The sequence below is a fragment of the Kitasatospora sp. NBC_01300 genome, from assembly GCF_041435235.1.
In the GTDB taxonomy this organism is placed as follows: Bacteria; Actinomycetota; Actinomycetes; order Streptomycetales; family Streptomycetaceae; genus Kitasatospora.
The window spans coordinates 451252-566594 of sequence record NZ_CP108408.1 but is presented as its reverse complement, the minus strand read 5'-3'; the positions used below and the strand labels follow the sequence as shown (position 1 = coordinate 566594).

83 protein-coding genes and 3 pseudogenes (2 of these 86 only partly in view) are annotated in these 115343 nt (G+C 75.1%); 52 read left to right on the top strand and 34 right to left on the bottom strand.

Translation table 11 applies throughout. The features are described from left to right. Positions 1-305, bottom strand: partial view of a response regulator transcription factor gene (locus OG556_RS02505; protein ID WP_363621862.1) — the 5' portion only. Its footprint begins 376 nt before the window's first position; 305 of the gene's 681 nt are visible here — the first part of the coding sequence; it begins with the start codon at positions 303-305; its stop codon lies beyond the left edge, outside the window. Positions 306-505: 200 nt separating this feature from the next. Here OG556_RS02505 and OG556_RS02500 point away from each other — a divergent pair, with 200 nt between their 5' ends. Beyond that, the gene (locus tag OG556_RS02500) at positions 506-1975 is read left to right on the top strand and encodes a glutamate synthase subunit beta (protein ID WP_371515626.1); all 1470 of its coding nucleotides are present in this window, start codon (positions 506-508) and stop codon (positions 1973-1975) included. A 194-nt stretch (positions 1976-2169) separates the two neighbouring features. Here OG556_RS02500 and OG556_RS02495 read toward each other — a convergent pair whose 3' ends face one another. Beyond that, positions 2170-3612 (bottom strand): hypothetical protein, encoded by a 1443-nt coding sequence (locus OG556_RS02495; protein ID WP_371515625.1) that lies wholly within the window; start codon positions 3610-3612, stop codon positions 2170-2172. 208 nt (positions 3613-3820) lie between these two features. Between OG556_RS02495 and OG556_RS02490 the strand changes: the two genes are divergently transcribed. Next, a complete protein-coding gene (locus OG556_RS02490; RefSeq protein ID WP_371515624.1) occupies positions 3821-4348 on the top strand; it encodes a YcxB family protein in 528 nt (175 codons plus the stop codon). A 38-nt stretch (positions 4349-4386) separates the two neighbouring features. On the opposite strand, the gene OG556_RS02485 is transcribed toward OG556_RS02490, so the two are convergent. Continuing rightward, positions 4387-5733, bottom strand: a complete 1347-nt coding sequence (locus OG556_RS02485) for an MFS transporter (protein WP_371515623.1) — start codon at positions 5731-5733, stop codon at positions 4387-4389. A 122-nt stretch (positions 5734-5855) separates the two neighbouring features. On the opposite strand from OG556_RS02485, the gene OG556_RS02480 reads away from it, so the two are divergent. Then, the gene (locus OG556_RS02480) at positions 5856-6503 is read left to right on the top strand and encodes a TetR/AcrR family transcriptional regulator C-terminal domain-containing protein (RefSeq protein ID WP_371515622.1); all 648 of its coding nucleotides are present in this window, start codon (positions 5856-5858) and stop codon (positions 6501-6503) included. Positions 6504-6573: 70 nt separating this feature from the next. On the opposite strand, the gene murQ is transcribed toward OG556_RS02480, so the two are convergent. The 4 genes from murQ to OG556_RS02460 form a co-directional block, all read right to left on the bottom strand. Continuing rightward, positions 6574-7479 (bottom strand): N-acetylmuramic acid 6-phosphate etherase, encoded by a 906-nt coding sequence (murQ, locus tag OG556_RS02475; protein WP_371515621.1) that lies wholly within the window; start codon positions 7477-7479, stop codon positions 6574-6576. A gap of 170 nt (positions 7480-7649) precedes the next feature. Continuing rightward, positions 7650-8273 (bottom strand): HAD family hydrolase, encoded by a 624-nt coding sequence (locus OG556_RS02470; RefSeq protein ID WP_371515620.1) that lies wholly within the window; start codon positions 8271-8273, stop codon positions 7650-7652. A 157-nt stretch (positions 8274-8430) separates the two neighbouring features. Continuing rightward, on the bottom strand, positions 8431-9111 hold the full coding sequence (locus OG556_RS02465; protein ID WP_371515619.1) for a DUF6445 family protein: 681 nt from the start codon (positions 9109-9111) through the stop codon (positions 8431-8433). A gap of 96 nt (positions 9112-9207) precedes the next feature. Continuing rightward, positions 9208-9978 carry a TetR/AcrR family transcriptional regulator gene (locus OG556_RS02460; protein ID WP_371515618.1) on the bottom strand — a complete coding sequence of 257 codons (771 nt, stop codon included), beginning with the start codon at positions 9976-9978 and terminating at the stop codon, positions 9208-9210. 126 nt (positions 9979-10104) lie between these two features. Between OG556_RS02460 and mca the strand changes: the two genes are divergently transcribed. Continuing rightward, complete coding sequence (mca, locus tag OG556_RS02455) at positions 10105-11070, top strand: mycothiol conjugate amidase Mca (RefSeq protein WP_371515617.1); 966 nt, start codon at positions 10105-10107, stop codon at positions 11068-11070. A gap of 23 nt (positions 11071-11093) precedes the next feature. Here mca and OG556_RS02450 read toward each other — a convergent pair whose 3' ends face one another. After that, a complete protein-coding gene (locus tag OG556_RS02450) occupies positions 11094-12560 on the bottom strand; it encodes a PHB depolymerase family esterase (RefSeq protein WP_371515616.1) in 1467 nt (488 codons plus the stop codon). Positions 12561-12760: 200 nt separating this feature from the next. On the opposite strand from OG556_RS02450, the gene OG556_RS02445 reads away from it, so the two are divergent. The 4 genes from OG556_RS02445 (at position 12761) to dctA (ending at position 17110) form a co-directional block, all read left to right on the top strand. Continuing rightward, on the top strand, positions 12761-13363 hold the full coding sequence (locus OG556_RS02445) for a PaaI family thioesterase (protein WP_371515615.1): 603 nt from the start codon (positions 12761-12763) through the stop codon (positions 13361-13363). Positions 13364-13549: 186 nt separating this feature from the next. Continuing rightward, complete coding sequence (locus tag OG556_RS02440; RefSeq protein ID WP_371515614.1) at positions 13550-14434, top strand: LysR family transcriptional regulator; 885 nt, start codon at positions 13550-13552, stop codon at positions 14432-14434. A 72-nt stretch (positions 14435-14506) separates the two neighbouring features. Next, on the top strand, positions 14507-15562 hold the full coding sequence (locus OG556_RS02435; protein ID WP_371515613.1) for a tartrate dehydrogenase: 1056 nt from the start codon (positions 14507-14509) through the stop codon (positions 15560-15562). A gap of 213 nt (positions 15563-15775) precedes the next feature. Then, positions 15776-17110, top strand: coding sequence for a C4-dicarboxylate transporter DctA (dctA, locus tag OG556_RS02430; protein ID WP_371515612.1), 1335 nt, complete (start codon positions 15776-15778; stop codon positions 17108-17110). 53 nt (positions 17111-17163) lie between these two features. On the opposite strand, the gene OG556_RS02425 is transcribed toward dctA, so the two are convergent. From OG556_RS02425 to OG556_RS02415, 3 genes and pseudogenes are all read right to left on the bottom strand, one after another. Then, entirely contained in the window at positions 17164-18162 is a 999-nt protein-coding gene (locus tag OG556_RS02425; protein ID WP_371515611.1) for a YdcF family protein, read from the bottom strand. A gap of 117 nt (positions 18163-18279) precedes the next feature. Next, positions 18280-19232, bottom strand: a pseudogene (pip, locus tag OG556_RS02420) (prolyl aminopeptidase). Between the two features lie 119 nt (positions 19233-19351). Then, the gene (locus tag OG556_RS02415; RefSeq protein WP_371515610.1) at positions 19352-20029 is read right to left on the bottom strand and encodes a TetR/AcrR family transcriptional regulator C-terminal domain-containing protein; all 678 of its coding nucleotides are present in this window, start codon (positions 20027-20029) and stop codon (positions 19352-19354) included. A 170-nt stretch (positions 20030-20199) separates the two neighbouring features. Between OG556_RS02415 and OG556_RS02410 the strand changes: the two genes are divergently transcribed. After that, positions 20200-21861, top strand: coding sequence for an MFS transporter (locus OG556_RS02410; RefSeq protein ID WP_371515609.1), 1662 nt, complete (start codon positions 20200-20202; stop codon positions 21859-21861). Between the two features lie 69 nt (positions 21862-21930). Here OG556_RS02410 and OG556_RS02405 read toward each other — a convergent pair whose 3' ends face one another. The 8 genes from OG556_RS02405 to OG556_RS02370 all read right to left on the bottom strand — a co-directional run bounded on the left by OG556_RS02405 (position 21931) and on the right by OG556_RS02370 (position 33295). Next, positions 21931-22743, bottom strand: coding sequence for a lysophospholipid acyltransferase family protein (locus OG556_RS02405; protein ID WP_371515608.1), 813 nt, complete (start codon positions 22741-22743; stop codon positions 21931-21933). Next, complete coding sequence (locus OG556_RS02400; protein ID WP_371515607.1) at positions 22740-23582, bottom strand: GNAT family N-acetyltransferase; 843 nt, start codon at positions 23580-23582, stop codon at positions 22740-22742. The genes OG556_RS02405 and OG556_RS02400 overlap by 4 nt, the downstream gene beginning before the upstream one ends. A gap of 361 nt (positions 23583-23943) precedes the next feature. Next, entirely contained in the window at positions 23944-25323 is a 1380-nt protein-coding gene (locus OG556_RS02395) for a serine hydrolase domain-containing protein (RefSeq protein WP_371515606.1), read from the bottom strand. Positions 25324-25569: 246 nt separating this feature from the next. After that, positions 25570-26934 carry a M1 family metallopeptidase gene (locus OG556_RS02390; protein WP_371515605.1) on the bottom strand — a complete coding sequence of 455 codons (1365 nt, stop codon included), beginning with the start codon at positions 26932-26934 and terminating at the stop codon, positions 25570-25572. Further along, positions 26931-30887, bottom strand: coding sequence for a Pls/PosA family non-ribosomal peptide synthetase (locus OG556_RS02385; RefSeq protein WP_371515604.1), 3957 nt, complete (start codon positions 30885-30887; stop codon positions 26931-26933). The genes OG556_RS02390 and OG556_RS02385 overlap by 4 nt, the downstream gene beginning before the upstream one ends. Before the next feature lie 416 nt (positions 30888-31303). After that, positions 31304-32170: an NmrA family NAD(P)-binding protein gene (locus OG556_RS02380; RefSeq protein ID WP_371515603.1), complete on the bottom strand. Its 867-nt coding sequence runs from the start codon at positions 32168-32170 to the stop codon at positions 31304-31306. Next, entirely contained in the window at positions 32167-32649 is a 483-nt protein-coding gene (locus OG556_RS02375) for a hypothetical protein (protein WP_371515602.1), read from the bottom strand. The genes OG556_RS02380 and OG556_RS02375 overlap by 4 nt, the downstream gene beginning before the upstream one ends. 124 nt (positions 32650-32773) lie before the next feature. After that, positions 32774-33295 carry a MarR family transcriptional regulator gene (locus OG556_RS02370; protein WP_363373080.1) on the bottom strand — a complete coding sequence of 174 codons (522 nt, stop codon included), beginning with the start codon at positions 33293-33295 and terminating at the stop codon, positions 32774-32776. Positions 33296-33448: 153 nt separating this feature from the next. Between OG556_RS02370 and OG556_RS02365 the strand changes: the two are divergent. The 4 genes and pseudogenes from OG556_RS02365 to OG556_RS02350 all read left to right on the top strand — a co-directional run. Then, positions 33449-33724, top strand: a pseudogene (locus tag OG556_RS02365) (TetR family transcriptional regulator C-terminal domain-containing protein); the annotation flags it as partial. Positions 33725-34027: 303 nt separating this feature from the next. Further along, complete coding sequence (locus OG556_RS02360) at positions 34028-35647, top strand: alpha/beta hydrolase (RefSeq protein WP_363585578.1); 1620 nt, start codon at positions 34028-34030, stop codon at positions 35645-35647. A gap of 488 nt (positions 35648-36135) precedes the next feature. Then, on the top strand, positions 36136-37767 hold the full coding sequence (locus OG556_RS02355; RefSeq protein WP_371515601.1) for an FAD-dependent oxidoreductase: 1632 nt from the start codon (positions 36136-36138) through the stop codon (positions 37765-37767). A gap of 79 nt (positions 37768-37846) precedes the next feature. Further along, on the top strand, positions 37847-38122 hold the full coding sequence (locus OG556_RS02350) for a hypothetical protein (RefSeq protein ID WP_371515600.1): 276 nt from the start codon (positions 37847-37849) through the stop codon (positions 38120-38122). A gap of 105 nt (positions 38123-38227) precedes the next feature. Here OG556_RS02350 and OG556_RS02345 read toward each other — a convergent pair whose 3' ends face one another. Continuing rightward, positions 38228-38953 (bottom strand): ABC transporter ATP-binding protein, encoded by a 726-nt coding sequence (locus OG556_RS02345; RefSeq protein WP_371515599.1) that lies wholly within the window; start codon positions 38951-38953, stop codon positions 38228-38230. A gap of 395 nt (positions 38954-39348) precedes the next feature. Between OG556_RS02345 and OG556_RS02340 the strand changes: the two genes are divergently transcribed. The 3 genes from OG556_RS02340 (at position 39349) to OG556_RS02330 (ending at position 46614) form a co-directional block, all read left to right on the top strand. Further along, a complete protein-coding gene (locus tag OG556_RS02340) occupies positions 39349-42648 on the top strand; it encodes an FtsX-like permease family protein (protein WP_371515598.1) in 3300 nt (1099 codons plus the stop codon). Continuing rightward, the gene (locus OG556_RS02335) at positions 42645-45473 is read left to right on the top strand and encodes a hypothetical protein (protein ID WP_371515597.1); all 2829 of its coding nucleotides are present in this window, start codon (positions 42645-42647) and stop codon (positions 45471-45473) included. The genes OG556_RS02340 and OG556_RS02335 overlap by 4 nt, the downstream gene beginning before the upstream one ends. 151 nt (positions 45474-45624) lie before the next feature. Beyond that, complete coding sequence (locus tag OG556_RS02330) at positions 45625-46614, top strand: ABC transporter ATP-binding protein (RefSeq protein ID WP_371515596.1); 990 nt, start codon at positions 45625-45627, stop codon at positions 46612-46614. Positions 46615-46645: 31 nt separating this feature from the next. Here OG556_RS02330 and OG556_RS02325 read toward each other — a convergent pair whose 3' ends face one another. Both OG556_RS02325 and OG556_RS02320 read right to left on the bottom strand, forming a co-directional pair. Continuing rightward, a complete protein-coding gene (locus tag OG556_RS02325) occupies positions 46646-46825 on the bottom strand; it encodes a hypothetical protein (RefSeq protein ID WP_371515595.1) in 180 nt (59 codons plus the stop codon). 151 nt (positions 46826-46976) lie between these two features. After that, positions 46977-48518: an AMP-binding protein gene (locus tag OG556_RS02320; protein ID WP_371515594.1), complete on the bottom strand. Its 1542-nt coding sequence runs from the start codon at positions 48516-48518 to the stop codon at positions 46977-46979. Between the two features lie 186 nt (positions 48519-48704). Between OG556_RS02320 and OG556_RS02315 the strand changes: the two genes are divergently transcribed. Then, on the top strand, positions 48705-49367 hold the full coding sequence (locus OG556_RS02315; protein WP_371515593.1) for an AAA family ATPase: 663 nt from the start codon (positions 48705-48707) through the stop codon (positions 49365-49367). A gap of 72 nt (positions 49368-49439) precedes the next feature. Here OG556_RS02315 and OG556_RS02310 read toward each other — a convergent pair whose 3' ends face one another. Next, positions 49440-50390: an SDR family NAD(P)-dependent oxidoreductase gene (locus OG556_RS02310; protein ID WP_371515592.1), complete on the bottom strand. Its 951-nt coding sequence runs from the start codon at positions 50388-50390 to the stop codon at positions 49440-49442. A gap of 229 nt (positions 50391-50619) precedes the next feature. Here OG556_RS02310 and OG556_RS02305 point away from each other — a divergent pair, with 229 nt between their 5' ends. From OG556_RS02305 to OG556_RS02290, 4 genes are all read left to right on the top strand, one after another. Further along, on the top strand, positions 50620-51372 hold the full coding sequence (locus OG556_RS02305) for a thioesterase II family protein (RefSeq protein WP_371515591.1): 753 nt from the start codon (positions 50620-50622) through the stop codon (positions 51370-51372). Positions 51373-51448: 76 nt separating this feature from the next. Beyond that, on the top strand, positions 51449-52753 hold the full coding sequence (locus tag OG556_RS02300) for a styrene monooxygenase/indole monooxygenase family protein (RefSeq protein WP_371515590.1): 1305 nt from the start codon (positions 51449-51451) through the stop codon (positions 52751-52753). Between the two features lie 292 nt (positions 52754-53045). Next, positions 53046-53501: an archease gene (locus tag OG556_RS02295; protein ID WP_371515589.1), complete on the top strand. Its 456-nt coding sequence runs from the start codon at positions 53046-53048 to the stop codon at positions 53499-53501. Between the two features lie 67 nt (positions 53502-53568). After that, complete coding sequence (locus tag OG556_RS02290) at positions 53569-54996, top strand: RtcB family protein (protein WP_371515588.1); 1428 nt, start codon at positions 53569-53571, stop codon at positions 54994-54996. A 27-nt stretch (positions 54997-55023) separates the two neighbouring features. Here OG556_RS02290 and OG556_RS02285 read toward each other — a convergent pair whose 3' ends face one another. Both OG556_RS02285 and OG556_RS02280 read right to left on the bottom strand, forming a co-directional pair. After that, positions 55024-56523, bottom strand: a complete 1500-nt coding sequence (locus tag OG556_RS02285; RefSeq protein ID WP_371515587.1) for a carboxylesterase/lipase family protein — start codon at positions 56521-56523, stop codon at positions 55024-55026. Between the two features lie 395 nt (positions 56524-56918). Continuing rightward, positions 56919-58235, bottom strand: coding sequence for a hydrolytic protein (locus OG556_RS02280; RefSeq protein WP_371515586.1), 1317 nt, complete (start codon positions 58233-58235; stop codon positions 56919-56921). A 240-nt stretch (positions 58236-58475) separates the two neighbouring features. Between OG556_RS02280 and OG556_RS02275 the strand changes: the two genes are divergently transcribed. The 22 genes from OG556_RS02275 to OG556_RS02170 all read left to right on the top strand — a co-directional run bounded on the left by OG556_RS02275 (position 58476) and on the right by OG556_RS02170 (position 87387). After that, complete coding sequence (locus OG556_RS02275) at positions 58476-59201, top strand: LuxR C-terminal-related transcriptional regulator (protein ID WP_371522529.1); 726 nt, start codon at positions 58476-58478, stop codon at positions 59199-59201. A 135-nt stretch (positions 59202-59336) separates the two neighbouring features. Continuing rightward, positions 59337-62600: a hypothetical protein gene (locus OG556_RS02270; protein WP_371522528.1), complete on the top strand. Its 3264-nt coding sequence runs from the start codon at positions 59337-59339 to the stop codon at positions 62598-62600. Beyond that, the gene (locus OG556_RS02265) at positions 62597-63340 is read left to right on the top strand and encodes a DUF4255 domain-containing protein (protein WP_371515585.1); all 744 of its coding nucleotides are present in this window, start codon (positions 62597-62599) and stop codon (positions 63338-63340) included. Before OG556_RS02270 ends, OG556_RS02265 begins: the two co-directional genes overlap by 4 nt. Continuing rightward, on the top strand, positions 63337-65499 hold the full coding sequence (locus tag OG556_RS02260) for an ATP-binding protein (RefSeq protein WP_371515584.1): 2163 nt from the start codon (positions 63337-63339) through the stop codon (positions 65497-65499). Before OG556_RS02265 ends, OG556_RS02260 begins: the two co-directional genes overlap by 4 nt. 183 nt (positions 65500-65682) lie before the next feature. Next, positions 65683-67230 (top strand): phage tail sheath family protein, encoded by a 1548-nt coding sequence (locus OG556_RS02255; protein ID WP_371515583.1) that lies wholly within the window; start codon positions 65683-65685, stop codon positions 67228-67230. Positions 67231-67268: 38 nt separating this feature from the next. Then, positions 67269-67709, top strand: coding sequence for a phage tail protein (locus OG556_RS02250; RefSeq protein WP_063346012.1), 441 nt, complete (start codon positions 67269-67271; stop codon positions 67707-67709). Beyond that, positions 67706-68200, top strand: a complete 495-nt coding sequence (locus tag OG556_RS02245) for a hypothetical protein (RefSeq protein ID WP_371515582.1) — start codon at positions 67706-67708, stop codon at positions 68198-68200. The genes OG556_RS02250 and OG556_RS02245 overlap by 4 nt, the downstream gene beginning before the upstream one ends. Then, positions 68197-68355 carry a DUF6760 family protein gene (locus OG556_RS02240; RefSeq protein ID WP_347878560.1) on the top strand — a complete coding sequence of 53 codons (159 nt, stop codon included), beginning with the start codon at positions 68197-68199 and terminating at the stop codon, positions 68353-68355. The genes OG556_RS02245 and OG556_RS02240 overlap by 4 nt, the downstream gene beginning before the upstream one ends. Positions 68356-71653: 3298 nt before the next feature. Then, positions 71654-72253 (top strand): hypothetical protein, encoded by a 600-nt coding sequence (locus tag OG556_RS02235; RefSeq protein ID WP_371515581.1) that lies wholly within the window; start codon positions 71654-71656, stop codon positions 72251-72253. 75 nt (positions 72254-72328) lie between these two features. Beyond that, a complete protein-coding gene (locus OG556_RS02230) occupies positions 72329-72757 on the top strand; it encodes a phage tail protein (protein ID WP_063346010.1) in 429 nt (142 codons plus the stop codon). A 58-nt stretch (positions 72758-72815) separates the two neighbouring features. Further along, positions 72816-73535 carry a LysM peptidoglycan-binding domain-containing protein gene (locus OG556_RS02225; protein ID WP_063346009.1) on the top strand — a complete coding sequence of 240 codons (720 nt, stop codon included), beginning with the start codon at positions 72816-72818 and terminating at the stop codon, positions 73533-73535. Next, entirely contained in the window at positions 73532-75313 is a 1782-nt protein-coding gene (locus tag OG556_RS02220; RefSeq protein ID WP_371515580.1) for a VgrG-related protein, read from the top strand. The genes OG556_RS02225 and OG556_RS02220 overlap by 4 nt, the downstream gene beginning before the upstream one ends. Positions 75314-75373: 60 nt before the next feature. Continuing rightward, a complete protein-coding gene (locus OG556_RS02215; RefSeq protein WP_371515579.1) occupies positions 75374-75685 on the top strand; it encodes a PAAR domain-containing protein in 312 nt (103 codons plus the stop codon). Continuing rightward, positions 75682-76137, top strand: a complete 456-nt coding sequence (locus OG556_RS02210) for a GPW/gp25 family protein (protein ID WP_350881814.1) — start codon at positions 75682-75684, stop codon at positions 76135-76137. The genes OG556_RS02215 and OG556_RS02210 overlap by 4 nt, the downstream gene beginning before the upstream one ends. After that, the gene (locus OG556_RS02205) at positions 76137-78098 is read left to right on the top strand and encodes a putative baseplate assembly protein (RefSeq protein ID WP_371515578.1); all 1962 of its coding nucleotides are present in this window, start codon (positions 76137-76139) and stop codon (positions 78096-78098) included. Before OG556_RS02210 ends, OG556_RS02205 begins: the two co-directional genes overlap by 1 nt. Beyond that, positions 78095-78712, top strand: a complete 618-nt coding sequence (locus OG556_RS02200; protein ID WP_371515577.1) for a phage tail protein — start codon at positions 78095-78097, stop codon at positions 78710-78712. Before OG556_RS02205 ends, OG556_RS02200 begins: the two co-directional genes overlap by 4 nt. A 3-nt stretch (positions 78713-78715) precedes the next feature. Beyond that, complete coding sequence (locus tag OG556_RS02195; RefSeq protein ID WP_371515576.1) at positions 78716-79909, top strand: zinc-ribbon domain-containing protein; 1194 nt, start codon at positions 78716-78718, stop codon at positions 79907-79909. Between the two features lie 83 nt (positions 79910-79992). Further along, on the top strand, positions 79993-81039 hold the full coding sequence (locus OG556_RS02190; RefSeq protein ID WP_371515575.1) for a TIGR03617 family F420-dependent LLM class oxidoreductase: 1047 nt from the start codon (positions 79993-79995) through the stop codon (positions 81037-81039). A gap of 263 nt (positions 81040-81302) precedes the next feature. Further along, complete coding sequence (locus tag OG556_RS02185) at positions 81303-81662, top strand: hypothetical protein (RefSeq protein ID WP_371515574.1); 360 nt, start codon at positions 81303-81305, stop codon at positions 81660-81662. Beyond that, a complete protein-coding gene (locus OG556_RS02180; protein ID WP_371515573.1) occupies positions 81659-83554 on the top strand; it encodes a GMC family oxidoreductase in 1896 nt (631 codons plus the stop codon). Before OG556_RS02185 ends, OG556_RS02180 begins: the two co-directional genes overlap by 4 nt. Further along, the gene (locus OG556_RS02175) at positions 83551-84393 is read left to right on the top strand and encodes a hypothetical protein (RefSeq protein WP_371515572.1); all 843 of its coding nucleotides are present in this window, start codon (positions 83551-83553) and stop codon (positions 84391-84393) included. The genes OG556_RS02180 and OG556_RS02175 overlap by 4 nt, the downstream gene beginning before the upstream one ends. A gap of 189 nt (positions 84394-84582) precedes the next feature. Next, entirely contained in the window at positions 84583-87387 is a 2805-nt protein-coding gene (locus OG556_RS02170) for a BTAD domain-containing putative transcriptional regulator (RefSeq protein WP_371515571.1), read from the top strand. A gap of 121 nt (positions 87388-87508) precedes the next feature. Here the strand turns inward: OG556_RS02170 and OG556_RS02165 are convergent, their stop codons facing one another. From OG556_RS02165 to OG556_RS02145, 5 genes are all read right to left on the bottom strand, one after another. After that, on the bottom strand, positions 87509-88579 hold the full coding sequence (locus OG556_RS02165) for a bile acid:sodium symporter family protein (RefSeq protein WP_371515570.1): 1071 nt from the start codon (positions 88577-88579) through the stop codon (positions 87509-87511). Next, complete coding sequence (locus OG556_RS02160) at positions 88576-88878, bottom strand: hypothetical protein (protein WP_371515569.1); 303 nt, start codon at positions 88876-88878, stop codon at positions 88576-88578. The genes OG556_RS02165 and OG556_RS02160 overlap by 4 nt, the downstream gene beginning before the upstream one ends. Further along, entirely contained in the window at positions 88875-89759 is an 885-nt protein-coding gene (locus tag OG556_RS02155) for an oxaloacetate decarboxylase (RefSeq protein ID WP_371515568.1), read from the bottom strand. Before OG556_RS02155 ends, OG556_RS02160 begins: the two co-directional genes overlap by 4 nt. 330 nt (positions 89760-90089) lie before the next feature. After that, positions 90090-90959 carry a class I SAM-dependent methyltransferase gene (locus tag OG556_RS02150; protein WP_371515567.1) on the bottom strand — a complete coding sequence of 290 codons (870 nt, stop codon included), beginning with the start codon at positions 90957-90959 and terminating at the stop codon, positions 90090-90092. 252 nt (positions 90960-91211) lie between these two features. Next, a complete protein-coding gene (locus OG556_RS02145; RefSeq protein ID WP_371515566.1) occupies positions 91212-91748 on the bottom strand; it encodes a PadR family transcriptional regulator in 537 nt (178 codons plus the stop codon). Between the two features lie 130 nt (positions 91749-91878). Between OG556_RS02145 and OG556_RS02140 the strand changes: the two genes are divergently transcribed. After that, positions 91879-93210 (top strand): MATE family efflux transporter, encoded by a 1332-nt coding sequence (locus tag OG556_RS02140; RefSeq protein ID WP_371515565.1) that lies wholly within the window; start codon positions 91879-91881, stop codon positions 93208-93210. A gap of 37 nt (positions 93211-93247) precedes the next feature. Further along, positions 93248-93775: a DinB family protein gene (locus tag OG556_RS02135; protein ID WP_371515564.1), complete on the top strand. Its 528-nt coding sequence runs from the start codon at positions 93248-93250 to the stop codon at positions 93773-93775. Here the strand turns inward: OG556_RS02135 and OG556_RS02130 are convergent. Further along, a pseudogene (locus OG556_RS02130) lies at positions 93762-93941 on the bottom strand (hypothetical protein); the annotation flags it as partial. The gene OG556_RS02135 and the pseudogene OG556_RS02130 sit on opposite strands and share 14 nt — an antisense overlap. Positions 93942-93975: 34 nt before the next feature. Between OG556_RS02130 and OG556_RS02125 the strand changes: the two are divergent. After that, positions 93976-94161 (top strand): hypothetical protein, encoded by a 186-nt coding sequence (locus OG556_RS02125; RefSeq protein WP_371515563.1) that lies wholly within the window; start codon positions 93976-93978, stop codon positions 94159-94161. Between the two features lie 121 nt (positions 94162-94282). Here the strand turns inward: OG556_RS02125 and OG556_RS02120 are convergent, their stop codons facing one another. Continuing rightward, positions 94283-94459: an antitoxin gene (locus OG556_RS02120; RefSeq protein ID WP_350881782.1), complete on the bottom strand. Its 177-nt coding sequence runs from the start codon at positions 94457-94459 to the stop codon at positions 94283-94285. Between the two features lie 285 nt (positions 94460-94744). Between OG556_RS02120 and OG556_RS02115 the strand changes: the two genes are divergently transcribed. Both OG556_RS02115 and lpdA read left to right on the top strand, forming a co-directional pair. Next, on the top strand, positions 94745-96244 hold the full coding sequence (locus tag OG556_RS02115; protein ID WP_371522526.1) for a M28 family peptidase: 1500 nt from the start codon (positions 94745-94747) through the stop codon (positions 96242-96244). A 325-nt stretch (positions 96245-96569) separates the two neighbouring features. Then, positions 96570-97976, top strand: a complete 1407-nt coding sequence (lpdA, locus tag OG556_RS02110; RefSeq protein ID WP_371515562.1) for a dihydrolipoyl dehydrogenase — start codon at positions 96570-96572, stop codon at positions 97974-97976. Between the two features lie 91 nt (positions 97977-98067). Here the strand turns inward: lpdA and OG556_RS02105 are convergent, their stop codons facing one another. After that, on the bottom strand, positions 98068-99651 hold the full coding sequence (locus OG556_RS02105; protein ID WP_371515561.1) for an MFS transporter: 1584 nt from the start codon (positions 99649-99651) through the stop codon (positions 98068-98070). Positions 99652-99765: 114 nt separating this feature from the next. On the opposite strand from OG556_RS02105, the gene OG556_RS02100 reads away from it, so the two are divergent. The 4 genes from OG556_RS02100 to OG556_RS02085 all read left to right on the top strand — a co-directional run bounded on the left by OG556_RS02100 (position 99766) and on the right by OG556_RS02085 (position 113217). Then, complete coding sequence (locus tag OG556_RS02100) at positions 99766-100635, top strand: helix-turn-helix transcriptional regulator (RefSeq protein WP_371515560.1); 870 nt, start codon at positions 99766-99768, stop codon at positions 100633-100635. Positions 100636-101194: 559 nt separating this feature from the next. Beyond that, complete coding sequence (locus tag OG556_RS02095; RefSeq protein WP_371515559.1) at positions 101195-104326, top strand: amino acid adenylation domain-containing protein; 3132 nt, start codon at positions 101195-101197, stop codon at positions 104324-104326. A gap of 63 nt (positions 104327-104389) precedes the next feature. Next, on the top strand, positions 104390-109930 hold the full coding sequence (locus tag OG556_RS02090) for an amino acid adenylation domain-containing protein (RefSeq protein WP_371515558.1): 5541 nt from the start codon (positions 104390-104392) through the stop codon (positions 109928-109930). Continuing rightward, on the top strand, positions 109927-113217 hold the full coding sequence (locus OG556_RS02085; protein ID WP_371515557.1) for an amino acid adenylation domain-containing protein: 3291 nt from the start codon (positions 109927-109929) through the stop codon (positions 113215-113217). Before OG556_RS02090 ends, OG556_RS02085 begins: the two co-directional genes overlap by 4 nt. Before the next feature lie 58 nt (positions 113218-113275). On the opposite strand, the gene OG556_RS02080 is transcribed toward OG556_RS02085, so the two are convergent. Further along, positions 113276-115343, bottom strand: partial view of an AMP-binding protein gene (locus OG556_RS02080; protein WP_371515556.1) — the 3' portion only. The gene runs 1019 nt beyond the window's last position; the window shows 2068 of its 3087 coding nt (coding positions 1020-3087); its start codon lies beyond the right edge, outside the window; its stop codon occupies positions 113276-113278.

Below are 115343 nucleotides of genomic sequence, written 5' to 3'. Positions count from 1 at the left end.
ACCAGGTAGTCGTCGGCCCCGGCGTCGAGCCCGGCGATCCGGTCCGGGACCTCGACCCGGGCGGTGAGCATCAGGACCGGGGTGCGGTCGCCGTCGGCGCGCAGGCGGCGGCAGACCTCCAGGCCGTCCGGGCCGGGCATCATCACGTCCAGCACCAGCAGGTCGGGGCGCTGCTCCGTGAGGGCGGCCAGGGTCTGCGCGCCGTCCGCGGCGGTGCTCACCCGGTAGCCCTCCAGCTGGAGGGCGCGGGTGAGGGAGTCGCGGATGGCCCGGTCGTCCTCGGCGATCAGCACGGTGTGGGTCATGGCCCCGATTCTCCCCGGCGCGCCCACGGCGGTGTCCGGCGGGTCCGCGGGCCCGCGGGTCCGGGTGCCCGGGCCCGGCCGGTGGCCGTGGCAGGCCGCGGCTTTCGCGGCGCCGGGGAGGGGCGTACGGTGGCCACACGGTGGCGTGTCCGCCGGGGGTGCCACCGGGTCCTTGTCGGCACACCCCGCCGGAGGCCGCGATGGCAGACCGGATGGCCTTCCTCACCACCCCGCGCGCCGAGCGCGAGCGGCGGGACGCGCAGGAGCGACTGGGGGACTCCCGGGAGGTGTACCGGCCGCGGGCGCTGCTGCCGGTGGTGGGCGGGCAGGCGGGCCGGTGCATGGACTGCGGGCTGCCGTTCTGCCACCACGCCTGCCCGCTGGGAAACCTGGTGCCGGAGTGGAACCGGCTGGTGGCGGACGCGGACTGGCGGGCCGCCGCCGCCCGGCTGCTGGCGACCAACAACTTCCCCGAGTTCACCGGACGGCTCTGCCCGGCACCCTGCGAGAGCGCGTGCGTGCTGGCGATCGACGGCGCGGCGGTGACGATCAAGAACGTCGAGCTGGCGATCACCGACCGGGCCTGGGAAGAGGGCTGGGACCTGCCGCAGCCGCCCGAGCGGAGCGCCGGGTGGCGGGTGGCCGTGGTCGGCTCGGGCCCGGCGGGCCTGGCCGCCGCGCAACAGCTGACCCGGGCCGGGTACGCCACCACGGTGTACGAGCGGGCCGACCGCCTCGGCGGGCTGCTGCGCTACGGGATCCCGCCGTTCCGGCTGGAGAAGCACCGGCTGGACCGGCGGCTCGACCAGATGCGGGCCGAGGGCACGGACTTCCGCACCGGGGTGTTCGTCGGCCGGGACCTCGCGGCCGGGGAACTGCGGGCCGGGTGCGACGCGCTGGTGGTGGCGGTCGGTGCGACCGCCTGCCGGGAGCTGGCGGTGCCGGGGTGCGCCCTGCCCGGCGTGCACCAGGCGATCGACTACCTGACCTGGGCGAACCGGGTCGACGAGGGCGACCGCGCGGCCCCGCCGGTGTCCGCCGAGGGCCGGCACGTGGTGATCGTCGGCGGCGGGGACACCGCGGCCGACTGCCTGGGGACGGCGCTGCGCCAGGGCGCGGCCTCCGTCACCCAGCTCGACATCAACCCGTGTCCGCCGGTGTGCCGGGCGCCGGGGCAGCCCTGGCCCGTCCACCCGAAGGTGTACCGGGAGACCACCTCGCACGAGGAGTCGGGGGCCGCGGCGGCCGGTCCCCGGGTGTTCGCGGCGACCACGGTCGGCTTCGAGGCAGGACCGGACGGCCGGCTGGCCGCCGTCCGCTTCGCCGAGGCCGAGCCGGCCGACCGCAGCCCCCGGACCGGCACCGAGCGGAGCGTCCCGGCGGAGCTGGTGCTGCTCGCGCTGGGCTTCAGCGGCCCGGAGCCGGACCAGGGGCTGATCGCCCAACTCGGCCTCACCACCGGCCCGGACGGCGCCCTGGCCCGGGACGACGACTTCGCCGGTGGCGCGCCGGGCGTCTTCGTCGCCGGGGACGCCGGGCGCGGGCAGTCACTGATCGTGTGGGCGATCGCCGAGGGGCGGGCGGCGGCCGCGGCGGTGGACCGCCATCTGCGCGGCGGCACCGAACTCCCGGCGCCGATCCGGGCGTCGGCGCGGGCGCTCACGCTCTGAGGGGCGCGTGGGTGGGCCCGGCAGCCCGCCGGCCGACCCCGGGCGCGGTGGGCGCGCCCGAGGTGTTCGTCGGCGCGGTGGCCGGCGCGGTGGTCGGCTAGGCCCGGTCGGCGGACGAACTGTGGTCGGCGGTCTCGCAGTTGGGTTTCCTGCTGTCGGCGAGGTGAGCACGGCCGGGCCCGGTCGGCTCCGGGTCAGAGCAGCGGCAGGCGGCGGAGGAAGACGTCAGGGGCCTGGTTGGTGTCGCCCGGGACGAGCGTGCCGTCCTCGGAGGTGAACAGCACCGTGGTGCCGAGGGCGTCGACGAACGGCCGCTCCGAGGAGCCGGCGGTCTGCGCGGCGTCCGTCGCCACGCTGACCCGCTCGGTGCGGCCGGTCCACAGGTCGCGCCGGAAGACGTCCCCGGCGTTGTTGGTGTCCCCGGGCACCAGGTTCGCCGCGTCGGAGTCGAAGTAGACCCAGCGGGCGTCGGCGGTGAGCTGCGCGTGGAAGGAGTCGCCGGAGGTCTTCGTCCCCGGGAGCCCGGTGCTGACCAGGGTCTCGGTGTCCTCCTCCAGGTCGCGGACGTACACCTCGAAGTGGTGCCCCCGGGGGCCGTTGCCGTCCTGGAGCAGCGCCGAGTAGACGGCGTAGCGGCCGTCCTGGCTGAGCGCCGGGGAGGCCGCCCCGCGGTAGCCGCCCGCCCCGTCCGTGCTCACCAGGACGCTCTGCTCGTCGCGGAGGTCGCGGACGTAGAGGGGGTAGAAGCGGGGCTTGAGGATCGTCGGCTGGTCGTCGTGCCGGAAGGAGTCGCGGACGAACTCCTCGTCGGAGACGCCGTCGAGCTCGGCGGCGGCCTTCGCGGCGAGGGCGCCGGGCTTGTCCTGGCCGATGATGTTGGTGGCCTTGGAGATGAAGCCGACCGAGCCGCCGTCCCCGCTGATCACCGGCTCGGCGGAGGAGGCGTTCGCCTCGGTGCCGTCCGCGCCGACGCTGACCAGGCGGGTCGCGCCCGTCGAGCGGTCGGTGACGTAGATGTTGCCGCCCGTCCAGGTGACCGTGTCGGGGGCCAGGTCGGAGCGGTTGGACTGGTAGGCGACGTACCGGCCGTCCCGGCTGATCGACGGGTGGCCGGACTGCCGGCCGGCCTGTGGCTTGGCCGGGTCGTGGCCGGTGGACACCAGCTCGGTGGTCCCCGTCCGGCGGTCGTGGACGTAGACGTCCTCGAAGCCGAGGTTCCCGCCGGGGACGAGGTTGGTGGCGTAGGAGCTGAACGCCACGTAGCGGCCGTCGCCGCTGATCGTGGCGTCGAAGGAGTCGTCGGCCGCCTGGGCGCCGTTCGCGCCGGTGTTGACGCGTTCGGTCCGGCCGGTCCGCAGGTCCCGGACGAAGACGTCCGACTTGCCGTTGGTGTCGCCGGGAACCAGGTTGGCGGCCTTCGAGGTGAAGACGGCGAAGCGGCCGTCGGCGCTCAGACCGGCGGCGTACGAGGCGCCGTCGGGCTGCGCCTGGCCGAGCCCGACGGACACCCGTTCGGTGCGGCCGTGCGGCGCGTCCGCCCGGGCGGGCGTCGCCACTGCGGCGGCGGCGGCGAGCGCGGCCGCCGCCAGCGCGCCGGCCGCGCGGAGCAGGCGTGGTGCGGAACGTGTGCGGGTCATCCGGTCCCTCCCCTGGGTACGGCCGGTCCGCGTCGAACTCCCCGGCGGCCGGCTCGTGGTGAGCCAACCGCCGGGTGCGGCGCGAGGTCAACGAGGCCCGCCCGGGAGCGGCGGAATCGCGTCACCGCGAGGAGGGGGAGAGGGCGATGGATCGGGTGCGGACGGTCTTTGCTAGCATCCGGCGGCAGAGGCGTCGGAGGGGGTTCGGGTGGAGCGTGGCAAGCAGGTGGAGGAGTCGGTCGAGGTCCGCTACACGCCGACGACCGCGGACTTCCGGGCGGCCTTCGCGGCCCGGGCCCGGGGCACGGCGGCGGGTCGACGGGCCCGGCGGTCGAGGTACCTGATCGCCTCGTGCGCCGCGTCCGGTGCGGTGCTGACCTCGGTCGCCGACCGGACGGTGGGCCCGCCGGCCCTGGTGATGCTCGCGGTCGCGCTGCTGCTGGTGGTCGGACTGCCCTGGCTGCAACTGCGTCAGGTGCGGCGGATGGCGGCGGACAAGGGCGAGTTCCGGATCGTCCTCGGCGAGGCCGGGGTGACCGTCACCAATGCGGTGTCCAGCACCGAACTCGCCTGGCGGGAGCTTCCGTACTACCTGGAGACGCCCGAACTCTTCGTCCTGCTGGGCGGGGACGAGCAGACGCACGTGCTGACCCTGCTGCCCAAGCGCGGCACCGGCGACCCGGGCCGGCTCGGCGCGTTGATCGCCCGGCACGCCACGGTGCCCGCCCGGGGCTGAGGGGCGGGGCCCCGGTCCGCCGCTGTCGGGGCGGGCGGTCATGGCGTGGACTGCTGGTCGGGCCGGGCGGGTTGGTCGGGTTGGCCGGGCTGGGCAGGTTGGCCGGGTTGGCCGGGCTGGGCAGGCTGGTCGGGGTGGTTCAGCTGGTCGCGCTGGTCGTAGCGCCAGAGCGCCGGAAGCGCGGCCGACAGGGCGGCGGTGCCGGCCAGGCAGAGCAGGCCGCCGGTGCGCAGCGCGACGCGGATGCCCTGCCGGGCGGCGAGGCCGCCGGCCCGCAGGTCCCCGAGGGCGGGGCCGGCGGAGCCGATCAGCATCTCCAGGCCGGCGGCGCGGCCCCGAAGTTCGTCCGGAATGGACTGGTTCCAGATCGCGCTGCGGAAGGTGTCGCCGATCTGGTTGGCGCCGCCCGCGACGAGCAGGCAGAGCAGGACGGCCCACAGGCCGGGGGCGATCGAGGCCGTGGCCGTCGCCGCGCCGACGAGGGCGGCGCAGAGCAGCACCAGCCGGCCGTGCCGGTGCACCCGCTCGGTCCAGCCGCCGGTGGCGGCCGCGAGCAGGCCGCCCGCCGCAGCGGCCGAGTAGAGCAGGCCGAGTGCCCACACCGCGTCCAACTCCTGGGCGAGGAAGGGGAACAGTGCGGTCGGCAGGGCGCAGACGGTGGCCGCGAGATCCGCCAGGTAGGTGCCCAGAAGGTCGGGGCGGCGGGCCGCGTACCGGGCGCCGTCGACGAACTCCCGCAGCCGCGGTGCCTCGGCGTCCCGCTGCGAGGGGACGGGCCGGACCCGGGTGAGCAGGGCGATCGAGACCAGGAAGGTGCCGAGGTCGACCAGGTAGGCGGCCGGGACGCCGGCCGTGGCGATCAGCACCCCGGCGGCGGCCGGGCCGGCCAGTCCGGCGATGCTCCAGCGCAGCGAGAGCAGGTTGCCCGCCGCGACCAGCTGGTCGGGCGGCACCAGCCGGGGGATCATCGCCTCCGCCGAGGGCTGCTGAAGGCCCTGCAGTGCCGCTGCCAGCCCGGCGGCCGCGTACAGCGGCCAGAGCGCGGGGGTGCCGAGCAGCGCGTTGGCGAGCAGCAGGGCGCTCAGTGCGGCGAGTGCGAGTTCGGTGACCAGGGCGACGGTTCGGCGGTCGGCACGGTCGGCGAGGACGCCGCCGTAGAGGCCGAACACGACGGTCGGCAGGAGTTCGACGGCGCCGACCGCGCCCACGGCCAGTGGTGAACCGGTGAGGTCGGCGATCTGGAGCGGGATCGCCGTCATGGTGAGGACGGAGCCGAGCAGGGTGACGGTGCCGGCCGTCCAGGTGAGGCGGAAGTCGCGGGAGGACCGCCAGGGCGCGGTGTTCGGCAGCAGTCGGGACCTGGGGCGGTCCGTTCCTGAGGTCATGGGGTGATGGTCCCTTCGGGCCGTCGATCGCGACGGCTCTCCTTATCGCTGATAAATTCCAGCTCGGAACTTAGCGGCGATAAGGTGGAGTGGGCAAGCGGATAACGGAGAGGTGGCCGGCGGTGGCGCTGCAACGCGACGAGGTGGTGCGCACCGCGCTGCGCGTACTCGACGAGGAGGGCATCGACGGCCTGACCACCCGGCGGCTGGCCCGCGAACTCGGCGTCCAGTCACCCGCGTTGTACTGGCACTTCAAGAACAAGCGGGAACTGCTCGACCTGATGGCCGAGGCGATGCTCGCCGAGGCCCTCCCGGTCGACCGCAGCCCGGATCCGGAGCACTGGCCGGACTGGCTCGCCGCCGACGCCCGCGCCAAGCGCCACGCCCTGCTCGCCTACCGCGACGGCGCCCGGGTGCACGCCGGAACGCTGCCCACCGAGGACGAACTGCCCGCCGTCGAAGCCCAGTTGGACGCCCTCCGGCAGGCCGGCCTGCGACCCCGCACCGCGCTGCGGCTGCTGCTCACCATCGACCGCTACATCATGGGCTGGGTCACCGAGGAACAGGCCTGGCGGCAGGACGCCGCCGACCGCGCCCGGCCGCCCTTCCCGGACGAGGCCCTGCGCGACCTCCCGCTGCTGCGCGAGGCGGCCGACGTGCTGCGCATGACCGACCACGACGCCGACTTCGAGTACGGGCTGCGCGTCCTGATCGAGGGCTTCCGGGCCGAGATCGCGCGCGAGGCCCTCGGGACGGATGGGCTCGCGTGACCGGCAGGGTCACCCTTGATGTGGGCAGGTCGTCGGGCAGGCGGGCCCGGCAGGATCGGCCGGACAGGGCCTAGCGACGGTGGGCGTGCAGCGCCTCGCGCAGCCGCCCGCCGGAGGCGGCGAGCTGCCGGGCGGCGGTCGGCGCGTCCACGTCCGCGAGCAGGACCAGGATCGCGTCCTTGGCCCGGCCCCCGGTGGCGGCGAGCGCGCGGTGGACCGCCGCCTCGTCGGCGCCGGTGGCCTCCGTGACGATCCGGTGGGCCCGTGCGCGGAGCTTGGCGTTGGTGGCCCGGACGTCGACCATCAGATTGCCGTACGTCCGGCCGAGCCGGACCATGACGGCCGTCGACAGCATGTTGAGCACCAGCTTCTGCGCCGTGCCCGCCTTCAGCCTGGTCGAGCCCGCCAGTACCTCCGGGCCGACCTCCACCTCGATCCCCAGGTCGGCCGCCGCGACCAGCGCCGAGCCCCGGTTGCACGCCAGCGCGACCGTCAGCGCCCCGGCCGCCCGTGCGGTCCGGACGGCCGCCACCGTGTACGGCGTGCGGCCGGAGGCGGAGACGCCCACCACGGTGTCGGCCGGGGTGAGCCGGAGCGCGGCCAGGTCGGCCGCCGCCAGCTCCGGGCGGTCCTCGGCGCCCTCGACGGCGCCGGTCACGGCGGTCCCGCCCCCCGCGATCAGGCCCACCACCAGGCCCGGATCGGTGCCGAAGGTCGGCGGGCACTCGGCGGCGTCCAGCACCCCGAGCCGCCCGGCGGACCCCGCCCCGGCGTAGACCAGCCGCCCGCCGGCCGCCATCCGTGCCGCCGTGGCGTCCACCGCGGCGGCGATCCGGACCAACTCCCCGGCCACCGCGGCGGGGACGGCGCGGTCCTCGGCGTTCATCAGGCGGAGCAGGTCGGTGGTCGGCAGCTGGTCGATCCCGGCCCAGTCGGGGCGGATCGTCTCGGTCGGCGGCAGGGCGTCCTGGTCCATGCGGCCAGCGTCCCCGGACATCGCGGTCGCCAATCGGCGCGGGGCCGCGCGTGGTGGTGGTCTCCGGACCCTCGGTCGTGGCGGCGCCATGGCGGACGCCGGGCCGGGCGCGGTGGGAGCGGCCGGTGTGCCCGTGATGCCCTCCACGTGCGGAGCGGGTGCTCAGCCCGTCAAAGGGCGTCGCCGTTGCCGCCGTCGAGGTGACGGGCGATGCGGGCGATGGCGGGTGCGTTGTCCTCGAACAGGTGGGCCTGCATGCCCACGGCCCGGGCGGCTTCGACGTTGGGCGCGTGGTCGTCGACGAAGAGGCAGTCGGCCGGGCTGACGCCCAGGGCGGCGCAGGTGATCTCGTAGGCACGCGGGTCGGGCTTGCCGGTCCCGATCTCGTGCGAGTAGACGATGTGTTCCACCAGCTCGTCGAACCGGTAGAGCGGGACCTCGCGTTCGCGGGCGCCGACGAAGCTGTTGCTGAGGATGCCGAGCCGGGCCCGTCCGCGCAGTCCGCGCACGTGGGCGATGAGCTCCTCGTTCGGCGTGCCCAGGTACTCCTCCCAGAGGTCGGCCATGAAGGCCTCGACCTGGGCCGGGCCCAGGTGCAACCGGGCGGCGACCTGTTCGCGCACCTCCGGTTCGGTGATGCCGCCGATCGCGCCGGCCTGCCAGACGTCCCGCAGCCGCTCGTCGATCGCGTGCGGCGGCAGCTCCAACCGGCGCTCCCAGCGCTCCGGCCAGCCCGTCCTCGGCGTGTACTCCAGGACGCCGCCGATGTCGAGGATGAGGCAGGGTGCGTTCACGGGTGGTCCCCTCTCCGCTGCGGCCGCCATGGCGCGGCCCGCCCCTGCCACTTTCGCGGGTGCGGGTGGGCTCAGGTCAAGGGGGCGGTGAGTCCTCGGCGGTTCCGGGGAGCGCGCGCGGCGGCCGCGTCCGGCGGCAGGGCGTGCTGTCGGCCCGTCAGGCCATCCAGAAGAAGACGGCCGTCATCCGACGTTCCGGCAGCTCGGCGCCGTAGTAGGAGGTCGCGCTGTGCATGAGGTTGGCGTGGTAGAGGAGCAGTTGGTTGTAGCGGTTGGGGACGCGGACGTCCTCGGTGAAGTGGTCGGCGGGCACGTGGCGGGTGCCGAGCGCCTCGACCAGGTTGTTGTGCGGCGCGTTGACGAGGTTCCCGCCGAGGCGTCCGCCGGGGAACTGCTGGCGGTAGAAGCTGGTGCCGGCGTCCTTCGGCGCGCCCGGGCTGAGGTAGAGCACGGCGGCGTAGCGGCACAGCGCGCGGGAGTCGGTGTGCGGGCGGGACTCCGACTCCCCGGCGCCGACGACCTGGACGCAGTTGTGGTTGAGCGTGCCGCCGCCCGGGGTGCTCTGCACCCAGAGCCGGGAAGCGCCGGTGGCCTTGCGGACCAGGGCCTCCACCCGGGCCAGCTCGTCGGGCTCCAGGCCGGGCATGGTGCGCAGGCCGGGCCAGGTCTCGGGGCGGTACGGGTAGCCTTCGGTCCAGTCGCCGCGGGCCAGACAGCGCTCGCGGACGGCGTCCGGGTCGGGGAGGACGTTGTCCAGGACCCAGTAGTCCCGGCCTCGGGTGGGCTTGCGGTAGGGCAGGACCGGCAGGGTGGTGGGCCTGATGGGCTGTGAGGGCATGGGCCGACGATAGGGGCGGCGGTCGTCAACCTTCTGCCGTGAGCAGGTCAACCTTTCGTCAAGGGCTGTCCATGGGCGGGCGCCTCGCGCCGCAGGTCAGGGGCCCGGCCGGACGGCGAAGGTGCCCAGGGCGCCCTCCAGTCGGTCGAAGGCCCGGACGGCCGAGGGGCGCACCGCCGCCGTGATGGCGGCGGCCTCGTCGCCGGCCAGCAACCGGCGGAACACTTCGGTGAACACCGTGCGGTCGACGGCGGCGAGCAGCCCGGCGGCCACCCGGCTCTCGAAGTCGACCGGCGGGCCGGCCGCTGTGCTGACCGGCGTTTCGGGTGATGCGTCGGGTGGAGTGCCGGTCGTCGCGGGGTGGGTGGCCTCGGCCAGGGCTTCGGCCAGGGCGGCCTCGCTCTGTTCGTGCAGCTCGCGGATCCGGGCGACCAGGGCGGGGCTGTCGGCGACGGTGCGGGCGAACGCCGGGCCGGAGAAGCCGAGCCGTGGGTCGTGCCGGTCGAGGCCGGCCAGGCAGTCGCGGCGCAGCGCGGCGAGGGCGGACTCGCCGGGCGCACGCTCGGCGACCGCCCTGGCGAGCCGGCCGACGATCTCCTCGTGCAGGTCGAGGAGGAGGTCCTCCTTGCGCGGGAAGTGGTTGGTGACGGTCATCTTGGCGACCCCGGCGGCCGTCGCGACCTCGGCGATGGTGGTGCGGTCGAAGCCCTGGTCGATGAAGAGCCTGGTCGCGGCGTGCGAGATCGCCTCGCGGGTGCGGCGCTTGTTGAGCTCGCGCAGGGTCGGGGCGGCCCCGGGCCCCGGCGTGGGCCCCGGCGTGGGTTCGGTCACGGGTTCCGTCACGGTTTCCGGCGTGGGTTCCGTCATGGGGGCAGCGTAGCGCAGTTCGCTGGGTCGGACACAGAAATTAGGCTTGACCTAATCATTGGGTCTGTCCTAAGTTTCTTCCGGGCGGTCGGAGTGGCCGCCGGACGGACGACAAGGGGAGGGCGCATGACCACATCGGCCACGTACGGAGGCGCCGTGTTCACCCAGCACGCCGGGCGGCTCCGCCTGCTCAGCGTCCACGCCCACCCCGACGACGAGTCCAGCAAGGGCGCTGCCACCCTCGCGCGGTACGCGGCCGAGGGGGTGGACGTCCTGGTCGTCACCTGTACCGGCGGCGAGCGCGGCTCGGTGCTCAACCCGGCGATGGACCGCCCCGAGGTCCGGGCGGATCTCGCCCGGATCCGGAGCGAGGAGATGGCGGTCGCCCGGGGCATCCTCGGCGTGCGCCAGCAGTTCCTCGGCTTCGTGGACTCGGGGATGCCGGGCCCGGACGAACCGCTGCCGGCGGGCTGCTTCGCCGCGCAGCCCGTGGCGGCCGCCGCGGCGCCGCTGGTCGCCCTGATCCGGGAGTTCCGTCCGCACGTGGTGGTCACCTACGACGAGACCGGGGGGTATCCGCACCCCGACCACGTGATGACCCACCAGGTCACGGTCGAGGCCTTCGAGGCCGCCGCCGACCCGGGCCGCCACCCCGAGGCGGGGGAACCCTGGCAGGCGGCGAAGCTCTACTATCACCTGGCGCTCTCCAGAGCCTGGTTCCAGACCCTGCACGACGCGATGACGGAGCGGGGCGTCCCCTCGGACATGGGCGCACTGCTCGCGGACTGGCCGGACACCCCGCCCGCCCTCGCCACCACCACCCGGATCGCGTGCGCCGAGCAGTTCGCCGTACGGGACGCGGCACTGCTGGCGCACGCCACCCAGATGGAGCCCGGGGTCGCGTTCATGGCCCACCCGCGGGACATCGAGCGCGAGGTCTGGCCGACGGAGGACTACCACCTCGCCCGGAGCCTGGTGCCGGGCGAGGGCGAGGGCGAGGGCGAGGGCGAGGGGAAGGGGCCCGAGACCGACCTGTTCGCCGGGCTGCGCTCAGGAGGGGCGGGGCTGTGCCAAGGAGAGGGGGACGGATGAGCCGGAGGTCGGGTTTCGCCCGCTCAGCACTGGCCGTCGGCGAGCACGAAGTAGCCCGGGCCGGTCTGCTTCAGGGTGTGGGTCACGAAGGTGTTCCAGAGGCCCATGCTCTGGCCCGAGCCGAGCGCGTAGGTCAGGCCGCCGCTCTGGGTGGCCCGCCCGGCCCGGACCTGGTTGTAGTTGCTGTCGGTGAAGCACTGCGCGGCGCCGCCGCCGGTGGTCGCCGTCACCGCCGCCGATCGGGTGCCCACGGCGCCCGACGGGTCGACCGCCGCCACGGTGTAGCCGTACGACGTGCCGGGGGCGAGCCCGGTGTCGGTGAAGGACGGGCCGGTGGCACTGCCCGCCATCGCGCCGTTCCGGTAGACCTGGTAGGAGGCGGCCCCGCTGACGGCCTGCCAGGCGAGGGCGATCGAGCCCTGGCCCGTCGGCGTCGCGGTCAGCCCGGTCGGGGCGGGCAGACCGGGGTTGGTGGGCCCCGTGCCGCCGTCGAGGCCCCAGAACTGCGCGGTGTAGTAGCTGGAGCAGATCGTGTTGAGGAAGTAGCTGCCGGTGGCCCCGCACTGGTCGGCTGCGGAGCCGGGGTTGACGGCCAGGCCGTGGCCCATCCCGGCGATGGTGAACAGCGCCACGGCGGGCCGCCCGCCCGCGTCGGCGTAGACCTCCTCGGTGGTGCCGCCCGGCAGGCTCCGGGTGCTGGTCGGGTTCTGGCCGACACCCTGGACGTCGGTCCACTGGTCGCGCAGCTCCGTCGCGTTCACCGGCCTGACCACGGTGTCCGCGCTGCCCTGCCAGATCGCCACCCGGGGCCAGGGCCCGGTGTAGCCCGGGTACGCGGCCCGGACCTTGTCGCCCCACTGGGCCGGGGTGAGCCCCTGGTCGGAGTTCTGGCAGCCGGAGGCGGCGCCCTGGGTGGTCGCGCACTGGGCCGGGAGGCCGGAGTCGATCGCCCCGCCGGCGAACACGTCCGGGTAGTCGGCCAGCAGGTCGGAGGCCATGCCGCCGCCGGCCGACAGCCCGGTGACGAACACCCGCCGGTCGTCCGAGCCGTACAGGGCCTTGGCCTTGGTGACCATCTCGACCACCGACTCGGCCTCGCCGACGCCCCGGGAGTCCTTGGTCGCGTCGAACCAGCTGAAGCAGGAGAGGCTGTTGTTGGCACTGCTGGTCTGCGGGAAGACGACCGCGAAGCCGTACCGGTCGGCGAAGGTCGTCCAACCGGAGTTGCGGTAGTAGTCGTTGGCGGTCTGCAGGCAGCCGTGCAGTGCGACCACCAGCGGCGCGCCACTCGGCAGTCCGGCGGGGGTGTAGGAGTACATCGCGAGGTTTCCCGGATTGGCGCCGAATCCGGTGACCTGCTGGAAGGTCCCGCTCACGGTGTCGGCCGTGGCCGGAGCCGCAGTCGGAGTGGGCACGGGTGCGGGTGCGGCGGTGCCGATCGTGAGCGCGGCGGCCGTCAGCAGCGCGGCGGCGGCAGGACGGAGGGGCATGGGGGCTCCTGGGTGGGGGAGGAGTGGGGGCGGTTGCCGTGCAGCGTGGCGCGCCCCGCGCCCTGGTGCCATGTGACGGCCACCCGAGGTCCACCGCGCCGCCATGGCGTGGACCGCCATGGTCGGATGCCGGGGGCCGAGCGCCGGCCGTACGCCGGAAGGCACTTGAGGGGCGTGCGCGAACAGGGCAGGTTGATCCCATGACGACGAATGAGGCAGACCCCGGCGGCGCGACGTCCCCGGAGGGCCAGGAACTCCTTGAAGACCGGCAATCACTTGAAGGCTGGCAGCCCCTGGAGAGCCAGGTGCCCCGGACCAGGACGCACACCTGGACGGCAGGGCCGCCGATCTCCGCCTTCCCGCACCTGAGCGGAGAGGAGATCCTGCACGAGATCCTCGCGGGCCGGATCCAGGAGCCCGCGATCTGCAGCACTCTGGGGTTCCACCTGACCGAGGCGAAGCCGGGTACGGCGGTGTTCGAGGGCGCACTCGGCGACCACCTCTACAACCCGATGAACACCGTGCACGGCGGCTACCTCGCCACCCTGCTCGACTCGGCGCTCGGTTGCGCCGTGCTGAGCCGGCTGCCCGCCGGGATCGGCTACACCACCACGCAGTTGAACGTCCACATGCTGCGCCCGCTGTTCGCCGACTCGGGGCTGTTGCGCTGCGAGGGGCTGGTGCTGCATCTGGGCCGGACGATGGCGACGGCCGAGGCGAGGGTGGTCGGGGTGGAGAACGGCAAACTCTACGCGCACGCCACCACCACCTGCGCGATCCTGGCGCCCCGCCCGGCGGCCTGACGTGATGGCCTGACCGGTGGCCTGAGCTGAGGCCTGGGCCGAGGTTCGGCTGAAGGTGCGGCCGGGCCCCGGTCGCCACGGCGGCTGGGGCCCGGGGGCGGCTGCTGTTCAGCGGGCCCGGGCGGGTGGGCGGCTGCTTCGCGGGTGCTCCCGAGGTGCCACCACGCCGTGAGGGGAGGATGGGGCATGGACATCCGGCAGCTGGAGTACTTCCTCGCGATCGTGGACCACGGGGGTTTCAACCGGGCCGCCGCAGCCCTCTACCTCTCGCAGCCCGCGCTGTCCCAGGCCGTGCAGGCGTTGGAACGGGACGTGGGCGGGAGCCTGTTCCACCGGATCGGCCGCCGGGCGGTGCTCACCGAGGCGGGGACGGCGCTGATCGAGCCGGCCAGGGTCGCCGTACGCAGTCTGGAGCTGGCCCGCGCCAGCGTGCTGGCCGTGCACGAGTTGCGGGACGGGCGACTGGACATCGCGGCGATGCCGTCCCAGGCGATCGAGCCGTTGACGACGATGATCCGGGCGTTCAGCCACCGGTACCCCGGGGTGTCGGCGAACATCCGGGCCGCCTTCACCTCGCGCGACGTCATCGACATGGTGCGCACCGGAGCCGCCGAGTTGGGGCTGCTCGCCACCGAAGGGCCGCTCAGCGACAAGGAGGTGGTCTCCCATGACGTCGGGGAGCAGCGCTTCGTCCTGGTCACCCCTCCGGGTGGACCGTTCCGCGAGGGTACGTCCGTCCGGTGCGAGGAACTGGCCGGGCAGCGGTTGATCGTCGGGCAGCGGGGCACGGGGATGCGCGCGTACGTCGACGGCCTGCGCGAACGGGGCATCGGGTTCGCCATCGCGGCGGAGACCGAGCACCGGGTGGCGATCCTCCCTCTCGTGCTCGCGGGGGTCGGGCTCGCGGTGGTCACCGAGTCCTGGCGCACCGCGGCCGAACAGGCGGGCGCACTGGTCCTGGACATCGAGCCGAGGACGACCTTGCGGATCGTGCTCGTCGGTCGGCGCGCCGAACAGTCCCCGGCTGCGCGCGCCTTCGTGTCCTGCGCGCTCGATGCCGTCAAGCACTGATAAGGAGGCCTTATCAGGCAGATCGACAGAGCGTCTTGGACGGTGCGGTGGCTCGATTGCTGCAATCGGCACATGACTCATCACCACATCGCCCTGATTCCCGGGGACGGAATCGGGGCCGAGGTCCTGCCCTCCGCCCGGCAGGTCCTGGAGGCGGTCGGTGCCCGCCACGGCATCGGCTTCTCCTACACCTCGTACGACTGGTCCTGCGAGCGCTACGTCCGTGAGGGCGCGATGATGCCGGTGGACGGCCTCGACCAGCTCCGCGACAAGGACGCGATCCTGCTCGGTGCGGTCGGCCACCCCGGTGTGCCGGACCACGTCTCGCTGTGGGGGCTGCTGATCCCGATCCGGCGCGGCTTCCGGCAGTACGTCAACCTGCGGCCGGTCCGGGTGTTCGAGGGTGTCGAGAGCCCGGTGCGCGGCGCGGTGGCGGGCGAGGTGGAGCTCGTCGTCGTGCGCGAGAACGTGGAGGGCGAGTACAGCGAGATCGGCGGTCGGCTGAACCGGGGGTTCCCCGAGGAGATGGCCGTTCAGGAATCGGTGTTCACCCGCGCAGGGGTGACCCGCGTCCTCGACTACGCCTTCGGGCTGGCTGGTCGGCGCGGCGGCAGGCTCACTTCGGCCACCAAGTCCAACGGCATCGTGCACACCCTGCCCTTCTGGGACGAGCTGGTCGCCGAGCGCGGCGCCGCCCACCCCGAGGTCGCCTGGGACCAGGAGCACATCGACGCGCTGGCCGCCAAGTTGGTCCTCGCACCGGCCCGCTTCGACGTGGTGGTCGCCTCCAACCTCTTCGGTGACATCCTCAGCGACCTGGCCGCAGCGGTGGCGGGCTCCATCGGCATCGCACCGGCCGCCAACCTCAACCCCGAGCGGGACTTCCCCTCCATGTTCGAGCCGGTCCACGGCTCCGCGCCCGACATCGCCGGTCGGAACGTCGCCAACCCGGTCGGCTCGATCTGGTCGGCGGCCATGATGCTCGACCACCTGGGCCATCCCGAGGCGGCCCGGGACGTCACCGACGCCATCGCCGCGGTCTTCGCCACGACCGACGAGCGCACCCCGGACCTGGGCGGCAGCGCCACGACCACCGAGTTCACGGAGAAACTCCTCGAACTGCTCTGACCGGCACACCCCCGGCCGGGGTTTCGGGCCGGGCGGGGGCGGCGGGCTGACGACGCCGCTCCGGCCCGCCCGCGGTGGGGCGCCGGTTCTACCCCGGTCGTAGGGCCGTCCCCGGTCGTCCGCCGCCGAGCCGCGCGCTGTCACCGGCTTCCGCGCTCGGAAGGTCACTCCCGCCTCCGGCTGCATCCAGGTTCCTCGACGAGGAGAAACGCCATGACAGCAACCGCGCCTCCCGGCAGCATCGCTTCCTCCGGCGCCCCGGTGTCCGAACCGTGGTACAGGCAGCTGTACTTCTGGGTGCTGACGGCCATCGGCTGCGGTGTCCTGACGGGTTGGCTCTGGCCGCGTACCGGCATCGCCCTGGAGCCGGTCGGCACCACCTTCGTGTCGGCCGTCAAGATGCTCATCACCCCGATCGTCTTCCTGACGATCGTGGCCGGCATCGGAGGCGTGGACAGCCTGCGCCGTGTCGGCAGGGTCGGCCTCAAGTCCCTCGTCTACTTCCAGGTCGGAACCCTGGTCGCCCTCGCCGTCGGACTCGCCGCCGTCAACCTGTTCCAGCCCGGCGCCGGAGTGCACGTCCACCCCGGCGACCTGCACCTCTCGGGGGACGCCGCCCGGTACGTCAAGGACGGCGCGCACCAGAGCTGGTGGGACTTCCTCACCGGCCTCGTGCCGTCCAGCGTCGTGGGGGCCTTCGCCGACGGCAACATCCTTCAGGTCATCTTCTTCGCGGTGCTCTTCGGCGTCGCCCTCAAATCCGTGGGCGCCGTGGGGGCGCCGATCGTCGAAGGCGTCAACCGGCTCAGTGCGGTCGTGTTCAAGATCCTCCGCTACATCATGCTGGCCGCACCCGTCGGCGCCTTCGGTGCGATGGCCTTCACCGTCGGCAAGTACGGCATCTCCACCCTCGCGGGCCTGGGGCGGCTCATCGGACTCTTCTACGGCACCTCGCTCTTCTTCGTCGTCGTCGTCCTCGGCGGCGTGCTGGCCCTGATCAAGGTCAACGTGTTCCGGTTGCTGCGCTACCTGCGCGAGGAATTCCTGATCGTCCTGGGCACCTCCTCCTCCGAGAGCGCGCTGCCCCGGTTGGTGGCCAAGCTCGAAGGGCTGGGTGTACGCCGCGACATCGTCGGCCTGACCGTACCGACGGGCTACTCCTTCAACCTCGACGGCAGCTCCATCTACCTCTCCCTGGCCACCCTGTACATCGCGCAGGCCACCGACACCGAGCTCACCCTCACCCGGCAACTCGGCCTCCTCGCCGTCATGATCCTCACCTCCAAGGGATCCGGAGGAGTCACCGGCGCAGGGTTCATCGCCCTGGCCGCCACCCTCTCCACGGTCGGCACGGTACCTGCGGCCGGCGTCATGCTGATCTTCGGAATCGACAAGTTCATGTCGGAGTGCCGCGCGTTGACCACCCTCGCCGGGAACGGCGTCGCCACCCTCGTCGTCGCCCGCTGGGAGCGTGCCCTCGACGTCGCACGCGTCGACAGGGTCCTCCGCAGCGGAGTGCCCGAACCGGTGGAGGCCCCGGGCCGGTAGTGAGCGGCACCGGGGTCCTGCCGGCCGGGGCGTCCGGGGGGGGATGCCGCCGGTCAGAGGGCCGCGAGCAGCCCGCAGAGCGCGAGGAGGCCGCAGATCCCGAAGTTGACCAGCTTGTGGGAGAGGAAGACGGCGGCGAACTCGCGGATCGTCGCGCTCGGCCAGTAGTACGCGGCGGTCGGCGAGCCGAACACCTGCCCGTTGACGCCGGTCTTCCGGGCGGTGAGCGCCGCCCGGAAGGCGTGGAAGTTGTTGGTGACCACGACACAGCGGTAGTCGGGCTTGGCCTGCTCCATGATGGCCTTGCTGAAGAGCAGGTTCTCCTCGGTGGTGCGGGAGCGGTCCTCGCGCTCGATGTGTTCGGCCGGGAAGCCGCGCCCGGTCAGGTAGTCGGCCATCGCGTGGGACTCCGGCAGCTTCTCGTCCGGGCCCTGGCCGCCGGAGGTGATCAGCACCGGCGGGTTGCCGCGCGCGGCCTGCTTGTCGTACACCTCCCGGCCCCGGTCGAGCCGGCTGGCCAGTAGCGGCGGGACGCGCTCGCCGCCGATCAGGCCGGAGCCGAGGACGACCACGAAGTCCACGTTCCGGCGCGGCCGGTGGCGGCCGTAGAGGAACGCGTAACCGACGAAGCAGACGAACAGGAAGGAGATGTAGCCGACCACCAGGACGGCGGTGCCGGCCAGGACGCCCAGCCGGGGTGAGCGGGTGGCCAGAGCGGCGAGCAGCAGCGCGATGACGGCGAGGATGCCCAGCCCGGCGAGGAGCGACAGCAGGTTGGCGGGCCGTCTGCCCTCCTTGCGGATCATGGTCAGGCCGTTGGCGATCAGGAACCAGACCAGGGCCGCCGTGCCGAGGGCAGGCAGCAGGATGATCGCCACCGCCGCCAGTTCCATCACCAGCGTGGGCGCCTTGCGCAGCTCGGTGAGCAGGGCGAGGGCGAGCAGGGAGACGGCGATGCCGAGCAGGACGGCATTGCTGAACTGGCGGCGGTCGCGTAGTACCCCGATTCCGAACAACAGGAAGAACAGGGCTGCTGGGACATAGGCGATCATGCTTCGTATCGTAGGCGGAGGCCGTTCGCGCGAACCGGCTGTCCGCCCGAACCGGCTGTCCGCCCGAACCGTCCGCCCGTGGACGAACCGGCCGAGCGGACCGGCCGGGCGGACCGGTCAGGCGAACCGCTCGATCGCCGCGAGGACCGCCTCCGTCATCGCCGGACTCCCGGTGTGCCCGGACTCGTCGATGACGGTCAGTCGGGCCTCCGGCCAGGCCTGCACCAGCCGCCACGCGGTGTCCAGCGGCGAGCCGAGGTCCAGTCGGCCGTGGATCAGTTCGCCCGGGATGCCGGCCAGCCGCCCGGCGTCGCGCAGCAGTTGGCCGTCGGCCAGGAACGCGTGGTGCGCGAAGTAGTGCGCGGTGATCCGGGTGAACGCCATCAGCGCGTCGGTGGGGCGGTCGCTGTAGGCGTTCGGCTTGCCCAGCGCCTCGTGCGCGATGACGGCGTCCTCCCAGGTGGCCCAGGCGTTCGCGGCGGCCCGCCGGACGGTCTCGTCCTGGCTGTTGAGCATCCGGCTGTAGGCGGCCACCAGGTCGCCGTCGCGGTCGGCGGCCGGAAGGAAGTTCCGGAACTCCTCCCACGGGCCGGGCAGGAAGCGGGCGACGCCCCGGTAGAGCCAGTCGGTCTCCTCGGGGCGGGTCGTGGTGACGCCGCAGAGCACGATCTCGGAGACCCGCTCGGGGTGGGCCTGGGCATAGGCGAGGATCAGCGTCGAGCCCCAGGAGCCGCCGTACAGCAGCCACTTCTCGATGCCGAGGTGTTCGCGCAGCCGCTCCATGTCCGCGATCAGCCGCTCGGTGGTGTTGTGCTCCAGCCCGGTCGTCGGGTCGGCGGCGTGCGGCAGGCTCTGTCCGCAGCCGCGCTGGTCGAACTGGACCACGTGGTACCGCTCGGGGTCGAAGTACCGCCGGGTGCCCGGCCGGTGGCCGGAGCCGGGCCCGCCGTGCACGATCGCGGCGGGTTTGCCCGCCGGGTTGCCGGACGCGTCCAGTGCATCCGCTGACCGTCTCCGACGTCCAGCAGGCCTTGTGCGTAGGGCTCGTGGTGGGGGTGCAGTTCGGGCATCGCGGAACTCCTCCGTGGACGTGCGGCCGGACGGACCCTAGCGGGCGCGCACAGGCCGGGCTGCGGATTTTCGGCGGGCCCTGGGTGGGGACCGGCCGGCCGGGCCCGCCGTGGTGGGGTCAGCGCTGCTCGGCGGGCAGCAGGGTCGCGAGCCCGTCGAGGACGCGTTGCACGCAGAACTCGAAGCGGGTGTCCATGTCGGGTTCGGTGAGATCGTCGGCCAGAGCGACGAGGTTGGGGAAGGTGTCGACGGGCAGGGCGCGGAAGCGGTCGCCGGTGGCGTCGGCGATGTCCCGGCGGCTGGTGCCGAGGACTTCGGCGGCCGAGATCGGGGACTGCTCCTGGAGGACGAACCCCTGGACGAAGGCGCCCAGCAAGTAGGTGGCCATGGCGGCGTCGGCGTCGGAGAAGCCGGCCGCGCGGAGCCGGTCGAGCTGGTCCTCCATCAGGCCGAGCAGGTGGGGACCGGGGGAGAGTCGGCCCGAGACGACCTTGGCGGCGTCGCGCTTGTCGAGCAGCAGTCGGCGGTAGCGCCAGCAGTAGGCGTGGAACTGCTCGCGCCACCCGCCCTCGCGCGGCGGGGGTTCGGCCGAGGCCATCACCGCGTCGGTGAGCAGGTCGAGCAGTTCCTGCTTGTTGCGGACGTGCCAGTACAGCGAGGCCGCCTTGACGCCGACCTCGGCGGCGACCTTGCGCATCGACAGCCCGTCGAGGCCGTCCCGTTCCAGTACCCGCAGTGCGGCCTGGGTCAGCGCGTCCCTGGTCAGCGGCGGTGTCTTGTCGTCGTTCTCCGGCATGGCTGTGCGGTCGCCTCCAGCGGTCTCATCCGGTCGCGAGTCCCGTGGCGACTGTCCGTGGCCAGTGCCCTTCGCGAGATCCCGCTTGCAATCTAACACCGTTAGGGGCACTCTGTGCGTGCCGCACCATTCCCTAACGCCGTTAGGGGCCAGGAATCGGGAGGGTTCCCATGCAGGAGTCGAGCACCCGGCGCAAACGGCTCGCGCTACTGACGCTCTGCGTCACCATGTTCATGTCCATGCTGGACAACGTCATCGTCAACAACGCCCTGCCCCGCATCGGCCAGGACCTGGACGCCGGGATCAGCGGCCTGCAATGGGTCGTCGAGGGGTACAGCCTCGTCTACGCCGGGTTCGTGCTGACCGGCGGCGCCCTCGGCGACCGGCACGGCCGCACCCGGATGTTCCGGTTCGGCCTCGCGCTGTTCACGGTCGGCTCCGCGCTCGCCGCGCTCGCCGGAACGATCGGCCTGCTGGTCGGCGCCCGGATGCTGCAAGGCGTCGGGGCCGCGCTGCTCACCCCGGGCAGTCTCGCCCTGCTGCGCCACGTCTTCACCGACGAGCGCGAGCGCGCCAAGGCGATCGGCCTCTGGTCCGGGGTCTCCGCGTTGGGTCTGTCGATCGGCCCGGTGGTCGGCGGGCCGATGGTCGAGCACCTCGGGTGGGCCAGCGTGTTCTGGATCAACGTGCCGATCGGCGTGGCCGGACTGGTGCTCGCCGCCCGGGTGCTCCCGGACATCCCCCCGCGTGCCCGGCGGATCGACCTCGGCGGCCTCGTCCTCTCCGCCACGGGCCTCGGCCTGCTGGTCTACGCGCTGATCGAGGGGCCGACCCGTGGCTGGACGGACACCCGGGTGCTCCTCTGCGGCGCCGCGGCGATCGTGCTGTTGGCCGCCTTCCTGGTGCTCGAACTTCGGCTCGCCGAACCGATGCTGGAGCTGCGGCTGTTCCGCGACGGCGTCCTCGGCGGCGCGCTGCTCAGCGGCTTCATGGTCAGCTTCGGGATCTTCGGCGCGCTCTTCTTCCTGCCGCTGCTGATGCAGGGCCCGCTCGGCTGGTCCCCGTCCGACGCCGGCTACGCCGGGCTGCCGATGACCGCGATGATCGTCGTCGCAGCCCCGCTCTCCGGCCGGCTGACCTCGCGGTACGGGCCCCGGCTGCCGTTGGTGCTCGGTCTCGCGCTGTGCGCGGCGGGCCTCGGCGGGCTGTCCCTCTACGGCGGGCACGCCCACTACGTCGAGTACCTGTGGACCCTGTTCGCGATGGGCCTCGGGATGGGGATGACCTTCACCCCGGTGTCGATCGCGGTGCTCCAGCGGGTCTCCCCGGCGCAGACCGGGATGGCCTCGGCGAGCATCAACACCCTGCGCGAGCTGGGCGGCGTCCTCGGGATCGCGGTGCTCGGCGCCGTGCTGACCAACCGGATGACCGGCAGCCTGACCGCCGCCCTGCACCGGCTCGGTGTGCCGCCGGACGCCGTCGGCTCGATCGCGGACGCGCCTGCCGGGGCGGGGCACGGCGGTGGCGGCGCGGCCGCCGCGCTGCCCGGCCCGGTCCGGGACGTGGTGGACGGCGCCTTCATCGAGGGCCTCCACCTCGCGGCGCGCTGCGGTGCGGCCGCGCTCGCCGTCACCGCCGTCCTGGTCGCCGTCCTGCTGGGCCGGGCCCGCCCGCTCGCCCAGGGCGGCACCGGCCTCCCGGAATCGGCCCCCGACTCCGCGTCGGACCTCGGCCCCGGCCCGGACTCCGACCTCGGACCGGACTCCGACCCTGGCCCCGACCTCGACCCGGACCCCGGTCCGGAGCCGCTGGCCGAGGCCCGGACGGTCTGACCGACCTGACCGGTCCGGCCGACCTGATCGGTCCGACCGGTCCGCGTGCCGACGCCACCCGACGCCGCGTCAGCGGATGCCCTCGACCGCCGCCTGCGCCGTGCGGGCCAGCTCCCGGCGCGCCCCCGCCCGGGTGGCCTGCGGCGCGGGCGGCGGAATCGGCGGCAGGAACGTCACGTCGGCGACCAGCCCGCGCACCGCGACCACCCGGGCGAGCGAGGTGAGCAGTCCGTCGTCGCCGACGAAGGCGGGCACGCTGGTCGGCCGTCCGTCCGCCAGCCGGTAGCGGATCGTCACCGGCTGGACGAAGGCGCCCGCCTCCACCGCCGCCTGGAACAGCGCGGGCCGGAAGCGGCCGCTCTCCCGCCCGCACCAGGTGGAGCCCTCCGGGAAGACGATCACCGGCCGGCCGGCGCGCAGCACCTCGGCCACCGCCGCCACGGTGCCGGGCAGCGCGCGCAGCCGGTCGCGGTCCAGGAACACGGTGCCGCCCCAGGCGATCAGCGGCCCGAGCACCGGCCACCGGCGGACCTCGGTCTTGGCCAGTGAGCGGCCCGGGCGGCCCGCCGCGATCAGCGGTATGTCCAGCCAGGACACGTGGTTGGCCACCACGAGCGTCCCGCCGCCGAGCGCGCCGCCCGGCGTCCCGAGGTGGACGGTGACCCCGAGGGCGCGCAGCAGGACGCGCGCCCAGAGCCGGATCAGCCGCTCCCGGGTCCCGTACGGGAGGAGGCGCAGGGGCAGGCTGAGCAGCACGCCCGTCAGCACCGCCGCCAGGCAGGCCGCCAGCCGCAGCGCCCGCCGGGGGTGCGAGACGGCGGGCGCCGGGTCGGCCAGGCAGGTCTCGGGCCGGCAGGGGGCCGTCGGCAGCCAGACGCTCATGACGAGGCGCCGAGCGGCCGGGCGGGCAGTCCGGACAGGAAGTGCCGCAGGTAGCGCGGGTCGGTGCGCTCCAGCGAGAGCAGCACGTACAGGTCGACGCAGTCGAAGTCCGGGTCGTACGCGGGCTCGCCGCAGACCCAGGCGCCGAGCCGCAGGTAGCCGCGGAGCAGGGCGGGCAGCGCGCCGCGCTCGGCGCGCGGCACGCCGGTGGCGTCCCAGCGGCATCGCGGGGTGACCCGGTACTGCTCGGGCGCCAGGTACTTGGCGCTGACGGTGTCCCAGACCCGGGCCGCGGTGGCGCCGCCGTCGTCCAGGGGGATCGAGCAGCAGCCGCCGACCCAGGTGTTGCCGGTGTCGGCGAGGTACCGGGCGATGCCGCCCCACATCAGGTTGATGACGGCGCCGTTGCCCCGGTGGTCGGGGTGGATGCAGGACCGGCCGAGTTCCACCAGGCCCGGACGGACCGGGGCCAGGGCGGAGAGCTCGAACTCGCCGTCGGAGTAGAGCCGTCCGGCCCGCCGGGCGGCCTCGGGGCGCAGCAGCCGGTAGGTGCCGACGACGGCGCCGTGCTCGCCCTCGCGGACCAGGAGGTGGTCGCAGTACTCGTCGAAGGGGTCGACGTCCAGGCCGGCGACCGGGCTGTGCAGGACGGCGCCGAGCTCGGCGGCGAAGACCTGGTGGCGCAGCCGCTGGGCGGCGCGCACGTCGTCGGCGTCGCGGGCGAGGGAGACGGTGTAGGCGGCCGGGGCCGGGGCCTGGGTCCGGCGGGGGGCGGGCACGGCGGGGGCGTCGTGGGTGGGGGCTACTGCGGTCGGAGCGTACGTGGGGACGGTGGTCATGGCGGACCCTCCAGGGCAGCACGATCGGCGGCGCCCTGGATCGCCAGGGCACCGGCCCGGCCCGCAGGCGTTGGGCCTGCACGCGAACCGGTCCCCGTATATCTCTCCGAGCCGGTTGGCATCCATGTTGCGGCGCGGCGGAGCGCAGATGTGCAACTGCTGAATGGGACCACCCGTCGCCTCCCGGTCATCTGCCGGGCACCGGGCGCTCGCCCGCCGGGGGTGGACAGCCCGGGCGCCTGTGCGCCCGGGCCTGCCAACGTTCCCCGGGATTCCCCCGGAACCACCGTGGACGGGTGCGATGTTGCGCGCGACCGGCGTGCTCCGCCAGGGCGCGCCCCCGGCGGAGTCCGGACACGCCCTAGAAGGCCTGCCAGCCCTGCGGGTCGACGTCGCCCGGGATGACGGGCGCGGGGCCGTAGGGTTCGCGGGTCAGGACGAAGGAGCCGAGGTCCAGGTGGCTGACGGTGCCGTCGGCGGCCCGGACCACCCGCAGGGTCTCGCCCGCGTAGTAGTTGTCCAGCCCCGTCCAGGTGCCGTCCGGCTCGGCGCGGAAGCGGGAGCTGCGGGCTCCGCCGACGAGCGAGGTCAGTTCGAGGCCGCGGTCGGCCCGCAGCCGCAGGGCCTGCGCCGAAGTGCCCCAGTACCAGGGGCCGGTGAGGGCCAGCAGCTCCTCGTCGACCTCGGGCAGCGGGCGCCAGGGCTCGGGCAGCCGGGGCTCGTGCTCGGCGGTCAGCGTGATCAACTGGGTGGCCACCAGGGTGGTGCCGGCGCCGGTGGTGGCGTTGGACAGGGCGATCGCGGCCAGGCCGTCCTCGTCGCTGACCCACAGTGCGGCGGTGAAGCCGGGCATCGAGCCGGTGTGGCCGTACAGCACCCGGCCCTGGTGGCGGCGCAGCTGCAGGCCGAGGCCGTATCCGGAGGTCCAGGTCGTGTCGTCGGGGCCGGTGGCGGGCCGGCGCATCTCGGCGAGCGAGTCGGCGGCCAGCACCTTGTCGTCCCCGGCGGCGAGGAAGGCCGCCCAGCGGGCCAGGTCGGCGACGGTGGACCAGAGTTGGCCGGCCGGGCCCATCAGCCCGGTGTCGGTGAGCGGCTCCGGCAGCATGACGTCGGCCCACGGGTGGACGGCGAAGCCCCCGGCGTGCGGGTGCTCGGGCAGCAGGGTGGTGCGGTCCATGCCGAGCGGCGCCAGTACCTCGCGCCGCAGCACCTCGCCCCAGGGCTCGCCGCGCAGCCGCTCGACCAGTGCGCCGAGCAGCGCGTAGCCGGGGTTGGAGTAGTGGTGGAGGCGCCCGGCCGGGTGCTTGATCGCGGCGCCGGGCTCCAGCAGGTCGTCCAGTCCGGGGCGCAGGGAGCCGTCGGTCCGCTCCCACCAGGGCCCGGGCGTCTCGGCGGCGAGCCCGGCGGTGTGCGCGAGCAGTTGCGCGACGGTCGCGCCGTCGGCCGGGGTGCCGGGCAGGTGGCGGGCGAGCGGGTCGGCGAGGTCGAGCAGGCCCTCGTCGCGCAGCCGCAGCACGAGCACGGCGACGAAGGTCTTGGTGAGCGAGCCGATCCGGTACTGGACGTCGGGGGTCGGCGCGTGTCCGTCGATCATGCTGCGGGCGCCGCTCCAGACCAGCCGGCCGTCCCGGACCACGCCGGCGGCCAGCGAGGGCGTGCGCCCTTCGGCCTGGGCGACGGCGATCCGGTGCAGCAGGGCGCGGCGGGTGGTCGGCAGCAGTTCGTCGGACTGATCGGTCATCTGATCCTCTGAATCCTTCGGCGCGGTCCGGCGGGGGAGGCCCGTCGGCGTGGTCTGCCACGAGGCCCGCCGACGAGACCGCCGGCGGGGGCCGCCGGCCGGCACGGACGGGCGACAGACGCACCCAACCTAGCCAGGCCGCCCCGAAGGATCCACCCGTTATCTCCGCAAACGCACCGCGCTGTCGCCCCCGCGATCGCCCCGCGAGCGTCCAGTGAACGCCCCGCGCTGTCGCCGCCGGGCCGGTCAGCCCGGCAGCGGCGGGAGTTCGGGCCGCTGCAGCCAGGCCTCGAAGACCGGCGCCAGCGGGGCGGTCGTGTACCGGGAGGCGTGCGCGAGCAGGTCGGCGGTGCCGACGACACCGTGCCGGTGGACGCTCGTCCAGTCCCGCAGCATCGCGAAGAAGGCGTCCTCGCCCAGCGCCCGCCGCAGCGCGTGCACGGCGAGGCCGCCGCGCTGGTACAGCCGGTCGTCGAACATCAGCCTGCGGCCCGGGTCGGCGAGCCGGAGGTCCTGCGGGAGCCCGGCCAGCAGGCCGTGCGCGGCGGCGGCGTGGGTGGCCGCGGCCGGGCCGCCGGCGTGCTCGGACCACAGCCACTCGGCGTACTTGGCGAAGCCCTCGTTCAGCCAGATGTGCCGCCAGTCGGCGATCGTCACGCTGTTGCCGAACCACTGGTGCGCCAGCTCGTGGGCGATCAGCCGCTCGCGCTGCCAGCCGCCGCCGAGGTGGTTCGTCCCGAAGGTGGCGACGCCCTGCGCCTCCACGGGGACGTCCAGTTCCTCGTCCGCGACGACCACCGCGTACTCGCCGAACGGGTACGGCCCGAACACCTCGCCGAAGTACGTCATCATCTCCGGCTGCCGCCCGAAGTCCCGGGTGAACGCGGGGACCAGCCGCTCCGGGACGTAGCCGGTCTGCGGCACGGCCGGGCGGGCCGCCAGCGGGACCGGCCGGTAGTGGCCGATCGACACCGTCACCAGGTACGGCGAGGTCGGCGCGCTCTGCTCGTACACCCAGGTGGTGCTGGACGCCCGGGTGGTGCGGGTCAGCAGCCGGCCGCTCGCCAGCACGGTGAACGGGGACGGCGTGGTGACCGCGATCTGGTACGTCGCCTTGTCGGCGGGCCGGTCGTTGCACGGGAACCAGGACGGCGCGCCGATCGGCTGGCTGGCGACCAGCGAGCCGTCGGTCAGCTCCTCCCAGCCCAGGCCGCCCCACGGGCTGCGCACCGGGCGGGGGTTGCCGGTGTAGTGCACCTCGACGGTGAACGCCGCCCCCGCCGCCAGCGCCCTGGCCGGGCGGATCCGCAGCTTGCCGGCGCGGTGGGTGTAGCGGGCGGCCTTGCCGTCGACCAGCACCCGCCCGATCCGGAACTCGGCCAGGTCCAGCGCGAACTCGGCCAGCGCCGCGTCCGCCACGGCGCTCAGCCGGGCCGAGGCCGCCAGCCGGTTCGGCCCGGGCCGGTAGTCCAGCACGAGTTCGTAGCGGTGGACCCGGTAGCGGTGGTCGCCGCTGGCCGGGAAGTACGGGTCGGGGGCGCCGGCGGCCGCCGGGACGTGCTTGGGCTTCACGGGGGCGGGCACTTCCTGCGGGCCGGGACGGGTGGTCATGACGTGGGCTGCCACGCCTCGATGGGGTTGCCCAGCCACCGCGTGTCGGCGGGGACGGACTCGGCGCGCATCACCAGCGAGGCCGGGCCCAGCGTGCTGCGCGCGCCCACCGTGCTGCCGGGCAGCACGATGCCGCCCGGGCCCAGGGTGGCGCCCTCGCGGAGGACCACAGTATCCATCCGCATGATCCGGTCGTGGAAGAGGTGCGTCTGCACCACACAGCCCCGGTTGACGGTCACGCCGTCCCCGAGGGTGACCAGGTCCGCCTCCGGCAGCCAGTAGCTCTCGCACCAGACGCCGCGGCCGACCCGCGCGCCGAGCGCCCGCAGCCAGAGGTTCAGCACCGGCGTGCCCGGCACCGCGCCGACCAGCCACGGCACCGCCAGCACCTCGACGAAGGTGTCCGCGAGCTCGTTGCGCCACACGAAGCTGCTCCACAACGGGTGCTCCACCGCCCGGAACCGGCCGACCAGCAGCCACTTCGCCGCCACCGCGACCACGCAGGCCACCGCGCCGGCGCCCAGCAGCACCAGGCCCGAGAGCAGCGCGGCCGCGCCCGCCGACCAGGAGACGGCCAGCCGGGACAGCACCGCGACGGTCAGCACACCGAGCGCCCCCGAGGCGAGCACCGGCAGCAGCCGGGCCAGCTCGACCAGTCCGCGCGCCCAGAGCAGCCGGGCCGGCGGCTCGTAGGTCAGGCTCTGGTCGGCCTCGTCCGCCGCGCGCGGCAGCCGCATCGGCGGCATGCCCAGGTACGAGCCGCCCTTCTTGGCCTTCTCCGGCGTCGCCGACAGCACGCCCACCAGGCCCCGCTTGGGCACCGCCCGGCCCGGCGCGGTCATTCCCGAGTTCCCGAGGAACGCCCGCTCGCCGACCTTCGCCTCGCCGAGCCGCACCCAGCCGCCGCCCAGCTCGTACGGCGCGATCAGGGTGTCGTCGGCCAGGAACGCGCCGTCGCCGACGGTGGTCAGGCTGGGCAGCGCCAGCACCGTGGACACCTCCGCGCCCCGGCCGACTCTCATCCCGAGCGCCCGCAGCCACAGCGGCGTGACCAGCCCCGCGTACAGCGGGAACAGCACCTCCCGGGCCCCGTCCATCAGCTGGGTGACGGTCCACGCCTGCCAGCCGACCCGGCCGTGCAGCGGGTGCACCCCGGGGACCAGACCGCGGCTCAGCAACCGGACGGCGGCCACCAGCTGCGCCGCGTACACCGCGCCGTACGCCAGGGTGGCGGGCAGCAGGCCGAGCAGCGCGCCGCCGAGCGCCGCGCCGAGGTCGTCGCCCTGGTGGACGAAACCGGCGAGGACCGCGAGCCCGGCCAGCGCGGGCGCCACCGGGAGCAGGCCGAGCGCCGTGCCGCTGGCACCGTAGAGCGCGGCCCAGAAGACCCGGTGCGGCGGGCGCTCCTTGGGCCACGCCCGCTCGACGCGGCCCAGCTTGACGGCGGGCGCGCCGCCCCAGCGCTGGCCGGTCGGCACGTGCCCGGTGACGCTGGAGCCGGGCAGCACCTGGGCGCGCTTGCCGACCCGGGCGCCGGGCAGCAGGGTCGAGCGGGTGCCGACCACGGCGCCGGAGCCGACCTTGACCTGGCCGACCTCCAGCCGGTCGCCGTCCAGCCAGTAGCCGCACAGGTCCACCTCGGCCTCGACGGCGCAGCCCCGGCCCAGCTTCAGCATCCCGGTGACCGGCGGCAGCGAGTGCAGGTCCACCTCGGGCCCGACCTTGGCACCCAGCGCCCGGGCGTAGCGGACCAGCCAGGCGCCGGACAGCGCGGTGGCGCCGCTGAGCTCGGCGAGCCGCTCGGCGGTCCAGAGCCGCAGGTGGACGGCGCCGCCGCGTGGATGGCTGCCCGGGCGCAGGCCGCGCAGCAGCAGCCGGGCGCCGCCGGCCGCGATCGCCAGCCGGCCTGCCGGGCTGTACAGCGCCAGGGCGCCCGCGCCGACCGCCCACCAGGAGGCGGTGGGCGCCCACGGGTAGTCGCCGAGGTGGGAGAGCAGGTTGCCGGCCGCCAGCAGGGCGACCGTCCAGCGCAGGCCGACCACGGTGAACAGCGGGATCAGCAGGAGCAACTGGAGCAGCTTGGCCCTGGTCGGCACCAGGGCGATGGTGCGGGCCTGGCCGCCCTGGGCGGCGGTGCGCTCCAGGTGCCGGGCGAGCTTGCGCAGCGTCGGGTGCTGGTAGACGTCCAGCACGGCGGCGTTCGGGTAGCGGGTGCGCAGCAGCGTGGTGAGCCGGGCGGCGGCCAGGCTGCCGCCGCCGATGCCGAAGAAGTCGTCGCGCGGACCGCTCACCGTCACACCGAGGATCTCGGCCCACTGCTCGGCCAGCCAGGCCTCGGTGCCGTACAACTGCTCGCTCGGCCCGGCGTTCTCCAGCTCGGGCAGCGGCCAGGGCAGGGCGGCCCGGTCGACCTTGCCGGAGGTGCGGGTGGGCAGGGCGTCGACCGGCGCGAGCAGCGGCACCAGGGCGGCCGGCAACTCGGCGCGCAGCTTCTCGACGGCCTGCTCGCGGTCGAAGCCGTCCTGGACGACCAGGTAGCCGACCAGCAGTTGGTTGCCGCCGCGCGCGGTGCGGACGGCGGCGGCCGCGCCGGCCACGGCGGGCAGGGCCTGGAGCGCCGCGTCGACCTCGCCGAGTTCGATCCGGCGCCCGCCGAGCTTGATCTGCTCGTCGGTGCGGCCGAGGAACAGCAGGCCGGCCGGGTCGGCCTGGACCAGGTCGCCGCTGCGGTAGGCGCGCTCCCAGCCGAGCGAGGCCAGCGGTGCGTACTTCTCGGCGTCCTTCTCCGGGTCGAGGTAGCGGGCCAGGCCGACCCCGCCGATCACCAGCTGGCCGGTGCCGCCGACCGCGACCGGCTCGCCGGCCTCGTCGACCACGGCGAGGTCCCAGCCGTCCAGCGGCAGGCCGATCCGGACCGGGCCGTCGCCGGTCAGCAGCGCGGCGCAGGCGACCACGGTGGCCTCGGTGGGGCCGTAGGTGTTCCAGACCTCGCGGCCCTCGGTGACCAGCCGCTGCACCAGCTCCGGCGGGCAGGCCTCGCCGCCGAAGATCAGCAGCCGCACCTCGTTGAGCGCCTCGGCCGGCCAGAGCGCGGCCAGCGTCGGGACGGTGGAGACCACGGTGATCTCCTGCTCCGCCAGCCAGGGGCCGAGGTCGGCGCCGCTGCGCACCTGGGAGCGGGGGACGGGCACCAGGCAGGCGCCGTGGCGCCAGGCCAGCCACATCTCCTCGCAGGAGGCGTCGAAGGCCACCGACAGGCCGGCCATCACCCGGTCGCCGGGGCCGATCGGCTCGTCCTGGAGGAAGAGCGCCGCCTCGGCGTCGACGAAGGCGGCGGCGTTGCGGTGGGTGACGGCCACGCCCTTGGGGCGGCCGGTGGAGCCGGAGGTGAAGATGATCCAGGCGTCGTCGGCCGGTGTGGGGCGGGGGCGGTGGTCCGCGGTCGTCTCGCCGGGGTGGGGCGCCGGGCGTTCGCGGTGGACGGTCAGCGCGCGGTCGGCGCCGAGTACCGCGGCGACGCCGGCCTCCCCGAAGACCAGCTGGGCGCGCTCGTCCGGGTCCTCGGCGTCGACCGGCACGTAGGCGGCGCCGGCGGCGAGTACGGCGAGGATCGAGACGTACAGGTCGTTGGTGCCCGAGGGGACCCGCACGCCCACCCGGTCGCCCGGGCCGATCCCGGCGGCGGCCAGCCTGCGGCGCAGCTGCTCGACCTCGGCGGCCAGGGCGCGGTAGCCGAGCACGGTGCGCCCGTCGTCCAGGGCCGGTTCGTCGGGGTGGGCGCGGACGGTGGCGTCCAGGACGTCGACCAGGGTGCGCGGCGCGGCGGCCGGACGGCCGGGGAAGAGGGCCTGCGGCGGTGGGGCCTGCGGCGGCGTGGCGTGGGGTGGTGTGGCTCGGGGTGGTGTGGCTCGGGACGGCGTGGCGGACTGCTCCGTGCTCGGTTCAGCTGTCATGGCAGCCCGTACGCTCCTCGTCCTCGCCCCGTTCCGACTGATGCCCGGCCCTTCGGGGCGGTGGGAGCACTCGCCTGACCGGGTGACCCCACTCCGGGGCCGGAGCGGACAACCCGACTGATGGTAGCCCCGGGTGCGAGGCGCCGTACGGCCCGCCACCTGGCTCAACTAGGCCGGAAATGGCCTGAGCTGACGTTGCGTCAGTCAACAACTGGGTGGGCGTGGCAGTCATGTGACTGGATGTCAGTCGAATTGACGGATCGTCAGGCCGAATTCTCGATCGTGATCCACGCCACAGCGAATGCTGCTCCTTTCGGGTGGCGGGCCCGGCCTCCGGGCCTGTTTCCGGCCCGGCGGCCGGGCCCGCCATGGTGTCCGCGTGGTCTCCGCGTGGCGCCCGAAGGGTGTCGGAGCGGTCAGCGGAAGCGGTGCAGGGACTCCTGGAGGAACGCCTCCAGGGTGCGCGGGGCGCGCCCGGTCAGGTGGGCGAGGGTGTCGTCGGGCGCCTCCCGGCGGACCACCGCGAGCTGCTGGATCTCCACCACGTGGGAGGCCAGCCAGGGCGGCATCCCGGCCCGCTCGACCAGGTGGGCGTGCAGCCCGGCCGGGGGCAGGTCGAGGTAGCGGACCGGGCGGCCGAGCAGCTCGCCGAGCAGTCCGGTGAGCTCCGGGTAGCTGTACGCCCGGCCGCCGGTGAGCGGATACGTTGCGCCGGCGAGCTCCGGGCGGGTGAGCACCTCGGCCGCGGCGTCGCCGATGTCCCGGGCGTCGACGTAGTTGCAGCGGGCCTGGCCCATGGCGCCGTGCACCACCCCGGCGGCGGCGATGCCGGGGGCCAGCAGCAGCAGCTTCTGCATGAACGCGTACGGCCGCAGCACCGTCGCGGTGACGCCGGACGCGCGCAGGCGCTCCTCGACCAGGTGGTGTCCGCGCGAGACGGCCACGGGGGAGTCCGGTTCGGCTGCGGGTGCGGAGATCTTGACGATGTGCTCCACGCCGCTCTCGACCGCCGCGTCGATCGCGGCCAGCTCGTGCTGGACCTGGTGCGGGCCGTTGGCCATGGTGAGGAAGAGCTGGTGCGCGCCGCGGAAGGCCGCGCGCAGGGAGTCCGGGTCGGCGGCGTCGGCCGGGAGCGTCTTGGTCAGCGCGAGGGTCCGGTCGTCGAGGCCGGCCGCGAGGCGGGCGGGGTCGCGGCTGAGTGCGCGGCTCGGTGCACCGAGGGCGGCGAGGCTGCGCAGGGTGGCACCGCCGGTGGCGCCTCCGGCGCCCATGACGACGATCATGAGGTCTGTCCTTCCGGTCGGGTGGAGAGTCGGTGCTGCGGGGGTCGGGTCCGGCGGCTGCCGCGCCAGCGCCAGGTGATCACGGTGGCCGCGATCGCCGACGAGACCGGCAGGTCGATCGGAAGGCGGCTGGGCCAGGGGCTGGTGGCGAGCCCGTGGATCTGCGGCAGCCAGTGCGCGGCCGCGAGGCCGACGGCGAGCGCGACGGCCGCGGCGGCCAGGCCGAGTGCGGGGGCCAGCAGGGCACGCGGTGCCCGGCCGTCCGGGGAGCGGTCGGGCCGGCGTCGCAGAACGGAGCCGAGCAGGGTGGCGACGACGGCCGAGGTGCCGCCGATCGTGGTGGCCGCGGCGATCATCAGCTGCGGCTGGTGCGTGACGGCCCCGCCGATGCCGGCCATCACGGCGGGCATCGCGTAGGCGACGAGGACCTCCCGCCACAGGGTGAAGGGGGGTGGTGCGCCGGATGCTTTCTTGCTCATGGGCTTCTCCTGCGGAGGTGCTGGGGTGAAGTGATTAGGTGGCTAACTATTAGTGCTTAGGTGCCTAACTATTGGGTCGTGAAGTCGGCGGGCCGCCTTGCGCGGCCCGCCGTTCCCGCTCGGGTCAGTCGGCGGTCAGCGCGTCGGCGCCCTCGACCACCCTGGCCAGGAGGTCGAGGAAGGTGGCGCGCTCCTCGACCGAGAGCCCGCCGACCAGTGCCTGCATCCGGGCGAAGTGCTCGGGCGCCAGATCGCGCAGCCGCTGCGCGCCGCGTGCGGTGAGGACCACCACGTTGGCGCGGCCGTCCTCGGCGGACGGGCGGCGGACCACCAGGCCCTCCCGCTCCAGGCCGTCGACCAGGCCGGTCACGGTCGCCCGCGAGACGCCGAGGCCAGCCGCGAGCTGGGAGGGCGACTTCTCGCCGCCGTGGTCCTCCAGGTCGGCCAGCAGTCGGTAGCGGCCGGTGGAGAGCCCGAACCGGGCGAAGTGCACCTCCCCGGCCTGGCCGATCCGGGCGCCCGCCGCCATCAGCCGGGCCGCGACCAGGATCGCCTGCGGGTCGGCCGTGAGGCCGTAGCGGGCGATCTGGCGGCGGGCCTGATCGAGGGTGGGAGCGCCGCTGCCGGCGTCGGGGCGTTGCGTCATGAAAGTAATATGGCGCCTCATCAGTTTCCCGGTCAAGTCGGCGGCCCCTCCGGGGTGCGGGTGCCGCCGGTGTGCTGGCGCCGCGCCGCCGCTTCGACCACCTCGACGACTCCGAGGGCGGCGCGCGCATCCCGTTGGCGGCCGGTGGGATGCCGGCGGCGCTCGCTCGCGCGGTACGCCTGCGCGGTGGAGAGCGTGCGCGACCCCGAACTTCGGGAGATCCTCGTCCCCCGCGAGAACGCGGCGCGCGCCGCCGTCCGCACGTTCCTGGCCGACCAGGGCGTGCCCGACCCCGACGGGCGGACCGCCACCCTGCTGGCCTGCGTCGACGGACTGGTCTTCGACCGGCTGGTAGGAGGCGGGGAAGTCCGCGTGGACGAGATCCAGGGGCTGGTGGCGGCTGCGCTGTGCGGGGCGGTCGGACGGTAGGGCGTTTCTTCGAACTCCCGCCACTCGGAAGGCAGTTTGAAAAGGCGCTCTCGGCGGGGTGTGGCGGCCTCGCCGCGCGACGTGCCGTAGGGCTGTGCTCCGGCGGCCCGGATGCGGCGGCGACCGTGGTGGTGGCTCGGTGGTGACGGGCACTCAGGTCAATCAACCGTCAAGTTGGTTCATTCACAGAATAATCCGGTCGCAAAGTGGACGGCATCGAAACATTTACGCTGCTTCCAGGTCTTCACATGGAGATCTCAGGCTGACAGGCTGGGGCCGCCCTTTCAGTACTGAGGAGGTTCCTTGTCCCGTATATCCACGCTGGCCGGAGCGGTCACCTGCGCCCTCGCCCTCGTCACCGGTAGTGCTGTCGCGGCATCGGCAGCGCCGATAGACCTGGCGCCGGGTGCGGCGGCCGAGGCGAAGGTCGCCGCTGTCAACTGGACCCCGTGTAACCCCGACCCGAGCAAGCCGGACCCAGGCATCTACGACTGTGCCGTGTACCCGGTTCCGCTGGACTATGACAACCCGTCGGGTGAGAAGATCGGCATCGCCATGATGCGCCGGCGGGCGAGCGACCCGTCCAAGCGGATCGGCTCGCTGTTCCTCAACCCGGGCGGCCCGGGTGGTAGCGGCTACCTGTGGGCGACCACCACCCGGTTCGGTACCGAGGTGCAGTCGCGCTTCGACCTGGTCGGCTTCGACCCCCGTGGCGTGGCCCGGAGCAACCCGCTCAAGTGCTTCAAGACCCAGGAGGACGCCGACGCGGTCAACGGCCGCATGGTCGGCGTGCCGGTCACCAAGGCCGAGATCAACGAGACGCTGGACGCTGACCAGGACTACACCGACGCGTGCAGCAAGAACGCCGGCCCGCTGATCGAGCACATGTCGACCATCAACGTGGTCCGCGACCTCGACCGGATGCGCCGCGCCGTCGGCGACTCCCAGCTCAACTTCGCCGGGTTCTCCTACGGCACCCTGATCGGCGCGACCTACGCCGGGATGTACCCGAACAAGGTGCGCACGATCATCGTCGACGGCAACGTCGACCCGAACCTGCGCCTGCACGACGGCCTGGAGTACGACCGTCAGCGGGCGGGCGGCTTCGAGCTGGCCCTGGACGAGTTCCTGAAGCGCTGCCAGGCCGCCGGCGCCCCGCGCTGCGCCTTCGGCGAGGGCGACACCCGGGCCAAGTTCGACCAGCTCCGCGACCACCTGCGGACCAGCCCGGTCACCCTGCCGAACGGTTCCCAGGTGACGCTGAGCACCTTCACCAGCGAGGTGGCCAGCGCGCTGTACTCGCAGGCCAAGCTGGCGCCGCTGGCCAAGTCGCTGCAGGCGACGTACCAGCTGGTCCAGAAGCCGGCCGCGAACACCCTGATGGCGCCGAAGGCGACCGTCTCGGACGACGACGCCAACATCCTCGCGGTGAACGCCCCGCGGGCGCTGCGCGAGGCCCCGGCCGACTCCGAGTACACCGCCGACGACTCCTACATGGGCGTCAACTGCCAGGACAAGCCGTACCCGTCGAACGACCGGGTCTTCCCGAACGTCGCCAAGGCCTGGGAGAAGGAGTCGCCGACCTTCGGCCGCTACCAGGCCTTCGACGCGCCCGCCTGCGCGAGCTGGCCGGCCCCGGCCCGGGACGCCGAGCGCTTCAGCGGCCCGTGGAACAAGAAGACCTCGAACACCGTCATGGTGATCGGCAACCTCTACGACCCGGCCACCCAGTACAAGTTCGCCCAGCGGATGCAGCAGCAGCTGGGCAACGCCGTGCTGGTCAGCGTGGACTCGATCGAGCACTGCGCCGTCGGCCGCAGCCAGGCGCTGAACGCGCTGGTCACCCGCTACCTGGTGGACGGCACCGCGCCGAAGCCGGGCCAGCTGCTGAAGCCGGACGCGGCGATCTTCCCGGCGGCCTGACGGGGCTGAGCGGCCTGACGGGACCGAGCGGTCGGCCGGTGCCGGCCCGCGCGGCCCGCAAGGCCCGCCCGGCAGGACTGGCCGGTGGGCCCCGGAGGCCTGAGGTACGTGTGAACGGATGTGGTGGTCGGCGGCGCCGGCCACCACATCCGCGTTTTCCGGCCGAACCCCCGGAGGACGGCGCGAACGCGGACGGCCGTGCGAACGCGGCTGACGGCGCGAACGGGAAACGCGGCGTGAATACGGCGGTGGATCGCCATCAGGCCCTCCTCGGGAACGAGTTTTTCTCGGATTCTTCTCGGATGTCGGGGACCGTAGCCGATACCACTGACAATCGGCCGCCGGGCCCGCAGCGGCCTGGGACCTGCGCTGATTCGCCGAAATTGACGTACTGTCACACTAGTTCGTTAAAGGATTCCCACCCTCGAATACCTGTGTTAGCGTGCCGCCGCCAGCTTCTCTCATCGCCGAGAAAGTGAGGTCGGGCCATGGAGGGCGCATTCTCCCGACGGGGATTCCTGGGCACCGCCGGTGCGGCGGCGGCCGGGCTCTCCGCCGGCTCGACGGGCACGGCGGGCACGGCGGCCGCGGCCGGAGCGCGCCGGGAGCTGCCGGAGGGGCGGTCGGTCCGGCCGGGTGATCCCCGCTACCGGACGCTCGGCCAGGGCTTCAACCAGCGCTGGCGCAGCAGCCCCGCCTACATCCGCCTGGTGGCCGACGAGGCCGACGCCGTGTGCGAGTTGAACCGGGCGTTGGACCACGGGCTGCGGCCGACCGTCCGCGGCGGCGGGCACTGCTACGAGGGCTTCGTCGACAACGACGGGGGCGTCATCCTCGACCTCGGCATGATGCGGGGCGTCGCCGCCGCCACGGACAAGCTCGGCCGCCCGACGTACTGCGTGGAGGGCGGGGCCACCAACTGGGACGTCTACACCACGCTCTTCCGCGCGTACGCGGTGACGCTGCCGGCCGGGTCCTGCTACTCGGTCGGCGCGGGCGGGCACATCTGCGGCGGCGGGTTCGGCCTGCTCTCGCGGCGGCACGGGCTCACCGTGGACCACCTGGTCCAGGTCGACGTGGTCACCGTGCGGGGCGGCACCGCCGTGGTGACCAGCGCGCACCGCGACGACGGCGAGGGCTCCCCGGAGGCGGACCTCTTCTGGGCCCACACCGGGGGCGGCGGCGGGAACTTCGGGGTGGTGCTGCGCTACCACTTCGCGGTCGGCGTGCCGGAGCCGCCGCCCCGGGTCTGGCTCAGCAGCGTCGCCTGGCCCTGGGGCGAACTGGTCGAGCGGCCCGGCGACTTCGAGACCCTGGTGCGCAACTTCGGCGCCTTCATGGCCGAGCACAGCGGCCCGCAGGAGCCGACCTACCAGGGCCTGTTCGCGATCCTCAAGCTCACCCACCGCTCCAACGGGAACGTCGTCCTGGTGAGCCAGTGGGACGGTGACGACCCGGCGCCGCTCGACGCGTTCCTGGCGGCCGTCGAGCGCGGGATGGTGACGCGTTCGGTGGTCCAGACCCACAGCGCCGGCGGGCTGTTCCTGCCCTACCCGGAGAAGCGTCGCCAACTGCCCTGGTTCCAGGCCACCATGACGCTCAACCCCTCGGGCGACAACCAGCGCGGCAAGTACAAGTCGGCCTACCACCGCGAGCCGTTCAGCCGGGCCCAGATCGCCACCTTCTGGGACTGGCTGGTGCGGGACGTCGAGGGCGTGGACCTCACGAAGACGCTGGTGCAGATCGACTCCTACGGCTGCCGGATCAACACCCGCGGGCCCGCGGAGACGGCCGTCCCCCAGCGCGACTCGATCATGAAGCTCCAGTACCAGACGTACTGGACCGACGAGGCCCAGGACGCCGACCATCTGGCCTACCTCGGCGGGCTCTACCGGGACGTCTACCGGGAGACCGGCGGCGTCCCGGAGGTCGACACCGCGACGGACGGCGCCTACGTCAACTACCCGGACGTCGACCTGGGCACGGCCGGCCAGCCGGACCCGGCCTACCAGCGGCTCTACTACAAGGGGAACTACCCGCGGTTGCAGCGCACCAAGGCGTACTGGGACGGCGCGGAGGTGTTCCACCACGCTCAGTCGATCACCCTCCCCGGAGCCTGACCGCGGCCTGACCGCGGCCTGACCGGGAGGGGGCCCGCCACCGGATGCGCGAGCCGCCGCGAGGGCGCAGGGTCGAGGTATGAGCGGAGTGGTCGTGCTGGTCGAGCTGGAACCGTCCACGGAGGTGCTGGACGCGGGCGAGGTCGACGTGGGCGCGCGGATCCGCTGGGTGCACGCGGCGCCGCCGGATCCGGACGTGCCGGAGGATCCGGGGCCGGTGACGTTCTGCGGACACGACACGGCGGACCTCGAACGGGAGCCCTACCGCCCGGCCGGGCCCGGCGAGCCGTGGTACCCGCCGTCCCAGCGCACCCGGCGGTGCCGAGCCTGCGAGGCGGTGCTCAAGGTGCCCTGAACGGGGGCTCGCGGAGCGTGTCCGGTTCCACCGGCCGCGCCGGGGGCGCGCCGGCCCGCCCGCTCGGACCGGATCGGACAGGCCGGTGCACCCAGGTCCACCCCTCTACGCGGCCGGCGTCGCCGCCTCCTCGAGGATCCGCCCGTCACGCAGCTCGATCACCCGGTCGGCGAGCTCCATCAGCGTCGGGTCGTGGGTGGCGACCACCACGGTGACGCCCTCGCTGCGGACGACGGCACGCAGCAGCTGCATGATCGAGCGGCCGGTCTCCGAGTCCAGCTGGCCGGTCGGCTCGTCGGCGATGATCAGGCCGGGCTCGTTGGCCAGCGCGCGGGCGATCGCGACGCGCTGCTGCTGCCCGCCGGAGAGCTCGCCGGGCCGCTGGTTGGCCTGGTCGGCGAGGCCGACCAGGGCCAGCAGGGTGTGCGCGCGCTCCTCGCGTTCGGCGGCCGAGACCTTGCGCAGCCGCATCGGCACGCCGACGTTCTCGGCGGCGGTGAGCATCGGGATCAGCCCGAAGGACTGGAAGACGAAGCCGATCCGCTCCCGCCGCAGGGCGAGCCGGCCGTCCTCGTCCAGTTCGGCGAGGTCGGTGCCGTCCAGGGCGATGCTGCCGGAGGTCGGGGCGTCCAGGCCGCCGACGAGGTTGAGCAGGGTGGTCTTGCCGGAGCCGGACCGGCCCTTGAGCGCGGCGAGTTCACCGCGGCCGACGGTGAAGGAGACGCCGCGCAGCGCGTGCACGGTCCGCTCGCCGGTGCCGAAGCTGCGCCGGAGGTCGGTCACGGCCACCATCGGGGCGTCGGTGGTGGCGGTGGCCTGAGGCTGCGTCATTGAGGCTTCCCCCTGTGTGTGTCTACCCAGTGTCTACGGACGGGCGGCGCCACGGGTTCACGGTTTCGGGCGGCGATTTCCGGGGTGCGGGTCGGCGTTCCCAAAGGCGTGCTGTGGAGCCTGAGTTATGAAATGTTCATGGCGTTCTGGCGGGCGCCCGGAGTGCGGGAGGCCGCCAATGCAAGGAATTTGCTCATTACTTACTTGTTAGCGCAAGTCCCTTCCGTTCCTGGATCGAATCTGACAGAGTCGTCCGCTATCCGGTGATCAAATGCCGGTGATCATTGCGTCGATGTGCCCTAAGTGTGTCTATTCGTAACCGAGTTGTGACCAGATCGGATCGATGGACCAGGCTGGGACGCAACCTGGGGACGTAAAGACCGGGGAGGAACTTGATGCTCGGCTTCGTCGTGCGCCGACTGCGCGGGCGACTGCCGCTGGCTGCCGCCGTGCTGCTCGCAGTGCTGATCACCACGGCCGTGCTGACCGCGCTGGTGGCATTCAACCGCAGTGTGGGCGAGGCCGGCTTGCGGCAGGCGCTCCAGGGGGCAGGCCACGCCCGGACCACGGTCGTGGTGACCGCCGAACACGGGCTCGACCAGCGCGCGAAGGACGAGGCGGAGCTCGCCGCCTACCGCGGCAGGCTCTTCGGCGACCTGCCCGTGCACACCGACAGCCTGATGCGCAGCCGCTCCTTCGGCCTGCCGGGCGGCGGCGCCCCCACGACCGCGGGCGGCCCCGGCGCCCAGCCCGACCTGACGGTCCTCGCCGACCTCGACCGCGACCGGACCCGCCTGCTCGCCGGCGCGTGGCCCGCCGCGGCCACCGGCCCGGTCCAGACCGCCGCCCCGCAGGTCGCCGTCCCGCAGACCATGCTGGCCCGGCTCGGCCTCACCGACCAGGCCCTGCCCGCCGACGTACAGGTGGCGGACCGCCTCGACGGCAAGCCGCTGACCATCCGCGTCACCGGCGTCTACCGGGCCGTCGACCCGACCGCCGCGTACTGGCGCATCGACCCGGTCGGCGGCCACGAGGTCGAGGTCGGCGGCTTCACCACCTACGGCCCGATGCTGGTCGACCAGAGCGCCTTCACCACCGGCGGGCTGGTGCAGAGCAGCCGCAGCTGGCTGCTCGACGCCGACTTCGCGGGCATCGGCCGCTCCGCGGCGGAGGCCATGGGCAACCGCTCCCAGGGCCTCGCCGACGACCTGCAGACCCGCGCCAGCATCAGCTCGCGGACCGAACTTCCCAACCTCATGCGCGAGTTGTCCTCCAGCATGATGGTCGCCCGGACCACCCTGCTGATCGGCGCCCTCCAGCTGACCGTGCTCGCCGTCGCGGCGCTGCTGCTGGTGGTCAACCTGATCGCGACCCGGCAGACGGCCGAGAACGAGCTGCTCGCCGCCCGCGGCGCCTCCGGCGCCCGGCTCGGCACCTTCACCGCGACGGAGTCGCTGCTGCTCGCCCTGCCCGCCGCGCTGCTGGCGCCCCTGCTGACCCCGTTCCTGGTCCGCGCCCTGGCGGGCTTCGGCAGCGACCACCAGGTGCCCCTGGACACCGGCGTCAGCTGGTCGCTCTGGCCGATCGCCGTGCTCTGCGCCTTCGCCTGCGTCCTGCTGGCCAGCCTGCCGAGCCTGCTGCGCGGCGCCGGAGCCGCCCTGCGCAGCCGCTCCGGCCGCCGCCAGGCCCTGGTCTCCGGCATCGCGCGCAACGGTGGCGACCTCGCCGTGCTCGCCATGGCCGTGCTCGCCTACCAGCAGCTCAGCCAGTACGGCGGCGGGCTGTCCACCGACTCCTCCGGCCGGCTCGGCGTGGACCTGCTGCTGGTCGCCACCCCGACCCTGGCGCTCTGCGCCGGCACCCTGGTGGTGCTGCGCCTGCTGCCGCTCGCCGCCCGGCTCGGCGCCCACGTGGCCGCCCGAGGCCGCGGCCTCGGCCCGGCCCTGGTCGGCTGGCAGCTGGCCCGTCGGCCCGCCCGCGCCACCGGCCCCGTGCTGCTGCTCGTGATGGCCGTGGCCACCGGCGTGCTGGCGCTCGGCCAGCACGCCACCTGGACCGCCTCCCAGCGCGACCAGGCCGCCTTCAGCACGCTCGGCGGCCTGCGGATCTCCGCCTCCCACAACGCCCTGATGGGCCAGGGCGGCCGCTACGGCGCGCTGCCCGGCGGCGACCGGCTCGTCCCGGTGGTGCGCGAGGACCAGTCCCTGCCCAACGGCAAGGGCCAGCTGCTCGCCGTGGACACCTCCGCCCTCGCCGAGCGCGTCCCGGTCCGCCCCGACCTGCTCGGCGGGCGCACCCGCGAGGACGTGTTCGGGCCACTCGCCCAGCCCGCCCCCACCGGCCCGCAGGCCGGCCTCGAACTGCCCGGCCACCCGCTGCGGATCGACGCCGAGGTGACCGTCCAGCAGCCGGAGCAGGAGATGAAGCTGCCCAACGGCTCCAGCCGTCCGGCGGTCCACCCCGAGGCCAGGCTGCTGGTGCGCGACCGCTTCGGCGTGATCCACAAGGTCGCGTTCGGCTCGCTCCCGCTGAACGGCGACGCCAAGGTCTCGGCCTCGCTGACCACGATGGTCGACGCCCCGCTCGGCTCGGCCGCCGCGCCGCTGACCGTGGTCGGCGTGATCGTCTCCTTCGGCGACCGGTCCGACGGCGAGCTGACCGTCCGCCGGCTGTCCGCCTCCGACAGCGCCGACGGCCCCGCGACCGCCGTCCAGGTGCCGGCCGGCTTCGGCTGGACGGCGGCGGTGCCCGCCGTCCGGGCCACCGGGGACGTGGTGGCCGGGCCGGCCGCCAAGCTCGGATCCGAACCGGCCGGTGCCGACAGCCTGTTCAGCATCCGCTACCGCTTCGCCAACGGTCTGGGCAGCGACCTGCTCCGCGCCGTCCTGCGGCCGGCCGGGACGAGCGTGCCGGAGACCCTGTCCGGCGTCGCCACCCGCGACTACCTGAAGCTCGTCGGTGCCTCCGTCGGCGACACCCTCAAGGTGCCGTTCAACGGGAGCGTCCTGCCGGTCAAGGTCGCCTCGACGGTCGACGCCCTGCCGACGGCCGGCCCCAACGCGCTCATGGTCGACCTCGCCACCACGGCCCGGCTGATGGCAGCCCAGGGCAGCGAACTGCCCAACCGCGCCGAGTGGTGGCTGCCCGCCACCGGCCCCGGCGACCGGACCCCCGCCGAGGCCGCCGCCGCCCTGCGCGCCGCCCCCGGCACCCAGGACGTCCAGCTCTACGAGGAGGCCTCCGAGGCCCTCCTCAGCGACCCGGTCGGCGCCGCCCCGCAGAGCGCGCTCATGGTCATCGCGGTCGTCACCGGAGTGCTCGCCGCGATCGGCTTCGGCGCCGCCGTGGCCGCCTCCGCCCGCGAACGCTCCCGGGACTCCGCCCTGCTGCTCGCCCTGGGCGCCCGCCGCAAGCAGGTGACCCGCACCATGGCCGCCGAGCAGGCGCTCCTGGTCGCCCTCGGCGGGGCCGTCGGGCTCGGCCTCGGCACGCTGCTCGTCCACCTGATCGTGCCGTTCGTCGTGCTGACGCCCGCCGCCACCCGCCCGACGCCCGAGGCGCTGATCGAGCTGCCGTTCGGCCAGGCCCTGCTGCTCACGGCCGCGATCGCCGTCGTCCCCCTGCTGTCGGCCTTCCTCATGGGACGCCGTCGTCGGGACGTGGCTGCCCGGCTGCGCCACGTGGAGGAGATGTGACCACCAAGGCCGGCCCCGCCGTGCCCACCTCTTCGCCCGAGTCCGAGCCCGAGTCCGAGCCCGCGCCCGCCCAGGGCCCCGCGCCCTGGGTCCGCACCCGGCTGCGCGCGACGCCGATGGCCACCCTGCTCATGGCGGCGCTCGCCTTCGTCACCGTGTTCATGGCGGCGGCCTTCCCGCGCGTCGTCGACCGGGGTGCCGACAGCGCCCTGCGGGACTTCGTGCGCCAGACGGGCGTCAACGCGACCAGCCTGCAGGCCACCGCCGAGCCGACCCTGATCCAGTCGGCCGCCGACCTCGACGACGTGCACCGGAAGCTGACCGCGGAGATCGGCCGGAACCTGCCGCTCACCGAGACCAGCCAGCTCCACGGCAGCCGGGCCAAGTCCCCGCGCAAGATGTTCAACGAGGGCTACGCCCGGCTCTCCGACCATCAGCCGGAGCTCAGCCTGCTGTACGTGAGCGGTCTCAAGGACCTCGTGACCCTCACCGACGGCGTGTGGCCGGGCCCCGCGCCGGAGGGCGCGCCGCTGCCGATGGTGATCAGCCAGAAGGCCGCCGAGACCATCGGCGTCAAGCTCGGTGACGTCATCGACAACGGCAGCGACCTGACCGGCGGCAACCGGTCCACCGTGGTCGGCTTCTACCGCGTCAACAACCCCACGGACCCGGTCTGGGACGACGTCGGCTGTCCCGCCCGCGCCTGCCTGGAGGGCCAGGGCCAGGCGCTCTTCTGGGGCACCACCGGCTTCGTCGGCGACAGCGGCCTGCACCAGCTGGTCCTCTGGGGCAACGGCGGCGTGGACTTCTGGCGGCTGCCCGTCGACTCCGCCGCCCTGCGCGCCGACCGGCTGGCCGAGGCCCGCGCCACCGTCAGCTCCTACCTGGTCGGGCGCGGCGCCACCACGCTCGCCAACGCGGTCGGGCGCCCGGACCTGCACGTCACCTCGCTCCTGCCCGACGTCTTCACCCGGGCCACCGCCCGCTACGACGCCGCGGCCCCGCTGGCCGCGATCGGACCGGCCGGAGTGGCCGGGGTGGCCGTCGTGGTGCTGTGCCTCGCGGCGGCCCTCACCGCCGACCGGCGCACCGCCGAACTCCGGCTGCTCCAGGCCCGCGGCGGCTCGCGCGGCGGCATCCTGCTGCGCCTGCTCGGCGAGGGCGTGGCGACCGTGCTGCCCTCCGCCCTGCTGGGAACGGCCTTCGCCCTGGTGCTGCTGCCCACCCCCCGGTGGGGCAACGCCCTGCTCACCGCCCTGGCGGTCGCCCTGATCGCCGTGCTGGCCTTCCCGGCGCGCGCCGCCGTGCTGCTGTCCCCGCCGAAGGCCGTGGCCGGCTGGCGCCGACTCGTCGGCGAACTCGCCGTCCTGGGCGTCACCGCCGCGGCCGTGGCCGAGGTCCGCCGCCGCGGCGTCGCCCCCGGCAACGGCCTGGACCCGCTGCTGGTGGCCGCCCCGCTGATGCTCGCCCTCACCGGCGGGCTGCTGCTGGCCCGGATCCAGCCGCTGGTGGTCGGCTGGCTGGCCGCCCTCGCCGGGCGCGGCCGCGGCCTGATCGGCTTCCTCGGCCTGGCCCGCGCCGCCCGCGACAGCTCGGGCCGCCGCCGGCCCTCCGCGCTGCCGCTGCTCGCCCTGGTGATCGCCGTCACCACGACCGGCTTCGGCGCCACCGTGCTCGACACCGTCGACGGCGTCCGGCTGCGCGCCGCCCGGATCACCACCGGCGGCGACGCCTCCGTCTCCCTGCCGGTCTACGCGACCCTGCCGGAGGCGTTCACCGAGGCCGCCGCCGAACTGCCCGGCGTACGGGCCGGGACCGGGGTCTGGGTCGAGCCCGGGGCCTCCTTCATCGGCGCCGGCAGCGAGCGCACCGCGGCCGTCCTCGTGGTGGCCGAGCCGAAGGCCTACGCCGAGATCGCCCGGACCCTCAAGGTGGGCGAGTTCGACCCGGCGGCGCTCGCCGGGGCCCCGGGCGGCCCGGACAGCCCGGTGCCGGCGCTGTTCAGCAGCGGCCTGTCCAAGCAGCCGGCCGACGGCCCGGCCCGGCTGCGCACGCCCAACGGGGGTGAACTGCGCGCCACCGTCGCCGGGATCGTCACCGGCACCCCCGCCCTGCCGGACCCGGGCAAGCCGTTCGTGGTCGTGCCGGTCGGGCCCGCCTCCGAGCGCCTGCCGGAGCTCAAGCGGACGAACAAGTGGCTCTCCGTCGGCGACGTCGGCGCCGGCCAGGTCAGGAACCTGCTGCTGGACCGGGGCCTGACCACCGCCACGGGCCTCGCCAAACTGGTCCGGGACGAGGCCCTGGCCGCCGGCAAGGGCACCTACGGGCTGCCCCCCGGGTACACGGTCCGCAGCAGCCACGAGGTGGCCGCCGCGCTCGCCGCCGACCCGCTGCAGCGCTCCGCGGAACGCCTGTTCTGGTACTCGGGTGCCGCCGGCGCCGGGTTCGCCCTGCTCGCCGTCCTGCTGACCCTGGTCCGGGCCGCCCCCGAGCGCACGGCCCTGCTGGCCCGGCTGCGCACCATGGGCCTGCGGCCCCGGCAGGGGCTGGCGCTGATCATCACCGAGACGCTGCCGCAGGCCCTGGTGGCGGCCGTCGGCGGCGGACTGGTCGCGCTGGCGGCGGTCGCACTGCTCGGGCCGGCCTTCGACCTGTCGGCGCTGGTCGGCGCCGACATCGGCGACGCGCTGACCCCCGTCCTGCTGCCGGTGCTGCTGCCCACGGCGGGCCTGGCGCTGGTGGTCTGCCTCGGGGTGGTCCTGGAGACGGCCGTCTCCGGCCGGCGCCAGATCGCCACCGAACTGCGGGCGGGGGACCAGCGGTGAGGGCGGGAGGAGCGGTACGGGCCGCGACACCGGCGCAGGCCGCCGGGACCGTGGGGACCGTCGAGGTCATCGAGATTTTCAGGACCATCAGGACCGTCAGGACCTTCAGGACCGCCAGGACCTCTAGGACAGTCGAGACAGGAGACGAGCGGTGAAGAGCACTCCCCAGGAGCAGCCGGTCGCCGAGGCCCCCAGCTTGCAGGAGCTCCGGCAGCGGGCCCTCGCCGCCGCCTCGCCCAAGGCGTACGGCGAGGGCGCGGCCATCGTCTGCGACCGACTGGTGCGGATCTTCAGCGCCGAGGGCGTCGAGGTCCAGGCGTTGCAGGGCTTGGAGCTGACCATCCGGCAGGGCGACCTGGTCGCCCTGGTCGGCGCCTCCGGAAGCGGCAAGTCCACCCTGCTGACCATCCTCGCCGGGCTCGACGTGCCGACCGCGGGAAGCGCCACCGTCGCCGGCTGCGACCTGCTGGAGATGTCCGCCCGGGAGCGGCTGCGCTACCGGCGCGAGGTGGTCGGCTTCATCTGGCAGCAGACCGCCCGCAACCTGCTGCCCTTCCTCACCGCCGCCGAGAACGTCGCGCTGCCGATGCAGCTGCGCGGGCGCCGGGCCGGGGCCGGGCGGGCCAAGCAGCAGGCCGGCCGGGTGGCCGAGCTGCTGGAGGCGCTGGAGATCGGCGACCTCGCCCACCGCCGCCCCAACGAGCTCTCCGGCGGCCAGCAGCAGCGGGTCGCGATCGCGGTGGCGATGGCCAACAACCCGCCGGTGCTGCTCGCCGACGAGCCCACCGGCGAGCTGGACTCCGAGACTGCGGGGGTGATCTTCGAGTCCTTCCGCACCGTCAACCGCGAACTCGGCGCCACCGTCGTCATCGTCACCCACGACCCGATGGTCGCGGGCGAGGTGCGCCGCACGGTCGCCATCCGGGACGGCCGGACCAGCAGCGAGGTGCTGCGCCGCACCGTCACGGACGAGCACGGCGAGGAGTCGGTCAACGAGCGCGAGTACGTGATGCTGGACCGCACCGGGCGGGTGCAGCTGCCGGTCAAGTTCCTGGAGTCGCTCGGGATGGAGCACCGTGTGGCGGTCGACCTCGCGGCCGACCACATCGAGGTGCGTCCGGACGACATCGCCGGGCACTGAGCCGGCGCAGGGGCGGCGGCCGTCCGGTCCGTCAGCTGTCGCCGCCCATCCGCTGGAAGAGCCCGCTGCCTTCGGCGTCCGCGCGCAGGTCGGGTGCGTCCTCACCGGTGCGCTCACCTCGGGCGGTGGCGGTGCAGAGGGCGAAGACGAGCACGGCACTGGCCGCGACGACGAGGATTCCGAGTGCGGTCAGGACGCGTAGCCAGGTCAAGGAAGTGCCTCCTGGGGACGGTGCGGAGGAAGGCCGCCGGGGTTGTATCGGCAGTTCGGTCCGCACGGTCGAGTGTCCACAGGCGGTTCTTCCCGTCGTCCGCCGCGCGAGAGGTCGCCCGCGCGGGCGCTCGAAGCATCAGTAGGGCGCGTCACACTCCCTCGCGCGCCCCTGTGGGGGTGGCGATCCGGCCCTCCGAGGACCTGGCCAACGCCCGCAGCGCGTCGAGGTCCGGCTTCCCCGCCCCGGTCAGCGGGATCCCCGGCAGCACCAGGACGGAGTCCGGCGCGCACCGGGGCCCGACCCGCTCCCGGGCCCAACGGCACAGCTCCTCCGCCGTCGCCCGCGATCCCGGCCCGGTGACCACGGCCGCGTGCACCCGTTCCAGCCGGTCCGGGCCCGCCGTCGCGAACATCACCGCCTCCCGCACCTCCGGGTGCGCGCGCAGCGGCTCCTCGACGTCCCGGGGGAAGACGTTGTGCCCGTCCACGATCGCCATCGGGCGGCGCCCGGCCACCGTCAGATAGCCGGCCGCGTCCAGACTGCCCAGATCGCCGGTGTGCAGCCAGCCCTCCCGCAGCACCCGGGCGGTCAGCTCAGGGTCGCGCCAGTAGCCGACCATCGCCGTCGGGGTGCGGACGCAGATCTCCCCGGTCCGGCCCGCCGGCAGCACCGTCCCCTCCTCGTCCACGATCCGCACCTCGGTGTCCGGGAACGGGCGCCCGGCCGTCGCCAGTAGCCGCGGGTCCAGGTGTTCGTCCGGCCCCAGCCTCGTCACCGGCCCGCACTCCGTCAGGCTGTACGTCTGGTGCAGCACCCGGCCCAGCCGCCGCGTCGCCTCCGCCAACCGGCGCGGCGACGGCGGACAGCCGGTGTACGTGACGCGGCGCAGGCTGCCGGTGTCGGTCGCGCGCAGCAGCGGATGGTCCAGCACGCGGTAGAGCAGGTGCGGCGGCAGGTACACCCGGGAGACCCGGAACCGCTCGATCGCCGCCAGCACCGTCTCGGCGGCGAAGGCCTCCTGCAACACCACCGTGCCGCCCGCCGCCAGCGCCAGATCCGCCGTCGTACCGCCGCCGTGGCACAGCTCCGTACAGAGCAGGAACGTCGCACCGGACAGCAGCGCCGGTCGCGGCGGCCGGGCGAACCGGCGCAGTACCCCCTTCGGCCGGCCCGTCGTCCCGCCGGTGAACCGCACCGCCATCACGTCCTGCGGGCGGAACCGCGGGGCCAGCGGCTCCGGCGAGCAGGACGCGGCCGCCGCCGACAGGTCCACCCCGAGCGCCGACGGCCCCAGCGCGAACAGGCCCGCCGAGGGCAGCGCCCGCGCGATCCCCTCGGCGGCGGCCCGGCAGCGGACCGGATCGAAGACCAGCGCCGACGTCCCGGCGAACCCGGCCAGTGCCACCGACTCCCCGACCGGGCCGTCCGGATGCGGCATCGCCACCCGGCACCCCAGCAGGTTCGCGGCCAACCGCACCAGCACCGCCTCCGGCCGGTTCCCGGCCAGCACCGTCACCCCGTCCCCGCGCCCGAGCCCGGCGCCCGCCAGCGCCCGCGCCATCCGGTACACGCCGTCCAGACACTCCCGGGCGGTCAGCGCCTCCTCGCCCCAGCGGATCGCCACCCGCCCGGGATCCCGCTCCAGCCCCGCCAACACCAGCCCGGTGTACGTCGGCCCCGACTCCGCCATGCTGCGGCCTCCTGTCTGATGGGGAGTCAGCTTAGGGCGGGCGCGGTGGTGGAGTGGTGCGGGGGACCCCGGGTGCCGGGGCCGCTGCCGGGGCTGCCGCCGGGGCGTCCCGTCGTGACCGGACCGGAGTGCCGTGCCCGCGGCCGGGAGTTGTTAGGGTTCCCGTCGGACAGGGACGGGGGACACGTGGGCACCAGCACGGGCACGGCCGAGGCGCCGGGCGGGCAGGGGGCCGAGGAGCGGCCGCACGGCGTCCTCGACCTGCGGGGCGTCGCGGGGGCGGAGTTCACCGTGGGCTACCCACCCGATGCCGTGGTGGTCGTGTCGGGCCTGCCGGGCGCGGGCAAGAGCACGCTGCTGCGGCGCTGGTCCGGGGCGGGGGCGGTGCCGACCGTCGACCCGCGCGCCGTCCACGAGGCCTGCGAGGCGGTCATGCCCGCGCGCCTGCCGTACGCGGTCTACCGGCCCTGGGCCCGGCTGGAGCACGTCCGGCTGCTGCGCTCCTCCGTGCGGCGCGGCGGGCCACTGCTGGTGCACGACTGCGGCAGCCGCGCCTGGATGCGCCGCTGGCTCGCCCGCGAGGCCGCCCGGCAGGGCCGGCAACTGCACCTGGTGCTGCTCGACGTCGGCGCCGCCACCGCGCTGGACGGCCAGCGCGCCCGGGGCCGCCACGCCTCCGCCCGGGTCTTCGCCCGCCACCGCCGGGGCCTGGACCGACTGCTCGCCGCCTTCACCCGCCACACGCGCTCCGGCACGCCGACCCCGACCCCGGAAGCGGCCTCCGTCCTGCTCCTCGACACCGCCTCCCGCTCCCGCGCCACAGCCGTCCACTTCGACCCGGCCCGCTGAGGCCCCCGACCGGGGCAGCGACCGGGGCCCTGAGCCGCCGGGAGCGGTGAAATCCCCCGGCCGGAGGGGTGGTCAGAGGAGGCCGAGGTCGGGGTCCACGGCGGCGAGGCGGCAGGAGGCGTCCCAGAGGTGGGCGGCGACGGTGCGGTCGGTCAGGTGGGGCTGGGCGGGTTCGAGGCGGGGGGTGCCGCGCAGGCCGAAGACGCGGGGGCCCCAGAGCTGGCCGCCCTGTGCCCGTGGGTCGAGGACGGCCCGGACGATCGGCCACGCGCCGTGGTCCTTGCCCTGGAGGAGGAGCCCGGCGGGCAGGCCGCGCAGTCCTTCGCCGACGGTCCGGGTGTGGACCGGCGGGCGGGGCGGGGTGAGCGAGTCGAGTGCGCCGCCGGGGTGTGCCAGCAGGCTGAGCACGGTGCTGCCGGCGGCGCGGAGGCGTCGGTCGAGTTCGAGGCCGAAGGTCATCTGCGCCAGTTTCGAGCGGCCGTAGGCGCGTTTGGGCCGGTAGTCCACGGCCGACTGGAGGTCGTCGAGGTCCAGTCGCTCGGAGCGGGCCGCGAAGCTGCCGACCGTCACGATGCGGCCCGCCGGTGCGGCCGCGAGCAGGGGGGCCAGCCAGCGGGTGAGCGCGACGTGCCCGAGGTGGTTGGTCGCGAACATCAGCTCGTGCCCGGCCACGGTCTCCCGGCGCGGCGGATCGTCCAGCGCGACCCCGGCGTTGTGGACGACCGCGTCGAGGTGGTCGAGGGCGAGCCCGTCCACGGCGGCCCGCAGGGAGGGCAGGTCGGCGAGGTCCAGCGGGAGGTGGTGCACCACGGCGCCGGGGACGCGGGAGCGGATCGACGCCATGGCGGCCCCGGCCCGGCCGGCGTCCCGGCTGCCGAGCACGACCGCGGCGCCCGCTCCGGCGAGTTGCTCGGCGACGAAGTAGCCGATGCCGGCGTTGCCCCCGGTGACCAGGACGCTCCTTCCGGCGGCGGCCGGCGGCCGGTGAACGTCCCACGGCCGGTTGCGGGTTGTGGACGACATGCTGATGACCTCCTGGCGAATTCGGGGCCGCCGGGACACTCACGATTCGAGACCGCGGCCCCGCCGGCAGCCCCACGATCACAGGCCTGACCGGCAGATCGCTGACAGATCGCCGTCACCGCTGTCAGGCCTCAAGATCGTCGAACCGCCGGGTTTCGGGCCCGCGGCGGTCGGGGCCCTGCGAGACTGGGGCCAGCAGAGTTCGTCACGGAGAGAGGTCCGCATCCGCATGTCCAGCAGTGCCGCCGTCGACAACCCGTGGTTCCGCCGCTTCAGTCCGTCCGACTCCGCCCCCGCCCGGATCGTGATCTTCCCCCACGCGGGCGGCTCCGCGAGCTACTACATGGAGTACGCCAACGCGCTCGCGCCCTACGCCGACGTGCTCACCGTCCAGTACCCGGGCCGTCAGAACCGCTTCGCCGAACCGGCGATCGACTCGGTGCTGGAGCTCGCCGAGCAGCTCTACCGGGAGCTGCGCGACTGGACGGACCGGCCGCTGACCTTCTTCGGGCACAGCATGGGCGCGGCCGTCGCCTTCGAGACCGCCCGCTGCTTCGCCCGCGACGGCCTCCCGGGGCCCGAGCGGCTGTTCGTCTCGGCGGGCCGCGCGCCCTCGCTGCCCCGGGAGACCGCCGTCTACCGGCTGCCGGACGACGGGCTGCTCGACACGATCGTGCGCCTCGGCGGGACGGACGAGCGGATCCTCACCATCCCGGCGCTGCGCGAGCTGATCCTGCCGGCGCTGCGGGCCGACTACACCGCCATCGAGACGTACCGCTGCGCGCCCGAGGCGACCGTGCCGCAGCCGATCACCGCGCTGGTGGGGGAGACCGACCAGAACGCCACCGTCGACCAGGCCGCCCAGTGGGACCGGCACACCACCGGCGGGTTCGACCTGCGGGTCTTCCCCGGCGGGCACTTCTACGTGGCGGAGCAGACCGCGGCCGTGGTCGAGCTGCTCACCGCGCACCTGCGCGGCTGAGCCGGCCGCGCCGGGGCGTGGCCGGTGCCGGTGAGGCCCCGGTGACGTGCCCCGGCGGCTCGGCTACTGTGCCTGCGTGACGGGCCGTCAGTCGAGCCGCCGGCGGCGCCGTCAGCCGAGACCGCCCACCCTGGAGGCCGCCATGCGCCGGATCGCCGTCGTCGGAGCGGGCCAGGCCGGCCTGCAGCTCGCGCTGGGGCTGGTGGCGGCCGGCTACCAGGTGACGCTGGTCGCCGAGCGCACCCCCGCGCAGGTGTGCGGCGGGCGGGTGCTGTCCACCCAGGCGTTGTTCGGCCCGGCGCTGCGGACCGAGGCGGCGGCCGGGCTGGACCTGTGGGCGGGGGAGGCGCCGGCGGTCCGCGCCGTCCGGTCGGTGCTCGCCGTGCCGCCCGGGGTGCGGGCGCTGGAGTTCACCATGACGCTCGACGAGCCCGCCCAGTCGGTGGACCAGCGGCTGAAACTGGCGCGCTGGCTGGAACTGCTGGAAGAGCGCGGCGGCCGGGTCGAGTACCGCTCGCTGGACCGGGACGGCCTGTGCGAGCTCGCCCGCCGGCACGAGCTGACGGTGGTCGCGGCCGGGCGCGGCGAACTGGCCGGGGTCTTCGAACGCGACGCCGCCCGCTCGCCGTTCGACCGGCCGCAGCGGGCGCTGTCCTGCCTGTACGTCCACGGGGTGGGCTCGCCGGATCCGGGCACCGAGCCGCGGGCGCGGATGCACGCGCTGCCCGGCCTGGGGGAGCTGTACCTGCAACCGGCCCTGACCCTCTCCGGCCCGTGCGCGATCCTGCTCTGGGAGGCGCTGCCCGGCGGGCCGCTGGACGCGTTCCGCGACGCCCCGGATCCCGACGTCCAACTCGCCCGGATCCGTGCCCTGTTGAGCGAGTACCTGCCGTGGGAGGCGGAGCTGTGGGCGGACGCCGAGCCGACCGATGCCGGGGCCGGACTGTCCGGCGCCGTCACCCCGGTGGTGCGGCGGCCGGTCGCGGAGCTGGGCACCGGCGTCGACGCCGTCCACGTGCTCGGCCTCGGCGACGCGGTGGTGGTGAACGACCCGATCGCCGGCCAGGGCGCCAACAGCGCCGCCCGTGCGGCGCAGGCGTACCTGCGGGCGATCGTCGAGCACGGCGAGGCCCCCTACACCGCGGACTGGATGTGCCGCACCGCGGAGCGCTTCTGGCGGCAACACGCCCGGCATGCGGTCGAGTTCACCGCCGCGATGCTCACCGTGCCGGACCACGTGCAGGGCGTGTTCGCGGCCGCCGCCGAGCACGAGGCGGTCGCCCGCCGGCTCGCCAACACCTACGCGGAGCCGAGCGACCACGCCGCCTGGCTGGCCACCCCCGACCTGACCGCCGCCTACCTCGCCTCGGTCCGCGACTAGGGGCTCTCTTTCGGATCACGTCGGATCAGCGCGCGGCGTCGGGGTGCGTGCATCGCAAGGCGGAGGAGGGAGTCCATGCGGTGGGGGCACCTCCCGGCCGGAGGCTGGGGGCTATCGGCGACCGACGACAACGCGGCGAGGTGCGTGCTCCGGCGTCGCGCGCCCGGCGTGATCCGAAAGAGAGCCCCTTGGTCCTGTCCGGCCCGCCCCGGGGGCCGCTGCGGGTTGCCTCCGGGTGCCCCGCGGGACGACGCTGGAGGGGGAACGTGAACGGGGGCGGGAGGCGTCGCTCGTGGACGGTCGCGGACCCGCGGGGCGTGCCGGCAGCGGCCACCGGACCGTGCCGCACACGGCGGACCTGCGGGTGGAGGCCTGGGCGCCGACGGCCGAGGGCTGCATCGGCGAGCTGGTGCACGCCGTCGTGGGCGGCTTCGCGGACCTGTCCGGCGCGCGGATCGTCGGCGAGCGCGGCTGCACCGTCCTCGGGGTGAGCGACGCGGACCTGCTCGCGGGCGTCCTGGAGGAGGTCGTCTACCGGATGGACGCCGACGGCGAACTCCCCGCCGGGCTGGCGCTCGGCCCGATCCAGGGTCTGGACGGCGCCCGGACGGTCGAGGTCCGCTTCCGGATGGCGGACGCCTCCGCCGCGGCCCTGGTCGGCGCCGTGCCGAAGGCCGTCTCGCTGCACGACCTGGACCTGCGCGCCGGCCCGGACGGCTGGACCTGCCGGGTGACGGTGGACGTCTGAGCGAGTCGGGGACGTCTGAGCGGGCCGGGCCCGGCCCGGGCGCGGAACGCGGAACGGGGTGAGCGAAGTGGAGATCGTACTGGTCGAGGCGGGCCGCTGCCGCTGGCGGATCGAACCGCGCCCGCCGATGCGCGTGCCCGGCGTGGTCTTCGCCAGCCGCGCGCTGCTGCCGCAGGCCGCCGGGGACAAGGCGCTGGAGCAGGTGGCCAACGTGGCGACCCTGCCCGGCATCGTCCGCGCCTCCTTCGCGATGCCCGACGTGCACTGGGGCTACAGCTTCCCGATCGGCGGGGTGGCCGCGACCGACGTCGACCGGGGCGGGGTGATCTCGCCCGGCGGGGTCGGCTTCGACATCTCCTGCGGGGTCCGGCTGCTGGGCGCGGGCGTCGGCCGCGACGAACTCGACCCCGAGCGGATCACCCGCCTGATGGACCTGCTCGACCGCACCGTCCCGCGCGGCCTCGGCCGGGGCGGCCTGTGGCGGCTGTCCGGACCGGAGCAACTGGACGACCTGCTGCTCGGCGGCGCCCGCTACGCCGTCGAGCACGGCCACGGGGTGCCGCGCGACCTGGAGCGCTGCGAGGACGGCGGCGTGCTGGCCGGCGCGGCCCCGGGCGAGGTCAGCACCCGGGCCGTCGAGCGCGGCCTGCAGCAGGTCGGCAGCCTCGGTTCGGCCAACCACTTCCTGGAGGTCCAAGCCGTCGACCGGGTGCACGACCCGGAGACGGCGGCGGCGTTCGGACTGCGGCCCGGCCAGGTGTGCGTCATGATCCACTGCGGCTCGCGCGGCCTCGGCCACCAGATCTGCACCGACCACGTCCACGCCATGGACCGCGACCTGCAGCGTCAGCGGATCGAGCTCCCCGACCGCCAGCTCGCCTGCACCCCGGTCGACTCGCCGCGCGGCCGCGCCTACCTGGGCGCCATGGTCGCCGCGGCCAACTACGGGCGGGCCAACCGGCAGCTGCTCTCCGAGGCGGCCCGTCGCGCCTTCGCCGCCGCCCTCGGGGTCGGCCTGGAGCTGGTGTACGACGTGTCGCACAACCTCGCCAAGCTGGAGACCCACGAGGTGGACGGCGTGCCGCGGCGGCTGTGCGTCCACCGCAAGGGCGCCACCCGGGCGCTGCCGCCCGGCAGCCCCGGCCTGCCCGCCGACCTGCTGCGGGCCGGCCAGCCGGTGCTGGTGCCGGGGACGATGGGCACCGCCTCGTACGTCATGGTCGGGCTGCCCGGCAACGAGGCCTTCGGCTCCGCCTGCCACGGGGCCGGGCGGGTGTGGAGCCGCCACCAGGCGCTGCGGACGGTGCGCGGCGAGCAGCTGCGCGGCGAACTGGAGGCGCGCGGCATCGCGGTGCGGCCGGCCTCCTGGCGGGCGCTGGCGGAGGAGACTCCCCGGGCGTACAAGGACGTCGACGCGGTGGCGGCCGCCACCGAGGCCGCCGGGCTGGCCCGGCCGGTGGCCCGCCTGGTGCCGCTGGGCGTGGTCAAGGGCTGACCCGCCCTGCGGCGGCGTCCCGGGCGGTCAGCGCAGGTCGAAGGCGACGGGGTGGTGTCCGGCCCAGATCCGGCGGGCGGCCTGCTCGGGGTAGCGGACGGTGCGGGGGCGGGCGTCCAGGACGTGGGTGAGCTGTTCGTCGGGATGGAAGGCGGGCCAGCCGGGATCGCCGGTGGTGGCGAAGGAGATCCAGGCCCGGTGGAGCTCGTGGGAGACCGCGACGGCCTCCGGCGAGGGGGTGTCGCCGAGGAGCTGCCGCCCGATCGGGCTGTCCAGCGTTCCGAAGGCCAGGGGGACGTCGAGGCTGTGGCAGGCGCCGAGGACCCCGCCGGGCGCGGGCAGGGCCAGCTCGAACAGGTGGGAGGTGCCGCCGGCGGCGGTGTTGGCCTCGGCGAGCTGGAGCGAGGGCATCCGGAACAGGGCGTCGGAGCGGACGGACTCCAGCAGTTCGTCCGGGGTGGCCCGCGGGTACGCGGCGCGGTAGGCGTCGGGGCCGTGCGGCTGCGGGGCGAAGAGGTCGAGCGCGGTGGCGGCGTCCTGTTCGGTGAAGGTGCCGAGGAGGCCGGTCATGACGGTGAACAGCCGGAACTCGTCGCGGGTGTGGCCGACGAGCAGGTCGATCCCGGCGGCCCGGCCGGCGGCCAGGGCGGGCCAGGGCGCTTCGGGCAGGACGTCGCCGTCGACGACCGGGCAGACCGCGAGGCCGGACCGGGCGAAGGCCCCCCAGCGCTCGCCGTGTCCGGGCAGATCGGCGCTGAGGGCGGTGAGCTCCCCGGCGAGGCGCCAGGGGTCGACCGCCGACAGGGCGGCGGCGGTGGGCGCGGTGCCGAGCCGGCCGGCCAGTGCGGCGGTGACGTCGGCGGCCAGGGCGGGGGTGCAGTGGCTTCCCGGCACCGAGTGGGTGACGGTGCGTCGGAACAGGCCGCGCACCGGCTTCATGGTGAGCAGGGCGGCGATCGAGCCGGCTCCGGCGGACTGGCCGGCGACGGTGACCTGGTCGGGGTCGCCGCCGAACGCGGCGATGTTGCGCCGGACCCACCGCAGTGCGGCGGCCTGGTCGAGCAGGCCGCGGTTGGCCGGGGCGCCGTCGAGCAGGGCGAAACCCTCGACGCCCACCCGGTAGTTGAGGCTGACCACGACGAGTCCGGCGGCGGCCAGGCCCGTGGCGTCGTACATGGGGTCGTCGGAGGCCGCCGCGACGAAGCCGCCGCCGGGGATCCAGACCAGGACGGGCAGTCCGGCCGCGCCCGGGTCCGGGGTGTGGACGTTGAGCGTCAGCCAGTCGGTGCCTCCGGCCGGGCTCGCGGCCGTCGGCCCGGACTGCGGCGGGGTCGGGCCGAACCGGGCCGCCTCGCGGACGCCGTCCCAGGGTTCGGCCGGGGCGGGGGCGGCGAAGCGCAGCGCCCCCACCGGGGGCCGGGCGTACGGGACGCCCCGGAAGACGGCGTGCCGGCCGAGGAGTCGGCCGCGCAGCAGGCCCTCGGCGGTGCGCACGGTCGGGTGGGTGGGCAGGTCGTGCTCCGGCATGGGCTGCTCCCTCGGTCCGACTGCTGCGACCGCCTCCAGGGTAATCGGTCGCCGACGGCCGTCGACCGGCACCCGGACGGGCCGTCCACCCGTTTCTGACCGACCGACCGGTTGGCGATCCCGTTTTCGGGCGCGGTGGTTGACGAGGTGTCAGGCATGGGCGAAAGGGCAGGATCCACTGTACGAACGGGCCGCTCCGCTTGCCCGTTCGGGCCGATGCCCGGTCCTGGCGGGCCCTATGGCGTCCGCCAGGCTTCCGGGCGGGTGTCACTCACGTCACTCTCTGTCCCATCAAGGCCGGGTTGGTGTTAGAAACGACTACTGAACCGGCCGGTAATGTCGCACTCCATTGACAGGTGCATGGTGTGAACGAGAAGTGAGGGGGAGGTGCGGTTTCAGCGCTTGATATCGCTCAACTGCCCACTGACGTTCAGCAGTTCGTGGCACTGGGTGGCCTGCTTCCCCGAGGCGGGCGTACCCGGCTGCTGGCAGACAACGCTCGCCGTCACCGTCTGGTCCTCAAGGACCTCGATGGGAGTCACCCAGTGATAGTCCTGGTTACGGAAGGTCTCCAAGGCGATGGTCGTGATCGTCTGCTCGCCGAACTTGATGGTCAACAGCCCCTGGTCGCCCTGGAAGTTGGCGGCGACGATGTCGGTGATGCGGAAGACCTTGCCGTGGCCCACCCGGTAGGCGCCCACCGCGGAACCGCCGCTGTTGGTGGTCACGTCGACCGTCGTCGAGAACTGCTGCTCCGTCCCCGGGACCGAGCGGCCGGAGCCGCCGCCCGAACCACCGCCGGAGCCGCCGCCCGCGGCGCCGCCCTGCTGCCCCTGACCGCTCGGAGTCGCCCCCGGGACCGGGGCCGGCGGAGCTGCGACGGGGGCCGGGGTGAACGAGGCGACCTTCTGCTCGACCGCCTTGTCGGCGGCCTGCTTCGCGGAACTGCGCACCGCCGGCCGGACCAGCGTGAGCCAGGCCAGCAGCAGCGCGATCAGCGCCGCGATGAGCGCGAGCAGCCACTTGGGCAGCAGCGCGTGCTGGACGAACTCGCCCTCCAGCACGTGCGGCCGCTCGGCCGGCTGCGGGCCGTCCGACTTGGCGGCCTCGCCCTCCTGGCCGACGGTGACCTCGAAGGGCCAGGTGGCCGGCTTGCCGAACCAGATCAACTTGCGCGCGCGCACCCGCAGCCGGGTCTCGGCGGACTCGCCCGGTGCGAGTCGCAGCCGCTCCGGGGCGAACCCGAAGCGCAGCTCCTCGCCGGGCTGCGCCGGGGCGAACGTCACGACGGCCGCCGTGTTCCCGAGGTTGCGCACCGACGTCCGGTAGCGGGCGCGGAGCCAGCCCCGGCGGCGCCGGGGAGCGAACGCGGCGCGCAGCTCCCGGAACGGCGTCACGGTGACGGTCGTCTCCGGCACGGTCACCAGTTCGGGGCGCTCGGCGGGCAACACCCGGACGCCGAGCGGGAACTCACCCGCCCGCACCTCGTGCGAGCGGGCCGGGGCGAGCCGAATCGTCACCGTCTCGGACGTCCCCGGGAAGAGCGAGAGACGGGCCGGCTCGACCGTCGTCCACGGAGCGCAGGCCCCGACCACCTCCAGCGAGTACGCCTCAACGATATCGGTGTCGTTGCGTACCGTCAGGGTCGTCGTGGCCACGTCTCCGGGCGACACCGTCAGCGCGGGAAGGCCGAGTTCGGCGGATGCGGTCATGCCGTGACGGTAGGACCGGAGGACACCCCGAGGAGAGAGCCCCGCGGGCAAGCCGCGGGCACACCCCTTGCCCGCGGGAACAACCGGGCCCTGCCCGGGGCCGACGCCCCGCCCCCAGCCAACGCTCCCCACCCCGCCCCCCCCGGCAACACCCGCGGCCGGCTCCATGACATGGCGCCCGGCCGTCCTCACCATGCGTCCGGTGACGCAGACGAAGCAGAACGGAACAGTTGGATGACGATGATCGAAACCACCACCCATGAGGCCGTCGGGGCGACCAGGTCCGTCCAGGCCCGACCGCGTGGATCGGCCGAGCCCGCCGCGGTGCGCGTGAACGTGAAGCCCGGCCGGGTCCAGGTGGCCGTGTACGCGGAGGACATCATCCTGCACACGGGCGTCGTCCAGCAGCTGCGGCACCGGCCGGAGGTGGAACTGCTCGCCGAGGGCGACGTCGCGCGCGCACAGGTCTCCCTGATGGTGGTCGACGGGCTGAACGACGCCGTGACCGACCGGCTGCGCCGGCTCCGCCTCAACACGCAGAGCCGGACCGGGCTGGTCGTGGGCCACTTCGAGGCCGGCGGCCTGCAGACCATCATCGAGTGCGGCGTCGGCGCCGTGCTGCGCCGCTCGGACGCCGACCAGGACCGGCTCGTCCACCTCATCACCGCCCTGGCCAACGGCGAGGGCGTCATGCCGGGGGACCTCCTCGGCAAGCTGCTCGACCGGGTCGGCAGCCTCCAGCGCACCATGCTCGACCCGCGCGGCCTGACCCTGTCGACCCTCACCGCGCGCGAGGCGGAGATGCTCCGGCTGGTCGCCGACGGCCTCGACACCAGCGAGATAGCGGCCGAGACCTCGTACTCCGAACGCACGGTCAAGAACGTGCTGCACGAGATCACCACGCGGCTGGGACTGCGCAACCGCGCCCACGCCGTCGGGTACGCGATGCGCCACGGCCTCATCTGAGGACGCCGCCGGAGCGTCGGCGCCGGATTGCCCTCAGGGGCACCGGTCGCTACCCCCGGCTCGGGTGCCCGGGGCCTGTCGCCCCGGCGCCCGGGCCGGGGAGACTGCCGGACGTACCCTTCTCGGTCTGTGAGGTTGAGCGTGATCGGCGCCACCGGCACTCCCCGCCCCCTGCGGCGCTCGGCGCGAGCCGCCGTCGCGGCGTTGCTGTCCCTGGCCGTGGCCGTGGTGACGCTGGGCACCGCGAACTCCGACGGCGACGGAGGCGCCGCCCCGGTGGCCGCCGGGGCCACGGCGGAGAGCGGACGGATCGTCTACGCCGGCACCGGCCACCGCAGCCTGGCGCGGCTGACCGGGCCGACGTCGAGCGCGTCGCTGTTCGGGCCCGGCCCCGTCCACTTCGACACCGAACCCTCCACGCGCGGCGACCAGCTGGTGTTCACCAGCCTGCGGGACGGCCCGCTGCCGCAGGTCTACCTGCGCGAGGCGTCGGGCGCGGTGCGCCGGCTCACCACCGGCATGGACACCGCGGAGCCGACGCTCGCCCCGGACGGCAGGACCGTCGTGTTCGACGCGGTGGAGCCCGGCGGGCGCAACGGGCAGACCCAGCGGGACCTCTGGGTGGTCAACACCGACGGCACCGGCCTGCGCAGACTGACCGACACCGCGGACTCCGAGGCGCACCCGACGGTCTCGCCCGACGGCAAGTGGGTCGCGTACACCTGCGACGTGGACCCGGCGCACACCCAGGTCTACGTCATGCCGCTGGCCGGCGGCGCGGCGCGGCGGATCACCGCGGTGACCGCCGGCAACGCCGTCGAACCGGCGTGGAACCCGGTGGACGCGCCCGACCTGCGCGACCAGATCGTCTACACCTGGGACCAGGCCGGCCAGACCGGGCCGCAGCTGCGGGTGATCTCGCCCGAGGGCACCAACGACCGGGCGTTCTTCCCCGGCATCGGCGGCGACTGGCGGACCAGGTCCGCCGGCTGGCTGCCCGACGGCAGCGGCGTGCTCTTCCTCAGCCCCAACCGGCAGAACGCCGACCCGACGCCGTACGAGAACGTGTACCGCGCCCTGACCTGCTTCTGCGGCGGGGCCGAACTGGTGGCGAGCGAGGACCGCGCCGTCCGCACACCGGTCTGGCTCGGCCCCCAGCAGGGCGGCGGGCCCGTCGTGGACCGCAACAGCGCCGACACCCCCAACGTGGCCGACCTGTCGGACATCCGCCCCGACGGGGCGGACCCGCGCGACCTGGGCGTCAGCGTGCTCCGGGAGGACCCGGCCGCCGACACCAACACCGACCCCGCGGCCGACCCGCTGTTCAACCCCCGCCCCGGCTACGACCCGTGGTTCGAACGGCAGACCTACACGCCGGACGGCCGGCGGATCGTGCTGACCCGCTTCGAGGACTCGCCCGCCGGCCGGATCGAACGGATCTGGCAGACCGGCGCCGACGGCTCCGACCCGAAGCCGATGAACCTCGCCGGGCGCGGGCCGAAGGACTGGGACACCGACCCGGAGCTCTCGCCCGACGGCCGCCTGATGGCCTTCACCAGGACCTCGCCCGGCGGCGTCGGGGCGGCCTCCGGCCCCGGACGGGTGCTGATCGCGGACGTGTCGACCGGCGCGATCATCGGCACCGTCGATCCGACCAACGGCCAGCCGGCCGCGTCCATGGCCCAGCCCTCGTGGTCCCCGGACGGCAAGCTGATCGCCTACACCAGGACCGAGGTCGTCAACGGCAACGGCGGCAACAAGCACGTGTGGACCGTGCCCGCCGACGCCCTCGACCGGCCCACCGATCTCAGCCGCAGGGCCTGCCCGGGCGCCTGCGACGTCATCGACGACAGCCCCGCGTTCTCGCCCGACGGCCGGAGCGTCGCCTTCAACCGCAAGACCGGCGACGGCGGGCTCAACCAGCAGAACGGAGTCCTCGTCAGCTCGGCGACCGGCGACGGCTGCACGGTGGTCCTGCCCGCCGGGCTGAGCCAGGACCGGAACGCCTGCCGCCGCCAGCTGCCGGACACCTCCGCCACCGGCCCGTTCCAGCCCCGCGACGTCGCCTGGACGGCGGACGGCGGGCAGCTGGTGCTGACCTCCCGCCGGGCCCTGCCGGCGAACTCGCCGGAGGCGCTGCAGAGCTACGACTTCGCGACCGGCCGGCTCACCTCCATCAACTCCAGGCTGCCGGGGCGGCAGAAGGAGCCGAGCGTCCAGCAGTCCGTCGACCTGTCGCTGAGCGCGCCGGCCGCCACCATCCCGATGCAGATCGGGGACTCCACCACCGTGGCCATCACCGTCACCAACCACGGCCCGGCGCCCTCGCCCGGCACCGCGTTCACCGCGTCGGTGCCGACGGGCGCCCGGCTCACCGGGCTCAAGGCCACGGCCGGCACCTGCGCCGCCGACGCCCTCCGGTGCGAGCTCGGCACCCTGGCCCCGGGCGCGGTCGTCCAGGTGACCGCCACCGTCGTCGGCACCGTGGCCGGCGACCAGAGGTTCGGCTGGTGGGTGACCGGGGCGGTGGTCGACCCGAAGCCCGAGGACAACACCGCGCAGACGGTCGTACCCGTCCAGGCTCCGTCGCCGTCCCCGAGCCCGTCTCCGACCCCGACTGCCTCGCCGACACCGACCCAGACCCCGGCGCCGACCCCGGCGCCGACCCAGACCCCGGCGCCGCCCGTCTCCTCACAGCCGGCCCCGCCGCCGCCCGCCCCGGCCCCCGCACCGCAGCCGGCGCCGCCCGCACCGAAGGCCGGTCCGGCCGTGACGGTCGGCGCCCAGCCGAACCCCGGGTACGTCGGCGGCCGGGTCACCGTCACCTACACCGTGCGCAACGACGGCCAGGCCCTCGCCACCGGACTGCGCGTCTCGCTCGGCCTGCCCGCCGGCGTCCCCACCGGGCCGATGCCCCCCGGCTGCACCGGCGGCGTCTGCGACGTGGCCGACCTGCCCCCGGGCGGCAGCGCCGTCGTCCAGGTGGTGCTCGCCCCCGAGGCGACCCTGGACACCACCATCACCTCCGTCCTGACCACCACCGGCACGGACGCCGCCCCGGGCGACCACGTCGCGCGGACCCCGCTGCGCATCCTCCAGCCCCGCATCGTCGCGGTGCCGCCGATCGGCAAGCCCGGCTTCGTGACCTCCGTCCGCGGCGTGGACTTCCCGCCCGGCACACCGGTGACCCTCACCTGGACGCCCGGCATCACCGCCGCCGCGGCGCCCACCGTCCCCAAGGCCGACGGCACCTTCGCGGGCCAGCTGCTCATCCTCGCCAAGGACGAGACCGGCCCCCGGACCATCACCGCGAGCGGCCCCGGCTTCTCCCCGGTGACCACCCCCTTCCTCGTGGTGACCGGCAGCGTCGGCCCGCCGGGGGAGGTGCAGCGGCGGTGATCCACGAAGTCGACGAGGCGCTGCGGCTCCTGCTCGTCGAGAGCGGCCTCCAGGAACGCGGGATCGAGCTGGTCTTCGACTCGCCGACCCGGGACTGGGCCGCCCGGCGCAACGCCCCCACCGTCAGCGTCTTCCTCTACGGCATCCGCGAGGACGTCTCCCGCCGCCAGGCCGGCGCCGCCGAACTGCACGACGCCGACGGCGTGGTCGTGGCCTGGCGCAGCGCGCCCCGCTGGTTCGAACTGGCCTACCTGGTGACGGCGTGGACCAACCGGGCCCAGGACGAGCACCGGCTGCTGTCGGAGGTGCTCCGCTGCCTGACGGCCGCCGACGCGTTGCCCGCCCGGCTGCTCACCGGCACGCTCGCCGAACTCGGGCTCACCGTCGGGCTGGAGACCGCCGGGCGCGGCGAGGGCCTGCCGTCGGTGTCCGACGTGTGGTCGGCCCTTGGCGGCGAGCTGAAACCCTCGATCGACCTCAGGGTGCTCGCCCCGCTGTCCGGCCAGCGGGCCCAGGCGGGGCCCCCGGTCACCGACGGGCTCGTGCTGCGCGCCGTCGACAAGGGCGGCAAGGACGGCGAGAGCGACGAGGACGCCCCGGAGGCCACAGCCGACGCGGCCGACCCGGGCCGCCGGCTGCGTTACGAGGGCGGCACGGACCCCGGCGCGGACGGCTTCGCCGCGCCCCGGGAACGCCGGCTGCCGCCGGGCCGCAGACGACGCGGCGGTGCGCCCCGATGACCCTCGACCTGGAAGCGGCGGCCACCAGCGGGCCCGCCGCCGACCTGGACGACCTGTGGGAGCGGCTGAGCCGCCTCGAACAGCGGATCCGGGCCGCCGTCCGCGAGCGCAGGGCCGACGACCCGGACCCGGACGACCCGTACCGGGGCCAGTACCTCACCCCGGAGGCGGCGGACCGGATCCTCGCGGCGCCCGCCGCGACGGGCCGGGCCGGCGCCGACCTCGGGGAACCGCCGCCGCCACCGCCCGGATCGAGGACCGAACGGCTCGTCGACGGCTTCGGGCTGCTCCCGCTGGACCTCGAACTCCTGCTGGTGGCACTCGCCCCCGACCTCGACACCCGCTTCGAACGGCTCTACGGGTACCTCAACGACGACCTGACCCTGCGCCGGCCGACCATCGGGCTCGCGCTCGAACTGTGCGGGCTGTCCGGGGCGGGCGCCGGCCGGTTCCGCTTCTCCGCCCAGGCCCCGCTGATCGCCGGCGGCCTGCTGGAGGTCACCGAACCGGAGCGCCCGCTGCTCTCCCGGGGCCTGCGCCTGCCCGACCGGGTGACGGCCCATCTGCTCGGCTCGGACGAGCCCGACGGCGCGCTGCGCGGGCTGGTCCGCGTCGGCCGGTCCGGCGCCGGCACCCCGCCGCAGGCCGCGCGCCGGCTGCGCGCCACCGTGGCCAACGGCGGCGGACTGGTGCACCTGCTGGACCGGGGCGGCAACGCCGGGCGGCTCGCGGTCGACGCCCTCGCGGGCCTCGGCCGCCGGGCCCTGGTCGTCGACGTCACCGCGCTCGCCGCCCGCCCCCCGGAGGCCGTGGTCCGGGCGCTCGCCCGGGAGGCGCGGCTGAGCGGCAGCGGTGTGGTGCTGGGCCCGCTGGAACGGCTCGAACCCGAACGCCCCGAGCGGGCCGGGCTGTTGCGCGAGCTGTGCGCGGAACTCGCCGAGGTGCCGCTGCTCGTGCACGGGTCGCGCCCGTGGGATCCGACGTGGGCGCAGGAGAGCCCGGTGGTGCTCGTGGCCCCGCCGCTGGACCCTGCGCAGCGCGCGGATCGCTGGGCGCACGCGCTGGGCGGGGCTTCGCATGAGCCTTCGGACCAGCCCTCGGGCGAACCCGGGGAAGGCCTTGCGGAGAGCCCTGCGGAAGGCCCGTACGAGGGCGTGCTGAGACCCGAGTTGGCCGAGGCCGTCGCCCCGTACCAGCTGGACGACGACCAGGTGGCCAGGGCCGCCGGGGTCGCGACCAGGACGGCCGCCGCCGAGCACCGCCCGGTGACCGCCGACGACCTGCGGGCCGCCGTACGGGCGCAGAACGGGGCGGGGCTCGCCCGCCTCGCCCGTCGGATCGAGCCCGCCGTCGGGTGGGACGACCTGGTGCTGCCCGAGCCCACCGCGCGCCAACTGCACGAGCTCGCGCTGCGCGCCAGGCACCGCGACCAGGTGCTCGGCCAGTGGCGGATGCGGCCGGGCGGAGGGCGCGGGCGGGGGGTGATCGCGCTGTTCGCGGGGGAGTCGGGCACCGGGAAGACCATGTCGGCCGAGGTGGTCGCCGCCGAACTCGGCATGGAGCTGTACGTCGTGGACCTGTCCACCGTCGTGGACAAGTACATCGGCGAGACGGAGAAGAACCTGGAGCGGATCTTCACCGAGGCCTCGCACGTGAACGCCGTCCTGCTGTTCGACGAGGCCGACGCGATCTTCGGCAAGCGGTCGCAGGTCAAGGACGCCCACGACCGCCACGCCAACGTGGAGTCGGCGTACCTGTTGCAGCGGATGGAGTCCTTCGACGGGATCGCCGTGCTGACGACCAACCTGCGCGCCAACCTCGACGAGGCGTTCACCCGGCGGCTGGACGTCATCGCGGAGTTCCCGGTGCCGGACGAGGAACAGCGGCACGCCCTGTGGGAGCGCTGCCTGGGCCCGCGGATCCCCCGCGGCGACGACCTCGACCTGGCGTTCTGCGCCCGGCACTTCGAACTCGCCGGCGGCTCCATCCGGGCCTGCGCGGTGACCGCGGCCTACCTGGCCGCCGAGACGGGCCGCCCGCTGGGCATGGCGGAGCTGGTGTTCGCGGTCGAGCGGGAGTACCGCAAGCTCGGCCGGCTCGTCCTGGAGAGCGAGTTCGGGCCGTGGTCGCGTGCCTCCGGGGGCACCGGGCGGGCCTGAGCGCGCGGCCGGGCCGGTGCCTGGCCGCGGCCCGGGCCGCCGGTTGCCGGGCCGTCAGGTGCCTGCCGGGGTGCCCGCCGGGGCAGCGGCTCTGCCCCTGGTCCGGGACCTGCGGACATGTCGCGGGCGGCGGCCCGGCAGCAGACTCGGTGGCGAATGATCGGCCACCCCGAAGGAGCGAGCATGCCGTCGTACCTCACCCCGGGCGTGTACGTGGAGGAGGTCCAGTCCGGTGCCCGGCCGATCGAGGGTGTCGGCACTGCCGTCGCCGCCCTCGTCGGCTTCGCCCAGACCGGCCCCTTCCACGAGCCCACCCTGGTGACCAACTGGGACCAGTACGTCCAGCAGTTCGGCGGCTTCTCCGAAGGCACCTACCTGCCCCACGCCGTCTACGGCTTCTTCGCCAACGGCGGCGGCGCCGTCTACGTCGTGCGGATCGGCGAGCCCGCCGCCGAGACGGACGGCGGCTGGCCGCCGGTCGCCCGATCGGCGCCCGCGCCCACCGCCCACGCCGGCTTCCTGTTCACGGCCCTGCCCGCCGGGGGCGCCGACCTGACCGTCGAGATCGCCGACGTCGAGGGGGAGAACGTCCCCGACGACCGGTTCCGGCTGGTGGTCCGCAAGGGCACCGAGGTCGCCGAGACGTACGACGTCTCGACCCGCAAGAACACCAAGGGCTACGTCGTCACCCAGCTGCGCGAGTCCAAGCTCGTCGCGGTCAGCGAGCAGCCGGGCACCGCGCCGAGCCGCCCGGAGCGCCAGACGCTCGCGCTCGCCGCCGCCGCCGCGCCCGGCCCGGTCGCCCCCGCCGCCACGACCCGGCTCAGCCCCGCCGAGTACGTCGGCGACGCCTCGGCCCGCACCGGGTTCTCCGGCCTGGAGGCGATCGACGAGATCACCATGGTCGCGGTGCCCGACCTGATGAGCGCCTACCAGCGCGGGGACATCGACGCCGAGGGCGTGCGGACCGTCCAGCTCGCGGTGATGTCGCACTGCGAGCAGATGGGCGACCGGATCGCCGTCCTGGACTCCCCGCCCGGGCTGAGCGTCCAGCAGGTGCGCAACTGGCGCAACAACGAGGCGGGCTTCGACTCCCGCTACGCGGCCCTGTACTACCCGTGGATCAAGGTGTTCGACCCGGCGACCGGCCGCAACACGATGGTCCCGCCGAGCGGGCACGCCGCCGGGGTGTGGGCGCGCAGCGACGCCGAGCGCGGCGTGCACAAGGCGCCGGCCAACGAGGTCATCCGCGGTGCGGTGGACCTGGAGATCCGCCTCAGCAAGGGCGAGCAGGACCTGCTGAACCCGATCGGCGTCAACTGCGTGCGGGCCTTCCCCGGTCGCGGCATCCGGATCTGGGGCGCCCGGACCCTCTCCTCGGACCCGGCGTGGCGCTACCTCAACGTGCGGCGGCTCTTCAACTACCTGGAGGAGTCCATCCTCCTGGGGACCCAGTGGGTGGTGTTCGAGCCCAACGACGACCGGCTGTGGTCCAGCATCCGCCGCAACATCACGGCGTTCCTGACCGAGGAGTGGCGACGCGGAGCGCTGTTCGGCGCCACGGCCGCGGAGGCGTTCTACGTCAAGTGCGACCGTGAGAACAACCCGCAGGAGTCCATCGACCTCGGGCAGGTGGTGTGCGAGATCGGGGTCGCTCCGGTGAAGCCCGCCGAGTTCGTGGTGTTCCGGCTGTCCCAGTTCTCGGACAGCACGAGCCTCGTCAACGAGTGACCAGCAGGCCAGCACAGACCGGAAGGTGACAGGAAGTCATGGCTGAAGGCGATCCGCTCTCCACACACATATTCGGCGTCCAACTCGGCGGCTACAACGTCGAGTCGGTCAAGGAGATCAGCAACCTGACCGTCGACCAGGACGTCGTCGAGTACAAGCAGGTGACCCAGCAGGGCAAGCTGATCGTCCGCAAACAGCCCGGAGCGCGGCTCCCGGGCGAGGTGACGATCACCCGCGGGCTCGACAAGAGCGGGGCGTTCACCAAGTGGATCAACGAGACCCTCAACAACGGCGCGATCAACACCGCGCGCCAGAACCTCACCATCGAGGTCAAGGACACCACCGGTGCCACCCTCCGGCGGATCCAGCTGATGAACGCCTGGGCCAGCCGGTGGGAGGGCCCCACCCTCACCGCCGGTGAGTCCAGCGCCGCGACCGAGACGGTGACCATCGTGTTCGAGGAGATCACCGTCGAATGAGACGACGGATCAGCCTCGACGAACTCCTGGAGCAGGCTCCGTCGGCCGCCCCCGCTCCCGCCGCGGCCCCGGCCCCGCAGGCCGCCGCGCCGCAGCGGGGGCGGGGCCCCCAGGGGCACGGACTGCACACGGAGTTCGAGTTCGAGCTCCCGCGCGGGTACCTGGACGACGAGGGCGTCCTGCACCGGCACGGCGCCATGCGCCTGGCCACCGCGCGGGACGAACTCATGCCCCAGATCGACCTGCGGGTCAAGGAGAACCCGGCGTACCTGAGCGTGGTGCTGCTCAGCCACGTGATCACCCGGCTCGGCACCGTCACCGACGTGCACGCCGGCGTCGTCGAGCAGATGTACGCCACCGACGTCGCGTTCCTCCAGGACTTCTACCAGCGGATCAACAGCGAGGGCCACACCCGCGCCGCGGTGACCTGCCCGCACTGCGACGGCTCCTTCGAAGTCGACCTCGCTGGTGGGCGCCTGGGGGAATGGTGACGTACGCGACCACCCGGCTGTACGAGGAGGTCGCGTACATCGCCTACCACTTCCACTGGCAGCGGGAGGACATCCTCGACCTGTCCCACCAGGAACGCCGCGCGTGGGTGCGGGAGATCGCGCGGATCAACACCCGCGTCAACGAAGGCGGGTGAGCGCGGGATGGGGATTCGGGACCGGCTCGGGCGCCGGAAGGCAGGCGGCCCGGGCGAGGCGGGCGCTTCGGGTGCCCCGGGTACCTCGGGTGCTGCGGGTGCCTCAGGTGCTACGGGCGGCACGGGTGACGCGGCTCCCGCGCCCCGGGCCGACGTGCCCGCCCCGGACGGTGGTTGGCGCGCGGTCGCGCCCCTGACCCCGACCCTCGCGGGAGCGGCGGGCGGGGTCAGCGACGGCCTGCGGTTCCGGTCCCGGCTCGCCTCCTGGCAGAACCCCTCGCTGACCGGCGCGCTCGGGCACGCGGTCCTGCCGTCCGCCCCGGCGGGCATCCTGCGGGCGGTGGCACGGCCCCTCGGCCCGGCGGTCTCCGCCGGGGCGGACGGGCCCGTGCTGCCGTACGCCGCACCGGCGGTGGCGCCGTCGGAGACTCCGGACCTGGCCTCGGCTGCGGATTCGGTGGGGGACGGGCCGGGCGCGACGGGCGGGCTCGGTCGGGTGCGGCAGGTGCAGAGGTCCGGCGCCGTGGCGCGCCGGCTGCCCGTACGGGCGGTGGTCGCCGAGGGCGGCGCCGCGCCGGCTGCGCCCGCGACCGCTGCCCCCGGGCCCGCTGCGCCCGGGCACGTTCACGGTTCCGAGGTGCCGCCTGCCGGGCGGGCCAGGACTGCCGGGCCGGTCCCGTCGCGCCGCGTCGGGAAGCCGCTGACCACCGCACCCCGCCCCCGGTCGCTGCCGACACGCACGGTGACCGTGATCCCGCCCCGGCCGGTGCAGCGTGCCGCGAGCGCGACGACGGTGGAGCGTGCCGCTGCCGTCGCGCCGGTGGAGCCTGCCGAGGGCACGAAGCCTGTGGAGCGGTCAGAGGGCGCGGCCCCGGTGGAACGGCCCGCGACCGCGACGACGGTGGAACAGCCCGCCGCCGTCGCTCCGCCCGTCGTGGAGCCGGGTGCCACCGCGCGGCCGTCCGAGACCTCCGAGTCGGCCCCGGTGCGGCCGACCGATGCCCCGACCCCGCACACCGGCAACGCCGTGCAGCGCGCGGTGAGGGGAGGCAGCGCGAGGGGAGGCGCCGCACCGGGCCGACCCGTGCTCGGTGCCCCGCTGACCTCGCTGCCCGCCAGCGCCTCGCCGCGGCTCAACGCCGACGGCGCGTCAGGCCTTGGGCCCGTGCCTGGTCCCGGGGCCGGGCACGGGCCGATGCCGATCGTCTCCCCGCCCGCGCAGCCGACTGCTCCGGCGGGGAACGGGTCGGACGGTGCGGAGCCGTCGGCACCGGGCAGCCCGGCCCGCTCGACTCGCCCTGCCCGCCCCGAGCCCGGACCGCGCGGGGACGCTCCCGTGCAGCGCGCCGTCCAGACCGGAGGCGGTCCGACCGCCGCGCAGCGCGCCACCCAGCCGCGCACCGAACCGGCGCGCCCCGAACAGCGGCGCCCCGAATCGTCCAACGCCCGCACGCACGGGGGCCTGGGCGCGCCGCTGACCGCGCTGCCGCCGACGGCGGGCGCGGCACCCGGAGCGCGGGCCGCCGGTCCGGCCGACGGCCGACCCGGCCCCGTGCGGCGGACCACGGCCCCGGGCCACGGTGCCCCCGCGACTCCCGACACCCCACGGACTTCCGCGACCCCCGCCACCCCTGTCACTTCCGCACGGCCACAGCCGACCGGCCGACGCGCGGCGGCCCCGAGCCCGGAAGGCGCTCCTCGCGCCACGGGCACGGCCCCCGCCGAGCCGGGCGCCACGGCAGTCCAGCGCGCGGCTGCGCCCGGCGCGCGGAGCGCCGACACGAGCGGGCAGGGTGGCTCCACCGAGCCCGGCCCCGCCGTCGGGCCGCAGTCGCCCCTGGGGACGGCACCGCAGGACGCGGCCCGCCGGGCCCGGCGTAGCGCTGGTACCGGTGGCACGAGTGGTACCAGTGGCGCCCGGGACGTGCGGCCCGCCGCTTCGCCGGGCGAGCCCGGCCCGCTGGTCGTGGCCCGCTCGCCGATCGGCGGCACCGCCGCACGTCCGGCTGCCGGGCCGGGCCACCGCACGCTCGGCCTGCTCGGCGAGCGCCGCATGGCGTCCACGCTCGCCGCGTCGGCGACGGCGCCCGCACCGGTGTCCGGCCGAGCGCCGGCGCCCGCGCCCGCCCCACCCGTCGTCAGGGCCGCCTGGCCGCAGGAGCCGCCCGCGCGCACCCAAGCGCCGCAGGCCCCGGAACCGGTGGCACCCGCGAGCTGGCGGCACCGGGCCGCCGCCGTCCTGCGCCTGCCCCGGCGGGCCCAGGCGAGCCGACCCGACGCTGCGCGCCCGGCGTCCCCAGCGGCACCGGCGTCTCCGGCGGACCCGGAAGGCACCGGCCCGGCGGCGCGGGGCACGCGGGGTGCCGTGATGGCGCGTGCGGGTGCGCGGGGACCGGCGTCCGGCGGCTCTGCCGACTCCGCCGGCTCGGGCGCGGTAGGGCGTTCTGCTGTCGTGAGGCGTCCGAGCGTGCAGCGTTCGGTAGCAGGCGGCGCCGTCCCGGTGACGGCGGATGCGCGCCCGTCGGCGTCGGCCGGCCCGGCGGCGCAGGGGCCGCGGCCGTCGGAGCGCGGTGCTGCCCCCTCGGGGCGTGCGGCTGTGCGGGGCCCGGCGACTGGTGGCTCTGGTCCGGTGGCCGTCGGCCCCGGTACCGGCCCGATGGAGGCGGATACGCGCCGGTCGGAGCACACCGGTCCCCCTGCGGGGCGGGCCGGTGTGCAGCGTTCGACGACGGCCGGGGTGCCTCGCCCGGAGGCGTCGGACGGGCAGCTCGTAGTGCCCGGCACCGCCCCGGCCGGGCGGGCGCGGCGCGGGGAGACTCCCGTGCCGCCGCCGGCTGTGGAGCGTGGCGGCGGTGGTCCGGCGGTGCAGCGGTCGGTCTCCGGCAGTCCGAGCCCCGTCGAGCCGGGTGTCCGGTCGGCGGAGCCGCGAGGTGCTGCGGTGCCTGTCGTGGTTCCCGCCGGTCGGGTGCGGCGCGGGGAGCGTCCAGCACCCCCGGTCGTCGTGGCCGATGCCGGCCCGGCGGCCGTGGGCGCCTCCCGTGCCGGGCGCGCTGCGAGCGTGCAGCGTTCGGTGTCCGCGGGCCCTATTGTCAATGGCCCTGCCGCTGCTGCTGCAGCTGCTGTCGCTGCCCCTGTCCTCGCTCCCGGCCCCGGCCCGGTCGAGGCGGCCGTGCGACCGGCGTTCCCCGACGGTGCGTCGGTGCCTGCCGCAGCCCCTGCCGTCCCCACCGGTCGCGGGGGGCGTCCCGCGTCCGCGCCCGCTGCCGCCTCCGGTGGCCGTGTTCCGAATGTGCCGTTGGTGCGACTCACCCCGCCGAGCGCCCCGGCGTCCCCGGCGGCTCCGGCGATGGTCCAGCGGCTGCCGGTCGCCGGGCCCGCCGGCCCCGCCGTGCCCGCGTCCGCGACGCCGCCGCTGCCGAGCGGTGGCGCCTGGTCGCCGGGCGTCGCGGGGGGCGGGTTCGGCCGACCGGGGGCGGGCGGGGAGTCGCCGCTGCGCACCGGGTCGTGGTCGTGGACCGCGCCGTCCCGGGACGGCGCGGGCTCGTCTTCCGGGCCGTCCGGGCCGTCCGGGCCGTCCGGGCCGTCCGGGCCGGCGCGGCCGTCGACGGACACGGCCCGGGTGCTGCAACGGGTGGCGGAGCAGGCGGGGTTGTCCGGGGTGCCGTTGACCGCCGTACCGGCCCGCACCCCGGTGACCGTCCAGACCACCCCCTCGTCCCCGCCGCCGACCGCGGCCCCGCCCCCGCAGCCGGGCGGCGGATCGTCGACCGGGTCCCCGTCGGGGGCCGACCTCGACGAACTGGCCCGGCGCCTGATCGAGCCCGTCGGACGGCTGCTGCGCGCGGAGCTGCGCCGGGGGAGGGAGCGCGCCGGGCGGCCGTACGACGGCCGTCGCTGAGCGCTCGGGGCGCGGCGGGCAGACGGGCAGTGGCAGGTGGCAGGTGGCAAGGCAGGCAGGGCGACGGAGGCAGGAATGACCGACAACATCTTCGCGACGAGCGTGTTCTTCAAGCTCACGATCGGCGGCAACGACCTGGGCGAGTTCACGACGTGCTCGGGGCTGGGTGCCGAGGTCGAGATCCACCAGTACGCCGAGGGCGGCAACAACGGCTTCTCCTGGCAGTTGCCGGGCCGGATCACCTGGTCGAACATCACGCTCACCCGCGCGGTCACCGCGGACACCGTCAAGATCGCCCGCTGGCTGGACGAGACCGTGCGGCGGGTTCAGCCCAAGAACGGCGAGATCGTGGCCCTGCGGCCCGACCTGAGCCCCATCGTCAGCTGGCAGGTGCTCGGCATCGTGCCCGTCCGCTGGCAGGGCCCGTCGTTCGACCCGGCGAACTCGCAGGCGGCGATGGAGTCCCTGGAGATCGCCCACGCCGGGCTGCGCCCGTCATCGTGACGGCGCGTCGCACCCGGCGCAGGCCACCCATCGGACGACGAACGGAAGGAGGTGCGGGATGTCAGACGTCCCCGCGAGTGTCACCCGGGCCCAACTGGCCATCATGGAGCCGCCGGCGACGGTCGGTGCCCAGCCCGGCGGGGTGATCGCGCGGCTCCCGCTCCAGTTCAACCCGTCGAGCCTGGTGCTGCGGAAGTCCTCGGAGTGGCGCCGTACCCCGTCCCGGATGGCCGCCGAGTCCGCGCTGCCCGAGTTCGTCGGCAGCGGGCCCCGCTCGCTGTCCATGGAGGTGTTCCTCGACGCGACGGCGACCCATGACGACTCGGTGGAGAAGGCGGTGGAGCAGCTGATGACGGCCTGTGTGCCGACTCCGGCCAGCCTGGCGCGCAAGAAGCCGGCGAGCCCGTGGATCAGGCTGGACTGGGGCACGTCGTCGACGACGTCGTTCAACGGGGTGCTGACCGGCCTCCAGGTCACCTACTCGCTCTTCGACGTCGACGGCAAGCCGCTGCGGGCCACCTGCTCGTTCACCATCGACGAGGCCAGCGTCGACACGCCGGGCCAGAACCCGACCTCCGGCTCGATGGAGGCGCGCAGCACCCACCGGGTGATCGCGGGCGACAGCCTGCCGCTGCTCGCCTGGCGCGAGTACGGCGACGCGACGGCCTGGCGCACCATCGCCGAGGCCAACGACATCGACGACCCGATGGTGCTCGTCCCCGGGGTCGAACTGATCGTGCCGGGGATCGACGAGCCCACCCGAGGAGGGCGGTCATGACCACTCCCGAGGCCCGCGGCGGCCGTTCCTTCGCCGCGGATCCGATCGTCGAGGCGCCCGGTCCGCTGCCGCCGGTCTGGGCGGCCCAGCTGGTCTCCTGCGACATCGAGGAGAGCACGGGCCTGCCCGACACGGCCGTGCTGATGTTCCGCGACGCGGACCACACCTTCCTCTCCGCGACCGGGGTCACCATCGGCACCCGGCTGCGGGTCTCCGTGATGACGGTGCAGGGCAACGCGCAGGTGCGGCTGTTCACCGGCGAGGTGACGGCGCTGGAGCTGGACGTGGACACCACCGGCTCCTTCACCGTGGTGCGGGCGTCCGCCATCACCCACCGGCTGATGCGCGGGCGTCGGGTGAAGGCGTTCCGCAACATGTCGACGGCGGACATCGTCCGCCAGGTCGCTGCGGGCGCGGGGCTCGGCTGCGGCCGGGTCGACGCGTTCCCCGTCGTCCACGAGCAGCTGTCGCAGGCCAACGTCTCGGACTGGGAGTTCCTCCAGTACCTGGCGCAGGAGAGCGGCGCGCAGGTGCGGGCGGACGACGAGGGGCTGCTGGAGTTCGTCAAGCCCGAGCAGGCCTCCTCGGCCCCGGCCCCCTCGACGCCCGCTCCGCAGAACCCGATGGTCCTGGAGTACGGCCGCAACCTGCTGGAGCTGCGCGGCGTGCTGACGGGCGGCGGCGGGGCGGACACCGTCGAGGTGCGCGGCTGGAACGTGCTCACCAAGAAGGCCCTGGTCGCCACGGAGCCGTCGGTGGACAGCGAGACGGTGCGGCCCGGGATGAGCCCGTCGACGGCGGCCGCCGCCTTCGCCGGGAAGGCGCGGATGACCGTCACCGACACCCCGTACCGCACGCAGGCGGAGACGGCGGCCGCGGCCGGGTCGGTCGCCGCCTCGGTGGCCGCCGGGTTCGGCGAGCTGGAGGTGGTCGTCGAGGGCAATCCGAAGCTGCGGGCGGGCGTTCCGGTCGCCCTGGGCAACGTCGGCGCCGCCTTCTCCGGCCGCTACACGGCCACCGCGGTGCGCCACCTGCTGGAGCCCTACCGCGGCTACCGGACGACCGTCGTGGTCAGCGCGGCGCCGGACCGCTCCCTCGCGGGGCTCGTCGCCGGGAGCGGCGCGGTGCCGCGCGGGCCGCGGATGCCCGGTCTGGCCGTCGCCGTGGTCACCGACGTCCGGGAGCCGGGGGGCGCGCAACGCGGCTGGGTGCGGCTGAAGTTCCCGTGGCTGGACGACACCTACGTCTCCGACTGGGTGCGCACCGTCCAGTGGGGCGGGCAGGGCGGCGGCGGGGTGTTCAGCCCCGAGGTGAACGACGAGGTGCTGGTCGGCTTCGAGCAGGGCAGCCTGGACAGCCCGTACGTGCTGGGCGGCCTCTACAACGGCGTCGACAAGCCCTCGCCGCACGAGGTGCCGCTGGTCGACCCGGCCGGCGGGAAGGTCAACCGCCGCTCGCTGGTCTCCCGTTCGGGCCACCGCCTGGAGCTGCTGGACGTGCCGGGCGGCCAGTCCGGCGTCCGGCTGGCCAGCGGGGACCGGAAGCTGGAGGTGCGGCTGGACGAGCAGCGCGGCGAGATCGTCCTGACCGTCTTCGGCGCGGCCGGTGCGGCGGCGGCGAGTTCGGTGCGGCTGTCCTCCACCGGCATCACCATCGACGCCGGCGCCGGGGCGGTGAACCTGCGCGGGGGATCGGTGAACGTCACCGGCCGCACCGAGGTCACCGTGGACGGCGGAGCGCTGGCGGTGCTCAAGGCGGCCCTCGTGCGCATCAACTGAACCACCGTCGGCACGGCCCGGCCCTCCGGCCCCCTCGAACCACCCGATTGGAGAACGCAGATGCCCCCCGCAGCCCGGATGGGTGACACCACCAGCGACGGCGGTGCCATCACCACCCCGCCGCCAGGCGCCCTCGCGGCGGCGACCGTACTGATCGGCGGCCGCCCGGCCGCCGTCACCGGCAGCCTGCACGTGTGCGTGCCGCACGTGGAACTCGGGCCCGGCAACGTCGTCATGCCCAGCCCCAAGGCGGCGGCCGGGGGCCTGGTCCTGATCGGGGGGCTGCCCGCGGCGCGGGTGGGCGACCAGACGGCCTGCGGGGCGAAGATCGTCACCGGCGCGCTCAACGTGCTGATCGGGGGCGTCGCGTGAGCGGCTTCATCGGGCGAGGCTGGGCCTTCCCGCTGCGGGTGAACGCCACCGGCGGCATCGGCATGGTGGACCGGGACCGGGAGATCGAGGAGGCCATCCGGCTGATCCTCGGCACCGCCCCCGGGGAGCGGCCGATGCGCCCGGAGTTCGGCTGCGGCATCCACGAGTACGTGTTCGCGCCGAGCGACGGCGGCACGGCGGGCCGGATCGCGCGCGAGGTGCGCACCGCGCTGGAACGCTGGGAGCCGCGGATCGAGGTGGACGACGTCGTGATCGCCTTCGACACCGTCGACGACGGCACGCTCTACATCGACGTCCACTACACCGTGCGGTCCACCAACGACCGCCGCAACCTGGTCTTCCCCTTCTACACCATCCCGAGCTCGCCGGACGCCCCGGACGTCCAGGACGTCCCGGGTGCCCTGGGTGCCGTGACCGGGGGAGTGAGCTGATGGCGCTGCCCTCCCCGAACCTGGACGACCGCCGGTTCCAGCAACTCGTCGACGAGGCCAAGCGGTTCGTCCAGCAGCGGGCCCCGGAGTGGACCGACCACAACGTGTCCGACCCCGGGGTCACCCTGATCGAGACCTTCGCGTACATGGTGGACCAACTGCTCTACCGGCTGAACCGGGTACCGGAGAAGAACTACTCCGCCTTCCTCGACCTGCTGGGCGTCCGGCTCTTCCCGCCGGCCGCGGCGACCGCGGAGGTCGACTTCTGGCTGTCGGCCCCGCAGCCCGAGACGGTGCTGCTGCGGGCGGGCACCGAGGTGTCCACGCTGCGGACCGAGACCGAGGAGGCGGTGGTGTTCTCCACCGCCGAGGACCTGCCCGTCGTCCCCAGCTCCCTCGACCGGCTGGTCACCGTCTCCGCCGCGGGGGAGCAGACCGACGCCACGGCGCGGCTGGCCGACGGCGTGGACGTGCCGTGCTTCCAGCCGCGCCCCCAGGTCGGGGACGCCATGCTGTTCGCGCTGCCGGCCGTCGTGCCGCGCTGCATCCTCGTCGTCCGGCTGGACAGCCGGGTCGAGGGCGTCGGCGTCGACCCGCGCCAGCCCCCGCTGGCGTGGGAGGTGTGGGACGGTGCGCGGTGGATCGCCTGCGAGACCGGCTCCGACACCACCGGCGGCCTCAACCGGCCCGGCGAGGTGGTGGTGTTCGTACCCGCCGGGCAGGTCGCCTCGGTGGTCGCCGGGCGCCGGGCGGGCTGGCTGCGCTGCCGGGTGTCCGCGCCGGAGCCGGGCCAGCCGTTCTACGCGGAGTCCCCGACGATCCGCCGGGCGGAGGTGTTCACGGTCGGCGGCACCGCGACCGTCGTGCACGCCCAGACCGTGACCGACGCGCCGCTCGGCGTCTCGGAGGGCGTCGCGGGCCAGCGCTTCCGGCTCGCCAGGCCGCCCGTCCTGCTCGACGGCGGCCCCCCGGTGGTCGAGGTCGCGGCCGGCGACGGCTGGGAGCGGTGGACGGCCGTCGAGCACTTCGGTGACTCGGCGCCGACCGACCGGCACGTGGTGATCGACGCGACCACCGGCGAGTTCGCGTTCCCGCCCGCCGTCCGGGAACCCGACGGCGGCCTGCACGCCTTCGGCGCGGTACCGCCCAAGGGCGCGCACCTGCGGGTACCGCGCTACCGCACGGGCGGCGGCACGGCCGGGAACGTCGCCCGGGCGACGATCACGGTGCTGCGCAGCTCCGTCCCGTACGTGGCCAGGGTCGACAACCGCGAGGCGGCCAGGGGCGGGGTCGACGGCGAGACGGTGGAGAACGCCAAGGTGCGCGCCCCCCACCTGCTGCGGCTCCAGGAACGGGCCGTCACCGCCGGGGACTTCGAGCTGATCGCCCGGCAGGCCGCCCCCTCGGCGGCCCGGGTGCGCTGCGCGCCGGCCGTCGCCGGGGAGGCGGGCGCGGTGCGGGTGCTGGTGGTCCCCGACGCGGTCGCGGACGAGGGCGACCGCCTGCGGTTCGAGCAGCTGATCCCCGGCGAGCAGGTGCTGGCGGCCATCGCGACGGCCCTGGACGAGCGGCGGCTCGTCGGCACCCGGCTCGTCGTCCAACCGCCCGACTACCAGGGGGTGACGGTGGTCGCCCGGCTCGCGACCCGCTCCCCGGACGGCGACCGGGTCCGGGAGGCGGCGCTCGCGGCGCTGTTCCGGCACCTCAACCCGCTGCGCGGCGGCGCCGACGGAAGGGGCTGGCCGTTCGGCCGGGCCGTGCAGTACGGGGAGGTGTTCGCGGTGCTCCAGCAGGTGGCCGGGGTCACGGCGGTCGAGGAACTGCGGCTCTTCCCGGCGGATCCGATCACCGGGCGCCGGGGCGCGCCCGCCGAACGGGTCGACGTCGCCCCGGACGCGCTGGTCTTCTCGCACCAGCACCAGGTCGTGGTCTCCGCGCTCCCGGCGGACGGTCCGCGATGAGCAGAGCGGCCGTCCCCGGGCTGCCCAGCCCGCATCCGATCGGCGAACTCCTGCCCGCGCTCTACGCCGAGGACGACTTCGCCCAGCGGTTCACCGCAGGCCTGGACACCGTCCTCGCCCCGGTCTTCGCCACCCTGGACAACCTGCCCGCCTACTTCCAACCACGCCTGGCCCCGGCCGACTTCGTCGAGTGGCTGGCGGACTGGGTCGCCGTCGAGACCGACCCGGCCTGGCCGGAGGAGGTTCGCCGGGCCGTGGTCGGCCGCGCGGTCGAACTGCACCGGTGGCGGGGCACCCGGCGCGGGCTCCGGGAGCGGCTGCGGCTGATCCTCGGTGTCGGCGCGCAGATCGTGGACGGCGGCGGCGTGGCCTGGTCCACCACGGCGGGCGCGGAGTTGCCGCCCGCGCCCTCCGGGGAACTGCTGGTGCGGGTCTGGCCCGAGCGCACCGCGGCGGTGGACGAGGAGCAGGTGCTGGCGGTCGTCCGGGCGTCCTGCCCGGTGCACCTCACCTGCCGGGTGGAGGTCCTGCCCGGCCCGCCTGGTCCGTCCGGTTCACCCGATTCACCTGGTCCATCCGGTCCACTCGGTCCACTCGGTGCGGAAGAGAGCTGAGCAATGCGTACGTGTCCCGAGTGCGGAGTGGCCAACGAGGACGGGGACGACTTCTGCGGCAACTGCGGTGCCTACCTCGGCTGGTCGGGGACGGCTGCCGCCACCTCGGCGGCTCCCGCCCCCGCGGCACCCGCCTCCGCAGCACCCGCCGCTGCCGCCAACCCGCCCGCAGCTTCGCCCGCTGCTCCGCCCGCCGGCGCGGCCCGAGAGGAGTCGCCTGCGCGGCCGTCCGCGGCGCCCGCCGAACCGCCTGCCGCCCGGCCCGCCGAGCCGGCGAGGCCGCCCGCCGCCGCGCCCACGCCCAAGCCCACGCCCGCTGCTGCGCCCGCGCCCAAGCCCGCCCCCGCCTCCGAGGTGCCGCCGGTCCGCCCCGGCGCGGTGCCACCGCAGCCCACGGCCGCCCGGCAGCCGGCGGCGGCGGACCCGGTGGCGGTGCAGCCCGCCAAGCCCGTCGCGCCCCGCCCGACCGTCCGCCCGGCCGCGGCCGACGAGGCCCAGGTCGGCCCACCCTGCCCCCGGTGCGGCACGCCCAACCGGCCCGACCGGAAGTTCTGCCGGCGGTGCGCGGAGCCGCTGACCCCCACCGAATCCGTGGCGGCCCTGCCGTGGTGGCGCACCCGCTGGCCGTTCCGGCGCCGCGTGCGCATCGGCGGCTCCGGCAGCACCCTGCGCCGGATGATCGCGCTGCTCGTGCTGGCGGCGCTGGTGGTCGCGGGGGTGCTGTGCTACCCGGCGGGGCGGAACATCTACGAGGACGTGCTGGACAAGCTCCGCGACGCCTCGGCGATCTCCCCCACCGGGGCGGTGGCGAGCGCGGAGGTCGAGGGCCATCCGGCGAAACTGACCGTCGACGGGCTGAGCAACACCTACTGGGGGGCGCCGAACGTCGGGGACTCGATCAGCTACCCCTTCGCCCGACCGTTCCGGCTGGTGGACGTCATCATCCACACCGGATCCTCCACCGAGCCGCAGCAGTTCCAGCAGCAGGCACGGCCGACCGCCCTGGACCTCCGGATGACGACCTCGGACGGCAAGGTGCACGAGCAGAAGGTGACGCTCAACGACAAGCCGGGCCCGCAGACGGTGCTGACCGGCGTCAGCGACGTCGTGAAGGTGGCGCTGGTCGTCCGCGCCGCCGCCGGGACGGGGCCCGGGATCCCCATCGCGCTGGCCGAGGTGGAGTTCTTCAAGCGCTGACCGGCAGGCTGCGGAGGTGGGCCTGGGCGCCGGCGTGGGAGGCTACCCGGGTACCGCCGCAGCCCGCGCCCAGGAGCACCGCCATGCACCGACCCCCCGCCTTCCGTCTCGACGCCACCGCCTCCGGGCACCCGGCGGGGATCCTCGACGCCGCCGAGCGGGCCGAACACCGGGGCATGGACCGCCTGGTGGTCGCCGAGACCGCGTACGACCCGTTCCTCCAGCTGGCCCGCGCCGCCGACCGGACCGAGCGGATCGAGCTGGCCACCGGCATCGCGGTGGCCTTCGCCCGCACCCCGATGACGCTGGCCTACCAGGCCTGGGGGCTGCACGCGGCCTCCGGCGGACGGGCCGTCATCGGGCTGGGCTCGCAGGTCAAGCCGCACATCGAGAAGCGCTTCGGGATGCCCTGGGACCGCCCGGCCGCGCGGATGCGCGAGTACGTGCACGCGGTGCGGGCGATCTGGCACAGCTGGCAGACCGGCGAACGGCTGCGCTTCCGGGGCGAGTTCTACACCCACACGATGATGACGCCGGTCTTCTCGCCCGATCCCGTCCCCGCCGGGGTGCCGAGGATCCTGCTGGCCGGCGTCGGGCCGCTGATGACCCGTACGGCGGGGGCGGTGGCCGACGGCTTCCTCAGCCACCCGTTCTCGTCGCCCGCCTACCTGGCCGAGCAGGTGCTGCCCGGTCTGACCGGGGCCCGGGCGCAGGCCGAGGCCGAGGGCGCCCCGTGGACGGCGCGGCCGTTCGAGGTCGCCGGCAGCGTGCTGACCGCCACCGGCCGGACGGAGGAGGAACTGGCGGCCAACCGGGCCGGGGTGCGGGAGCGGCTGGCGTTCTACGCCTCCACCCCGGCCTACCGCCCGGTGCTGGCCCAGCACGGGTGGGAGGGGCTCCAGGAGGAACTGCACACCCACTCGGTGCGCGGCCGCTGGGCGGAGATGGCCGCGCTGATCGACGACGAGGTGTTCGACACCTTCGCGGTGTCCGGTCCGGTCGAGGACGTCGCCCGCGAGTTGACCCGCCGGTACGCGGGCCTGGTCGACCGGCTGTCCGTCAGCCTGCCGGAGGAGGCGGACCCGGAGCTGGGACTCGACGTCCTGGCGGCCGTCCGCGCCCTCGGCTGAGCTCCGCCCGACCTCGCCGGCCCCCCGCCGGACCCCGGCCCACCCCCGTAGCCCGACCGGAAACAGCCGCCGACCGAACGCGGTGGGCGGCCGATCGGGCAGGAGGCGGCCAAGACCGGGCACATTCGGGCAACGGGTTCCCGGTGGCGACGGCGGGCGGCAGGATCGCGCTGGCAGACCGTGACGGGCCGCTGTTTCCACCCACCCCACGGTCTGTCATGTCTTGGCCACCCGTCAACGACCGTGGGGGTGCCCGCTTGTCCGTGCCAGACGACCATCCTGCCGTTGACTGCCTCGCCGAGTTCGGGGCGCCCGACGACCTCGCCGACTTCGACGAGTTCCTGCGCGTGTGCGCCGAACTGACCGGCTTCGACGAGCCCGAGCTGCGCGCCACCGGCATGGCGCACGAGCACCACCGCACCACCCTGGCCCACCGGGTCCGCGACGACCACGCCCTGGTCCACCTCTGGTACGTCGGCTCCTGGCCGGGCGAGACGCCCAGCTCCGCCCGCGCCTACGACCAGGGCCTGGCCTGGCGGACCTTCCGCGCCGACCCGCCCGGCGCCGCCGCCCCCGGCCACGGCAGCTGGGCCGAGGCGCCCCGAGGGGTTGAGGAACGGTGACCGCCCGCTGGGACGTCGTCGTGGTCGGCGCCGGCTTCGCCGGAACGCTGGTCGCCCACCGCCTCGGCGCGCAGGGCCGGCGGGTCCTCGTCCTCGAAGCCGGCCGGACCGCGCCCTCCGGGCCCGAGACCGCCGCCGCCTTCCGCGCGGCCGGCGGCGGCCCGCCCACCTCGCCCTACCCGCACGACCCCGACGCCCCGTCCCTCGACGTCACCGACCTCACCGGGCTCCCCGGCGGCGGCTTCACCGCCACCGGACACCTCCGGCAGGACGGCCCGCTGCCGTACGCCAGCGGCTACCTGCGCGCCAACGGCGGCACCGGACTGCTCTGGACCGGCCTCACCCCGCGCATGCACCCCGAGGACTTCCGCACCGGCGACCTCGGCCGCGGCCGCAACTGGCCGATCGGCTACGACGACCTGGAGCCGTACTACCGCGCCGCCGAACACGAACTCGGCGTCGCCGCCGACGCCGGGGAGCAGCGCCGCGCCGTCGGACTGCCGATCCCGGACGACTACGCCTTCCCCATGCGGGCCATCCCGGCCAGCCACCTCGACCGCCGGCTCGCCCACGCCCTCGACGGCCGGACCGTCCGCGACCCCGCCATGCCCGGCCCCGCCCGGCTCGCCGTCGTCGGCACCCCGCACGCCCGCAACGGCCTGCCCACCCGGCCCGGCGACAGCTTCGGCCCGACCTGCGCGGGCAGTGCCAGCTGCGTCCCGGTCTGCCCGACCGGCGCCAAGTACACGCCGCTGCGCACCCAGGCCCGCTGGGCGCCGTGCGTCGAACTGCGCACCGGGGCCGTGGTGGCCAGGGTGCTCACCGACCCGGTGACCGGGCGCGCCACCGGGGTCGAGTACCTGGCCGGCGGCGCGGCCCACCGGGTGGACGCGGACCTGGTCGTCCTCGCCGCGCACGCCGTCGAGAACGCCCGGCTGCTGCTCCTGTCCGGCCTGGCCAACCGCAGCGACCAGGTGGGCCGCAACCTGATGGACCACCCGGTGCTGCTCACCTGGGGGCTCATGCCCGGCCAGGTCGGCCCCTACCGGGGGCCCGGCTCCACCAGCGGCCTGGAGGCCTTCCGCTTCGGCCCGGGCCGCGCCCGCCGGGCCCCGTTCCGGATCGAGATCGGCAACTGGGGCTGGTCCTGGGCCGGTGGCTCCCCCGAGGCGGAGACGGCCGCACTGCTGGCCGCCGGGCTGCGCGGCAAGGAGCTGCGGGCACGCCTCGGCGACCGGCTAGGCCGTCAGTTCTCGCTCCAGTTCGAACTGGAGCAGCCCGCCGACCCGGCCAACCGGGTCACCCTCGACCCGGACCGGCGCGATCCGCTCGGCCGCCCCGGCCCGGCCGTCCGCTACGACCTCGACGAGTACGTCCGCGCGGGCATGGTCTCGGCCCGGGCCGTCTCCGACCAGCTGTTCGCCCTGCTCGGCGCCGAGGACCACACCGCCTACCCGGCCGGTCCGCAGTGGCCGGGCCGCCTCGAACACCGGGGAACCGCCTACGGCTACCGGGGCGCGGGCCACGCCGGCGGCACCCACGTCATGGGCGACTCGCCCGGCACCTCCGTCGTCGACCACTGGCAGCGCTGCTGGGACCACCCCAACCTGTACGCCGTCGGGTGCGGCTCGATGCCCTCGCTCGGCACCTCCAACCCCTCGCTCACCATGGCCGCCCTCGCCCTGCGCAGCGCCGACCGGATCCACCAGGACCTGCTGGACCTGCACCGCCCGGTGTCCGTCGGCACCCGGCTGCCGACCCCCGCCGATCCTCGCTCGCCCGCGCTCCCCCCGCCCGGCACCCCCTCGTCCGTCGCTGCTTCGTCCGTCGCTGCTTCGTCCGTTGCCGCTCCGCCCGCCACCCGTTCGCCCGCCCTTCCGGAGACACCATGACCGGCCTGCCGCTCCCGCCCGTACCGGAGCCGTACCACCTGCCCTTCCACTACGGCGCGCTGCACAACATCGGCGTCGACTACCTGGTCGAGCCCGAGCGGGCGCGCGAGCTGCTCGGCAAGCGCCACCCCGGCCTGACCGCCGCCGTGTTCGACGGCGGGGCCTGCGTGTCCCTCAACTACCAGCTGTACTTCGCCCAGTACCCGAACGGTGGTGGCATCACCGAGGAGCTGGAGATCAATCTGGTCGCCCACCCGATGTTCGCCGGGGACCGCCTGCCCGTCCTCAACTACGGCCAGTACGCCCGGGGTTACGACCAGACCAAGCTGCTCGGCATCGCCCGCCTGCACGTCCTGTGCGACAACCCGCTCGCCATCGACGCCGGGCGCCGCCTGTACGCCGAGCCCAAGCACCCCGGCTGGTTCGAGACCGCGCTGCCCTCGCTCAACGCCCCCGCCGTGCGCGAGCGCTGGTCCGTCTCCTGCCGCCGGGCCACCCTCGGGGAGGACGGGCTGCGCCGCCACGACGAGCAACTCCTCGCCCTCGACGTGAACCTGATCGGCCTCACCGCCGAATCCGTCAACAACACCCCGATCACCGGCTACGGCACCGACGACGAGGGCAAGCTGCTCGCCGGCCCGCTCAACGTCTACCACCCCTACCGCTACTACGCCCTGGACGACCGCACCGCCGACCGCGTCCGGCTCGACCTCGGCAACCCCGCGGAGGAGTCCGCCCGCGACCTCGCCCACCTGATCGCCGACGCCCCGGCCGCCGGGGTCTGGACCTACCAGTCCCCGCCGGTCGCCGCCCACAACCGCGCCTACTACGTCCGGTGATGTGCCCGCCCGCCGGGGGTGGGTTACGGTCAGGGTCGACACCACCCGAGCGGGCGGGCAGCGGACCGCCGGCACCGTTCTCGTGTGCACCCCTGACCGCTCCGCCGCAGCTGGGGGTGTGCTCGTGAGTGTCCACTGACAAGGGTAGCCTTACCCATTGCGCAGGTGATCGGCAGTGGGGAGGGACCCTTGTTGGAATTCCGGCTGCTCGGACCGGTGGAAGTCCGGCGCGACGGGCAGTTCGTCGAGATCGGGCCACCGAAACGCCGGACCCTGCTGGCGATGCTGCTCCTCGCCAACGACGCGCTGGTCACGAACGACCGCCTCACCGACGCCCTGTGGGGCGAGCAGCCGCCCAGGCACGCCAAGACCGTGATCCAGGGGCACGTCTCCCAACTCCGCCGGCTGCTGCACCCCGTGGGCCCGGTCACCATCGCCACCGCCTGCGACGGCTACCTCCTCCAGACGCCGGCCGACCGCATCGACGGCGAGCGGTTCCGCGCCGCCGTCGCCGAAGCGCGCACCGGCGACGGCGCACCGGCCGGGATCCCGGAGCTGCGCAAGGCCCTCGCGCTCTGGCGCGGCCCGGCGCTCGCCGGACTCTGCGGCACGCCCCCGGTCGTCGCCGCGGCAGCGGAACTGGAGGAGGCGCGGCTCGGCGCGGTGGAGGAGCTCGGCCAGGCGCTGACCGCCGGCCGGCGCGCCGAAGAGGCCGTCGCGGTGCTGCGCGGCCCGGCGGACCGGCATCCGCTGCGTGAGTCCCTGGTGGCGCTCCTGCTCGACGCCCTGCTGTCGACCAACCGGCAGGCCGAGGCCATCGAGCTCTACCACCGCACGGCCCGACTGCTCGGTGACGAACTGGGCGTCGACCCGGGCCCCGCGATGGTCGAGGCCTACGACCGGATCCTCGGCCCGCCACGCGCCGCCCGCCGACGGGAGGACACGCACCGGCCCGGGGGCCCCCACGGGCAGCCCGGAGGCCTCCACGGTCAGGAGGCCGCGGACCGGCAGGAAGCCACCCGCCGCCAGGCGGACGCGCACCGCCGAGCCGACGGGCACCGTCAGGCGGACGCACACCGCGGCGCGGGACAGCCGGGCGCGCACGGCCTGCGGCGACCGCTCCTGCTGCCCCGGCGACCGGCCGGCTTCACCGGGCGCAAGCGCGAACTCGCCGCCCTCGACGCGGCCGTGCGGCACGCCGCACACGACTCGCCCATCTGCCTGGTCACCGGGCCGGCCGGGATCGGCAAGAGCGCGCTGGTGGCCCACTGGGCCCAACAGGCCTCGGCGGACTTCCCGGACGGCGTGCTCTTCGCCCGGCTCGGCGGCTTCGTCGACACCGCCCCGATCGCCGACCCCGCCTTCGTCATCCGGGACTTCCTCGGCGCGCTCGGCATCCAGCCCGACGACATCCCGCAGAACACCGCCGCCGCCGAGGCGCTCTACCGCTCGCTGCTCCGGAACCGCCGCCTCCTGGTCATCCTCGACGACGCGCTGAGCTACGACCAGGTCCGCCCGCTGCTCCCCGGCGCCCAGGGCTGCGCCACCGTCGTCACCAGCCGCAACCGGCTGGAGAGCCTGGTCGCCGGCGACTGCGCCCGCCCGCTGCTGCTGGACCGGCTCGGGCCGGGGGAGGGCGAGGCACTGTTCGCCCGCATCCTCGGACCGGACCGGGTCGGAGCGGAGCCGGACGCCGCCGGGCGCCTGGTGCGGCTGTGCGACGGGCTGCCGCTGGCCCTGCGACTGGCGGCGGCCCGGCTGGCGGTGCGGCCCGAGCGCTCGCTCGGCGACGCGGTCGAGGAACTCCGCGACGGGCAGCGGCGGATCTCCTTCCTCGCGGTGGACGGCATCGACTTCGCCTCTGTCCTGCGCGTCAGCGTGGACCACCTCCCGCCCGACGCGGTCGCCGTCCTGCGGCTGCTGGCCCACCACTTCGGCCCCGACATCGACGTGGCGGCGGTCGCCGCGCTGGCGGACGACAGCACGGCCGGCAGCCGCGCCGTGCTGGAACGCCTCGTCGCCGCCAACCTGGTGGAGGAACGGGGGCACGACCGCTACGCCCTGCACGGACTCATCCGGCTGTTCGCCCGCTCGCTCGGCCCCGCCCCCGGGGGCGACCGCCTCCTTCCGCTCCTCGACCACTACCTGTACGCCGCCCTGGCCGCCGCGAGCGCGGCGGTGGCGGGCAGCCAACCCTGCTGCCGGCTCCCGGAGGACTTCCGGACGCCGGTGTCGACGCCCGTCTTCGCCGACCGGGAGGAGGCGATGGCCTGGTACGCCAGGGAACGGCGCAACCTCGTCGCCGCCACCGCGGCGGCCGCCGCCGGCCGGCACCACCACCGGGCGTGGCGACTCGCCCTGCTGCTGTGGCCCCTGGTCGTCCAGCAGCCCGGAGCCGACTGGGAGGCTCCGCTCGGCCACGCCCTCGGCTCCGCCGTCGAACTGGCCGAGGCCGACGCGGAATCCCGCGTCAGGAGCCTGCTCGGCTGGGTCCTCGGACAGAACGGCCGGTACGAGGAGGCCCTGCCGCACCTGCTGCGCGCACCCGACCTGGCCCGGCGCGCCGACGACACCGAGGGCGAGGCGATCGCCACCGCCAACCTGGCCCAGGCCCGGGAGGCACTCGGCGACACGAACCTGGCCGGCCTCGGCTACGAGCGGGCCGCGCAGCTCGCCCGCAGGGCCGGCAGCCCGCAGACCGAGATGCTCACGACCTACTACCTGGCCCGGTACCACCTGCTGAACGAGCGCCCGGCGAAGGCGCTCGCCCTCGCGCAGTGCGCGCTCGACCTCGCCCCGGAGGACCAGGTCGTCGCTCGCCGCGCGATGCTCCTGGACATCTGCGGGAGGGCCCTGGCCACCCTGGACCGCAACGGCGAGGCGTGGCACCACTTCGACCGCGCGGGCCGCCTCGCGGAACAGGACGGCTTCAACGCCGACGCCGCCGACTACTACGCGCGCGCCGCCGCGGTACGGACCTACGGGAACGGGTAGCGGCTGCCGGCCGCGGTGTCCGGCTGGACACCGCGGCCGGCAGCCGCTGTCCGACCCCCGGGGCCGGCCCCAGACGTCCGGCCCCAGCCGTCGAGTCCAGGCACCGTTCCCAGGCGTCGGCTCACCCGGGAACGGGCGGCCCGCCCGGCCCGGTGAGCGCGGCCGGTACCCGATCGGCGGGCGCGGCCTGCCCGGCGGGCGCGGCGTCAGGCGCGCGGGCCCAACGGCCGGCGAGTACGGTGCCGGCCACCAGCTGGAGCTGGTGATACGCCATCAACGGCAGGACCAGCAGCCCGGCCTGGGGCCCGAAGAGCACGGTGGCCATCGGCAGGCCGTTCGCCAGGCTCTTCTGCGAGCCGCACAGCACCGCCGCGATGGTGGCCGGCCGATCGAGCCCCAGCAGCCGTGCGCCGAGCCCGGTGACCGCGAGCGCGGCGGCCAGCAGGGCGAGCAGCACCGCGAGCAGGCCGAGCAGGGCGCCCGGGGTGGCCAGGCCCCAGCTGCCCTGGGCCGTCGCCGCACTGAACGCGGTGTAGACGACGAGCAGGATCGAGCCCCGGTCCACCGGCGTCAGCACCCGTCTGTGCCGGGTGAGGAAGGCGCCGATCCACGGCCGCAGCACCTGCCCGAGCAGGAACGGCGCGAGCAGCTGGGCCCCGATCCGCAGCAGCCCCTCGGCCGACAGCGCGGTGTGCACGTCCAGGAGCCAGGCCGCCAGCAGCGGGGTCAGCAGCAGCCCGGCCAGGCTGGAGTACGTCCCGGCGCAGATCGCCGCCGGGACGCTGCCCCCGGCGGCGCCGGTCAGCGCCACCGAGGACTGCACCGTCGACGGGAGCAGGCAGAGGAACAGCACCCCGGTCTGCAACTGCCCACTGAGCGGGACGGGCGTGAGCAGCGCGGTGGCCGCCCCGAGCAGCGGGAAGAGGCCGAAGGTGGCGGCGAGCACCAGCCCGTGCAGCCGCAGGTGGCGCAGCCCGGCCAGCGTCTCGCGGGCGGAGAGCCGGGCGCCGTAGAGGAAGAACAGCAGCGCCACCGCCAGGTTGCAGGCCACGGCCGCCACCCGCGCCGAGCCCCCGGTGGCCGGGAACAGGGCGGCCAGGCCGACCGTCCCGACGAGCGCGGCCAGGTACGGGTCGAGCCGGCGCGGCCACAGTCCGCGCCACCGGCCCCGGCGGACGGTGTCGTCGGTCATCGGCCACCCCCGATCGCCGCCCCGCCCGGGCCCGACCCGAGCAGGCCGCCCACCAGGGATCCGGCGCCGTCGTGGTCGCTGCCCGCCGAACCGCTGCCGTTCTGGACGTTGGCCGTGCGGTCGATCTCCACCCAGGAGTCGGCGTTGGAGTTGTCGACGAGCGTGATCAGCCCCCCGCCCGCCGCCGCGGGCGCCGCCGCGCCGGCGAGGAGGGCGCACGCCCCGGCCAGCCCCAGCGCGGTGGCCCGCAGGACGGCGGCCGCCGGGGGCGGGGCGGGCCCGCGCAGCCCGGCCCTCACACCGTCACCCCCGCGAGCGAGCGCGAGCGCGCGATGTTCCGCTCCAGCAGTTCGGTGGACTCCCGCACGCCGATCTGCCGGCTCTCCCCGGCGCCGGCCGGCAGCCGCCCGTCGGCCACCTTCAGCCCGGCCAGCGCCTCGTCCATCGCCCGGTGGGCCGCGAACAGGCAGGGCGTGCTGTAGATCGCGACGTCCACCCCCAGCTCGGTCAGCTCGGAGAGCGACAGCCGGGGGGACTTGCCGCCGGCGATCTGGTTGAACAGCAGCGGCTTGTCGCCGACGACCCGCCGGATCCGCCGGATCCAGTCCTCGCTGCGCACCCCGTCGACCAGCACCACGTCGGCGTCGGTGGCGGCGAGGGCCCGGGCACGGCGCAGGATGTCCTCCTCCTCGGTGGCGTCGGTGCGGGCGACCACCAGGAGGTCCGTCCGGTTGGCGAGGACGAGGTCCAGCTTCTCCAGGTACTCCTCCAGCGGGAGGACCTGTTTGCCGTCGGCGTGGCCGCAGCGGCGCGGCCGTTTCTGGTCCTCCAGGATGACGCCGGACGCGCCGATGCGTTCGAGCCTGCGCACGACGTGGCAGGCGACCTCGGGATCGACGTAGCCGTCGTCGATGTCGACCAGGAGGTGGTGCCGGGGGAAGGCGCCGCGCAGCCGTTCGACGAAGCCGACCATGTCCGGCCAGGCGATGAACCCGATGTCGGGCAGTCCGTAGTAGGAGGCGGCGAAGCCGAATCCGGAGACGAACATGCCGTTGTAGTGCTCGGCCGCGATGGAGGCCGAGTACATGTCGTAGACGCCGATGAGGGGCGTGGCTCCCGGGCTCGCGATCTCCTCGCGGAGGCGCTGCCCGTGGCCCGACGCCGTGGTTCCGTGGAACAAGGCCTTCTCCTCACTCGTGGTGGCTTTGCCTGAACTTGGTCTTCCCTAGACCAAACTGAGGTGCCATCACTATGTGGCCTTTAACGTTGCGTGGGCAAATCTTTAAGGGAGATTCACTCATTCGAGTGAGGCGTTGAATTGAATATATGTCAGACATGTGAAAAGGGCGGTGGCGTGGAAGATCCACGCCACCGCCCTGATCAGGTCGGGTCCGGCCACCGGAGAGTCCCCCGCCCTCGGCGATGGGCGCGCAGCCGCAGCCGCAGCCGCAGCCGCAGCCGCAGCCGGGGGGTGGGGGGAGTTACGGGCGCGCGTCGGCGCGTCGGAGCGTCAGGACGCCGGAACGGGACGGACGGCGCGGCGCTCGCGCAGCGTCCGGAGCACCCGGCGGGTCGCCCGGGTGGCGACCGGCGGCAGCAGGTCCAGCGCCAGCCGGCGCGAGGTGGACTGTTGGACGGGGGCCTTCACCTGGTAGTTGAGCCGTAGCACCGGCTCCCCGGCGATGGTGTCGTCGTCCACCGTGTAGCCCTCGGCCCGCCAGTCGCGCGCGAGCAGGACCTGTCGGACGGCCGTGGCGTCGCCCCAGGTGCCGTAGAACTTCATCGGGGTGAGCAGCACCGGCCGCAGGCCGCCGGTGAAGACCGCCTCCCAGACCGCCGCCGACACGCCGGGGGTGTGCTCCGAGCGGTAGTCGTCCAGCGCCACGACGCCGTTCTCGGCGAGCGCCGCCTTGGTCACCGCGATGTCCCCGGCGACGTGCTCGTACAGGTGGGAGGCGTCGACGTGGACGAACCGGCAGCTCCCGGCCGGGATCCGGCCGTCGGCCAGCACCGAGGTGGGCGCCTGCACGATCTCCGGCAACTCGCCGTGGAAGGCGAGGTAGTTGGCCTCGAAGGCGCTCCGGGTGAGGGTCTTGCGGTAGGACATCGCCATCTCGGCGGCGTTGTCCGCGTCGCCCGCCTCGGAGTCGAACAGGTCGCAGACGGTCAGCCGTTCGCCGGTCTGGAGGTGGTCGCCCAGCAGGACGGCGCTGCGGCCGAGGTAGCTGCCGAGTTCGAGGATGTCGCCGGTGGCGCCCGCCGTGGTCTGGGCCGCCAGCAGGTGGCCGAAGGCCGCCCGGTCGAGACGGAAGAACCAGCCGGGGATGTCGTCCCGGGTCAGTGGCGCGGGGCGGGCAGCTGCGGTCTCGGCGGTGGGCACGGCGGCCTCCAGGAGGGCGGGTGGGGCGCGGTGGCGGGTTCACGCCGCGGAGGGACGCCGTGGACGTGAGGCCGATCATCATAGCGACGCGGAGGCCGGCTGGGAGCCGGTTCGCAGCGGCGCGATTTCGCGCGTTCGCGCTGCTGTACGAAGGTGCGCGCCGGGCCGCGTCCCGGCCTCACGGGTCGGTGCGCCGGGTCGCGTCCCGGCCTCACGGATCGGTGCACCGGGCCGAGCCCCCGGCCTCACGGGTCAGTGCACCGGGCCGTCCAACTCGGCGATGGTCTCCGCCAGCCAGGCCCGCTCGGCCGCCGTGGAGGCCCGGGCGACCAGCAGCATGCCGCGCCGGAAGGGGTTCGGCTCCAGCTCGGCGGTGACCGCGCGGCCCTCGCCGTCGTAGAAGAAGCTGCTCGGCTCGTCCAGGAACGCCAGCCTGCGTCGGAGTACGGCCGCCTGCGCGGGCGGGTCGGCCAGGTGGTGCAGGAAGGCGGCGTGCGCGAAGAAGCGGATCTGGTCCGTGATCTCGGCCTGCTCCGGGTCGGCCAGCCGGCGCCGCAGCTCGGCCCGGCCCTCCTCGGTGAGCTCCAGCGTCTGGCGCGGCGCGGCCCCGCTGCCCGGTTCGGCGCGGCGGCGCAGCAGCCCGGCCTTCTCCAGCCTGGCGATGGCGGGGTAGAGCGCGCCGTCGCTGACCGGCCGGACGTGGCCGGTGAGGCCGGTGATCCGGGACTTGAGCTGGTAGCCGTGCAGCGGCTGGTCGTACAGGAAGCCGAGGATCGCGAGGGTCAGCACGGTCGAAGCCCTTTCGTCGGAGTGCGCCCTGTGGCGCGCCCCATGGTACCTCTTGTCGATGTGCCTCGATAAGAGGTATCTCTATTCGAGGTGAGCCACCGGCAGGCGGTGGCGGAACGGGGGAGGAAGCATGCACGGGCGTCCATCGCGACGACTGGCCGCACTGGCGGGACCGGTCTACGCCGAACTGCTGTCCGGCGTGATCGCCTCGGTGATCGGCACCTTCTGGGTGGCGGGCCTCGGCGGGGCGGCCGTCGCCGCCGTCACCCTGGCCGGCACCGTGGAGAACCTGCTGCTCGGGCTCGTCCTGGTGGTCGGCTCCGGCACCAGCGTGCGGCTCTCCCGCGCGCTCGGCGCCGGCGACCGCGACGACGCCGCCCGCACCACCCGCGCGGCCTGGCGGCTCTGCGCGGTGGGCAGCCTCGCGCTCGCCGTCCCCGGCTTCCTGTTGTGCGACCGCTTGGCCGGTGCCTTCCTGGACGGCGACGCCGCCACCCTCGCCGCCGACTACTTCACCGTCGCCTTCCCGGCGTTCGCGCTGTTCTTCGGCCAGCGCGTCGCCGACGAACTGTTCAAGGGCGCGGGCGACACCCGCACCCCGATGCGGATGGCCCTGCTGTCGAACGCACTGCTGCTCGCCCTCGACCCGCTGCTCGTTCTCGGCGCCGGCCCGGTGCCCGCGCTCGGGGTGACGGGCGCCGCGCTGGCCCTGGCCGGCTCGCGGGCGGTCGCCCTCGCCGTCACCCTGCGGCTGCGGACACGGCTGCCCGCACCCGCCGGGGGAACCGGCGCGGCGGTGGGCCGGATCGTCCGTGCGGGAGCGCCGTTCGGCCTGGACTTCACCGCCCGGATGGCCGTCGGCACGGCCCAACTCGCCCTGGTCGCGGACTTCGGCGTCGCGGCGGTGGCCGGGTACGGCGTCGGCTACCGGATCCTGCTGGTCGTCACCATGGCGTTCTACGCGCTCCGGCAGGCCGTCGCGATCGAGGCCGCCCGCCTCTCCGGCGCGGGGCGTGCCACCGCGCTCGGCGCGCTGCACCGCGCCACCGGACGCCTCGCCGCGCTCCTCGGCGCCGTCGCGGCGGTGCTGTCCGCGACGCTCGCCGCCCCGCTGACCGCGCTGTTCACCGAAGACCCGGCGGTGGCCGGGCAGTCCGTCGGCTTCCTGCGGATGGCGGCGCTCCACCTTCTCCCGTACGCGCTGGTGGTCGCCCTCGGCGGGGTGTACCAGGCGGCGGGCGCCGGCCGACCGCTGGTGCTCTCCGTGCTGCTCGGCCTGGGCGCCCAACTCGCCGCCTCCGCAGCCCTGTCGGGGCCGATCGGGGTGACCGGGGTGTGGGTGGGGCCGACCGTGGGCGCGGTCGTGCAGCTCGGCCTGCTGCTGCTCCTGGCCCGGCGCCGGCCCCGGCGGTCCGCGCCGTCGGCGGACCAGGGCGACCGGGCCCTGAAGCCGGTCGGATGATCGACTCCGGTCGCCCGGCTGTGCCACAGTGGAAGCCATGGGACCGACACTCGACGGGCGGCCGCTGCCGCCCCCGCACGCGGACGAACGCGCCATGCTGGAAGGCTGGTTGGAGTTCCACCGGGCGACTCTTGTGCAGAAGGTCGCCGGACTCGACGACCAGCAGGTCCGGTTGGCGGCCGTCCCGCCGTCGACGATGACGCTGCTCGGCCTGGTCCAGCACCTCGCCGAGGTCGAACGCACCTGGTACCAGCGGGTGCTGGCCGGCCGGGAGGCGCCGCCGCTGTACGGCGCGGACGGCGAGGGCGGCTACGCGCTCACCCCGGAGCGGGGGATGCCCGAGGCGCTGGCCGACTGGCGGGCGGAGGTCGAGCAGGGTCGCGAACTGGCCGCCGGGGCGTCGCTGGAGGACACCGGACGCCTCTCCGAGCGGGCGGCGGCCGTGTTCGGCTCGGAGACGGTCTCGCTGCGCTGGATCCTGGTGCACCTGATCGAGGAGTACGCCCGCCACAACGGCCACGCGGACCTGCTGCGGGAGAGCATCGACGGCCTCACCGGCGTGTGACGGCTCCCTGGGGGAGGGCCCCGGGAGCCGGGCCGAGGTGGGCGTCCAGGGCGGCGCGCAGCAGCGGTTCGACGTCCTCGCCGCCGGTGATGAGCCGCAGGCTCCCCCAGGCGCGCAGCTGGGCCAGGCCGTGCAGGTTCGCCCACAGCGCGGCGGCCGCCGGCCGCGTCGCCGCGGGCGATCCGGGCAGAATCGGAGGCATGGACGAAGGCGGAGAGGCGGCCTGCTGGCTGGACCGGGTCTGCCCGGAGTGCGGGCGCCTGCGCGAGCGGCCCGGGCCGCAACCGTGCGAGAACTGCGGGGCCGGGAGCCCGGACGGCGAGGCGGGGGCGGGGGCGGGGGCAGAGCAGCCCGCAGCCGGGGCCGCGCCGGATCGGGACGGCTGACCCCAGCTCCAGGACGCCTGAACGACGGCCTTGAACGACAGCCCGGAACGGCTGGGCCCCGGTGCGGCCGGGCGGGCCGGTCCGGGGCCGCAGGCGTACGGCGGGGTTCGGTCTGCTGCTACTACTGCGGAGGCTGGTCGCGGAACTGGTTCTTCGCCTGCTCCTGGGCGGCGTCCACCTGGCTGCTGTACTTGCCCTGGGTGCGCTCGTCGACGGCGTCGCCCGCCTTGTCGACGGCCCTGTCGGCCTGGTCCTCGTGGCCCTTCAGCAGGCCCTTGAGCTTATCCAACATGGACATCTGGTCACGCTCCTGGAAGAGACGGCCCCACCCCTCCAGGATCACCGCCTCCGCCGCCGTCCGCATCCCGCGGCCGCGCGGCGGCCTTGGCAACGTGATGCCGGTCATGTCAAATCGGGAGTTCACGGACCGCCGGAAGGAGTCGCCTTGAAGCCCCGAGCCCGCCGCCCGATCTCCCTGCCCCTCCGCCCGACCAGCCCGCTCGACCAGTCCACCCCGATACCGCACCAGCAGCGCCGGGACCAGCGCCCGCGCACTGCCACCGTCCGGAGCGCGGGCGCCGTCCTGACCGTCGCCGCCCTGGCCGCCCCGCTGCTGCTGGCCGGGGCCGGTGGTGCGGCCGCCGACCCGGACCCGGTACGCAGAGGCGAGCGGCTCGCCGCACGCCTGGTCGAGGCCGCCGACGCCGAGAGCGCCCACGACACCCTGGCCGCGCTCCAGCGGATCGCCGACCGCAACGGCGGCACCCGGGTGGCCGGTTCGAAGGGGCACGACGAGTCCGCGCGCTACGTCTACGAGCAGGCCCGCCGGGCCGGGCTGAAGGTGTCCCGGCAGGAGTTCGAGTACACCTTCTTCGAGGCCCGCTCGGAGCGGTTGCAGGTGCTGTCCCCGCAGGCCGAGAGCATCCCGCTGATCGCCATGACGTACTCGTCCGGCGGCCCGGACGCGGGCCTGACCGCCGACCTGGCGGTCGCCCCGGTCAGTGCCGCGACCGGCTGCGCGCCCACCGACTACCCGGCCGGCGCGTTCACCGGCCGGATCGCGCTGATCCAGCGCGGCGGCTGCGGCTTCGCCGTCAAGCAGGCCGCGGCCGCGACGGCCGGAGCGGTGGGCGCGATCATCTACAACAACACCGACGGCGACCTCAACGGCACCCTCGGGGACCCTGCGGCCGGCCGGATCCCCGTCGGCGGGATCACCCGGGCCGCCGGGGAGGCGCTGGCCGCGAAGGCCGCCGCAGGCCAGGTCCGGCTGAACCTCGACATCCGCACCTTCATGGAGCCGCGCAAGACCTGGAACGTCATCGCCGAGACCAGGGGCGGCGACCCGGCCGACACCGTGATGGTCGGGGCGCACCTGGACTCCGTCCCGGCCGGGCCCGGCATCAACGACAACGGCTCCGGTGCGGCGGGCATCCTGGAGGTCGCGCGCAACCTGACCGTCCACCCGGTGAAGAACAAGGTCAGGTTCGCCTGGTGGTCCGCCGAGGAGTTCGGCCTCAAGGGCTCGGAGGCGTACGTGAAGTCGCTCTCCGAGGCGGACCGGAAGAAGATCAGGCTCTACCTCAACTTCGACATGATCGCCTCTCCCAACTACGCGCAGTTCGTCTACGACGGCTCGGGCAGCACCGGCGGCGGCGCCGGCCCCGAGGGTTCGGCGCAGATCGAGCGGGACCTCACCGGCTACCTGGACGGCCGGGGCCTGCCGCACGAGCCGACCGCCTTCAACGGCCGCTCCGACTACGGCCCGTTCATCGACGCGGGCATCCCGGCCGGCGGCACCGACACCGGCGCCGAGGTGGTCAAGTCGCAGGCGCAGGAGGACCGGTACGGCGGCACGGCGGGCGTGGCCTTCGACGCCTGCTACCACAAGGCCTGCGACGGCTTGAAGAACATCGACATGGACGCCTTCGACGTCAACATCGACGTGATCGCCCATGCCGTCGGCACCTACGCCTGGGACCTCTCCTCGCTGACCCGGCCCGTGCCGCCGCAGCGCCCCGCCGACCAGGCGGGTGGCGGCGGCGGTACGGGCGGGGGCCACGCCCACGAGGTGACGGCCTGACGCCCGGGTGGGCCCGCTGCCGTCCTCGGGCGGCGGGCCCACCCGCCCCACCCGCCGGCTCCGCCGTGCTCGTCCGCCATTCGGCCCCTCCTCCCGCTCGCACCCCCGAGCCCCGGCCCGGGCCCCGCCCCGGACCTCCCCCGGGCCCCGCCGCCGCCCGGCGAGGTTGCGAGCACCGTAGCCGAGGCCACTGACAATCCGGCCCCGGGCCGGGTACGGTGCCGCGCGGAGCGCATCCGCCGAGACCCGGTGGGTGCGTCGAACCCGGTCCTGACACCATGGGACCGAGATCACGAGCCGTGACACCCTCGGAGGAGTCAGCATCATGAGCACGCACTACGACGTCGTCGTCCTCGGCGCCGGCCCCGGCGGTTACACCGCCGCCGTCCGCTCCGCTCAGCTCGGCCTGAAGACCGCCGTCATCGAGGCCAAGTACTGGGGCGGCGTCTGCCTGAACGTCGGCTGCATCCCCTCCAAGGCCCTGCTGCGCAACGCCGAGCTCGCCCACATCTTCACCAAGGAGGCCAAGACCTTCGGCATCAAGGTCGAGGGCAAGGTGACCTTCGACTTCGGCGAGGCCTTCCGCCGCAGCCGCTCGGTGGCCGACGGCCGGGTCAAGGGCGTCCACTACCTGATGAAGAAGAACGGCATCACCGAGTACGACGGCCGGGGCACCTTCGTCGACGACCACACCCTCCAGGTCGCGCTCAGCGGCGGCGGCTTCGACGTTGTCACCTTCGACCACTGCGTCATCGCCACCGGCGCCACCACCCGGCTGCTGCCCGGCACCAGCCTGAGCGACCGCGTGGTCACCTACGAGGAGCAGATCCTCACCGAGCAGCTGCCGGAGAGCATCATCATCGCGGGCGCCGGCGCGATCGGCGTCGAGTTCGCGTACGTGCTGCACAACTACGGCGTGAAGGTCACCATCGTCGAGTTCCTGGACCGCGTGGTGCCGCTGGAGGACGTCGAGGTCTCCACCGAACTGGCCAAGCAGTACCGCAAGCTCGGCATCGAGGTGCTCACCTCCACCCGGGTCGAGTCGATCGACGACAGCGACCCGAACGCCAAGGTCAAGGTCACCGTCACCAGGGACGGCCGGCAGCAGGTGCTGGAGGCCGACAAGGTGCTCCAGGCGATCGGCTTCGCCCCGCGCGTCAACGGCTACGGCCTGGAGAACGCGGGCGTCAAGCTGACCGACCGCGGCGCCATCGCGGTGGACGGCCGCGGCCGCACCAGCGCCGGGCACATCTTCGCGATCGGCGATGTGACGGCCAAGCTGATGCTCGCGCACGCCGCCGAGACGATGGCCGTGATCGCCGCCGAGACCATCGGCGGGGCGGAGACCATGGAGGTCGACTTCGCCATGATCCCGCGTGCCACCTACTGCCAGCCGCAGATCGCCTCCTTCGGCTACACCGAGGCGCAGGCCCGCGAGCTGGGCCACGACGTCAAGGTCGCCAAGTTCCCGTTCACCGCCAACGGCAAGGCGCACGGGCTCGGCCACCCGATCGGCTTCGTCAAGGTCATCAGCGACGCCGAGCACGGCGAGCTGCTCGGCGCCCACCTGATCGGCCCCGAGGTCACCGAGCTGCTGCCCGAGCTGACCCTGGCCCAGCAGTGGGACCTCACCGTCCACGAGGTGGCCCGCAACGTGCACGCCCACCCCACCCTCGGCGAGGCGGTCAAGGAGGCCATCCACGGCCTCGCCGGCCACATGATCAACATGTGACGCGCGCACCGCACGACGGCAGGGCCCGCCCGACCTCCCGGGCGGGCCCTGCCGTGTTCCGGCGGCCCCGGGCCCCGGCTCCGGCGGCAGGTCAGGCCGACTCGTCCGGCGCCAGGGCGAGGTAGGTGAGCACCGCGCCGAGGGCGGACAGCGCGGCGAGGACCAGCCCGAGGACGTGCAGGGCGTCGGTGAACCCGGCGGCCAGGGCGGCCTGGTGCGCCGCGGCCACCCTGCCGTGGACGGCCTGCCCCGCGAGCCGCGCCGCCTCGGCGGCGGCGAGGCCGCCGCCCAGGTGCGCGGCGGTCAGCGTGCTGAGCAGCGCGGCGGCCCCGGAGACGGCCACGGACTCCCCGGTGATCCGCATCGTGTTGAAGACGCCCGCGGCGGCCCCGGCCTGCTCGGCGGGAACGGTGCCGACGGCCGCGTCGTCCATCACCCCGAAGGCCAGCCCGACCCCCGCCCCGAACGGCAGCAGCGGCATCGCCAGCGCGAGCCACGATCCGTCGCCGCGCACCGTCACCAGCAGCAGGGCGCCCGCCGCGATCAGCGCGGAGGCGGCGGTCAGCACCGCCCGGACGGAGACGGCGGCGGCGAGGCGCCCGGCCACCAACGGCAACAGGAGGACGGGTACCGTCATCGGCAGCAGGAGCAGACCGCTGGTCAGGACGCTCCTGCCGCCCACGCCCTGGAGGTAGGCCGGGAGGTGGACCAGCAGCACGACGAACCCCAGGGTGACGGTGAACGGCTGGCACACCACGGCGAGGAACTCGGGCCTGCGGAACAGCCGGACGTCGACCATGGCGCGCCCGGCCCGGCAGACCTCCACCCCGGCGAACAGGACCAGCAGCAGCACCGCACCCGCCAGCGGCAGCAGCGTGCCCGGCGCCGTCCAGCCGACGGTGCCGGCCTGCACGAGCGCGTACGACAGCGCGGCGAGCCCGCCGGTGAAGCAGACCACCCCGGGCAGGTCGATCCCGGGGTGGTCCGGGTTACGGGACTCCGGGGCCCGGGTGGCGCACAGCCACGCGGGCAGGGCCAGGACGGCGACGAGCAGGAAGACCGACCGCCAGCCGGCCGCCTCCACCAGCAGGCCGGCGGCCGGCGGCCCGATCGCCAGGCCGGTGCCGAAGGAGGTGCCGAGGATCCCGAACGCGAGCCGTCGGCGCCGCCCGGAGGTGGACTGCGCCAGGACCGCCGCGCCCGCCGCCAGCACGGCGGCCGCCCCGCACCCCTGCACCGCCCGGGCGGCGTCGGCCACGGCCATCGACGGCGCGAGCGCCACCACCGCGGACAGCGCGCCGACCAGCGCGATCCCCGACAGCAGCACGCGCCGCCGGCCGATCCGGTCCGCGAGGCCGCCGGCCGCCAGCGGCAGGGCGGCGAAGCTGAGGTTGAAGGCGTTCAGCATCCACTGGGCGGCGCCCACCGAGGAGCCCAGCTGCGCGGTCATGCTGGGCAGCGCCACGGCGGCCCCGGTCACCGAGAACGGCAGCATCATGCTGGCGCAGCCGACCGCGGTGACGGTCGCCCAGTAGCCGCCCGGACCGCCGTCGGTACGCGGCGGGGGAGCGGCCGTGCCCGCCGGGTGCTCGGTCCGGGGCGGCGCGGCGCGGCGGGCGCCTTCGGGACGGGCGCCTTCGGGACGGGCGTCGTCGAGGCGGGGAGAAACAGTCATGGCCCCGATCGTTCGCGGGCGCCGCCGCCGGATGAAGAGAGCGCCGTTCCCTGGGTGTGACAGGGCCACCCTCCGGCCCCCGCACCCCCGTCCGGGCGCCCCATACTGGAACGCATGGCCGAACCGATCACGCTCGCCGCCAGCCTCGGGGACTACCTGCGCACCCGGCGGGCGCTGGTGTCACCCGCGCAGGCGGGGCTGCCGCCGACCGGTCGCCGCCGGGTGCCCGGACTGCGGCGCGAGGAGGTCGCCGAACTGGTCGGCCTCAGCACCGACTACTACGTCCGGCTGGAACAGGGCCGCGCCGAGCGCCCGTCCGACGAGGTGCTCGACGCGCTCGGCCGCGCCCTGCGGCTCGGCCCCGCCGAGCGTGCCCACCTGTACGACCTGGCCCGCCCGCCCCGCCGCTCGGCGGCCAGGGCGGCGGGCGCCGGACGGGACGGCGACGTCCTGCGCCCCGCCCTGCGGCGGGTCGTGGAGGCGATGCCGACCACCCCCGCGCTGATCATGAACGACCGCAACGACGTCCTGGCGTGGAACCGGCCGGCCGCCGCGCTGATCGCCGACTTCCCCGAACTCCCGCCGCGCGAACGCAACCTGGCCCGCCGGATCTTCCTCGACCCGGGCGCGCCGGACGTCCACCTGGACTGGGAGGACACCGCGCGCACCACCGTCGGCATCCTGCGGATGGCCTCCGGCCGACAGCCGCACGATCCCGAACTCGTGCGCCTGATCGGCGAACTGGCACTCGGCAGCGCCGCCTTCCGTCGGTTGTGGGCCGGCCACCACGTGCACGAGAAGACCCACGGCCCCAAGCGCTTCCGGCACCCCGTGGTCGGCGACGTGACGCTCGACTACGAGACCTTCCAGGTGCCCGGCGCCGCGCGCCACCTCCTGGTCGTCTACACGGCCGCGCCCGGGAGCCCGGCCGAGGAGGCGCTCGCCTTCCTCGGCGGCTTCGCGGCCGCTGCCCCGGGCAGGTGAGCCGGGGCCGCCCGGCCCGGGCCTGAACCGCCGCGGGCCTGAACCGCCGCGGGCCTGAACCGCCGCGGGCCTGAACCGCCGCGGGCCTGAACCGCCCCGGGCCTGAACCGCCCCGGGCCTGAACCGCCCCGGGCCTGAACCGCTTCGGCCCTGAACCGCTCCGGGCCCGATTCGCTCCGACGCGGAGCCGCCGTCGTCGCCCCGCCGTGCATGGCGGGCTCGTGGACGGAGTCGGAACGGCGGGATTTCCGCAGGCTGGGCGCGTACATGACGCCTGGTGGGGCGGGTGGAGAACCCTTGACGAGGGGTGGGTTCTCTGCGAATCTCTCGGCAGGTTTGGACCAAGGTCTTTTTCGCGGGGGAGAAGACCGGCTCCGGCCCGGGCGTGCGCAGGGGGGATCTGGGCGGCCGGGAGGGTGGGGGCCGGTGCGGCCGGTCGGCCGGCCAGGGGTGGGCCGGGCGGTATTCGGTGGCCGCGTCACCAGCGGATCCGTGGCGGCAGCGTCGCTGCCCGGTCGCGCGCCCCTACCGTTTCGCCGACTGCCGAATCGAGCCGCAGATGCCTGAGTCGTTCCCCGTGCCCGCGTCGTCCTTCCAGCAGGGCATCTGGCTCACCGAGCAACTCGGGCCCGTGCACGGGGCGTTCCAGATGCCCGTCCGGATCTCCTTCGACCGGGTCGACGTCGAGGCGCTCGGCCGGGCGGTGTCCGTGCTGGCGGACCGTCACAGCGCCCTGTCCGTGGTGTTCGTGGAGCGCGACGGCAAGGTCCTGCTGGAGCGGGGGCCCGCCCCGGGCCTGGAGGTGGTCGACGCCTCCGGGGACCGCGCGGAGGACCTGGAGAAGCGGCTGGCCGAGGAGGTGGCGCGGCCGTTCGACCTGCCGGCCGGACCGCCGGCGCGGTTCACCCTCTACCGCCGCGGGGGCGGGGCGGCGGAGCTGCTGATCGTCGTTCACCACGCGGTGTTCGACGGGGAGTCGAAGGACGTCCTGGTCGCGGGCCTCGCCGAGTCCTGTGCCGAGGTCCGCGACGGGGTCGAGGCCGTCACGCCGCCCGCCCCGCCCTCTTCGCCCGCCCCGCCCGCTCCGGAGCTGGTGCGCCGGGCCGCCGACTGGTACGGCCCGCGCTGGGCCGCCGCGACGGCGCCGGTGCTCCCCGGGCTGCGGCAGGCCGTCACGGCGGCGGGGGCGGGGGAGTCGATCGGCTGGCGGCTGGACGGTCCGGCCCGCGCGCGGCTGGCCGACGCGGCCGGGCGCAGCGGCGTCACCGTCTTCGAGTTCCTGCTCGCCGCGCTGCACGGGCTGCTGCTGCGCTACGGCGGCGAGGCCGTCCCGGTCTCCGTGCCGCTGTCCGTCCGGGCGCCGGAACAGGCCGCCGAGCCGGGGCTGTTCGTCAACGAGCTGCCGGTCCACGCGCCGGCCGGGGCGGGCGTCCGGGACTCCTTCGCGGGCTTCGCCCGGGCCGTCCGCGCCGAGGCGCGCGCCGGGTACCCGTTCCGGGCGGTGCCGTTCGGCGCGGCGGTGGGCGGGCTGACGGCCCGGGTCGGCCTGACCCCGGTGTCGTTCGGGTACCGGCGCGCCCGGGGCGCCGACCCGGTGTTCCCGGGCAGTGCCGTGCGCGTGGACCGGGCCGTGTTCAACGGCGCCGCCCGCAACACGCTCCACCTCCAGGTGGTCGACACCGCCGACGCCCTGGACTGCTCCCTCCAGTACGCCCCGGCGGTCCTGCCGCCGGCCGCCGCCGAGCGCATCGCCGGGCACTACCGGGCGCTGCTCGACGCCGCGACGGCGCGGCCTCAGACGCCGCTGGGCGATCTCGCCCTGCTGGGCGAGGCCGAACGGCACCTGGTGACCACCGGCTGGAACGCCACCGCCCGCGCCTACCCGAGCGACCGCACGGTGCTGGACCTGGTGCGGGAGCGGGCCGCCGAGACACCGGACGCCCCCGCCGTCAGCGCCGCCACCGGGCGGCTGAGCTACCGGGACCTGGTGGCGCGGGTCGACGAACTGGCGGCGGTGCTGCGCGGGGCCGGGGTCGCGGCGGGAGACCTGGTCGCCCTGCACCTGGACCGCTCCGCCGACCTGCCGGCCGTGCTGCTCGCCGTGCACGCCGCCGGGGCCGCCTACCTGCCGCTCGATCCCGGCTACCCCGGCGAGCGCCTGGCGTACCTGCTCGCCGACTCCGGCGCCGTGCTGCTGGTCACCGACCGGGAGCCCGCCCCGGAGCTGGCGGCGGCGGCGCCGGCCGTGCTCCGGCTCGGGACGGACCACCCGGCGCCGACGGCCACCACCACCGCCCCGGCGGCGACGCGGGTCGCCCTCGCCTACGTGCTGTACACCTCCGGCTCCACCGGGCGGCCGAAGGGCGTGGAGATCGGCCACCGGGCGCTGGTGAACCTGCTGGCCTCCTTCGCCGACCAACTCGGCTCGGGGCCCCGCGACGTGTGGCTCGGGCTGACCTCGCTCTCCTTCGACATCTCCGGCCTGGAACTGCTGCTGCCGCTGACCACCGGCGGCCGCCTGGTGCTCGCACCGGACGGCGCCGCGCTGGACGGCCCGGGCCTGCGCGACCTGGTCCGTCGCGAGGGCGTGACCCACGTGCAGGCGACCCCCTCCGGCTGGCGGGTGCTGCTCAGCGCCGGGACGCTGCCGCCGGGGCTGACCGCGCTGGTCGGCGGCGAGGCGCTGCCGCTGCCGCTGGCCCGTGAACTGCGGGCCGGCGTCGCCAGGTTGTTCAACGTCTACGGGCCCACCGAGACGACGATCTGGTCCACCTGCGCGGAGGTCCCGGCCGGGCCGGAGGCCGTGCTGATCGGCCGGCCGATCGCCAACACCCGGGCGTACGTCCTGGACGCGGACCGCCGGCCGCTGCCGGTCGGGGTGCCCGGCGAGCTCCACCTCGGGGGCGACGGGGTCGCGGAGGGCTACCGGGGCCTTCCCGACCTGACCGCCGAGCGCTTCACCGCGGACCCGTTCGCCGGCACCCCGACCACTGAGGGCCTGTCCGCCGAGACGCCGGCCCCCGGCCCCCGGATGTACCGCACCGGCGACCTCGCCGCCTGGACCGAGGACGGCGAACTGGCCTTCCACGGCCGGGCCGACGACCAGGTCAAGATCCGCGGCCACCGGATCGAACCCGGCGAGATCGAGGCGGCGCTGCTGGAGCACCCGGCGGTCGCCGAGGCGGCCGTCACGGTGCGCGAGGAGAGCCCGGGGGAATCCGGGCTGGTCGGCTACCACGTCCCGGCGCCCGGAGCAGGCCCGGCGGACGCCGCCGACCTGCGGGACCACCTGCTGCGCACCCTGCCCGCCGTCATGGTGCCCCGGCGGTTCGTCGCCCTGGACCGCCTGCCGCTCACCCCGAACGGCAAGCTCGACCGCCGCGCCCTGCCCGCCCCGCCGCCCGCGGCCCCCGCGGCCGGACCGCCGTCGGCAGCCCCCGGCGCCGCCCCGGCGGAGGCGGAGGTCCGCGACGACGTCGCCGAAGCCGTCCTGGCGATCTGGTCCGAGGTGCTGGGCCTGCCCGAGGTCGGCCCGGACGACGACCTCTTCGAGTTCGGCGGGCACTCGCTGACGATCATCCAGATCACCGCGCGGATCCGTGCCGCGCTCGGGGTGGAGCTCGACTTCGACCTGTTCTTCGACACCTCGACCCCGGCCGGGATCGCCGCGGCCGTCCGCGAGCGCCGCTGACCACGGGCGAGTACCCCTGCGCTCCCCCTCCCGCCCCCCGCCTCCCGCCCGAATGGACCGCCGATGACCGACATCCAGGACCCGCCCGCCGACTGGTCCGCCACCAAACGCGCCCTGCTCGCCCAGCGACTGCGCGGCGCCGCCGCGCCCCGGCGCACCGTCGAGCCGCGCCCCGAGGGCAGCGCACCGCCGCTGTCCAGCGGGCAGGAACGGCTCTGGTTCATGGACCAGTTCACACCGGGCGGGACGGCCTACGCGCTGGCACCGGCCCGCCGACTGCGCGGTCCGCTGGACCGCCCGGCGCTCGACCGCGCCCTGGCCGACCTGGTGAACCGCCACGAGGGCCTGCGGATGTCGTTCCCGACCACGGAGCACGGCACCGCCGAGGTCGCCATCGCCGAACCGGGCCCCTTCCCGGCCGAGTTCGTGGACGCGGCCGACGATCCGGACCCCCGGCGAAGAGCCGCCGACGAGATCGGCGCGCTGGTCGCCCGCCCCTTCGACCTGGCGCACGGCCCCCTCCTGCGGGCGCTGCTGGTCCGGCTCGCCGACGAGGACCACGTGCTCGCCCTGGTGATGCACCACATCGTCTGCGACGGCTGGTCCATCGACATCCTGAACCGCGAACTGGACGCGCTCTACGCCCAGCACGCCCACCGCACCCCCGCCGAACTCCCGGAGCTGCCCGTACAGTTCGGCGACTACGCGCACTGGCAGCGGGAGCGGCTGGCCGGCGGCGCGCTGGCCGCCTCCCGGGACCACTGGCGCACCGAACTCGCCGACGTCCCGGCACTGGAACTGCCCGTCGACCGCCCGCGTCCGCCGGTGCTCACCTTCGACGGCGCCGCCCTGGAACTGCACTGGAGCCCGGAGCTGGTGCGGGCCATCGCCGAGTGCGCCCGCGCCCACGGGGCGTCGACGTACATGGTGCTGATGGCGGGCCTCCAGGTGCTGCTGGGGCGGCACTCCGGGCAGCGGGACTTCGCCGTCGGCTCGGCGGTGGCCGGGCGCCTGCACCGTGAACTGGAGGGCGTGGTCGGGGCGTTCGTCAACATGCTGCCGATCCGGGCCCGGCTGGAGCCGGGGCAGAGCTTCGCGGGCCTGATCGGGCGGGTGCGGGAGACGACGCTCGACGCCTACACCCACCAGGAGGTGCCGTTCGAGCAGATGGTGGCGGACCTGGACGTCGAACGGGACGTCAGCCGCTCGGCGGTGTTCCAGGTGACCTTCGCGTTCCAGAACTACGGGGACCGCGCCGCCCCCACCGCGCCCGCCGCGGCGGCGGAGGGGTTCGGCTACGAGGCCACCACGACCCACGCCGACCTCGCCTTCTACCTGCGGGAGAAGAAGGACGGCGGGCTCTACGGCCTGATCACCTACCGGACCGACCTCTTCGAGGCCGACACCGTACGGCGGCTCGCCGAGCGCTTCGAGGTGCTGATGGCGGCGGCGACGGCGGATCCGGCGCAGCCCGTCGACGGCCTGCCGATGCTGACCGGGCCGGAGCGCCGGGACGTGGTCGAGCGCTGGGCGGCGGGCCCCGAACTGCTCGCGCCCGAGGCCGGCCCCGGGACGCTGACCGGGCTGCTCGCCGAGGCGGCGCGCGGCGCGGGCGACCGCCCGGCACTGGTCTTCGACGGCCGCACCCTCTCCTACCGTGAACTCGAAGCCCGGGCCACCGTCCTGGCCCGCCGGCTGCGGGCGCTGGGCGTCGGCCCGGACGACCGGGTGGCGGTGTGCCTGGAGCAGTCCCCGGACCTGGCGGCGGCCCTGGTCGGCGTCCTGAAGGCCGGCGGCGGCTACCTGCCGCTGGACCCGGAACAGCCGCCCGCGCGGCTCTCCCACCTGGTGGCGGACGCGGGCGTGCGGGTGCTGGTCACGGACTCGCGGCTGCGGGCGGCGTTCGCCGGCTACGACGGCGCCGAGCTGCTCGTCGACCGGGAGCCGGTCGGTCATGATGAACTCCCCTTGGAGGAAGCCCCGTTGGCGGAGACGTCCGGGCCGGACGACCTCGCCTACGTGATCTACACCTCCGGCTCGACCGGGCAGCCCAAGGGCGTGGCGGTGCAGCACCGCCAGATCCTCAACTACCTGGCCGGCGTGCGGGAACGCCTGCGGATCGAGCCCGGTGCGGCCTACGGGCTGCTGCAGTCCCTGTCCTTCGACTTCAGCATCACCATGCTGTACCTGGCGCTGACCACCGGCGGCCGGGTGCACCTGCTGCCGCGCCGCATCGCCGGCGCCGAACTCGCCGAGCACATCGAGGAGTCGGGCATCGACTACCTCAAGATGACGCCGTCGCACCTGGCCGCGCTGACCGCCGACGTGGACGCGGAGCGGCTGCTCCCGCGCCGGGCCCTGGTGCTCGGCGGCGAGGCCTCGCCCTGGGCCTGGGCGGCGGACCTCGCCGGCCGGGGCCGCTGCGCCGTGTTCAACCACTACGGGCCGACCGAGGCGACGGTCGGCGTCACCGTCCACGAGGTCCTGCCGGGCCCGGCAGGACCCGGCAGCACGCCGATCGGCACCCCGCTCGCGGGCGCCCGCTGCTACGTACTGGACGAGGCCCGCCGACCGGTGCCGCCCGGGGTGGTGGGCGAGCTCTACCTCGGCGGGGACCGGCTCGCCCGCGGCTACCTGGGCCGCCCCGACCTGACGGCGGAACGTTTCGTCGAGGACCCGTTCGCCGACGGGCGGATGTACCGCACCGGCGACCTGGCCCGCTGGCGGCCGGACGGCACGCTGGAGTACCTGGGCCGCGCCGACGACCAGATCAAGGTCCGCGGCTACCGGGTCGAGCCCGGTGAGATCGAGGCCGCGCTCACCGCGCTGCCCGGCATCACCCAGGCGCTCGTGACGCTCCGGGGCGAGGGCGTCCGCGAGAACCTCGTCGCCTACCTCGAACACCCCGGCGCCGCCCCCGCCCCGACCGCCGCCGAACTGCGGGAGGCGCTGGGCGCCGTCCTGCCGGACTACCTCGTCCCGGCCCGCTACGTCGTCCTCGACGCACTGCCCCTGCTGGCCCACGGCAAGGTCGACCGCAAGGCGCTGCCCGAACCCGAGGACCCGGCGCCGACCGGCGGACACGTCGAACCCGACGGCGAGGCCGAGACGGCGATCGCCGCGATCTGGGCCCAGGTGCTCGGCATCGAACGGGTCGGCGCGCTCGACGACTTCTTCGACCTCGGCGGCCACTCCCTGCTCGCCACCCAGGTCGTCGCCCGCCTGCGCCGGGCCTTCCCGGAGCTGCCCGCCCCCATCGGCGTGATGGACCTGTTCACCCACTCCACCGTCCGCCGGCTCGCCGCCCTGGTCGCCGACCCGACCGCCGAACGCGGCCCCGGCGGCCTGCTCCACCGGCTCACCCCGCCGAGGCTGCGCACCACCGCCAGCGTCATCTGCGCCCCCTACGGCGGCGGCAGCGCGCTCATCTACAAGCCGCTCGCCGACGCCCTGCCCGAGGACTGGGCGCTGTACTCGATCGCCGTCCCGGGGCACGAACTCGGCGAGGAGGCGATGGACATCGACGAGGTCGCCGCGACCTGCGCCCGCGAGATCGTCGAGAACGTCCCCGGCCCGATCGTGCTGTACGGGCACTGCGGCGTCGGCGTCCGCCTGGCCGTGGAGATCGCCCGGCAGGTCGAGGCCGCCGGCCGGGAGATCGACGCCGTCCACCTCGGCGGCATCTTCCCCTTCGCCCGCCCCCGGGGCCGCGGCGCCGCCGTCGGCGAACGCTGGGCCGACCTCACCGACCGGCTGCGCAACGACCAGGGCATGATCAACGCCCTGGCCGCCGCCGGGCTGGACACCGACGAGGTCGACGCCGAGCAACTGCGGCTGATCGTGCGCAACCGCCGCACCGGCACCAAGGACGCCGAACGCTACTTCACCCGGCTGTTCGACAGCGAGGACGGCCGGATCAGGGCCCCGATCATCGCCGTCTGCGGCGAGCGCGACCCGGCGACGGACTTCTACCAGGAGCGCTACCGGGAGTGGCACCGGCTCACCGACACCGCCGCGGTCGTCGTGCTCGACGAGGCCGGCCACTTCTACCTCAAGTACCGGGCCGCCGAACTCGCGGAGATCCTCACCCGCGTCCACCGCTCGATCGCCGACGGCCAGGAGGAACGGCACCACCGCAGCGACGGTGCGACCTGGTGGCTGGCCGGGCTCTCCCGGGGCGACGGCGCGCCACGGGCGGAGCAGGCCCCGCTGCGACCGACCATGCGCCGCTTCCTCACCGTCGCCTCCGGGCAGCAGGCGTCGATGATCGGATCGGCGCTCACCGAGTTCGCCCTCCCGGTCTGGATCTACCTGCGCACCGGCTCCCTGGCCCAGTTCGGGCTGCTGGCCGCCTGCGGACTCGTCCCCGGCATCCTCGCCGCACCGATCGCGGGCGCCGTCGTCGACCGGGGCGACCGGCGCCGGATCATGCTCTACGGCGACCTCGCCGCGGGCGCCACCCAGGCGCTCCTGCTCCTGCTCCACCTCACCGGAAGCCTCCAGGTCTGGCACGCCTACGTGCTCATCGGCGTGCTCTCCACCGCGCTCACCTTCCAACGGCTCGCCTGGAACGCCGCGGTGCCCCAGCTCGTCCCCAAGCGCTACCTCGGCCGGGCCAACGGCCTGGTGCAGATGGCCTTCGGCCTCGCCCAGTTCCTCGTCCCGCTGTTCGCCGTCGGCCTGCTCGCCGCGATCGGCCTCGGCGGCATCCTCACCCTCGACGTCGTCAGCTACGGCGCCGCCCTCGCCGTCACCCTGGCGGTCCGCTTCCCCGACCTGATGGGCGCCAGCCGGCGCGAGAGCGTCTCCGCCGAGATCCGCGAGGGCTTCCGGAGAGCCCTCGGCAGCCGGCACTTCCGGGCCATGCTGCTGTTCTTCGCGGTGCTGAACATCTTCCTCTCCCCGCTGTTCCTGCTCACCACCCCGCTGGTGCTCTCCTTCGCCCCGCTCGCGGCGGCCGGCTGGGTGTCGACGGCGGCCGGCCTCGGGGCCGTGCTCGGCGGGCTCACCCTGCTCGCCTGGGGCGGGCCGCGCCACCTGCGGCTGCGCGGGGTGCTGCTCGCCACCCTGGCCCTGGCCGGGGCGTGCCTGGTCACCGGGCTGCGCCCGTCGCTGGTCGTGGTCGCCCTCGGCGCGTTCGGCATGGCCTTCGGCCTGGCCCTGGTCAACGGCGTCTACGCGACCATCGTGCAGACCAAGGTGCCGCTGCGCTTCCACGGCCGGGTGATCGCCGTGAACACCATGGTCGCCTGGTCGACCCTGCCGGTCGGCTTCGCCCTGGTCGCCCCGCTCGGGCCCCGGCTGCTCCAGCCGCTGATGGACCACGACGGCGCCCTGGCCCCGACCGTTGGCCGGCTCATCGGCACCGGCGACGGCCGCGGCATCGGGCTGCTCTACCTGCTGTTCGGCCTCGCCATGGCCACCCTGGTGCTGGTCTGCCTGGCCGTGCCCGTGCTGCGCCACTTCGACCGGGACGTCCCCGACGCCGAGCCCGACGACCTGGTCGGGCTGAAGACCCTCCAGGACCGGGCCGCGACCGCCCCTGCTGCCCCCGACGCCCTAGCCGCCCCGCGCCGCTCCGAGACCGAGGTGACCGTCCGGTGACCACCGCCATCCACCCGCTGACCGACGAACAGCGCCGACTCTGGTTCCTCCAGCAACTCCACCCGGACGACGCCGGTTTCAACATGTACCTCAACCGGAGGTGGACCGGGCCGATCGACCCGGAGGCCCTGCGCACCGCGCTGCACCGGCTGACGGCGCGGCACGAGATCCTGCGCACCCGCTTCGCGCTCGGCGCCGCCGCAGGGCCCGGAGCCACGGACGGGGAAGAGCCCGTCCAGCTCGTCCAGCCCCCGGCCGTGATCGACCTCGCGTCGGTCCGGCTGCCCGAGGGCGCGACCGAGGCCGAGTTCACCGACGCCTGCCGCCCGTACGTCAACGCGCCCTTCGACCTCGCCGCCGGGCCGCCGCTGCGGGCGGCGCTGATCAGCGCGGGGGAGGGTGAGCACGCGCTCTGCGTCGTCGTCCACCACATCGTCTCGGACGGCTGGTCGTTCCGGACGATGTGGCGCGAACTGCTCGCGCTCTACCGCGAGGCGATCGGCGAGGCCCCCGCCGAACTGCCCGAACTCCCACTCCAGTACGGCGACTTCGCCCGCGCCGAGCAGGCCAGGACGGCCGGCGGGGCGGGCGAGGAGGCGTTCCGCTACTGGGCGGAGAGACTGGCCGGCACCGGGACGCTGCGCCTGCCGCTCGACCACCCGAGGCCGGCCGACCCGGCCCGCCCCGCAGGGTTCGCCACCGTCCGCCTCGACCCCGAACTGACCGCCGCCCTGGACCAGTTGGCGCGACAGGAGCGGTGCACCCCGTTCATGGTGCTGCTGGCCGGGTACCAGTACGTGCTCGCGCGCTGGACCGGCTGCCGGGACTTCGTGGTCGGCACCCCGCTGGCCGGCCGCAACGAGGCCGCGCACGAGGCGCTGCTCGGCTACTTCAGCCGGACGGCGGTGATCCGGGCCGACCTCACCGGTGACCCCGATTTCCGCACCGTGCTGCGGCGCACCCGCTCGGCCACGCTCGCCGCGCTGGGCCACCAGGACGTGCCGGTCGAACGGCTCGCCGGCCACCTCGGCCTGCCCGCGGAGCCCGGCGCCGGACCGCTGTACCGGGCCGTCTTCGTCCACCAGAGCCAGTACGACCTGGCGGGCGGCCCCGGCGCGCCCGCCCTGCCCGCGGGCGTCCGCACCGCGAGCATGGACTCCGGCTTCGAGCAGGCCAAGACCGACCTGCTGCTGGACAGTTGGCGCACCGCCGACGGCGGGATCACGCTGTCCTTCTGCTTCGACCGCGAGGTGCTGGACCGGGAGACCGTCGAAGCCCTCGGCGAGCGGTGCCGCGCCCTGTTCGCCCGGGTGGTCGACGACCCGCGGCTCGCGCTGCACGGGGACTGGCTGGTCGGGCCCGAGGAGCGGGCGGAACTGCTCGCACTGGGGGCGGGCCCGGCGGGCCCGCCGCCGCAGGAGGCCCGGACGGTGCTGGAGCGGTTCGCCGAGCAGGCCGCCGCCCGCCCGGACACCCCGGCGCTGGAGTGCGACGGCCGGAGCCTGACCTACGGCGAACTCGACCGGCGCTCCAGTGCGTTGGCGCGGCGGCTCGGTCGGGTGGCGGGCCGGGTCGTGGCGGTGTCGATGCCGCCCTCCTTCGACCTGGTCGTCGCCCTGACCGCGATCTGGAAGGCCGGCGCCGCCTACCTGCCGCTCGATCCGGCCCACCCCGAGGAACGCCGCCGGCTGATGGTGCGCGAGGCCGACGCCGCCCTGGTCCTCACCGGCGTCGACCCGGCGATCGACGGCCCCGGGCACGACGGTCCCGACCACGCGGACTCCGACCACGCGGACTCCGACCACGCCGACCCCGGCCGCGCCGAGCCCGCCCACGCCGAACCGGTCCTGTCGGACCCCTGGGGCCCGGCCTACGTGCTCTACACCTCCGGCTCCACCGGCGCGCCCAAGGCCGTCGCCGTCGACCACGCCGCGCTCGCCGCGCGGGTGGCCTGGATGGCCGGGCCCGACGGCTACGCGCTCGGACCAGCCGACCGGATCGTCCAGTTCGCCTCGCTCGGCTTCGACACCCACGTCGAGGAGCTCTGGCCCGCGCTCGCCTCCGGGGCCTGCGTCGTCCTGCTGCCCGGCGGCGGCCGCACCCTGCCCGACCTGCTGGGCGGCCCGCACGGCGACACCGTCACCGTGCTCGACCTGCCCACGGCCTACTGGGAGGAGCTCGTCGGCCTCGGCGAGCAGACCCGCTGGCCGGCCGCGCTGCGCCTGCAGATCCTCGGCGGCTCCCAGGTGGGCGCCGACGCCGTCGACCGGTGGCGGCAGCGGCACGGCGACGCCGTCCGGCTGGTCAACACCTACGGCCCCACCGAGGCCACCGTCATCGTCACCGCGACCGACCTGACGGTGGCTGACACCGCCCGCCGGCCCGCGCTGGGCCGCCCGCTGCCCGGCGTCCGGCTCCACGTGCTGGACGAGCGCGGCGCCCTGCTGCCGCGCGGCTCCGAGGGCGAGCTGTACCTCGGCGGCGTCGGGCTGGCGCGCGGCTACCTGGGCCGGCCCGACCTGACGGCGGCCGCCTTCGTGCCCGACCCGTTCACCGGCGACCCGTCGAGTGGCGACCCGTACACCGCCGAGCCGTCGAGCGCCGACCCGCTCACCGGCGGCCGGATGTACCGCACCGGCGACCGGGTCCGCTGGCGCTCGGACGGGCAGCTGGAGTACCTGGGGCGCGGCGACGGCCAGCTGAAGCTGCGCGGCTACCGGATCGAACCCGCCGAGATCGAGTCCGCCCTGACCGCGCACCCGGCCGTCGCCCAGGCCGCGGTGCTGCTGCGCGACGGCCGGCGGCTGCTGGCGTACGCGGTGCCCCGCCCGGGTGCCCGGCCCGGCCCGGTGGAGCTGCGCGAGCACCTGGCCCGGCGGCTGCCCGCCTACCTGGTGCCGGACGCCGTGGTGCTGTTGGACCGGCTGCCGCTGACCGCGAACGGCAAGCCCGACCCGGCGGCCCTGCCCGACCCCGAACCGGCTGCGGGGGCCCGCTACCTCGCGCCGCGCACCGACGCCGAACACCTGGTCACCGAGCTGTGGCAGGAGGTGCTGGGCGTGCCCAGGGTCGGGGTGCTCGACGACTTCTTCGCGCTCGGCGGGGACTCCCTGCTGGTCACCCGGGTCGCCGCGCGGATCCGGTCCGGGCTCGGCCTCGACGTGCCGATCCGGGACGTCTTCGAGAGCAGCACCCCGGCCGTCCTGGCGGCCCGGATCGAGGCGCTGCTGATCGCCGAGATCGACGGCCTCACCGAGGCGGAGGCCGCCGGCCGGCTCACCGGCTGAGGGCACCGCCGGCGGCACCCCCCGCCCCCGCCCCCAACGCGGGGGCGGGGGCCCCGGTTCACACCCCGGCGGCGCCCGCCAGCGCGGCGGCGAGGTCCGCGGCCAGCGCGTCCACCGCCTCGGCCGTGAAGGCGTGCTCGTTGTACCGCAGCCAGCAGCGCAGCGAGCCGTCCGGCTGCTCGGTGACGGCGAGCTCCGGCACGTGCCGGTCGCCGCCGGGCAGCGGGTACGGCACGGTGGCGTTGCGCGGCAGCTCCCACGCGGCGCACGCCACCCCGGGCAGCTGCGCCGGGGCGCTCCAGCTCTCGTACCGCAGCCAGGCGGCGAACGGGACCAGCGGGCTGAACTCGGCGAAGGGGTACAGCTGGTGGTCCAGCGCGGTGGTGGCGGCCGTGCGGACGCGGTCCAGCAGTTCGGCGAACCCGGGGTCTCCGGCGGCGTCCACCCGCAGCAGCAGCGACTGGACGAAGCAGCCGACCGCGCGTTCCGCCTCCGGCCTGGTGCGGCCGGGCACCGGGGTCATCAGGACGAAGTCCCGCTGCCCGCTGCGGGCGGCCAGCAGCCCGCTCCACACCGCCGCCATCGCGAGGAACGGGGTGGCCCCCAGCTCCGCCGCCCGGGCCCGCAGCGCGCCCGCCCGCTCGGCCGGCACCTCCAGCGTCCGGGCGGCGCTCAGCACCACCTCGGTGTCCTGCCGCCCCGGGAACGGGTCGATCGCCGCGGGGGCGCCCGCGAGCGCCGTCGCGAAGTGCGCCCGGGTGGCCGGCCAGTGCGCGTTCGACCACTCCACCAGCTCCCGGTACGCCGGGCCCGGCCGGGCGGCCGGCGCCGGGCGGCCGCCGCGCAGCGCCGAGTACAGCACGCCCAGGTCGCGCAGCAGCACGCCCAGCGACCAGCCGTCGGCGACGATGTGGTGGACCGCCAGCATGACGACGTGGTCCCCGGGGCCCCGGCTCACCACGGCGAGCCTGGTCATCGCCCCCGAGGCCAGGTCGGTCGGCCGGTCGCGTTCGGCGACGAGCCGGGCCGACACCTCCGCATCGCTCGCGCCGGGGGCGTCCAGCAGCACCACGTCCGCGCGCGGCTCGTCGTCGAGCACGGTCCGCAGCACCCCCGGTTCGGCGTCCGGCACCGGGACGAACCGGGTGCGCAGCGCGGGGTGGCGGCGGATCGCCTGGTGGAGGGCGTCGGCCAGGGTGTCCGTCCGCAGCTCCTCCAACACCCGGAACATCAACGCCACCGAGCCGACGTTGCGGCCCTCGGCCTCGGCCATCCAGCGCAGGAAGTTCTCCTGCTGCGAGGTGAGCGGGAGTTCGTGCGGCTGGGCGCGCAGCGAGCGCAGGAACGCCGTCGTCTCGGCTTCGACCGGCTCCACCGGCCCGGCGGAGCCGGTCGAGGCCGCCGCCTGTTCCAGCCAGGCGGCCTGGGCCCGCAGCGAGGGCCGCTCGAACACCAGGGCCGTACCGGCCGCCACGCCGAACTCGGCGGAGATCGCGGCGGCCAGCTGGACGGCCCGGAAGGAGTCCCCGCCGAGCGCGAAGAACTCCTCCTCCACGGCCCGGACCGGCCGCCCCAGCACGCCCCGCCACAGCTCGGCCAGCGCGCGCTCCCGGGCGGTGGCCGGTGCGGTGCCGGCGGCGGGCAGGGGCTCCTCGAACCTGGCCCGGAGCCGGTGCTTGACGACCTTGCCGCTGGGGTTGCGCGGCAGCGAGTCCGTCACCAGGAGGCGTACGGGCAGTTCGGCCCGGGCGAGCCGCTCGCCGAGGAAGAGCCGCAGCCCGTCGAGGTCGATCCCGCCCGGGAGCGGGACGACGGCCGCCACCGGCACCTGGCCCATCACCGGGTGCGGCAGCCCGAGCGCGGCCGCGTCGGCGACCTGCGGGTGCTCGTGCAGCACCGCCTCGATGCGCAGCGTGGAGACCTTCAGCGCACCGGACTTGACGATGTCGCTCTCCCGGTCGACCAGGTGGAGGTAGCCGTCCCGGTCCAGCCGGCCCAGGTCGCCCATCCGCACCCAGCCGTCGCGGAACACGGCGTCGGAGTCCGCGCCGACGTACCCCCGGGGCGGGCCCGGCTGGCGCAGCCAGAGCTCGCCGGTGCCGCCGGGCGCGACGGGCCGCCCGGCC

What these genes read in the sequence shown, in the direction of transcription:
- OG556_RS02500 (WP_371515626.1), top strand. Translation starts at nt 506, where the DNA reads ATGGCAGACCGGATGGCCTTCCTCACCACCCCGCGCGCCGAGCGCGAG.
- OG556_RS02495 (WP_371515625.1), bottom strand. Translation starts at nt 3,612, where the DNA reads ATGACCCGCACACGTTCCGCACCACGCCTGCTCCGCGCGGCCGGCGCG.
- OG556_RS02485 (WP_371515623.1), bottom strand. Translation starts at nt 5,733, where the DNA reads ATGACCTCAGGAACGGACCGCCCCAGGTCCCGACTGCTGCCGAACACC.
- murQ (WP_371515621.1), bottom strand. Translation starts at nt 7,479, where the DNA reads ATGGACCAGGACGCCCTGCCGCCGACCGAGACGATCCGCCCCGACTGG.
- OG556_RS02465 (WP_371515619.1), bottom strand. Translation starts at nt 9,111, where the DNA reads ATGCCCTCACAGCCCATCAGGCCCACCACCCTGCCGGTCCTGCCCTAC.
- OG556_RS02460 (WP_371515618.1), bottom strand. Translation starts at nt 9,978, where the DNA reads ATGACGGAACCCACGCCGGAAACCGTGACGGAACCCGTGACCGAACCC.
- mca (WP_371515617.1), top strand. Translation starts at nt 10,105, where the DNA reads ATGACCACATCGGCCACGTACGGAGGCGCCGTGTTCACCCAGCACGCC.
- OG556_RS02450 (WP_371515616.1), bottom strand. Translation starts at nt 12,560, where the DNA reads ATGCCCCTCCGTCCTGCCGCCGCCGCGCTGCTGACGGCCGCCGCGCTC.
- OG556_RS02445 (WP_371515615.1), top strand. Translation starts at nt 12,761, where the DNA reads ATGACGACGAATGAGGCAGACCCCGGCGGCGCGACGTCCCCGGAGGGC.
- OG556_RS02440 (WP_371515614.1), top strand. Translation starts at nt 13,550, where the DNA reads ATGGACATCCGGCAGCTGGAGTACTTCCTCGCGATCGTGGACCACGGG.
- OG556_RS02435 (WP_371515613.1), top strand. Translation starts at nt 14,507, where the DNA reads ATGACTCATCACCACATCGCCCTGATTCCCGGGGACGGAATCGGGGCC.
- dctA (WP_371515612.1), top strand. Translation starts at nt 15,776, where the DNA reads ATGACAGCAACCGCGCCTCCCGGCAGCATCGCTTCCTCCGGCGCCCCG.
- OG556_RS02425 (WP_371515611.1), bottom strand. Translation starts at nt 18,162, where the DNA reads ATGATCGCCTATGTCCCAGCAGCCCTGTTCTTCCTGTTGTTCGGAATC.
- OG556_RS02415 (WP_371515610.1), bottom strand. Translation starts at nt 20,029, where the DNA reads ATGCCGGAGAACGACGACAAGACACCGCCGCTGACCAGGGACGCGCTG.
- OG556_RS02410 (WP_371515609.1), top strand. Translation starts at nt 20,200, where the DNA reads ATGCAGGAGTCGAGCACCCGGCGCAAACGGCTCGCGCTACTGACGCTC.
- OG556_RS02405 (WP_371515608.1), bottom strand. Translation starts at nt 22,743, where the DNA reads ATGAGCGTCTGGCTGCCGACGGCCCCCTGCCGGCCCGAGACCTGCCTG.
- OG556_RS02400 (WP_371515607.1), bottom strand. Translation starts at nt 23,582, where the DNA reads ATGACCACCGTCCCCACGTACGCTCCGACCGCAGTAGCCCCCACCCAC.
- OG556_RS02395 (WP_371515606.1), bottom strand. Translation starts at nt 25,323, where the DNA reads ATGACCGATCAGTCCGACGAACTGCTGCCGACCACCCGCCGCGCCCTG.
- OG556_RS02390 (WP_371515605.1), bottom strand. Translation starts at nt 26,934, where the DNA reads ATGACCACCCGTCCCGGCCCGCAGGAAGTGCCCGCCCCCGTGAAGCCC.
- OG556_RS02385 (WP_371515604.1), bottom strand. Translation starts at nt 30,887, where the DNA reads ATGACAGCTGAACCGAGCACGGAGCAGTCCGCCACGCCGTCCCGAGCC.
- OG556_RS02380 (WP_371515603.1), bottom strand. Translation starts at nt 32,170, where the DNA reads ATGATCGTCGTCATGGGCGCCGGAGGCGCCACCGGCGGTGCCACCCTG.
- OG556_RS02375 (WP_371515602.1), bottom strand. Translation starts at nt 32,649, where the DNA reads ATGAGCAAGAAAGCATCCGGCGCACCACCCCCCTTCACCCTGTGGCGG.
- OG556_RS02370 (WP_363373080.1), bottom strand. Translation starts at nt 33,295, where the DNA reads ATGACGCAACGCCCCGACGCCGGCAGCGGCGCTCCCACCCTCGATCAG.
- OG556_RS02355 (WP_371515601.1), top strand. Translation starts at nt 36,136, where the DNA reads ATGGAGGGCGCATTCTCCCGACGGGGATTCCTGGGCACCGCCGGTGCG.
- OG556_RS02350 (WP_371515600.1), top strand. Translation starts at nt 37,847, where the DNA reads ATGAGCGGAGTGGTCGTGCTGGTCGAGCTGGAACCGTCCACGGAGGTG.
- OG556_RS02345 (WP_371515599.1), bottom strand. Translation starts at nt 38,953, where the DNA reads ATGACGCAGCCTCAGGCCACCGCCACCACCGACGCCCCGATGGTGGCC.
- OG556_RS02340 (WP_371515598.1), top strand. Translation starts at nt 39,349, where the DNA reads ATGCTCGGCTTCGTCGTGCGCCGACTGCGCGGGCGACTGCCGCTGGCT.
- OG556_RS02320 (WP_371515594.1), bottom strand. Translation starts at nt 48,518, where the DNA reads ATGGCGGAGTCGGGGCCGACGTACACCGGGCTGGTGTTGGCGGGGCTG.
- OG556_RS02310 (WP_371515592.1), bottom strand. Translation starts at nt 50,390, where the DNA reads ATGTCGTCCACAACCCGCAACCGGCCGTGGGACGTTCACCGGCCGCCG.
- OG556_RS02305 (WP_371515591.1), top strand. Translation starts at nt 50,620, where the DNA reads ATGTCCAGCAGTGCCGCCGTCGACAACCCGTGGTTCCGCCGCTTCAGT.
- OG556_RS02285 (WP_371515587.1), bottom strand. Translation starts at nt 56,523, where the DNA reads ATGCCGGAGCACGACCTGCCCACCCACCCGACCGTGCGCACCGCCGAG.
- OG556_RS02280 (WP_371515586.1), bottom strand. Translation starts at nt 58,235, where the DNA reads ATGACCGCATCCGCCGAACTCGGCCTTCCCGCGCTGACGGTGTCGCCC.
- OG556_RS02275 (WP_371522529.1), top strand. Translation starts at nt 58,476, where the DNA reads ATGATCGAAACCACCACCCATGAGGCCGTCGGGGCGACCAGGTCCGTC.
- OG556_RS02260 (WP_371515584.1), top strand. Translation starts at nt 63,337, where the DNA reads ATGACCCTCGACCTGGAAGCGGCGGCCACCAGCGGGCCCGCCGCCGAC.
- OG556_RS02255 (WP_371515583.1), top strand. Translation starts at nt 65,683, where the DNA reads ATGCCGTCGTACCTCACCCCGGGCGTGTACGTGGAGGAGGTCCAGTCC.
- OG556_RS02250 (WP_063346012.1), top strand. Translation starts at nt 67,269, where the DNA reads ATGGCTGAAGGCGATCCGCTCTCCACACACATATTCGGCGTCCAACTC.
- OG556_RS02245 (WP_371515582.1), top strand. Translation starts at nt 67,706, where the DNA reads ATGAGACGACGGATCAGCCTCGACGAACTCCTGGAGCAGGCTCCGTCG.
- OG556_RS02230 (WP_063346010.1), top strand. Translation starts at nt 72,329, where the DNA reads ATGACCGACAACATCTTCGCGACGAGCGTGTTCTTCAAGCTCACGATC.
- OG556_RS02225 (WP_063346009.1), top strand. Translation starts at nt 72,816, where the DNA reads ATGTCAGACGTCCCCGCGAGTGTCACCCGGGCCCAACTGGCCATCATG.
- OG556_RS02220 (WP_371515580.1), top strand. Translation starts at nt 73,532, where the DNA reads ATGACCACTCCCGAGGCCCGCGGCGGCCGTTCCTTCGCCGCGGATCCG.
- OG556_RS02215 (WP_371515579.1), top strand. Translation starts at nt 75,374, where the DNA reads ATGCCCCCCGCAGCCCGGATGGGTGACACCACCAGCGACGGCGGTGCC.
- OG556_RS02205 (WP_371515578.1), top strand. Translation starts at nt 76,137, where the DNA reads ATGGCGCTGCCCTCCCCGAACCTGGACGACCGCCGGTTCCAGCAACTC.
- OG556_RS02200 (WP_371515577.1), top strand. Translation starts at nt 78,095, where the DNA reads ATGAGCAGAGCGGCCGTCCCCGGGCTGCCCAGCCCGCATCCGATCGGC.
- OG556_RS02195 (WP_371515576.1), top strand. Translation starts at nt 78,716, where the DNA reads ATGCGTACGTGTCCCGAGTGCGGAGTGGCCAACGAGGACGGGGACGAC.
- OG556_RS02190 (WP_371515575.1), top strand. Translation starts at nt 79,993, where the DNA reads ATGCACCGACCCCCCGCCTTCCGTCTCGACGCCACCGCCTCCGGGCAC.
- OG556_RS02175 (WP_371515572.1), top strand. Translation starts at nt 83,551, where the DNA reads ATGACCGGCCTGCCGCTCCCGCCCGTACCGGAGCCGTACCACCTGCCC.
- OG556_RS02165 (WP_371515570.1), bottom strand. Translation starts at nt 88,579, where the DNA reads ATGACCGACGACACCGTCCGCCGGGGCCGGTGGCGCGGACTGTGGCCG.
- OG556_RS02140 (WP_371515565.1), top strand. Translation starts at nt 91,879, where the DNA reads ATGCACGGGCGTCCATCGCGACGACTGGCCGCACTGGCGGGACCGGTC.
- OG556_RS02135 (WP_371515564.1), top strand. Translation starts at nt 93,248, where the DNA reads ATGGGACCGACACTCGACGGGCGGCCGCTGCCGCCCCCGCACGCGGAC.
- OG556_RS02125 (WP_371515563.1), top strand. Translation starts at nt 93,976, where the DNA reads ATGGACGAAGGCGGAGAGGCGGCCTGCTGGCTGGACCGGGTCTGCCCG.
- OG556_RS02120 (WP_350881782.1), bottom strand. Translation starts at nt 94,459, where the DNA reads ATGTCCATGTTGGATAAGCTCAAGGGCCTGCTGAAGGGCCACGAGGAC.
- lpdA (WP_371515562.1), top strand. Translation starts at nt 96,570, where the DNA reads ATGAGCACGCACTACGACGTCGTCGTCCTCGGCGCCGGCCCCGGCGGT.
- OG556_RS02105 (WP_371515561.1), bottom strand. Translation starts at nt 99,651, where the DNA reads ATGACTGTTTCTCCCCGCCTCGACGACGCCCGTCCCGAAGGCGCCCGT.
- OG556_RS02100 (WP_371515560.1), top strand. Translation starts at nt 99,766, where the DNA reads ATGGCCGAACCGATCACGCTCGCCGCCAGCCTCGGGGACTACCTGCGC.
- OG556_RS02095 (WP_371515559.1), top strand. Translation starts at nt 101,195, where the DNA reads ATGCCTGAGTCGTTCCCCGTGCCCGCGTCGTCCTTCCAGCAGGGCATC.
- OG556_RS02090 (WP_371515558.1), top strand. Translation starts at nt 104,390, where the DNA reads ATGACCGACATCCAGGACCCGCCCGCCGACTGGTCCGCCACCAAACGC.